105 protein-coding genes, 1 tRNA gene, 1 pseudogene and 1 riboswitch (1 of these 108 running past the window's edge) are annotated in these 113,162 nt (G+C 74.4%); of the genes and pseudogenes, 64 read left to right on the top strand and 43 right to left on the bottom strand.

Annotated elements, in window-relative coordinates; genetic code table 11:
• Positions 1–306: the 3' portion of an AAA family ATPase gene (locus ACI79I_RS17640; protein WP_456993619.1), read on the top strand. The gene continues 291 nt to the left of window position 1, outside the view; 306 of the gene's 597 nt are visible here — the last part of the coding sequence; its start codon lies off the left edge, out of view; its stop codon occupies positions 304–306.
• 83 nt (positions 307–389) lie between these two features.
• The gene (locus tag ACI79I_RS17635) at positions 390–2,183 is read left to right on the top strand and encodes a glycoside hydrolase family 15 protein (protein WP_456993618.1); all 1,794 of its coding nucleotides are present in this window, start codon (positions 390–392) and stop codon (positions 2,181–2,183) included.
• A 1-nt stretch (position 2,184) separates the two neighbouring features.
• Here the strand turns inward: ACI79I_RS17635 and ACI79I_RS17630 are convergent, their stop codons facing one another.
• The 5 genes from ACI79I_RS17630 to ACI79I_RS17610 form a co-directional block, all read right to left on the bottom strand.
• Entirely contained in the window at positions 2,185–2,931 is a 747-nt protein-coding gene (locus ACI79I_RS17630) for an SDR family oxidoreductase (RefSeq protein WP_456993617.1), read from the bottom strand.
• Positions 2,932–2,990: 59 nt separating this feature from the next.
• Positions 2,991–3,476, bottom strand: coding sequence for a DUF1707 SHOCT-like domain-containing protein (locus ACI79I_RS17625; protein ID WP_456993616.1), 486 nt, complete (start codon positions 3,474–3,476; stop codon positions 2,991–2,993).
• Between the two features lie 246 nt (positions 3,477–3,722).
• Complete coding sequence (locus tag ACI79I_RS17620) at positions 3,723–4,961, bottom strand: FAD-dependent oxidoreductase (RefSeq protein ID WP_456993615.1); 1,239 nt, start codon at positions 4,959–4,961, stop codon at positions 3,723–3,725.
• Complete coding sequence (locus tag ACI79I_RS17615) at positions 4,961–5,815, bottom strand: fumarylacetoacetate hydrolase family protein (RefSeq protein WP_456993614.1); 855 nt, start codon at positions 5,813–5,815, stop codon at positions 4,961–4,963. The genes ACI79I_RS17620 and ACI79I_RS17615 overlap by 1 nt, the downstream gene beginning before the upstream one ends.
• Positions 5,812–6,957, bottom strand: coding sequence for a cupin domain-containing protein (locus tag ACI79I_RS17610; RefSeq protein ID WP_456993613.1), 1,146 nt, complete (start codon positions 6,955–6,957; stop codon positions 5,812–5,814). The genes ACI79I_RS17615 and ACI79I_RS17610 overlap by 4 nt, the downstream gene beginning before the upstream one ends.
• A 113-nt stretch (positions 6,958–7,070) precedes the next feature.
• Between ACI79I_RS17610 and ACI79I_RS17605 the strand changes: the two genes are divergently transcribed.
• The 3 genes from ACI79I_RS17605 (at position 7,071) to ACI79I_RS17595 (ending at position 9,884) form a co-directional block, all read left to right on the top strand.
• The gene (locus ACI79I_RS17605; RefSeq protein ID WP_456993612.1) at positions 7,071–7,811 is read left to right on the top strand and encodes an IclR family transcriptional regulator; all 741 of its coding nucleotides are present in this window, start codon (positions 7,071–7,073) and stop codon (positions 7,809–7,811) included.
• Between the two features lie 341 nt (positions 7,812–8,152).
• A complete protein-coding gene (locus ACI79I_RS17600; protein ID WP_456993611.1) occupies positions 8,153–8,875 on the top strand; it encodes a class II aldolase/adducin family protein in 723 nt (240 codons plus the stop codon).
• A 46-nt stretch (positions 8,876–8,921) separates the two neighbouring features.
• Positions 8,922–9,884, top strand: coding sequence for an ABC transporter substrate-binding protein (locus tag ACI79I_RS17595; RefSeq protein ID WP_456993610.1), 963 nt, complete (start codon positions 8,922–8,924; stop codon positions 9,882–9,884).
• Between the two features lie 177 nt (positions 9,885–10,061).
• Here ACI79I_RS17595 and ACI79I_RS17590 read toward each other — a convergent pair whose 3' ends face one another.
• Together ACI79I_RS17590 and ACI79I_RS17585 are read right to left on the bottom strand one after the other, a co-directional pair.
• Positions 10,062–10,217: a hypothetical protein gene (locus ACI79I_RS17590; protein WP_456993609.1), complete on the bottom strand. Its 156-nt coding sequence runs from the start codon at positions 10,215–10,217 to the stop codon at positions 10,062–10,064.
• Positions 10,218–10,279: 62 nt separating this feature from the next.
• Complete coding sequence (locus ACI79I_RS17585; RefSeq protein WP_456993608.1) at positions 10,280–11,287, bottom strand: TerC family protein; 1,008 nt, start codon at positions 11,285–11,287, stop codon at positions 10,280–10,282.
• Between the two features lie 187 nt (positions 11,288–11,474).
• On the opposite strand from ACI79I_RS17585, the gene ACI79I_RS17580 reads away from it, so the two are divergent.
• The 5 genes from ACI79I_RS17580 (at position 11,475) to ACI79I_RS17560 (ending at position 16,752) form a co-directional block, all read left to right on the top strand.
• A complete protein-coding gene (locus tag ACI79I_RS17580; protein WP_456993607.1) occupies positions 11,475–12,860 on the top strand; it encodes a cytochrome ubiquinol oxidase subunit I in 1,386 nt (461 codons plus the stop codon).
• Entirely contained in the window at positions 12,857–13,906 is a 1,050-nt protein-coding gene (locus tag ACI79I_RS17575) for a cytochrome d ubiquinol oxidase subunit II (RefSeq protein ID WP_456993606.1), read from the top strand. Before ACI79I_RS17580 ends, ACI79I_RS17575 begins: the two co-directional genes overlap by 4 nt.
• A gap of 99 nt (positions 13,907–14,005) precedes the next feature.
• Positions 14,006–15,154 carry a zinc-dependent alcohol dehydrogenase gene (locus ACI79I_RS17570; RefSeq protein ID WP_456993605.1) on the top strand — a complete coding sequence of 383 codons (1,149 nt, stop codon included), beginning with the start codon at positions 14,006–14,008 and terminating at the stop codon, positions 15,152–15,154.
• Between the two features lie 13 nt (positions 15,155–15,167).
• On the top strand, positions 15,168–15,755 hold the full coding sequence (locus ACI79I_RS17565; protein ID WP_456993604.1) for a hypothetical protein: 588 nt from the start codon (positions 15,168–15,170) through the stop codon (positions 15,753–15,755).
• A 55-nt stretch (positions 15,756–15,810) separates the two neighbouring features.
• Entirely contained in the window at positions 15,811–16,752 is a 942-nt protein-coding gene (locus tag ACI79I_RS17560) for an oxygenase MpaB family protein (protein WP_456993603.1), read from the top strand.
• Here ACI79I_RS17560 and ACI79I_RS17555 read toward each other — a convergent pair.
• Positions 16,736–18,199 (bottom strand): AAA-type ATPase lid domain-containing protein, encoded by a 1,464-nt coding sequence (locus ACI79I_RS17555; protein WP_456993602.1) that lies wholly within the window; start codon positions 18,197–18,199, stop codon positions 16,736–16,738. The genes ACI79I_RS17560 and ACI79I_RS17555 overlap by 17 nt on opposite strands.
• A gap of 186 nt (positions 18,200–18,385) precedes the next feature.
• Between ACI79I_RS17555 and ACI79I_RS17550 the strand changes: the two genes are divergently transcribed.
• From ACI79I_RS17550 to ACI79I_RS17510, 9 genes are all read left to right on the top strand, one after another.
• Positions 18,386–19,429, top strand: coding sequence for an amidohydrolase family protein (locus ACI79I_RS17550; RefSeq protein ID WP_456993601.1), 1,044 nt, complete (start codon positions 18,386–18,388; stop codon positions 19,427–19,429).
• 10 nt (positions 19,430–19,439) lie between these two features.
• Entirely contained in the window at positions 19,440–20,198 is a 759-nt protein-coding gene (locus ACI79I_RS17545) for an iron-sulfur cluster assembly protein (RefSeq protein ID WP_456993600.1), read from the top strand.
• Complete coding sequence (locus tag ACI79I_RS17540) at positions 20,195–21,220, top strand: NAD(P)-dependent alcohol dehydrogenase (RefSeq protein ID WP_456993599.1); 1,026 nt, start codon at positions 20,195–20,197, stop codon at positions 21,218–21,220. Before ACI79I_RS17545 ends, ACI79I_RS17540 begins: the two co-directional genes overlap by 4 nt.
• Before the next feature lie 136 nt (positions 21,221–21,356).
• Complete coding sequence (locus ACI79I_RS17535) at positions 21,357–22,019, top strand: GntR family transcriptional regulator (protein WP_456993598.1); 663 nt, start codon at positions 21,357–21,359, stop codon at positions 22,017–22,019.
• 238 nt (positions 22,020–22,257) lie between these two features.
• Positions 22,258–23,682, top strand: a complete 1,425-nt coding sequence (locus tag ACI79I_RS17530) for an MFS transporter (protein ID WP_456993597.1) — start codon at positions 22,258–22,260, stop codon at positions 23,680–23,682.
• A 22-nt stretch (positions 23,683–23,704) separates the two neighbouring features.
• Positions 23,705–24,580 (top strand): transketolase, encoded by an 876-nt coding sequence (locus ACI79I_RS17525; protein WP_456993596.1) that lies wholly within the window; start codon positions 23,705–23,707, stop codon positions 24,578–24,580.
• The gene (locus ACI79I_RS17520; RefSeq protein WP_456993595.1) at positions 24,577–25,620 is read left to right on the top strand and encodes a transketolase family protein; all 1,044 of its coding nucleotides are present in this window, start codon (positions 24,577–24,579) and stop codon (positions 25,618–25,620) included. Before ACI79I_RS17525 ends, ACI79I_RS17520 begins: the two co-directional genes overlap by 4 nt.
• Before the next feature lie 12 nt (positions 25,621–25,632).
• A complete protein-coding gene (locus ACI79I_RS17515; protein WP_456993594.1) occupies positions 25,633–26,496 on the top strand; it encodes a sugar phosphate isomerase/epimerase family protein in 864 nt (287 codons plus the stop codon).
• Positions 26,497–26,546: 50 nt separating this feature from the next.
• Positions 26,547–27,302: an SDR family NAD(P)-dependent oxidoreductase gene (locus tag ACI79I_RS17510; RefSeq protein ID WP_456945112.1), complete on the top strand. Its 756-nt coding sequence runs from the start codon at positions 26,547–26,549 to the stop codon at positions 27,300–27,302.
• Positions 27,303–27,479: 177 nt separating this feature from the next.
• On the opposite strand, the gene ACI79I_RS17505 is transcribed toward ACI79I_RS17510, so the two are convergent.
• A complete protein-coding gene (locus ACI79I_RS17505) occupies positions 27,480–28,436 on the bottom strand; it encodes an alpha/beta hydrolase (protein WP_456993593.1) in 957 nt (318 codons plus the stop codon).
• 362 nt (positions 28,437–28,798) lie between these two features.
• Between ACI79I_RS17505 and ACI79I_RS17500 the strand changes: the two genes are divergently transcribed.
• The 4 genes from ACI79I_RS17500 to ACI79I_RS17485 all read left to right on the top strand — a co-directional run bounded on the left by ACI79I_RS17500 (position 28,799) and on the right by ACI79I_RS17485 (position 34,559).
• Positions 28,799–32,173 (top strand): pyruvate carboxylase, encoded by a 3,375-nt coding sequence (locus tag ACI79I_RS17500; protein WP_456993592.1) that lies wholly within the window; start codon positions 28,799–28,801, stop codon positions 32,171–32,173.
• Between the two features lie 101 nt (positions 32,174–32,274).
• Positions 32,275–33,270: an intradiol ring-cleavage dioxygenase gene (locus ACI79I_RS17495; RefSeq protein ID WP_456993591.1), complete on the top strand. Its 996-nt coding sequence runs from the start codon at positions 32,275–32,277 to the stop codon at positions 33,268–33,270.
• 77 nt (positions 33,271–33,347) lie between these two features.
• On the top strand, positions 33,348–33,704 hold the full coding sequence (locus ACI79I_RS17490; RefSeq protein ID WP_456993590.1) for a thioredoxin family protein: 357 nt from the start codon (positions 33,348–33,350) through the stop codon (positions 33,702–33,704).
• Positions 33,705–33,857: 153 nt separating this feature from the next.
• Entirely contained in the window at positions 33,858–34,559 is a 702-nt protein-coding gene (locus tag ACI79I_RS17485; RefSeq protein ID WP_456993589.1) for an HdeD family acid-resistance protein, read from the top strand.
• Between the two features lie 17 nt (positions 34,560–34,576).
• Here ACI79I_RS17485 and ACI79I_RS17480 read toward each other — a convergent pair whose 3' ends face one another.
• The gene (locus ACI79I_RS17480) at positions 34,577–35,074 is read right to left on the bottom strand and encodes a hypothetical protein (protein ID WP_456993588.1); all 498 of its coding nucleotides are present in this window, start codon (positions 35,072–35,074) and stop codon (positions 34,577–34,579) included.
• 193 nt (positions 35,075–35,267) lie between these two features.
• Between ACI79I_RS17480 and ACI79I_RS17475 the strand changes: the two genes are divergently transcribed.
• The 4 genes from ACI79I_RS17475 to ACI79I_RS17460 all read left to right on the top strand — a co-directional run bounded on the left by ACI79I_RS17475 (position 35,268) and on the right by ACI79I_RS17460 (position 38,608).
• Positions 35,268–35,642 (top strand): STAS domain-containing protein, encoded by a 375-nt coding sequence (locus ACI79I_RS17475; RefSeq protein ID WP_456993587.1) that lies wholly within the window; start codon positions 35,268–35,270, stop codon positions 35,640–35,642.
• A gap of 32 nt (positions 35,643–35,674) precedes the next feature.
• On the top strand, positions 35,675–36,826 hold the full coding sequence (locus ACI79I_RS17470) for a glycosyltransferase (RefSeq protein WP_456993586.1): 1,152 nt from the start codon (positions 35,675–35,677) through the stop codon (positions 36,824–36,826).
• 77 nt (positions 36,827–36,903) lie between these two features.
• On the top strand, positions 36,904–38,133 hold the full coding sequence (locus ACI79I_RS17465) for an MFS transporter (RefSeq protein WP_456993585.1): 1,230 nt from the start codon (positions 36,904–36,906) through the stop codon (positions 38,131–38,133).
• 46 nt (positions 38,134–38,179) lie between these two features.
• The gene (locus ACI79I_RS17460) at positions 38,180–38,608 is read left to right on the top strand and encodes a nuclear transport factor 2 family protein (protein WP_456993584.1); all 429 of its coding nucleotides are present in this window, start codon (positions 38,180–38,182) and stop codon (positions 38,606–38,608) included.
• A 41-nt stretch (positions 38,609–38,649) separates the two neighbouring features.
• Here the strand turns inward: ACI79I_RS17460 and ACI79I_RS17455 are convergent, their stop codons facing one another.
• The 3 genes from ACI79I_RS17455 to ACI79I_RS17445 form a co-directional block, all read right to left on the bottom strand.
• Positions 38,650–40,329, bottom strand: a complete 1,680-nt coding sequence (locus tag ACI79I_RS17455) for an MDR family MFS transporter (protein WP_456993583.1) — start codon at positions 40,327–40,329, stop codon at positions 38,650–38,652.
• On the bottom strand, positions 40,326–40,964 hold the full coding sequence (locus ACI79I_RS17450; protein WP_456993582.1) for a TetR/AcrR family transcriptional regulator: 639 nt from the start codon (positions 40,962–40,964) through the stop codon (positions 40,326–40,328). The genes ACI79I_RS17455 and ACI79I_RS17450 overlap by 4 nt, the downstream gene beginning before the upstream one ends.
• 67 nt (positions 40,965–41,031) lie before the next feature.
• Entirely contained in the window at positions 41,032–42,666 is a 1,635-nt protein-coding gene (locus tag ACI79I_RS17445; RefSeq protein ID WP_456993581.1) for a glycoside hydrolase family 13 protein, read from the bottom strand.
• A 224-nt stretch (positions 42,667–42,890) separates the two neighbouring features.
• Between ACI79I_RS17445 and ACI79I_RS17440 the strand changes: the two genes are divergently transcribed.
• Positions 42,891–43,112, top strand: coding sequence for a hypothetical protein (locus tag ACI79I_RS17440; protein WP_456993580.1), 222 nt, complete (start codon positions 42,891–42,893; stop codon positions 43,110–43,112).
• Here ACI79I_RS17440 and ACI79I_RS17435 read toward each other — a convergent pair whose 3' ends face one another.
• The 4 genes from ACI79I_RS17435 to zwf all read right to left on the bottom strand — a co-directional run bounded on the left by ACI79I_RS17435 (position 43,113) and on the right by zwf (position 48,245).
• Positions 43,113–43,937 (bottom strand): succinate dehydrogenase/fumarate reductase iron-sulfur subunit, encoded by an 825-nt coding sequence (locus ACI79I_RS17435; protein ID WP_456993579.1) that lies wholly within the window; start codon positions 43,935–43,937, stop codon positions 43,113–43,115. It lies immediately after the preceding gene.
• Positions 43,934–45,733 (bottom strand): fumarate reductase/succinate dehydrogenase flavoprotein subunit, encoded by a 1,800-nt coding sequence (locus ACI79I_RS17430; protein ID WP_456993578.1) that lies wholly within the window; start codon positions 45,731–45,733, stop codon positions 43,934–43,936. The genes ACI79I_RS17435 and ACI79I_RS17430 overlap by 4 nt, the downstream gene beginning before the upstream one ends.
• Entirely contained in the window at positions 45,733–46,563 is an 831-nt protein-coding gene (locus ACI79I_RS17425) for a hypothetical protein (RefSeq protein WP_456993577.1), read from the bottom strand. The genes ACI79I_RS17430 and ACI79I_RS17425 overlap by 1 nt, the downstream gene beginning before the upstream one ends.
• A 191-nt stretch (positions 46,564–46,754) precedes the next feature.
• On the bottom strand, positions 46,755–48,245 hold the full coding sequence (gene zwf, locus ACI79I_RS17420) for a glucose-6-phosphate dehydrogenase (RefSeq protein WP_456993576.1): 1,491 nt from the start codon (positions 48,243–48,245) through the stop codon (positions 46,755–46,757).
• Between the two features lie 134 nt (positions 48,246–48,379).
• Between zwf and ACI79I_RS17415 the strand changes: the two genes are divergently transcribed.
• The 5 genes from ACI79I_RS17415 to nhaA all read left to right on the top strand — a co-directional run bounded on the left by ACI79I_RS17415 (position 48,380) and on the right by nhaA (position 55,049).
• Positions 48,380–49,123: a glutamine amidotransferase gene (locus ACI79I_RS17415; protein WP_456993575.1), complete on the top strand. Its 744-nt coding sequence runs from the start codon at positions 48,380–48,382 to the stop codon at positions 49,121–49,123.
• A 202-nt stretch (positions 49,124–49,325) separates the two neighbouring features.
• Positions 49,326–49,784, top strand: a complete 459-nt coding sequence (locus ACI79I_RS17410) for a hypothetical protein (RefSeq protein ID WP_456993574.1) — start codon at positions 49,326–49,328, stop codon at positions 49,782–49,784.
• Positions 49,700–50,821 carry a sensor histidine kinase gene (locus ACI79I_RS17405; protein WP_456993573.1) on the top strand — a complete coding sequence of 374 codons (1,122 nt, stop codon included), beginning with the start codon at positions 49,700–49,702 and terminating at the stop codon, positions 50,819–50,821. Before ACI79I_RS17410 ends, ACI79I_RS17405 begins: the two co-directional genes overlap by 85 nt.
• A gap of 86 nt (positions 50,822–50,907) precedes the next feature.
• Positions 50,908–52,413 (top strand): MFS transporter, encoded by a 1,506-nt coding sequence (locus tag ACI79I_RS17400; protein ID WP_456993572.1) that lies wholly within the window; start codon positions 50,908–50,910, stop codon positions 52,411–52,413.
• Positions 52,410–55,049, top strand: coding sequence for a Na+/H+ antiporter NhaA (gene nhaA, locus ACI79I_RS17395; protein ID WP_456993571.1), 2,640 nt, complete (start codon positions 52,410–52,412; stop codon positions 55,047–55,049). The genes ACI79I_RS17400 and nhaA overlap by 4 nt, the downstream gene beginning before the upstream one ends.
• On the opposite strand, the gene ACI79I_RS17390 is transcribed toward nhaA, so the two are convergent.
• The 4 genes from ACI79I_RS17390 to ACI79I_RS17375 all read right to left on the bottom strand — a co-directional run bounded on the left by ACI79I_RS17390 (position 55,021) and on the right by ACI79I_RS17375 (position 59,538).
• A complete protein-coding gene (locus tag ACI79I_RS17390; protein ID WP_456993570.1) occupies positions 55,021–55,866 on the bottom strand; it encodes a nucleotidyltransferase domain-containing protein in 846 nt (281 codons plus the stop codon). The genes nhaA and ACI79I_RS17390 overlap by 29 nt on opposite strands.
• 69 nt (positions 55,867–55,935) lie before the next feature.
• Positions 55,936–56,973, bottom strand: a complete 1,038-nt coding sequence (locus ACI79I_RS17385) for an acetamidase/formamidase family protein (RefSeq protein ID WP_456993569.1) — start codon at positions 56,971–56,973, stop codon at positions 55,936–55,938.
• On the bottom strand, positions 56,970–58,427 hold the full coding sequence (locus ACI79I_RS17380; protein ID WP_456993568.1) for an APC family permease: 1,458 nt from the start codon (positions 58,425–58,427) through the stop codon (positions 56,970–56,972). Before ACI79I_RS17380 ends, ACI79I_RS17385 begins: the two co-directional genes overlap by 4 nt.
• A 73-nt stretch (positions 58,428–58,500) precedes the next feature.
• The gene (locus tag ACI79I_RS17375; RefSeq protein WP_456993567.1) at positions 58,501–59,538 is read right to left on the bottom strand and encodes an ABC transporter substrate-binding protein; all 1,038 of its coding nucleotides are present in this window, start codon (positions 59,536–59,538) and stop codon (positions 58,501–58,503) included.
• A gap of 20 nt (positions 59,539–59,558) precedes the next feature.
• Here ACI79I_RS17375 and ACI79I_RS17370 point away from each other — a divergent pair, with 20 nt between their 5' ends.
• The gene (locus ACI79I_RS17370) at positions 59,559–59,996 is read left to right on the top strand and encodes a MarR family winged helix-turn-helix transcriptional regulator (RefSeq protein WP_456993566.1); all 438 of its coding nucleotides are present in this window, start codon (positions 59,559–59,561) and stop codon (positions 59,994–59,996) included.
• Between the two features lie 41 nt (positions 59,997–60,037).
• Here the strand turns inward: ACI79I_RS17370 and ACI79I_RS17365 are convergent, their stop codons facing one another.
• Positions 60,038–60,346 (bottom strand): hypothetical protein, encoded by a 309-nt coding sequence (locus ACI79I_RS17365; RefSeq protein WP_456945084.1) that lies wholly within the window; start codon positions 60,344–60,346, stop codon positions 60,038–60,040.
• Between the two features lie 61 nt (positions 60,347–60,407).
• Positions 60,408–60,992, bottom strand: coding sequence for a hemerythrin domain-containing protein (locus tag ACI79I_RS17360; RefSeq protein ID WP_456993565.1), 585 nt, complete (start codon positions 60,990–60,992; stop codon positions 60,408–60,410).
• Between the two features lie 130 nt (positions 60,993–61,122).
• On the opposite strand from ACI79I_RS17360, the gene ACI79I_RS17355 reads away from it, so the two are divergent.
• Positions 61,123–61,383 (top strand): hypothetical protein, encoded by a 261-nt coding sequence (locus tag ACI79I_RS17355; RefSeq protein ID WP_456993564.1) that lies wholly within the window; start codon positions 61,123–61,125, stop codon positions 61,381–61,383.
• Between the two features lie 11 nt (positions 61,384–61,394).
• Here the strand turns inward: ACI79I_RS17355 and ACI79I_RS17350 are convergent, their stop codons facing one another.
• Positions 61,395–62,576, bottom strand: a complete 1,182-nt coding sequence (locus ACI79I_RS17350; RefSeq protein WP_456993563.1) for an acyl-CoA dehydrogenase family protein — start codon at positions 62,574–62,576, stop codon at positions 61,395–61,397.
• Positions 62,577–62,665: 89 nt separating this feature from the next.
• Between ACI79I_RS17350 and ACI79I_RS17345 the strand changes: the two genes are divergently transcribed.
• Positions 62,666–63,697, top strand: coding sequence for an ion channel (locus ACI79I_RS17345; protein ID WP_456993562.1), 1,032 nt, complete (start codon positions 62,666–62,668; stop codon positions 63,695–63,697).
• Positions 63,698–63,699: 2 nt separating this feature from the next.
• Here ACI79I_RS17345 and ACI79I_RS17340 read toward each other — a convergent pair whose 3' ends face one another.
• Together ACI79I_RS17340 and ACI79I_RS17335 are read right to left on the bottom strand one after the other, a co-directional pair.
• Positions 63,700–64,206, bottom strand: a complete 507-nt coding sequence (locus tag ACI79I_RS17340; protein WP_456993561.1) for a mycothiol transferase — start codon at positions 64,204–64,206, stop codon at positions 63,700–63,702.
• A gap of 176 nt (positions 64,207–64,382) precedes the next feature.
• Positions 64,383–65,594 carry a serine/threonine-protein kinase gene (locus tag ACI79I_RS17335; protein WP_456993560.1) on the bottom strand — a complete coding sequence of 404 codons (1,212 nt, stop codon included), beginning with the start codon at positions 65,592–65,594 and terminating at the stop codon, positions 64,383–64,385.
• A gap of 170 nt (positions 65,595–65,764) precedes the next feature.
• On the opposite strand from ACI79I_RS17335, the gene ACI79I_RS17330 reads away from it, so the two are divergent.
• The gene (locus tag ACI79I_RS17330) at positions 65,765–66,307 is read left to right on the top strand and encodes a universal stress protein (protein WP_456993559.1); all 543 of its coding nucleotides are present in this window, start codon (positions 65,765–65,767) and stop codon (positions 66,305–66,307) included.
• A 38-nt stretch (positions 66,308–66,345) separates the two neighbouring features.
• A complete protein-coding gene (locus ACI79I_RS17325; protein ID WP_456993558.1) occupies positions 66,346–66,777 on the top strand; it encodes an N-acetyltransferase family protein in 432 nt (143 codons plus the stop codon).
• On the opposite strand, the gene ACI79I_RS17320 is transcribed toward ACI79I_RS17325, so the two are convergent.
• A complete protein-coding gene (locus tag ACI79I_RS17320) occupies positions 66,771–67,274 on the bottom strand; it encodes a DUF2505 domain-containing protein (RefSeq protein ID WP_456993557.1) in 504 nt (167 codons plus the stop codon). The two genes, ACI79I_RS17325 and ACI79I_RS17320, sit on opposite strands and share 7 nt — an antisense overlap.
• A gap of 127 nt (positions 67,275–67,401) precedes the next feature.
• On the opposite strand from ACI79I_RS17320, the gene ACI79I_RS17315 reads away from it, so the two are divergent.
• On the top strand, positions 67,402–68,238 hold the full coding sequence (locus ACI79I_RS17315; protein ID WP_456993556.1) for an N-acetylmuramoyl-L-alanine amidase: 837 nt from the start codon (positions 67,402–67,404) through the stop codon (positions 68,236–68,238).
• Positions 68,239–68,241: 3 nt separating this feature from the next.
• Here the strand turns inward: ACI79I_RS17315 and ACI79I_RS17310 are convergent, their stop codons facing one another.
• Positions 68,242–68,880: a hypothetical protein gene (locus ACI79I_RS17310; RefSeq protein ID WP_456993555.1), complete on the bottom strand. Its 639-nt coding sequence runs from the start codon at positions 68,878–68,880 to the stop codon at positions 68,242–68,244.
• 105 nt (positions 68,881–68,985) lie between these two features.
• Between ACI79I_RS17310 and ACI79I_RS17305 the strand changes: the two genes are divergently transcribed.
• Complete coding sequence (locus ACI79I_RS17305) at positions 68,986–69,957, top strand: patatin-like phospholipase family protein (RefSeq protein ID WP_456993554.1); 972 nt, start codon at positions 68,986–68,988, stop codon at positions 69,955–69,957.
• A 36-nt stretch (positions 69,958–69,993) separates the two neighbouring features.
• On the opposite strand, the gene ACI79I_RS17300 is transcribed toward ACI79I_RS17305, so the two are convergent.
• Positions 69,994–70,521: a ComF family protein gene (locus ACI79I_RS17300; RefSeq protein WP_456993553.1), complete on the bottom strand. Its 528-nt coding sequence runs from the start codon at positions 70,519–70,521 to the stop codon at positions 69,994–69,996.
• Positions 70,522–70,914: 393 nt separating this feature from the next.
• Here ACI79I_RS17300 and ACI79I_RS17295 point away from each other — a divergent pair, with 393 nt between their 5' ends.
• Both ACI79I_RS17295 and ACI79I_RS17290 read left to right on the top strand, forming a co-directional pair.
• Positions 70,915–71,619: a histidine phosphatase family protein gene (locus ACI79I_RS17295; protein WP_456993552.1), complete on the top strand. Its 705-nt coding sequence runs from the start codon at positions 70,915–70,917 to the stop codon at positions 71,617–71,619.
• A 200-nt stretch (positions 71,620–71,819) separates the two neighbouring features.
• Positions 71,820–72,206 carry a hypothetical protein gene (locus ACI79I_RS17290; RefSeq protein ID WP_456993551.1) on the top strand — a complete coding sequence of 129 codons (387 nt, stop codon included), beginning with the start codon at positions 71,820–71,822 and terminating at the stop codon, positions 72,204–72,206.
• A gap of 279 nt (positions 72,207–72,485) precedes the next feature.
• On the opposite strand, the gene ACI79I_RS17285 is transcribed toward ACI79I_RS17290, so the two are convergent.
• Positions 72,486–73,193, bottom strand: coding sequence for a hypothetical protein (locus tag ACI79I_RS17285; RefSeq protein WP_456993550.1), 708 nt, complete (start codon positions 73,191–73,193; stop codon positions 72,486–72,488).
• Between the two features lie 273 nt (positions 73,194–73,466).
• On the opposite strand from ACI79I_RS17285, the gene ACI79I_RS17280 reads away from it, so the two are divergent.
• The 12 genes and pseudogenes from ACI79I_RS17280 to ACI79I_RS17225 form a co-directional block, all read left to right on the top strand.
• Positions 73,467–73,826 carry a DUF2218 domain-containing protein gene (locus ACI79I_RS17280; protein ID WP_456993549.1) on the top strand — a complete coding sequence of 120 codons (360 nt, stop codon included), beginning with the start codon at positions 73,467–73,469 and terminating at the stop codon, positions 73,824–73,826.
• A gap of 143 nt (positions 73,827–73,969) precedes the next feature.
• The gene (locus ACI79I_RS17275) at positions 73,970–74,677 is read left to right on the top strand and encodes a hypothetical protein (RefSeq protein WP_456993548.1); all 708 of its coding nucleotides are present in this window, start codon (positions 73,970–73,972) and stop codon (positions 74,675–74,677) included.
• Positions 74,678–75,219: 542 nt separating this feature from the next.
• Positions 75,220–75,429 carry a heavy-metal-associated domain-containing protein gene (locus ACI79I_RS17270; protein WP_456993547.1) on the top strand — a complete coding sequence of 70 codons (210 nt, stop codon included), beginning with the start codon at positions 75,220–75,222 and terminating at the stop codon, positions 75,427–75,429.
• A 107-nt stretch (positions 75,430–75,536) separates the two neighbouring features.
• The gene (locus ACI79I_RS17265; RefSeq protein WP_456993546.1) at positions 75,537–75,818 is read left to right on the top strand and encodes a metal-sensitive transcriptional regulator; all 282 of its coding nucleotides are present in this window, start codon (positions 75,537–75,539) and stop codon (positions 75,816–75,818) included.
• 14 nt (positions 75,819–75,832) lie between these two features.
• Positions 75,833–76,813 (top strand): hypothetical protein, encoded by a 981-nt coding sequence (locus ACI79I_RS17260; protein WP_456993545.1) that lies wholly within the window; start codon positions 75,833–75,835, stop codon positions 76,811–76,813.
• 33 nt (positions 76,814–76,846) lie between these two features.
• Entirely contained in the window at positions 76,847–79,195 is a 2,349-nt protein-coding gene (locus ACI79I_RS17255; protein WP_456993544.1) for a heavy metal translocating P-type ATPase, read from the top strand.
• A 75-nt stretch (positions 79,196–79,270) separates the two neighbouring features.
• Positions 79,271–81,709: a heavy metal translocating P-type ATPase gene (locus ACI79I_RS17250; protein WP_456993543.1), complete on the top strand. Its 2,439-nt coding sequence runs from the start codon at positions 79,271–79,273 to the stop codon at positions 81,707–81,709.
• A 76-nt stretch (positions 81,710–81,785) separates the two neighbouring features.
• Positions 81,786–82,283: a hypothetical protein gene (locus ACI79I_RS17245; protein WP_456993542.1), complete on the top strand. Its 498-nt coding sequence runs from the start codon at positions 81,786–81,788 to the stop codon at positions 82,281–82,283.
• A 92-nt stretch (positions 82,284–82,375) separates the two neighbouring features.
• A complete protein-coding gene (locus ACI79I_RS17240) occupies positions 82,376–82,519 on the top strand; it encodes a hypothetical protein (RefSeq protein ID WP_456993541.1) in 144 nt (47 codons plus the stop codon).
• The gene (locus tag ACI79I_RS17235; RefSeq protein ID WP_456993540.1) at positions 82,497–83,108 is read left to right on the top strand and encodes a helix-turn-helix transcriptional regulator; all 612 of its coding nucleotides are present in this window, start codon (positions 82,497–82,499) and stop codon (positions 83,106–83,108) included. The genes ACI79I_RS17240 and ACI79I_RS17235 overlap by 23 nt, the downstream gene beginning before the upstream one ends.
• A 498-nt stretch (positions 83,109–83,606) precedes the next feature.
• Complete coding sequence (locus ACI79I_RS17230; protein ID WP_456993539.1) at positions 83,607–84,002, top strand: hypothetical protein; 396 nt, start codon at positions 83,607–83,609, stop codon at positions 84,000–84,002.
• Positions 83,999–84,310, top strand: a pseudogene (locus ACI79I_RS17225) (tyrosine-type recombinase/integrase); the annotation flags it as partial. The gene ACI79I_RS17230 and the pseudogene ACI79I_RS17225, both read left to right, overlap by 4 nt.
• 171 nt (positions 84,311–84,481) lie before the next feature.
• Here ACI79I_RS17225 and ACI79I_RS17220 read toward each other — a convergent pair.
• Positions 84,482–84,555 (bottom strand) — tRNA-Ile (locus tag ACI79I_RS17220).
• A 51-nt stretch (positions 84,556–84,606) separates the two neighbouring features.
• Positions 84,607–85,809, bottom strand: a complete 1,203-nt coding sequence (locus tag ACI79I_RS17215) for an MFS transporter (protein ID WP_456993538.1) — start codon at positions 85,807–85,809, stop codon at positions 84,607–84,609.
• Between the two features lie 304 nt (positions 85,810–86,113).
• Positions 86,114–86,277, top strand: a riboswitch (cyclic di-AMP (ydaO/yuaA leader).
• A gap of 11 nt (positions 86,278–86,288) precedes the next feature.
• Between ACI79I_RS17215 and ACI79I_RS17210 the strand changes: the two genes are divergently transcribed.
• Complete coding sequence (locus ACI79I_RS17210; protein WP_456993537.1) at positions 86,289–87,503, top strand: M23 family metallopeptidase; 1,215 nt, start codon at positions 86,289–86,291, stop codon at positions 87,501–87,503.
• Between the two features lie 54 nt (positions 87,504–87,557).
• Here ACI79I_RS17210 and ACI79I_RS17205 read toward each other — a convergent pair whose 3' ends face one another.
• Entirely contained in the window at positions 87,558–88,451 is an 894-nt protein-coding gene (locus tag ACI79I_RS17205; RefSeq protein WP_456993536.1) for a maleylpyruvate isomerase N-terminal domain-containing protein, read from the bottom strand.
• Positions 88,452–88,532: 81 nt separating this feature from the next.
• Here ACI79I_RS17205 and ACI79I_RS17200 point away from each other — a divergent pair, with 81 nt between their 5' ends.
• Both ACI79I_RS17200 and ACI79I_RS17195 read left to right on the top strand, forming a co-directional pair.
• Entirely contained in the window at positions 88,533–88,787 is a 255-nt protein-coding gene (locus ACI79I_RS17200; RefSeq protein WP_456945066.1) for a hypothetical protein, read from the top strand.
• Positions 88,788–89,157: 370 nt separating this feature from the next.
• Positions 89,158–89,658 carry a DUF3145 domain-containing protein gene (locus tag ACI79I_RS17195; protein WP_456945065.1) on the top strand — a complete coding sequence of 167 codons (501 nt, stop codon included), beginning with the start codon at positions 89,158–89,160 and terminating at the stop codon, positions 89,656–89,658.
• Between the two features lie 243 nt (positions 89,659–89,901).
• On the opposite strand, the gene ACI79I_RS17190 is transcribed toward ACI79I_RS17195, so the two are convergent.
• From ACI79I_RS17190 to ACI79I_RS17165, 6 genes are all read right to left on the bottom strand, one after another.
• Positions 89,902–91,314 carry an acyl-CoA carboxylase subunit beta gene (locus ACI79I_RS17190; protein ID WP_456993535.1) on the bottom strand — a complete coding sequence of 471 codons (1,413 nt, stop codon included), beginning with the start codon at positions 91,312–91,314 and terminating at the stop codon, positions 89,902–89,904.
• Positions 91,315–91,420: 106 nt separating this feature from the next.
• Positions 91,421–92,662: a beta-ketoacyl-[acyl-carrier-protein] synthase family protein gene (locus ACI79I_RS17185; protein ID WP_456993534.1), complete on the bottom strand. Its 1,242-nt coding sequence runs from the start codon at positions 92,660–92,662 to the stop codon at positions 91,421–91,423.
• A 147-nt stretch (positions 92,663–92,809) separates the two neighbouring features.
• Complete coding sequence (locus ACI79I_RS17180) at positions 92,810–93,049, bottom strand: acyl carrier protein (RefSeq protein WP_456920199.1); 240 nt, start codon at positions 93,047–93,049, stop codon at positions 92,810–92,812.
• 77 nt (positions 93,050–93,126) lie between these two features.
• Positions 93,127–94,098, bottom strand: a complete 972-nt coding sequence (locus ACI79I_RS17175; RefSeq protein ID WP_456993533.1) for a beta-ketoacyl-ACP synthase III — start codon at positions 94,096–94,098, stop codon at positions 93,127–93,129.
• 73 nt (positions 94,099–94,171) lie between these two features.
• Complete coding sequence (locus ACI79I_RS17170; RefSeq protein WP_456993532.1) at positions 94,172–95,383, bottom strand: acyltransferase domain-containing protein; 1,212 nt, start codon at positions 95,381–95,383, stop codon at positions 94,172–94,174.
• 141 nt (positions 95,384–95,524) lie between these two features.
• Positions 95,525–96,703 (bottom strand): PucR family transcriptional regulator, encoded by a 1,179-nt coding sequence (locus ACI79I_RS17165; protein WP_456993531.1) that lies wholly within the window; start codon positions 96,701–96,703, stop codon positions 95,525–95,527.
• Between the two features lie 81 nt (positions 96,704–96,784).
• Between ACI79I_RS17165 and ACI79I_RS17160 the strand changes: the two genes are divergently transcribed.
• The 5 genes from ACI79I_RS17160 to ACI79I_RS17140 all read left to right on the top strand — a co-directional run bounded on the left by ACI79I_RS17160 (position 96,785) and on the right by ACI79I_RS17140 (position 105,034).
• Entirely contained in the window at positions 96,785–97,474 is a 690-nt protein-coding gene (locus ACI79I_RS17160) for a phosphatase PAP2 family protein (protein ID WP_456993530.1), read from the top strand.
• Positions 97,471–98,016 carry a pirin family protein gene (locus ACI79I_RS17155; protein ID WP_456993529.1) on the top strand — a complete coding sequence of 182 codons (546 nt, stop codon included), beginning with the start codon at positions 97,471–97,473 and terminating at the stop codon, positions 98,014–98,016. The genes ACI79I_RS17160 and ACI79I_RS17155 overlap by 4 nt, the downstream gene beginning before the upstream one ends.
• Positions 98,017–98,062: 46 nt before the next feature.
• Entirely contained in the window at positions 98,063–99,268 is a 1,206-nt protein-coding gene (locus ACI79I_RS17150) for a M20 metallopeptidase family protein (protein ID WP_456993528.1), read from the top strand.
• Positions 99,269–99,374: 106 nt separating this feature from the next.
• Positions 99,375–101,480, top strand: coding sequence for a CHAT domain-containing protein (locus tag ACI79I_RS17145; protein WP_456993527.1), 2,106 nt, complete (start codon positions 99,375–99,377; stop codon positions 101,478–101,480).
• Positions 101,477–105,034 (top strand): NACHT and WD repeat domain-containing protein, encoded by a 3,558-nt coding sequence (locus ACI79I_RS17140; RefSeq protein ID WP_456993526.1) that lies wholly within the window; start codon positions 101,477–101,479, stop codon positions 105,032–105,034. The genes ACI79I_RS17145 and ACI79I_RS17140 overlap by 4 nt, the downstream gene beginning before the upstream one ends.
• Here the strand turns inward: ACI79I_RS17140 and ACI79I_RS17135 are convergent.
• The 4 genes from ACI79I_RS17135 to aceE are packed head-to-tail and all read right to left on the bottom strand — an operon-like array spanning position 105,010 to position 111,716.
• Positions 105,010–106,377, bottom strand: coding sequence for a hypothetical protein (locus ACI79I_RS17135; protein WP_456993525.1), 1,368 nt, complete (start codon positions 106,375–106,377; stop codon positions 105,010–105,012). The genes ACI79I_RS17140 and ACI79I_RS17135 overlap by 25 nt on opposite strands.
• Positions 106,378–106,391: 14 nt before the next feature.
• Positions 106,392–107,837: a hypothetical protein gene (locus tag ACI79I_RS17130; protein ID WP_456993524.1), complete on the bottom strand. Its 1,446-nt coding sequence runs from the start codon at positions 107,835–107,837 to the stop codon at positions 106,392–106,394.
• Between the two features lie 36 nt (positions 107,838–107,873).
• Entirely contained in the window at positions 107,874–108,902 is a 1,029-nt protein-coding gene (locus ACI79I_RS17125) for an FAD-dependent oxidoreductase (RefSeq protein WP_456993523.1), read from the bottom strand.
• 12 nt (positions 108,903–108,914) lie between these two features.
• The gene (gene aceE / locus ACI79I_RS17120) at positions 108,915–111,716 is read right to left on the bottom strand and encodes a pyruvate dehydrogenase (acetyl-transferring), homodimeric type (protein WP_456993522.1); all 2,802 of its coding nucleotides are present in this window, start codon (positions 111,714–111,716) and stop codon (positions 108,915–108,917) included.
• A gap of 354 nt (positions 111,717–112,070) precedes the next feature.
• Between aceE and ACI79I_RS17115 the strand changes: the two genes are divergently transcribed.
• Positions 112,071–112,496: a DUF3052 domain-containing protein gene (locus ACI79I_RS17115; protein WP_456912902.1), complete on the top strand. Its 426-nt coding sequence runs from the start codon at positions 112,071–112,073 to the stop codon at positions 112,494–112,496.
• Between the two features lie 95 nt (positions 112,497–112,591).
• Complete coding sequence (locus tag ACI79I_RS17110) at positions 112,592–113,053, top strand: peroxiredoxin (RefSeq protein WP_456993521.1); 462 nt, start codon at positions 112,592–112,594, stop codon at positions 113,051–113,053.
• The last annotated feature ends 109 nt before the right edge of the window (positions 113,054–113,162 follow it).

The raw sequence follows: 113,162 nt of genomic DNA, 5'->3' as shown, positions 1-113,162 counted from the left end.
GTCCTCACCGACCCGTGGACCAGCCCGAGCTGGCGCGCGGCCGTGCTGTGGGCCGCCGGGCGGGCCGGCCGGTCGGTGCGCCTGGTGCTGCTCGACGTGCCCCGCGACCTGGCCGAGCCCGGTCAGGCCGAACGCGGGCGGCGGATCCCGGCCCGCCGGATGCGCCGGCACGCCGACCGGTGGCGCCGGCTCCTGAAGGACGCCGCTCCGCAGGAGGCCTGCGTCGTCGACCGGCGGCGGGCCGGCCGGCTGACCCTCGCCGAGGTCCTCGGCCGGGACCCGGCCGGGGCAGCACAGGCCCCGTAACAGCGGCTCAACCGCGGCGACACGTCGCGCGGGCACCGTGGGGACGTGCACAGGGGCCAGCAGCGACGTGCGGGGACGACGGCGTGACGGGGGGCTACCTGCCCATCGAGGAGCACGCCGTCATCGGTGACCTGCGCACCACCGCGCTGGTCGGCACCGACGGCACCATCGACTGGTACTGCCCGGGCCGCTTCGACGCCCCGTCGCTGTTCGCCGCGCTCCTGGACGCCCGGCGCGGCGGGTCCTTCGCGCTGTCCTGCCGGACGGCGGCCCGGCCCAAGCAGCTCTACCTGCCCGACACCAACATCCTCATGACCCGGTTCCTGGCCGCCGACGCGGTGGGCGAGGTCGTCGACTTCATGGTCCCCGAGACCAGCAGCAGCGCGGCGCCGCGCGACCTGCTGGTGCGGCAGGCGCGCGCCGTCCGCGGCCGGGCCACCTTCGAGCTCTCCTGCACCCCCGCCTTCGACTACGGCCGCGCGACGCGCACGGTCGACGTGGTCGAGGGCGTCGGAGCGGTCTTCCGGTCGAGCGCCGGCACGTGCGTGCTCCGCACGCCGGTGCCGCTCAAGGTCGAGGACGGCGGGGGAGTGGGCGCGACGTTCACCCTCGACGAGGGCGAGACCGTCGACCTCGAGCTCGAGTGGCGGGGCGAGGTGCGGCCGCTCCGGGCCGGGGAGACCGACCGGCACTTCGAGGAGACCTCCCAGTTCTGGCAGCGCTGGCTGGCGCAGTCGCGCTACCGCGGCCGCTGGCGGGAGATGGTCCAACGGTCCGCGCTGACCCTGAAGCTGCTCGTCTACCACCCCACCGGCGCCCTCGTCGCCGCGCCGACCACCTCCCTCCCCGAGGAGCTCGGGGGCGGCCGCAACTGGGACTACCGCTACGCCTGGCTGCGCGACGCGGCCTTCACCACGTACGCGCTGATGACGCTGGGCTTCCTGGAGGAGGCCGCGGCCTTCATGGAGTGGATCCAGCAGCGCTGCGAGGCCGCGACGCCCGAGCGCGACGTCATGATCATGTACGCGGTCGACGGCAGCGACCAGCTGCCCGAGACGGTGCTCGACCACCTCGAGGGCTACCGCGGGTCGGCGCCGGTGCGCATCGGCAACAACGCGGTCGGCCAGCGGCAGATCGACGTCTACGGCGAGCTGATGGACTCGGTCTGGCTCTACAACCGCGAGGTCCCGATCTCCTACGACCTCTGGACCGGGCTGTCCCAGCGCCTCGACTGGCTCGCCGACCACTGGCAGGAGCCGGACGAAGGGGTGTGGGAGGTCCGCGGCCCGCGGCAGCGGTTCACCTACTCGGCGCTGATGACCTGGGTCGCCTTCGAGCGGGCCGGCCGGCTGGCCCGGGACCGCGGCCTGCCGGCGCCGGTGTCGAGGTGGCGCAAGCTGGCCGGTGCCGCCTACCGCTTCGTGCAGGACGAGTGCTGGGACCCCCGGATCGGCGCGTATGTCATGCACCCGGGCAGCACGGCCCTGGACGCGTCGTTGCTGTGCATGCCGCTGGTGAAGTTCGCCGGGCCCACCGACCCGCGGTTCCTCTCCACGCTGGACCGGATCGGCGAGCAGCTCGTCTCCGACAGCCTGGTGCACCGGTACGCCATGACCGGCCACGACGGGCTCACCGGCAACGAGGGCACCTTCAACCTCTGCTCGTTCTGGTACGTGGAGGCGCTGACCCGGGCCGGCCGGGTCAAGGAGGCCCGCATGGTCTTCGAGAAGATGCTGACCTACGCCAACCACGTCGGTCTCTACGCCGAGGAGATCGGCCCCTCGGGTGAGGCGCTGGGCAACTTCCCGCAGGCGTTCACCCACCTCGCGCTGATCAGCGCCGCGGTGAACCTCGACCGCGCGCTCGGCGGCTCCTGAGTCAGCGGCCGCCGGACACGTCGACGACCGTCCCGGTGACGTAGGAGGACTCCGGCGAGAGCAGCCAAGCCACGACGGCGGCCACCTCCTCGGGGTCCCCACCCCGGCGCATCGGCACCGTCGGCGCCAGCCGGTCCACCCGGCCGGGCTCCCCGCCCGACGCGTGGATGTCGGTGCGGATCAGCCCGGGGCGCACCGAGTTCACGCGGATCCCCTCCGCGGCGACCTCCTTGGCCAGCCCGACGGTGAGCGCGTCGACCGCGGCCTTGGCGGCGGCGTAGTCCACGTACTCGTCCGTGCCGCCGAGGACGGCGGCCCGCGAGGAGAGGTTGACGATGGCGCCGCCCTCCCCGCCGCGGCGGGTGGACATCGCGCGGACCGCCTCGCGGGCGCAGAGGAACGCCCCCAGGGTGTTGACCGCCAGCGTCCGCTCGATGCGGGCCGCCTCGAGGTCCTCGACCCGGGACTGGATGCCCAGAGCCCCCGCGTTGTTCACCAGTCCCCGCACCTGCCCGAGCGTGGCCGCGGCCGCGAACAGGCCGAGCACGTCGGCCTCCCGGGACACGTCCGCCTGCACGGCGAGGGCGTGCACGCCCGCCGTCCGGCAGGCCGCGGCCACCTCCTCGGCGGGCTCCTCGCGGGTGGTCCAGGACAGGCACACGTCCCAGCCGTCGCGCGCCAGCCGCAGGCTTGTGGCTGCCCCGATGCCGCGCCCGCCGCCGGTCACCACGCACACGGCACGGCCCACCGCCGTCACCTCCGGTACCAGTCAGGACCCCGGTGGGTGAGTGTGGCAGGGGGAACGGGTCAGTCGTCGTCCCAGTCGTCGTGGTCCCAGCGGTCGCCCCAGTGCTCGTGCCAGCCACCACCGCCGTCCCCGCCGCCCCCGCCCCGCCCGTCGTCGGACAGCGCCACCCCGGCCAGGGCGCCGACGAGGACGAGGAACAGCGAGGCCGCGACGAGCACGACCGCGATGCGCGCCGCGCTCAGCCGGCCGGCGGCGGTGGTCAGGGAGGCCCGCGCCTGGTCGACCGCGAGCCGGCCCAGTGACCGCCAGCCCGGCGCGGCGCGCTCCGCCGGGGCCGGCGGGAGGTCCTCGGTCAGCGGGTCGAGGTCGGTGCGGTGGACGGCGGAGAAGGCGTCGGCCATCCGCTCGCTGCCCTCGTCCGGCATCAGCAGGCCGCGGGCCACCGCGTCCTGCAGGCGGGCGACGGTGGCGAGCCGATCGGCGTCCGAGGCGCGCATCCGCGGTTCCGAGCGGGTCGTGCTGTCCAGGTCGATCAGGGGTGCCATGGCTGCTCCCAGGGGTGCGACACGGAGAGGCGCAGTCTCCACCCGCAGCCGGGCTTCGGGGGAGGGTCACGGTGCGCGCAGGGCGCCCGGAACGGGGGGGGGGGGGGGGGGGGGGGGGGGGGGGGGGGGGGGGGGGGGGGGGGGGGGGGGGGCGGGGGGGGGGGGCGGCGCGCCGCCCCCCCCCCCCCCCCCCCCCCCCCCCCCCCCCCCCCCCCCCCCCGCCCCCCCCCCCCCCCCACGAGTCGCTCACGCGCCGACGGGCGCCTCGAGCGGCTGGGGCGTGAACATCGGCGGCTCCTGGCCGGGGGTCAGCGCGGTGGGCCCGTAGAGCCAGTCCACGAAGCCGTAGTCGTGGACGTCGCGGCGCCGCAGGAGCTCGTTGCGCGCCTCGCGCTCCGCCCCGGTGAGGTGCCAGAGCTCGCCCCAGGCCCGGGCGGTGGTCAGCACCCGCCGGCAGTGCTCGGGCCGGACGGCGTCGTAGGCCGCGAGCGCGGCGTCCCAGTCCAGGCGCCCCTCGGCCAGCTGCGCGCCGACGTGCTCGGACAGGACCCAGGCGTCCTCGATGGCCATGACCGCGCCCTGCGCCAGGTACTGCAGCGGCGGGTGCGCGGCGTCCCCCGTGAGTGCGAGCCGGCCCTGGACCCAGTGCGGGATCGGGTCGCGGTCGTACATGCGCCACCAGCGGTCCCGCCACATCAGCGGCAGGCCGGCCCGCACCGGGTCGCAGGTGCCGGCGAAGGCCGCGTCCAGCTCGTTGGGCGTGCCCCAGTCCTCCTCCCCGGCCAGGGCCTTGGGCGACTGGAACACCGCCACCTGGTTGAACATCTCGCCCCTGCGCAGCGGGTACTGCACGAAGTGGCAGTGCGGGCCGACGTAGAGCACGACGTCGCTCATCGAGACGTCCATCTCCGTGACCTGCCCCGCGGGGATCGCGCCGCGGTAGGCGACGTAGGCCGAGCTGACCGGCTCGTCATCGCTGATCAGCCTGCGGGCGACGGAGTACAGGCCGTCGGCGGCGAGGACGACCGGGGCGGTCTCCCGGCCGTCCTCGGAGACCACCGTGACCCCGCCGTCCACGTGCTCGTAGCCGGTGACCCTCACGTCGTTCACCAGGTCCACGCCGGCGCGGCGGCAGGCCCGCAGCAGCGTGCCGTGCAGGTCGCTGCGGTGGATGACGACGTAGGGGGACCCGTAGCGCTCCCTCGCGTCGGCGAGGTCGAGGCGGGTGAGCACCGACCCGTCCAGGGCGTCCCTCATGACGAGGTTCTCCGGGCGCACCCCGAGGGAGAGGACCTCCTCGAGCAGGCCCCAGGAGTCCAGGATGCGGGTGCCGTTCGGGGCGATCTGCAGGCCGGCCCCCACCTCGCCGAACTCCGACGCGCGCTCCAGGACCCGCACCCGCAGCCCCGTGCGGGACAGCGCCAGCGCGTTGGCCAGCCCGCCGATGCCGCCGCCGACGACGAGGACGTCGGGGGTGTCGCCCATCAGTTCCCCTCGAGCGCCACCGGGTCGGCGACGACGTCGTTCTCGCACCGCCCCAGGCCGCTGATCTCGGTGGTCAGGCGCTGCCCGACCTCGAGGTAGCGGGCCGGCGTGCGGGCGTGGCCGACGCCGCCGGGCGTGCCGGTGGCGATGACGTCGCCCGGCCGGAGGGTGACGATCGTGGAGACGTACTCGACCAGCGCGACCGGGTCGAACAGCAGGTCACCGGTGGTGTCCTCCTGCACCGTCTCGCCGTCGATCTTCGTGCTGATTTCCAGGGCCGGCCGGACGCCGCCGGCCAGCTCGTCGGGGGTGACCAGGTAGGGGCCCAGGGGCGTGGTGGCCTCCCAGTTCTTGCCCTGCAGCCACTCGCGGGTGCGGAACTGCCAGTCCCGGCAGGTCACGTCGTTGAGCACCGAGAAGCCGGCGATGGCCGCCTCGGCCTCGGCGCCCTCGGCCCGGCGGACGGTGGTGCCGATGACGAGGGCGAGCTCGCACTCCCAGTCGAACTCGGTGGTCTCCGGCGGCTTGACGATGTCGTCGTTGGCGCCCACGAGGGTGTCGGCGAACTTGGAGAACAGCGTCGGGTACTCGGGCAGGTCCCGGCCCATCTCGAGGATGTGGTTGCGGTAGTTGAGCCCGACGCAGATCACCTTGCCCGGCCGCGGGACGACCGGCGCGTAGGCCGCGCCCCGGGTGTGGGACACCTCCCCGGTCGCGGCGGTGGCCCGCTCCTGCCAGCCGGGGGCGGCGAGGAAGGCGCCGAGGTCGTCGGCGCCGAGGTAGACGAGGCGCTCGTCGTCGACCCGGACCGCGCGGGTGGCGCCGTCCAGGGTGCGGATGGTCGCGAGCTTCACCGGTCACCGCCCACGGCGACGCGGTCGAGGTGCAGGGCCTCGAAGATCGGGGTGTCGCTGAAGCGGAACAGGTCCAGGGCGCCGGAGTCGGAGTCGCTCGGGCCGGCCTCGGAGCGCACCGACAGCGGCTGCCAGGAGGGGACGACGAACAGGTCGCCGCGCTCCACCCGCCAGGAGGCGTCCCCGACGGTGACGGTGCCGGTGCCGTCGAACACCTGGAACACCGAGGAGCCGGCCTCGCGCCGCGGGGCGGTCTCGGTGCCCGAGCGGACGCGGTGCACCTCCGCGCGGATGGTCGGCAGCACGTCGCCGCCGGTGGTCGGGTTGGTGTAGCGCACGGCGGCGTGGCCGGGCTCGACCACCCCGGGGGCGCCCTCGGCCTCCAGCTCGAGCTGGTCGGCCAGCGCGGCGTCGGTGTCGACCCAGCGGTAGTTCAGCAGCGGGGTGCCGGGGGTGGCGCCGGGCGCGGACACCGGGCGCAGGCCAGGGTGGCCCCACAGCCGCTGCGAGCGGGACCGCTCGGGGGTGGTCCGCTCCTCGTCGCTGATCCGGTCGCGGCCGAACTCGAAGAACTGCGACTCGCTGGTGTACTGGAACGGGATGTCCAGGCCGTCGATCCAGGCCATCGGCTTGGACGCCGCGTTGTGGTGCGCGTGCCAGTTCCAGCCGGCCTGCGGCAGGAAGTCGCCGCGGTTCATCGGCACCGGGTCGCGGCCGACGACGGTCCACACCCCCTCGCCCTCGACGACGAAGCGGAACGCGTGCTGGGTGTGCCGGTGCTCGGGGGCGTCCTCACCGGGCATCAGGTACTGGATGGCCGCCCACAGCGTCGGGGTGGCATACGGCTTGCCGCCGAGTGCGGGGTTGGCCAGCGCGATGGCGCGCCGCTCGCCGCCGCGGCCGACCGGCACCAGGTGCCCGGCCTGGTCGGCCAGCTGCAGCAGGTTGGACCACCGCCACACGTGGGGGACCGCCCGCGAGCGCGGGTGCGCCGGCATGAGGTCGCCGATCTCGGTCCACAGCGGGACCAGCAGCTCGCGCTCGAACCCCCGGTAGAGCTCCTCGAGCTCCGGCGTCGGGGTGGGCTGGTCGGGCGAGTCGACGGCGGTCAGGGAGACCGGTGAGGCGAGTTGCTGCGTCATGACAGGGGGTACCTCCCGTGCGGCGGTGGTCAGGGGGAAGGACGTCGGCCCTCTCGGTGGTCCGCGCCCTCCAGGGTCCGCTCCTTCCGCAGGAGGGGATACCGTTTTCTGTTGTGAAGAACCGCCCCCCGTATGCGATCGCGTCCGTCGACTCCGCCCTGCTGCTGGCGACGCTGCTGCAGCAGGAGGGGGCGATGCGGGTGACCGACGCCGCCGAGCGCCTGGGGGTGTCGGTGTCCACGGCCCACCGGCTGCTGGGGATGCTCGTCTACCGCGACTTCGCCGAGCAGCTGCCCGACCGCCGGTACGGGGCCGGGCCCGTGCTGCGCAGCGGTCCCGTGCCGCAGGAGCCGGCGGCCCGGCTGCGCGAGGTCGCGGTGCCGCACCTGCGCCGACTGGTCGACGCGCTGGGGGAGACGGCCAACGTCATGGTCCTGGCCGGCACGGAGGTGCGCTTCGTCGCGACGGTGGAGTGCGACCAGGTCCTGCGGGTGGGGGACCGGACCGGCCGGACGCTCCCGGTGCACCTGAGCTCGGGCGGCAAGGCGGCGCTGGCCACGCTCGGCCGCGAGCAGCTCGCCGCCACCCTCGGCGAGCTCGACGACCGGGCGGCGGCGCGGCTCGAGCGGGAGCTGCGCACCATCCGGCGGCGGGGCTTCGCGGTCAACGACCAGGAGACCGAGACCGGACTGACGGCGATCGGCGTCGCGGTGCCCGACCCGGCCGGCGCCTCCCGGACCGCGCTGTCGCTGGCCGTGCCCACGGCGCGGTACTCCCGCGACCGGCTGCCGGCCTGGAGCTCCGCGCTGACCGCGACCGCCGCCGCCGTGGCCCGCGACCTCGCCCTCGTCTGACGGCGTCCGGGCATCAGCCGTCCGTCCTGACGCGCGTCGCTGTCCGGGACGCCGTCGAGGCAGGCTGCGCAGTCCGCGAACAGGGTGGCCCGGGACGCCGGATGCGGCGGTTGACAGGTCGACGCGCCCGGCGTGGTCGAGGCCGGCCTGGGTGTCGCCGTTCGCGCTCGGTCGACCGTCCGATCGACGCTGCACCACCAGCGACTCCGACGGGAGGGGTCGGTGCCGTTCGGCGCTGCGGAGCAGCCTGCCAGACGATTCTGGTCTGCAGAATCCCCGTGGAAAAGGTGGTGCGGTGGGTCACGATCCGGACCGCATCCCGACGAACAGGGGAGGACCACGTGCCGGAGCAGGGCAGCCGGGAGACGGTCGGCGAGCAACGGAGGCAACTGGCCGACGCCAACCACATCCTCGTCGACCAGCGCATCCTCGACGCCTTCGGGCACGTCAGCGTCCGGTGCGCCGACGACCCCGGGTCCTTCCTGCTGTCGCGCAACCTCGCGCCGGGCCTGGTCGGCCCCGACGACGTCCAGCGGATCACGCTCGACGGGACGACGGAGGACCCGCGGCCCTCCTACCTGGAGCTGTGGATCCACGCCGAGATCTACCGGGCGCGGCCGGACGTCAACGCCGTCGTGCACAGCCACTCGCCCGCGGTCATCCCGTTCGGGGTGGCGCGGACGCCCCTGCGGCCGATCCTCCACATGGCCGGGTTCCTCGCGCCGGAGGTCCCCGTCTTCGAGGCTCGGGACACCCTGGGGACGGCCTCGGACCTCCTGGTCCGCAACGCGGGCTCCGGCGCGGACCTCGCGGCGTCCCTGGGCGCGGCCTCGGTGGTGCTCATGCGCGGCCACGGTTCCACGGCGGTCGGCGCGTCGCTGCAGGAGGCGGTGTACCGGGGCATCTACACCGAGGTGAACGCCCGCGTGCAGGCCGAGGCCCTGCGCCTGGGGGAGTGCACCTACCTCACCGACGAGGAGGCGGCCGCCACCGTGGCCACCAACACGACCCAGCTCGCCCGCGCGTGGGGGTTCTGGCGCGACCGCGTCGGTCAGCCCTCGTGAGCTCCGCTCCCTCCACCCCGTCCCCGTCCTCCGAAGGAGTCCTCCCGTGACCGGATCCCGGGCGCGCGCTCTCGCCGCCGGTGCCGCAGCACTGCTCACCCTCGCCGCCTGTGGCGGCTCCGACGAGGCCGGCGGGGGGACCGGCGAGGGCGGCCTGACGCCGGTCACCATCGGCACCCAGCCCATCGTCGACTCCGCGCCGCTCTACCTCGGCGTCGACCAGGGGTTCTTCGAGGAGGAGGGCATCGACCTCACCATCGAGAGCGCGTCGGGCGGTGCGGTCGTCGTCCCCAGCGTCGTCTCGGGCGACTACCAGTTCGGCCGGGGCAACGTGCTGTCGACGATGATCGCGGTCGACCAGGGCCTGCCGCTGACGTGCATCGCCAACGCCAACTCCACCGCCGGCAACCCGGACTTCGGTGCGGTGGTCGTCCCCGCGGACTCGCCGATCCAGTCGATGGCCGACCTGGCCGGCCGCACCGTGTCGGTCAACACGCTGAACAACATCGGCGACACGACCATCCGCGCCGTCGTGGAGGAGGCCGGCGGGGACCCGCAGGCGGTGCAGTTCGTCGAGATCCCCTTCCCCGACGCCCCGGCCGCCCTGGAGGGCGGCCAGGTCGACGCCGCGTGGATCCTCGACCCGTTCCTCACCGAGGCGGTCGACGCCGGCGCGCGGGTGCTGTCCTACAACTTCTCCGACTTCCACCCGGAGCTCGACATCTCCTGCGTGTTCACCTCGCAGCAGCTGATGCAGGAGGACCCGGAGCTGGTCGAGGCCTTCCAGCGGGCGATGAACCGGTCGCTGGAGTTCTCCCAGCAGAACCCGGAGGAGGTCCGGCGGATCACCGGCACCTACACCGAGATCGACCCGGCGGTGCTCGAGCGGATCGTCATCCCGACCTTCCGCACCGACTTCAGCCGGGAGGCGATGCAGCTGCTCGGGGAGAAGGCGACCGAGTACGGGACCCTGAGCAAGGAGCCCGACCTCGACCAGCTGCTGCCCTGACCGCGGACGGTCGCGTCAGCCGCTGAGCGAGGGGCGGCGCCGGGCACCCGCCCGGCGCCGCCCGCCCGTCCCGAGGCTCGCCGCGAGCGTGCGAGCGGTGAGGGGGGCGGGGTCGCCCGTGGCACCTGGCCCCGTCCCGAGGCTCGCCGGGAGCGGTGAGGAGGACGGGGTCCTTCCTCAGTCGCAGTCGCCGTCGTGGCAGGTGCAGCCGCACTCGTCGACGCAGAAGACGTGGTTGCCGTGGTCGCAGGGGGTCATCAAGAGCTCCTCGGGCGTCAGTGCCAGCAGTCGCGCGCCGGCACCTCCGCGGACGGAGTGTGGCGGCCGCCACACCGTACGTGCTGCACGGGCGCCTCGCCGGTCGAGCGGGGCCGGGACGCCCCCGGCGTGTCGGCCTACCGCCGGCGCTCGTCCTCCCGGACGTGCGACGCCCGCAACGAGCCGGGGTGCGCCTTCGCGGTCGGGTCGCGCCGGGTCTTGAGCAGGCTGGCGACGGTGACGACGGCCAGGACGACGCCGATGACGACCAGGCTCAGCGGGGTCGGGATCTCGGGGACGCGCTCGTCGATGTCGACGTGCGCCCAGTGCAGGATCAGCTTGACGCCGATGAAGGCGAGGATCAGGGCCAGCCCGGTGGAGAGGTAGACCAGCCGGTCGAGCAGGCCCTTGACCAGGAAGAACAGCGCCCGCAGGCCCAGCAGGGCGAAGGCGTTGGCGACGAAGACGACGTAGGGCTCGTCGGTCACGCCGAAGACCGCCGGGATCGAGTCGAGCGCGAACAGCAGGTCCACGCTGCCGATGGCCACCAGCACGACGATCAGTGGCGTGAACACCCGGCGGCCGTCGACCCGGGTGGTGAGCCTGCCACCCACGTAGTCGTCGGTGACCGGCAGGAACCGGCGGGCGGCCTTGACGACGGCGTTGTCCTCGACGTCGGGGTCCTCGTCGCGGTGCCGGAACAACTGGACGGCGGTGTAGACCAGCAGCAGGCCGAACACCAGGAACATGAAGGAGAACAGCGACAGCAGTGTCGCGCCCAGGGCGATGAAGACCGCCCGCATCACCAGGGCCAGGACGATGCCGAAGGTCAGCACCTTGTGCTGGTGCTCCTCGGGCACCGAGAACGTGGTCATGATGATGACGAAGACGAAGAGGTTGTCGACCGACAGGCTCTTCTCGACGATGTAGCCCGCGAAGTACTCCGTGCCCGCATCCCCGCCGTACCGCGTGGCGAACCAGACGCCGAACGCGACCGCGACGAGGACGTAGAAGACCGACCACGCGGTGGCCTCACCGAACCCCACGCGGTGCGGTCGCACCGCGGCGAGGACCAGGTCGACGGCCAGCAGGCCGACGATGAGGCCGATGGTGAGCGCCCAGGTCAGGCCACTGATTTCCAGCACGTCCGGTCCGCCTCTCTCGTCCCGTCAGGGGGCGTTCCTCGTCCGCTCGCGCGCGCGGCCGGGCACTCCGACCGGGGCCGGCCTGCCCGGGTAACGCCCGAGCGCGGCCGTGCGCTCCCGGCGGGCGTTGCGGCCACGCGGACCGCGGGCACATCCTGCTGGCGACGGCCGGTGAGCGGAGACCTGCGTGGACGTTGTGGACGTGTTCGCCGACGCGGCGGAGAACCTCTACCCCGCGCGGATGCAGATGGCGCTGTCCCTGGGCTGGCACATCGTCTTCGCCTGCTTCGGGATCGCCTTCCCGCTCATCACGGTCGTCGTCGAGTGGCTCGGGCACCGGCGCGGCGACGCGGCCCTGCTGGGGCTGGCGCACACCTGGGCCAAGGCGATGGGTGTGCTCTTCGCCGCGGGTGCGGTCTCCGGGACGCTGCTGTCGTTCGAGATGGGCATCCTGTGGCCGGGCCTCATGGACCGCTTCGGCGAGGTCTACGGCTTCCCGTTCGTCCTCGAGGGGTTCGCCTTCTTCATCGAGGCGATCTTCGTCGGCGTCTACCTGTTCGGCTGGAACCGGCTCTCCCCGCGGGCGCACATGGCCAGCGCGCTCCCGATGGTGGTCTCCGGGATGGCCGGGGCCTTCTTCGTCGTCGCGGCGAACGCCTGGATGAACAACCCGACCGGGTTCCGGCTCGACGCCGAGGGCCGGGTCGTGGAGGCCGAGCCGTGGGCGGCGATGTTCGGCCCGTCCACCTGGCCGCAGGTGACCCACATGCTGCTGGCGGCCTACATGGTCACCGGCTTCACCGTCGCATCGGTCTACGCGGTCGGCATGCTGCGCGGACGGCGCGACCGCCACCACACGCTGGGGTTGCTCGTCCCCCTCGCGTTCGCCGCGGTGGTGACGCCGGTGCAGATCGGCGTGGGTGACTGGGCGGCCAACACCGTCGCCGACAACCAGCCGGCCAAGCTCGCCGCGATGGAGGGGCAGTTCGAGACCACCGCCGGCGCCCCGCTGTCCGTGGGCGGCTGGTTCACCGGCGAGGAGATGCGGTACGCGGTGGAGATCCCGAACGGGCTCTCCCTGCTGGTCCACCACGACCCCGACGGCGTGGTGCTGGGCCTGGAGGAGTTCCCGGCCGACCAGCGGCCGCCGGTCAACGTCGTCCACCTGGCGTTCGACCTGATGGTGTCGATCGGCTTCGCGCTGCTGCTGCTGGCGGCCTGGTTCGGCTGGAGCTGGTGGCGGCGGCGCCGGGTCCCCGGCGCGCCCTGGTTCCTCCGCGCGGTCGCCGTCTCGGGGGTCGCGGCGATCCTGGCCATGGAAGCGGGCTGGGTCGTCACCGAGGTCGGCCGCCAGCCGTGGATCGTCTACGGCGTCATGCGCACGGCCGAGGCCGTGAGCCCGGCCCCGGGCCTCCACCTGGGCTTCTACGCCGTGGTCGCGGTCTACGTGGCCCTGACCGCGCTCACCGTCTTCGTCCTGCGCCGGCTGGCCCGCAGCAGCGACACCCCGGCGCCCCAGGAGGTCGACGCCCGCCCGCCCGACCCGCACAGCGACGAGGTGGCGGTGCGATGACGCTGGCGGACGTGGTCCTGAGCGTCATGTTCGTCGGCCTGGTCGCCTACGGACTGTTCGGTGGGGCCGACTTCGGCGCCGGCATCTGGGACCTGCTGGCCGGCGGCACCCGGCGCGGTGCCCGCCAGCGCGCGCTCATCGAGCGCTCGATCGCCCCGGTCTGGGAGGCCAACCACGTCTGGCTGATCTTCGTCCTCGTCGTCCTGTGGACGGCGTTCTCGGGTGCGTTCGCCGCGGTGGTGTCCACCCTCTACGTCCCGCTCACGCTGGCCGCCTTCGGGATGATCGCCCGCGGGGCGGCGTTCGCCTTCCGCAAGAGCATCAGCACCCTGGGCATGCGCCGGTTCCTCGGGGCGGGGTTCGCCCTCTCCTCGCTGCTCACCCCGTTCTTCCTCGGCACCGTCGTCGGCGGGGTCGCCTCCGGCCGGGTCCCCGCGGGCATCGCGGCCGGGGACGTCGTGACCAGCTGGCTGAACCCCACGTCCCTGCTCGGCGGGGTGCTCGCCGTCCTGGTGTGCGCCTACCTCGCCGCCGTCTTCCTGTGCGCCGACGCCCGCCGCGAGGGCGCCGACGACCTCGCCCGGCAGTTCCGGGCCCGCGCCCTCGGGACGGCGGCGGTGACCGGCGCCGTCGGCATCGCCGGCCTGTTCGTGCTCCGCGCCGACGCCCCGCAGCTGTTCGCGGGGCTCACCGGCCGGGCCCTCCCGGTGGTCGCGCTGTCGGTCGTCGCCGGCCTCGCCGCACTCGGGCTGCTCTGGACGCGCCGGTTCGTGCCGGCGCGGGCGGCCTCGGCGGTCGCGGTGACCGCGATCCTGGTCGGCTGGGCGGTGGCGCAGTACCCCTACGTCCTCGTCCCGGACCTGACCATCGAGGAGGCCGCCACCGGCCGGGCGACGCTGGTCGCCATGCTCGTCGCCCTCGTCGTGGGGGCCGCGGTCCTGATCCCGGCGCTGGTCTACCTGTACACGCTGTTCCAGCGCGCTCCCGCGGAGCCGGCCGGCCGGGACACCGCGCCGACGCCGGCAACGGGCGCCGGGGCCTCCTGACCCGCTCCGACTGACCGGCTCCGGCGGGACCCCGTTTCGAGATCCCCCCGTGGTGGGCAGACCCCGCCCGTTCCTGTGGCTCGGCGCGGAGGAGGCCCGATGCGGGCGATGGTGTACCGGGGGCCGTACAAGGTGCGGGTCGAGGACAAGGACGTCCCGGCCATCGAGCACCCGAACGACGCGATCGTCCGGGTGACCCTCGCCGCGATCTGCGGCTCGGACCTGCACCTCTACCACGGCCTCATGCCGGACACCCGGGTCGGGCACACCTTCGGCCACGAGTTCATCGGCGTCGTCGAGCAGGTCGGGTCCTCGGTGCGGAACCTGCAGGTCGGCGACCGGGTGATGGTCCCGTTCAACATCTTCTGCGGCAGCTGCTGGTTCTGCGCCCGCGGCCTGTACTCCAACTGCCACAACGTCAACCCGAACGCCACCGCGGTCGGCGGCATCTACGGCTACTCGCACACCACTGGCGGCTACGACGGCGGCCAGTCGCAGTACGTCCGCGTCCCGTTCGCCGACGTCGGCCCGGTGCGCATCCCCGACTGGATGCACGACGAGGACGCCGTCCTGCTGACCGACGCCGCCGCGACCGGGTACTTCGGTGCGCAGCTGGGCGAGATCGCCGAGGGCGACACGGTCGTCGTCCTGGGCGCCGGACCGGTGGGCCTCATCGCCGCCCAGTCGTCGTGGCTGATGGGCGCGGGACGGGTCATCGTCGTCGACCACCTGCAGGAGCGGCTGGAGAAGGCGCGGACCATGGCCTACGCCGAGACGCTGGACTACGACGAGTACGACGACGTCGTCGTCGAGCTCAAGAAGCAGACCGACTTCCTCGGTGCCGACGTCGTCATCGAGGCGGCGGGCGCGGAGGCCGACGGCAACCTGGTGCAGCAGGTCACCGGGACCAAGCTCAAGCTGCAGGGCGGCTCCCCGGTGGCGCTGAACTGGGCGATCGACGCGGCGCGCAAGGGCGGCACCGTCTCCGTCGTCGGCGCGTACGGGCCGATCCCCAACGCGGTGAAGTTCGGCGACGCGCTCAACAAGGGGCTCACCCTGCGGATGAACCAGACGCCGGTGAAGCGCCAGTGGCCGCGGATGTTCGAGCACGTGCGCAACGGCCACCTCACGCCGCGGGCGATGGTCACCCACCGGTTCCCGCTGGAGCACATCGCCGAGGCCTACCACGTGTTCTCCGCCAAGCTCGACGGCTGCATCAAGCCGCTGGTCCTGCCCGACGCGGCCTGAGCGAGGAGCGACGATGACCCACCCCGACATCCCGAGCGCCTACGTCCGGGACAAGCGCGCACCCCGCGAGACGCCCGAGCAGCTGCGCGCCCGGATCCCCGGCTGGGGCGCCGACCTCGACCCGGCCGACCGGCCCTCGTACCCGAAGCTGCAGTACCCGGCCGACACCGGCGCGCACTGGGACTTCCCCGAGCGGCAGCCGGAGACCTGGCCGCGGGAGCGCTCGATCGAGCACGCCTTCGTCACCCCGGTCTTCGGCACCGCGCAGCCACCCCGCGGGGTGTCCGGGGCCATCCGGAAGCTCGCCTACCGCCGCTTCAGCGAGGGCCGCCTGGCGCACTGGCTGCTGCTCATCGTCGGCGACCGGGTCGACGCCTGGGGGAGCCACCTGCGCTCGTTCGCCACGCTGCGACCGGACAACCCGGTGACCGAGACCGGGGTGCGCACCGAGCTCACCCACGGCGGGTTGCGCTCGCGACGCGGGCGCAGCGACGCCCGGCACCACGTCCTGGACCCGGTCGTCGTCGCCGGCCCGTGGGTGCTCGCCGGGGTCGGCGCCTGGAGCGGGCTGCGGCGGGTCGTCCGGGCCGTGCGGGGGTGAACCGGGCGCCCGGCCGCTGCGTGCCGCCGTCGCCGGAGCCTGGGACCGTGGGGGTGTGGACCCGCTGACCGCCCTGCCCGAGGCCGTGCGGGCCCGCTTCCGCGCGCGGGTGTCCGGCGACCCGACCGGCGTCCCCGGCTGGGTGCGCGACATCGGCCGCGTCGGCGAGGGCCCCGGCTGGTTCGAGCCCGGCGGCGTCGTCTGGTGGGTCCACGGCGACCTCTCGACCCTGGTCGGCGGGATCGCCGCGCTGCTCGGCCAGGCCGCGCACCCGCTGGCCCTGACCGGCGTGCGCCGCCACTCGGCCTACCTGGCCGACCCGTGGGCGCGGCTGGCCGGCACCGCCCGCTGGCTGGTGGTCACGACGTTCGGGTCGGCCGAGCTGGCCGAGCGGGAGGCCGCCCGGGTCCGCGGGATGCACCAGCGGGTGCGTGGCACCGCCGACGACGGGCGGCCCTACTCCGCCGGAGACCCGGAGCTGCTCCGGTGGGTCCACCTGGCGTTCACCGACGCCTTCCTCGCCGCGCAGCAGGCCGTGGGCCGGCCCGCGCCGGCCCGTCTCGGCCGCCGCTGGCCCGACGCCTACGTGCGCGAGTGGGCGCGCAGCGCGCAGGCCCTGGGCGCCGGGGACCTGCCGGGGACGGCGGCGGAGCTGGCCGAGGCGCTGGCCGCCCACCGGCCGGTGCTGGAGCCGGTGCCGCCCGACCTGCGGGCGTTCCTCACCGCCCCGCCCGGGCTGGGGCCCGCCGAGCAGGTGTTCTACCGCGGCCTCGCCGGGGCAGCCGGGTCGGTGGTGTCGCCGGTCCTCGCGCCGTTGACGGGGGTGCCGGGGCGGGGGAGGGGCGTCGTCCGGCTGCCGGTGAGCCGCGCCCAGCTGCGCGCCCTCCAGGTGCTGCTCGGGTCGCGCAGCCCCTCGGAGGAGGCGGCGCTCTGGCGGCTGGGGCTGGGCCCCGCGCCGGCGTGGGCGGGGGACGGCGCGGTCAGCGCGGCAGGGTGATCTTGTACTGCGCCATCTTCCGGTAGAGCGTGGCGCGGCCGATGCCCAGCTCCTCGGCGGCCCGGGTGATCGTCGTCCCCGGTTCGGTCAGGCACCGGACGATCTCGTCGCGCTCGAGCCGCTCCAGCCGGGTGAGCGGGCGGCCGCCGCCGTCGAGCACCTCCGGCGGCAGGTGGTGGACGTCGACGACGTCGGCGCGGGCCGCCGCGTCCCGGACCACGCGCCGCAGCTGGCGCACGTTGCCCGGCCAGGCGCACGCGGTCAGCGCGCGGGCGGCGCGGGCGGTGAAGCCGACCGCCCGGTGCCGTTCCTGCTCGGCGAACCAGTGCGCGAGCGGCACCACGTCGTCGGTGCGGTGCCGCAGCGCGGGCACCTCGACGACGGTGTCGACCAGGGTGGCCAGCCGGCCGGGGACCGCGGTGAAGTCGGGCGCGGTGAACACGAACGGCTGCGGCCGACCGGTACGGCGGCCCGCCCCCAGCGTCTGCGCCAGCTCCTCGGTGGCCCACGCCGGCAGGTGCGGCAGGCCGGAGACGATGACCAGGGTGTCGGGGTCGCGCAGCTCCGGCGTCCACAGCTCCAGCCAGGCCGCGACGTCCCCGGCCTCGGGCGCGCGGGCGTGCAGCACCCGGTGGCGGGGGGCGACCCGGCGACGGGCCAGGGCGGCCAGCGCGGCCTTGCCCGCGCCCGGCTCGCCCACGACCGCGGTGACCCGGTCGGCCGCCGCGGCGGCGTCGGCCACGGCGGCGCGCCAGGCCGCCGAGACGCACGGGTCGCCGGCATCGGGGGCCAGGTGCCCGCCGACCACGTGGAAGACCTCGCCGCGCGGCGCCGGGCGCACCGTCCGCCCGCCGGCGCGGACCAGCATCAGCGCGCTCGTGGCGCTCGCCGCCGCCTGGGCCAGGCCGAGCAGCAGCTCGGAGGAGGAGTCCGACCAGGTGGTCAGGTTGATGCTGCCCGCGAGGTCCCCGCTCACCGGGTCCACGACCGGCACCGCGGCGCAGGTGAACCCGCGCAGCTCGGCGCACCAGTGGTCGTCGGCCCGGACCAGCGAGGGAGCGCGGTCGGCGAGGGACAGGCCCAGCCCGTTGGTGCCGGCGTTGCGCTCGGCGTAGGAGAAACCCGGCGCGAGGTGGACCCGGTCGAGCGACCGCAGGATGCCCGCGTCGCTGCACAGCCGGGCGAGCACCAGCCCGTCGGCGTCGGCGACCATGAGGCTCACCGGCTCGTTCGGGATCGTCGCCTGCAGGTCGGTGAGCACCCGGGAGGCGCACTCGTACAGCAGCGACCCGGTGTCCAGCGAGCCGGTGAAGACGGGGACGACCTCGTCCGGGGTGACGCCGTAGTCCTGGCTGCGGCGCCACGAGGCGCGCAGCCGGGAGGGCGCGGGCCGGGCGGCCAGCACCGGGTCGGCGAGGGGGTGGGGGGCGGCCCGGCGCACGTCCACGGGACACCTCCTGGGCGGGACGGGCCGGTGGCTGTGGCCCGCGCCACACGAATGTAACCCCGCGGAGCGCCGTCCAGGGGGCGTTCCAAAGTGAGACAACGACCGGCTTCTGCGGCCGTCCGGCCGTCCCTAGCGTCGGCTCCACCGACGTGACCGGTGTCACAGGAGAGCCGACGGAGGCCGGAGATGTACCGCAAGGACGGCGAGACCTACTACGTGGTGGACTCCCACATCGCCCTGTGGGACGCGCGCCCGGAGAACCAGCGCAACGTCCACGGCAAGCAGTTCATCGACTGCTTCTACGACTACCACCGCAACCTCAGCCCCGAGTCGGAGGTCTGGGGGTACGAGGAGTACCTCTACCAGGGCGGCGAGCGGCTGATGCGGGACGTGTTCGTCGACGGCATCGTCGACCACGCGATCTTCCAGCCGGCCCGGCTGGCGGAGTTCTACCACCGCGGTTTCGGCCAGACCGACGAGGCCTCCGCCCTCGCCGCGCAGCACCCCGACGAGCTCACCTACAACCACTACTGGGACCCCCGTGACGGGGAGAACGGCCTGGACCAGTTGCGGGCCGACGCCGAGCGGTTCGGCCTCAAGGGCGTGAAGCTCTACACCGCCGACTGGCACGGTGAGTCCCGCGGCTGGAAGCTGACCGACCCGATGGCCTACCGGTACTTCGAGGTCTGCCGCGAGCTCGGGATCACCAACATCCACATCCACAAGGGCCCGACCATCCGGCCGCTGGACCGCGACGCGTTCGACGTGGCCGACGTCGACCACGTGGCCAGCGACTTCACCGACCTGACGTTCGTGGTGGAGCACTGCGGCCTGCCGCGGCTGGAGGACTTCTGCTGGATCGCCACGCAGGAGCCCAACGTGTACGCGGGCCTGGCCGTGGCGATGCCGTTCATCCACACCCGGCCGCGGTACTTCGCGCAGATCATGGGCGAGCTCGTCTACTGGATCGGTGAGGACCGCATCCTCTTCTCCAGCGACTACGCCCTGTGGACGCCGAAGTGGCTGGTCGAGCGGTTCGTGGACTTCCAGATCCCGGAGGACATGACCGAGTACGCGCCGCTCACCACCACGACGAAGAAGAAGGTGCTGGGTCTCAACGCGGCGCGGCTCTACGACCTCCCGGTGCCGCAGGAGTGCCGGCTGCCCGAGGCCGACGAGACGGAGACCGGCCCGCGCGAGCCGGGTGCCGCCGACCTGGCGATGGCCTGAGGGCGGCGCGATGACCGCCGTCCTGCCCGACCTCGAGGGCGAGGTGCGCGCCGCGCTCGGCGCCGTCGTCGACCCCGAGCTCGACGAGCCGATCACCGACCTCGGCTTCGTCCGCTCGATCGACGTCGACGGCGCCGTGGTCGAGGTCCACCTCCGCCTGCCGACGTCGTTCTGCGCGCCCAACTTCGCCTGGCTGATGGCCTCCGACGCCCGGGAGGCGGTCGCCGCCGTCCCCGGGGTGGCGCGCGTGGTGGTGGCCCTCGACGACCACTCCGACTCCGACCTGATCAACCGCGGCCTGGCCACCGGCGCCGACTACCGGACCACCTTCGCCCACGAGGCGGAGGAGTCCCTCGACGAGCTGCGCGCCACCTTCCTCCGCAAGGCGCACACCGCGGCGATGGAGCGGGCGGTCACCGCCCTGCTCCGGGCCGACCCGGCCGTGGACGTGGCGGTGCTCACCCTCGGCGACCTGCCGGCGGGGGAGCTCACCACCGAGGCGCTGCTGCGCCGCCGGGCCGCGGTCGGCCTGCCGCTGGACCCGGGCTCGGCGGTGCTGGTCGACGCCGACGGCACCCGGCCCGCCCGCGACGCCGCGGCGCACTTCCTGCGCCGCGCCCGCTCGGTGCGGATCTCCGTCGACGGCAACGCGCACTTCTGCCGCGGCCTGCTGGCCACCCGCTATCCCGGCGCGGAGGCCGACCAGGTGCCCCGCCCCGAGGACCGTCCCCTGCTCCCGCTCACCGTCACGAAGGGAACCCACCCGTGAAGGCCGTCCGCGTGCACGAGTACCACGCCGACCCCTCGATCGACGACATCCCCGAACCCCGGCTCCAGGGTCCCCTCGACGTCATCGTCAGGATCGGCGGCGCCGGGGTCTGCCGGACCGACCTGCACATCCTCGAGGGCCAGTGGGCCGACCTGCAGAACCCGGAGCTGCCCTACGTGATCGGGCACGAGAACGCCGGGTGGGTGCACCAGGTCGGGGAGGGGGTCACCAACGTCGCGGTCGGTGACACCGTGATCCTGCACCCCCAACCCAGCTGCGGCCTGTGCACGGCCTGTCGCGCCGGCCGGGACATGCAGTGCGAGAACGCCTTCTTCCCCGGGCTGTCGAACGACGACGGCGGCATGGCCGAGTACCTGCGCACCACGGCCCGTGCCTGCGTGAAGCTCGACCCGTCGACCAACCCCGCCGACGTCGCCGCGCTCGCGGATGCCGGCATCACCGCTTACCACGCCGTGCGCAAGGCCCTGCCACTGCTGCACCCGGGCACGACGGCGGTCGTGCAGGGCGCCGGCGGTCTCGGCCACATCGGCATCCAGTGCTTGGCGGCGCTGTCGGGCACCCGGATCGTCGTCGTCGACCGCAACCCCGACGCCCTGGAGCTCGCCCGGCAGATCGGCGCGGACGAGACCGTGGTCGCCGACGGCAGCCAGGTGCAGGCGGTCCAGGACCTGACCGGCGGGGGTGCCGACGTCGTCTTCGACTTCGTCGCCGAGCAGGGCGCGGAGATGGACGGCTGGCACATGACCGGCCCGGCCGGCTCGTACTACGTCATCGGGTACGGCGGCGAGCTCCGGATCCCGACGCTGGACTTCGTCGCCGGCGAGAAGAACATCGTCGGCAACATCGTCGGCACCTACAGCGACCTGGCCGAGCTGATGGTGCTCGCGCAGGCCGGGAAGGTCACCCTGCACACCCAGCAGTACCCGCTCGACCGGGCCGTGGACGCGCTCCGCGACCTCGACGCCGGGAAGGTCCGGGGGCGCGCCATCCTCGTCCCCTGAGCTCCCACCCGACCGGCCGGCGCGCCCCGCGCGCCGGCCGGTCGGCGCGCGCCCGGGCCTGCGCCAGCCCCGTGTCGACTGTCGGCAGGTCCCTGCCGACAGCACGGCTACGATCAGCGGCGACGAGGAGGTGCCCATGAGCATCGAGCCCCTGGCCAGCCTGGACCGCAGCACGCTGCGGGAACGGGCCCTGGAGGCGCTCCGGTCGGCCGTCCTCTCCGGCCGGTACCGGCCCGGCGACCACCTCGGCGAGGTCGAGCTCGCGTCCTCGCTCGGGGTCAGCCGGGGCACGGTGCGGGAGGCCCTGCGGCACCTGCAGCAGGAGGGCCTGGTGACCGCGGGCAACCGCGGGATGCTGCGGGTCAACAGCCTGACCTCCGCCGAGGTCCAGGAGCTCTTCCAGGTCCGCGCGGCCCTCGAGGGCCTGGCGGTCCGGCAGGTCATCGCCTCGCCGCGGCGGGGGGCGGCCGTGACCGCCCTGCGCGAGGCGCTCGAGCGCATCGCCGCCGAGGACGAGGACTCCCCGGCGCGGATCGAGGCCGACCTGGCCTTCCACCTGCTGCTGTGCCGGCTGTCGGGGAACTCGATGCTCGTCGAGGCGTGGCAGCGGCTCGAGGGACGCATGCGCGTCGCCATCCTCAACGGCGCGGCGTGGCAGGCGCCGATGACCGCGCGCGACCGGCACGCCCCCATCGTCGACGCCATCGAGCAGGGGGACGTCGTCGGGGCGGTGCACGTCGTCGAGGAGCACATGGCCTCGGCCGCGGACCACTTCGCCCGCTCGGCCGCCCCGGCCTGACGCCTGCGGGGCACCCCGCCCGGCACTGAGTGGAGTGCCACGGCGCGGGACTGTGCCCAGGGCACTCCACTGCGCGCAGCCCCCGACGCCGAGGCCCGGGCCCTCGCTCTGCGCTGACCTCCGCGTTGCGAGGTGACCCTTGACACGGTGACGCACGCCACCCACACTCGGTCGGGAGTTGACTGTTAACAGTCAACTGATAGCGGGGACCACGCCCATCGCTCACCCGGAGACCACCATGACCGAGCGGCACCCTCCCGTCCGCGATCCACACCTCGAAGAGGTCGCCCAGTGGCACCCGATCGAGGGCACCCCCACCAAGAAGAAGGTCGCCATCGGCTGCTCCGTCGGGGCGACGATCGAGACCTACGACTTCATCGGGTTCGGCATCGCGGCGGCGCTGTACTTCAACACCGCCTTCTTCCCCGCGGACGACCCGCTGTCGGGCACGCTGCTGTCCTTCGCCACGCTGGGCATCGGTTTCGCGGTGCGCCCGCTCGGCGGGATCATCGGCGGCTACCTCGGTGACCGGATCGGCCGCAAGCCGGTCCTCGTCGGCTCCCTGCTGCTCATGGGCATCGCGACGGTGCTCATCGGCTGCCTGCCCACCTATGACCAGGTCGGCATCTGGGCCGGGATCCTCCTGGTGGTCGTCCGCGTCGTGCAGGGGCTCGCGTTCGGTGCCGAGTGGGGCGGCGCGATCCTGATGTGCTTCGAGCACGCGCCGTGGCGGAAGAAGGGCCTCTACACCGGCATCACCCAGGCCGGCTTCCCGGTCGGGCTGCTGCTGGCCAACCTGGCGTTCCTCGCCAGCGTCCCGCTGGGCGGCTCGTGGGCGTGGCGGGTGCCGTTCCTGCTCAGCGCCGTCCTGATCGTCGTGGGCATCGTGATCCGGCTCAAGGTCGAGGAGTCGCCCGAGTTCGAGGAGCTCAAGGAGGAGGGCGAGCTCTCGGAGAACCCGCTGCTCGAGGTGCTCCGCGACGACTGGCGCAACATCCTGCGCGCCTTCTGCCTGCGGATCACCGAGACCGCCGGCTACGCGGTGTCGGTCACGTTCATGCTGTCCTACGTCGCCGCCGAGGGGCTGGCCGACCGGTCGGTCACGCTCACCGCGACGATGATCGCCGCCGGGATCGGCATCTTCGCCACCACCTACTGGGGCGCGCTCACCGACCGCGTCGGGCGGCGCCCGGTGTACCTGCTGGGCACCGCGCTGCACCTGCTGTGGGGCATCCCGCTGTTCCTCGTGGTCAACACCGGCGTCGCCGTGGCGATCGTCATCGCGTTCGTCATCAGCTACGCGGTCCTGCAGAACTCGCTGGCCGGGGTGCAGGGCGCCTGGTTCTCCGAGCTGTTCGCCACGAAGACCCGCACCACGGGCGCGTCGCTGGCCTACCAGATGTCGGCCGTCGTCTCCGGCTTCACCCCGCTGATCACCACCGCGCTGTACGCCGGCCTCGGCTGGATCGGCCCGGCGCTGCTGTTCAGCGGCTACGGCCTGCTGGGCCTGGTCGCCGCGCTGGCCACCCGCGAGACCTGGGGCCGGGTCGAGCGCGAGGAGGTGGCCGCCCTGGAGCGCAGCCTCCGGACGCCGTCCACCGTCCCCGCCCCCCGTCCCGGATCGGCCGAGCGTCGGACGACCGCCGACTCGGCGACCGACTGACCCGCACGAGGAGGACCACGTCATGACCGCACTGAGCACGAGCCACGGAGCGACACCGACCGTCGACCGGGCGGAGCGGATCGAGCGGATCCGGCAGGCCGCGTACCGGATCCGGCGCAACGCCCTCGACATGGGGGAGGTGCAGGGTCAGGGCTACATCGGGCAGGCGCTGGGCGTCGCCGACGTCCTCGCGGTCGTCTACACCGACCAGCTGCGCTACCGCCCCGAGGACCCGCACTGGCCCGACCGGGACCGTCTCCTGCTCTCCATCGGCCACTACGCCATCGCGCTGTACGCGGCGCTGGCCGAGGCCGGGACCATCCCGCTCGAGGAGCTGGAGACCTACGGCTCGGACGACTCCCGGCTGCCCATGTCCGGGATGGCCTCCTACACCCCGGGCATGGAGATCTCCGGCGGCTCCCTCGGCCACGGCCTGACGGTGGCCACCGGGATGGCCCTGGGGCTGCGCCACCTCGGCAACCCCGCCCGCGTGTTCAACCTGCTCTCGGACGGCGAGCTCGACGAGGGCTCCACCTGGGAGGCCGCGATGTCCTGCGCCCACCACGGCCTGGACAACGTGACCGCGATCGTCGACGTCAACGCCCTGCAGGCCGACGGCCCCACGGCCGGCGTCCTGCGCACCGAGCCGGTCACCGACAAGTGGCGCGCGTTCGGCTGGCACGCCCTGCGGGTGGACGGCAACGGCGTCGGTGCCCTCGTCGACGCCTTCGACGAGATCCGGGAGCACCGCGGCTCGCCCTCGGTGCTCATCTGCGACACCCGCGTCGGTTGCGGGGTGCCGCTGCTCGAGGGCCGGGAGAAGGCCCACTTCATGCGGGTCGAGCAGCACGAGTGGCAGATCGCCCGCGACCAGCTGCAGGAAGGACTGGCCCGATGACCAGCACCGCACCCCGGAAGAAGCTGACCACCTCGGCGATGATCGCGTCGTTCGCCGACCCCGGTCAGCGCACCACCAGCGCACCCTTCGGGCACGCGCTCAACCGCCTGGCCGAGGAGCGGCCCGAGATCGTCGGGCTGTCGGCCGACCTGGCCAAGTACACCGACATGCACGTGTTCCGCGACGCCCACCCGGACCGCTTCTTCCAGATGGGCATGGCCGAGCAGGCGATGCTCGGGGCGGCGGCCGGGCTGGCGGAGGTCGGGCTGGTGCCCTTCGCCTCCACCTACTCGGTGTTCGCCACCCGGCGGGCCTACGACTTCCTGTGCCTCGACATCGCCGAGCCGAACCTGAACGTCAACGTCGTCGGCGCCCTGCCCGGGCTCACCACCGGCTACGGGCCGAGCCACCAGGCCACCGAGGACCTCGCGATCCTCCGCGGCTGCCCGAACCTGACGATCGTCGACCCCTGCGACTCGGTCGACATCGAGCAGGCGGTGCCCGCGCTGGCGGCGGCGCCGGGACCCACCTACCTGCGGTTGCTCCGCGGCGCGGTGCCCACGGTGCTCGACGAGTACGACTACCGCTTCGAGCTCGGCAAGGCCGCCGAGCTGCGGACCGGCCGGGACGTCGTCCTCATCTCCACCGGGCTGATGACGATGCGGGCCCTGCAGGCGGCGGCCCGGCTCGAGGCCGATCACGTCGACGTCGCCGTGCTGCACGTCCCGACCATCAAGCCGCTGGACACCGCGGCGATCCTCCGGGCGGCCCGCACCGACCGGCTCGTGGTCACCCTGGAGAACCACACCGTCGTCGGCGGGCTCGCCGAGTCGGTCGCCGCGACGCTGGCCTTCGCCGGGGTCGGGACGCGCGTGGTGCCGATCGCCCTGCCCGACGAGTTCCTCGCCGCCGGCGCCCTGCCCACCCTGCACGACCGCTACGGCCTGTCGACCGACGCCGTCGTGGCCCGGGTCAAGGCCGAGCTGGTGGGCGCCGCGCACCGCCCGTGGTCGGCCGATCCGGCTCCGGCCACGATCTGACGGGGCCGGACGATGACCGGAACGACCCCGGGCCCGCCCGTGCCGGCCGGCAGCATCGACCCCCGGCTCGGGTGCTCCACGATCTCCTTCCGGAGGCTGCCGCTGCCGGAGGCGCTGGCGCAGGTCGCCGCCCAGGGCTTCGGGGAGACCGACCTCGGTGCCCTCCCGGGGGTCTGCGACCACGTCCCTCTCCCGCTCCCCGCCTCCCTGGTCGACGAGCTGGCCGGGCAGGTGCTGGCCAGCGGGGTGGCGGTGCGGGTGGTCAACGCCGACGTCGGCGATCTGGACGACCCCGACCTCGACGGACCGGAGCTGCACGAGCGGCTGCACCCCCTGGCCGAGCTGGCCCGGGCGGTCGGCACCTCGACGGTCGTGCTGCCGTGCGGCCGGGCCGGGACGACGCCACGCAGCGAGCTGGCCGACGACGTCGCCGCGGTGGCCCGGGCGCTCACCACTGCCGCCGACCTCCTCGGGGACGCGGGCCTGGACCTCCTCGTCGAGGCCCCGCACTCCCGGCGGCTGTGCGCCGACCTCGACCGGGCCGAGATGCTGTCCGAGGCGCTCGGTGACGCACCCGTCGGCCTGGTGCTCGACCTCAGTCACGTGGTGGCCAGCGGCGGGGACGAGGTGGACGCCGTGCGCCGGTTCGGCGACCGCATCGGCCACGTGCACCTGCGCGACGCCGTCCGCGGCGACATCAACCGCAGCATCGGCCGCGGCGAGGTCGACTTCCCGGCGGCGATCGGAGCGCTGACCGCCGCCGGCTACCGGGGCCACTACAGCCTCGAGCTCGAGACGCACGACATCGACGACGCCGACCGACCGGCCGAGGCCGGCCGGGCCGGCCGCTTCATCAGCTCTCTCCTGCAGGCCTGACGCCTGCTGTCCCCTCACCCCCACCCACTCCTCTGGAGGAGACCGTGTCCGTGTCCGACAAGACCGCCGTCATCACCGGTGCCGGCTCCAAGCGCGGCATCGGCCGCGCCACCGCCCACACCCTCGCCGCCGCCGGCTGGAACGTCGCCGTCCTCGACCTCGACGAGGCCAGCGCCAAGGACGCCGCCCACGAGGTCGCCGACCGCCACGGCGTCCAGGCCGTCGGGATCGGCTGCGACATCACCGACGAGGCCTCGGTGGAGAACGCCCTCGCCGTCCTGGACGGCGCGCTGCCCCCGGTCGGCGCCCTGGTCAACAACGCCGGCATCACCTCGCCGACCCCGTTCCTCGAGGTCAGCGGGGAGGAGTGGGACCGCATCTTCGCCGTGAACGTGCGCGGCGCCTTCAACGTCACCCGGCGCCTGGCGCCGGGCATGGCCGAGCGCGGCTTCGGCCGCATCGTGTTCCTCTCCTCGGTGTCGGCGGAGCGGGGCGGCGGGGTCTTCGGCGGGGTGGCCTACTCCGCCGCCAAGGCCGCCGAGCTCGGCTTCACCCGGGCGCTGGCCCGCGAGCTGGGGCCGCACGGCATCACGGTCAACGCCGTCGCGCCCGGGCTGATCGACACCGACATCACCGGAGGGGCGCTCGAGGGTGAGCGCAAGACCCAGCTGGTGGCCGGGATCCCGGTCGGCCGCAACGGCCGGGTCGCCGACGTCGCGGACCTGATCACCTACCTGTGCCGCGAGGAGACCGGGTACGTCACGGGAGCCACCTACGACGTCAACGGCGGCTCGCACATCCACTGACGGAGGACCTGCCTGCGGGGTCCCGCCACTCGCACGCTCGTGGCGGGACCCCGCAGGGAGACCGACGGCCGGACGGCGTTCCCGGACGCCCTGGTCGACCCACCCCGAGGAGGCGTCGTGTCGGACTGCTCACCCGGGATCGAGGCCTCCCCGGCCGACGTCCAGGCCGCACCGCCCTCAGGGGCGCCGGGCGAAGGCGGCCACCTGCTCCGCGCACAGCTCGGCCAGCGCCTGGGGAGCGGCCCGGCAGATCCGCGGGAAGCTGAGGTACCCGTGCGGCATCCCGACGTACTGCGTCAGGCGCACCGGCACGCCGGCCGCCCGCAGCGCCTCGGCGTAGCGCAGGCCGTCGTCACGGATCGGGTCGTGCTCGGCGACCTGCACCAGCGCCGGTGGCAGCCCGGAGAGGTCGCCGGCGAACAGGGGAGAGGCGTAGGGCTGCCGCGGGTCCTGACCGCCCAGGTAGTGGTCGCGGAAGGCGAGGCAGTCGGCCTTGGTCAGGATGGGCGCGGAGGCGTTCTCCTCGATGGAGGGACTGCTCATGGTGAGGTCGACCGCCGGGTAGACCAGTCCCTGGTGGGCGATCCGCGGGCCGGAGCGGTCGCGGGCCACGAGGCTGACCACCGCGGCCAGGTTGCCCCCGGCGCTGTCGCCCATGACGGCCACCCGGTCGGGGTCGGCGCCGAGCTCGCCCGCCCGGCCCACCACGTCGACGAGCGCTGCGTAGCAGTCCTCGGCGGCGGCGGGCCAGCGGTGGCCGGGCGCCAGGCGGTAGTCCACCGAGACGACGACGGCCCCGGTGGTGACCGCGACGGAGCTGCACGACCAGTCGGCGGTGTCGAGCGAGCCGATGGTCCAGCCACCGCCGTGGAAGTTGACCACCAACGGCAGCGGGCCGGCCGGCGCACGGTCGGGCCGGTAGACCCGGACGGGCACGGGCCCGACCTCGCCCTTCGCCGTCGTGTCGGTGAGCCGCACGCCGGCGGCGACCCGGCCGAACAGGAGGTCGGTCACCGGGTTGTGGCCGATCCTGCGCTGCTGCACCCGCCGCAGCCGGGCCTCGTCCATCGTGGCGACCGACATCTGCCCGGCCAGCCGCCCGAGCAGCCGCACCCGCAGGTCCATCCGCGCCATGCGCGCGTCCCCTCTCCCCGTCCGGGCCCCGGGTCACCGCCCGGGGTCCGGGAGCCCGGCGCGGACGCCGTCCCTCGGGACGGGGGCGATGCGGTGGATCGGCCCCAGCGTGCTACACGGCGCGTCGCCCGGTCGCCTCGGGGCGATCGGCCCGGGACGTCGTCCGGTCGGGGGCGCCGGCCACGAGGGCACCTCGGCGCCGGGGTGCCGCCGCTGGACGGGACCCCGACCCGAGTGCTCGACTGTCGCTCCGGCGTCGACTCGTCCGTCGGCCCACGACCGACCACCCCGGTGGGAGACCGGTCCGCCGACGCCCCACCCACCCTGCCCCCCAGGTCGGACCCAGAAGACGGAGTGAGTCCATGTTCTCCAAGGTGCTGGTGGCCAACCGCGGTGAGATCGCCGTCCGGGCGTTCCGTGCCGCGTACGAGCTCGGGATCGGCACGGTCGCGGTCTTCCCCTGGGAGGACCGCAACTCCGTGCACCGGCTCAAGGCCGACGAGAGCTACCAGATCGGCGAGGTCGGGCACCCGGTCCGGGCCTACCTGTCCGTCGACGAGGTCGTCGGGGCGGCGCAGCGGGCCGGGGCCGACGCCGTGTACCCCGGCTACGGGTTCCTGTCGGAGAACCCGGACCTGGCCGAGGCGTGCGCGCGGGCGGGGATCACCTTCGTCGGACCACCGGCGTCGGTGCTCGAGCTGACCGGCAACAAGGCGCGGGCGATCGCCGCCGCGCGGGAGGCGGGCCTGCCGGTGCTGGCCTCCACCGAGCCCAGCGCCGACCTGGACACCCTGCTGGCCGCGGCCGAGGCGCTGCCGTTCCCGGTGTTCGTCAAGGCCGTGGCCGGTGGCGGCGGGCGCGGCATGCGCCGGGTCGAGGACCCCGCCGACCTGTCCGCGGCGGTGCAGGCGGCGATGCGGGAGGCGGAGTCGGCGTTCGGGGACCCGACGGTCTTCTGCGAGCAGGCGGTGGTCGACCCCCGCCACATCGAGGTGCAGGTCCTGGCCGACGGCGCCGGGAACGTGGTGCACCTGTTCGAGCGGGACTGCTCGGTGCAGCGGCGGCACCAGAAGGTGGTCGAGCTCGCTCCGGCCCCGAACCTGGACCCGGAGCTGCGGGAGCGGATCTGCGCCGACGCGGTCGCCTTCGCCCGCTCCATCGGCTACGTCAACGCGGGCACCGTGGAGTTCCTGCTCGACCGCGAGGGCCGGCACGTCTTCATCGAGATGAACCCGCGGATCCAGGTGGAGCACACGGTCACCGAGGAGGTCACCGACGTCGACCTGGTGCAGTCCCAGCTGCGGATCGCGGCGGGGGAGACGCTGGCCGACCTGGGGCTGGCGCAGGAGACGATCGTGCTGCGGGGTGCGGCGCTGCAGTGCCGGATCACCACCGAGGACCCGGCCAACGGGTTCCGTCCCGACACCGGCCGGATCACCGCCTACCGCTCGCCGGGCGGGGCCGGGATCCGGCTGGACGGCGGGTCCTCGCTGGGCGCGGAGGTCGGCGCGCACTTCGACTCGATGCTGGTGAAGCTGACCTGCCGCGGCCGGGACTTCGGCATCGCCGTGGCGCGGGCGCGGCGGGCGGTGGCGGAGTTCCGCATCCGCGGGGTGGCGACCAACATCCCGTTCCTGCAGGCGGTGCTCGACGACCCCGACTTCCGCGCCGGGCGGGTGACGACGTCGTTCATCGAGGAGCGCCCCGAGCTGCTCACCGCACGCAGCTCCGCCGACCGCGGCACCAAGCTGCTGACCTACCTGGCCGACGTGACGGTGAACCGGCCGCACGGCGAGCGCCCCCACCTGCTCGACCCGCTGGAGAAGCTGCCCGCCGTCGACCTGCGCGCCACCCCGCCGGCCGGCTCCCGGCAGCGACTGGCCGAGCTGGGCCCCGAGGCCTTCGCCGCCGACCTGCGCGCCCAGACGGCGTTGGCGGTCACCGACACCACCTTCCGCGACGCCCACCAGTCGCTGCTGGCCACCCGGGTGCGCACCAAGGACCTGCTCGCCGTCGCCCCTGCCCTGGCGAGGACGATCCCCGAGCTGTTCAGCCTGGAGTGCTGGGGCGGGGCGACCTACGACGTGGCGCTGCGGTTCCTGCACGAGGACCCGTGGGACCGGCTGGCCGCACTGCGCGAGGCGGTGCCCAACGTCTGCCTGCAGATGCTGCTGCGCGGCCGCAACACCGTCGGCTACACGCCCTACCCGGAGCAGGTGACCGACGCCTTCGTGCGGGAGGCCGCGGCCACCGGCATCGACGTCTTCCGCATCTTCGACGCGCTCAACGACGTGGCCCAGATGCGCCCGGCGATCGACGCCGTGCGGGAGACCGGGACGGCGGTCGCGGAGGTGGCGCTGTGCTACACCGGCGACCTGGCCGACCCCGGGGAGACGCTCTACACCCTCGACTACCACCTCCGGCTGGCCGAGCAGATCGTCGACGCCGGCGCGCACGTGCTGGCGATCAAGGACATGGCCGGTCTGCTCCGCCCGCCGGCGGCCGCCCGCCTGGTGACCGCGCTGCGCGAGCGGTTCGACCTGCCGGTGCACCTGCACACCCACGACACCGCCGGCGGGCAGACCGCCACCCTGCTGGCCGCGTGGCAGGCGGGGGTGGACGCCGTGGACGGCGCGGTCGCGAGCATGGCGGGCACCACGTCGCAGCCGCCGCTGTCGGCGATCGTCGCGGCCACCGACGCCACCGACCGGGCCACCGGCCTGGACCTCGCCGCCGTCAACGACCTCGAGCCGTACTGGGAGGCGGTGCGCCGGGTCTACGCGCCCTTCGAGTCGGGGCTCGCGTCGCCGACCGGGCGGGTCTACACCCACGAGATCCCCGGCGGGCAGCTGTCCAACCTGCGCCAGCAGGCCATCGCGCTGGGCCTCGGGCAGCGGTTCGAGGAGGTGGAGGACGCCTACGCCGCGGCCGACCGGCTGCTGGGCCGGCTGGTCAAGGTCACCCCGAGCTCCAAGGTGGTCGGCGACCTGGCGCTGCAGCTGGTCGGCTCCGGCGTCACCGTCGAGGACTTCGCCGCCGACCCGGGGAAGTACGACCTGCCCGACTCGGTGATCGGCTTCCTGCGCGGCGAGCTGGGCGACCCGCCCGGCGGCTGGCCCGAGCCGTTCCGCACCCGCGCGCTGGAGGGCCGCCGGGAGGCGCAGCCGCCGGCCGAGCTGTCGCAGGAGGACCTCGACGGGCTGGCCAAGGAGCCCCGCGCGACCCTCAACCGGCTGCTCTTCCCGGGACCCACCCGCGAGTTCACCGCCCACACCGAGCAGTACGGCGACGTGTCGGTGCTGCCCACCAAGGAGTTCCTCTACGGCCTGCGCACCGGCACCGAGCACGCCGTCGACCTCGAACCCGGGGTGCAACTGCTCCTGGGGGTGGAGGCGGTCTCCGACCCCGACGAGCGCGGCATGCGCACGGTCATGTGCACCCTCAACGGGCAGCTGCGCCCGGTGAGCGTGCGGGACCGCAACGTCGACGCCCAGGTCAAGGCCGCCGAGAAGGCCGACCGCAGCGACCCGCGCCAGGTCGCCGCACCCTTCGCCGGCGTGGTCACCCTGCAGGTGGGGGAGGGCGACCCGGTGGAGGCCGGGCAGGGCATCGCCACCATCGAGGCCATGAAGATGGAGGCCGCCATCACCGCACCCGTCGCCGGCACCGTCTCCCGCGTCGCGATCGGGCAGGTGCAGCAGGTCGAGGGCGGGGACCTGCTCGTGGTCCTGGGCTGAGCCGGCGCCGCCCCTCACAGGGGGTCCCCAGGGTCGTTCCAGGTCCCGTCCCGGTCCGGTGCCGATCATCGTCGGGGTCACGACGAGAGGACGGAGAGCGCATGGCACCTGACCGGGGAGCGACGTACGAGGGGCGGCCCCTGCCCCGACCGCGGGAGGAGCTGGTGGACCAGGGGCTCGGCTTCGACGTCGGCACGCTGCTGAGCCGGCGCCGGGTGCTGGCACTGCTCGGCCTGGGCGCGGCCAGCGCGGGGCTGGCCGCGTGCGGCGCGGACGGCTCGTCCGGGGCGACGTCCTCGGCGTCGTCCTCGGCGTCGGCCGGTGGGACGACGGCGGCGGGGGAGATCCCCGAGGAGACCGCCGGCCCCTACCGGGGCGACGGCTCCAACGGGCCGGACGTGCTCGAGCAGAGCGGCATCGTCCGCAGCGACATCCGGTCCAGCTTCGGCGGGGCCACCGGGACCGCCGAGGGGGTGCCGATGACCCTGGAGCTCACCGTCACCGACCTCGCGAACGGCGGCGTCCCGTTCGAGGGGGTGGCCGTCTACGTCTGGCACTGCACCCGCGAGGGCGGCTACTCGATGTACTCGGCCGGCGTCGAGGACCAGAACTTCCTGCGGGGCGTGCAGGTCGCCGACGCCGCAGGGACGGTGCGCTTCACCAGCATCTTCCCGGCCTGCTACAGCGGGCGGTGGCCGCACGTCCACTTCGAGGTCTACCCCGACCAGGCCTCGATCACCGACTCCACCACGGCTCTGGCCACCTCGCAGGTCGCCCTCCCGCAGGACGTCTGCGACACGGTGTACGCCCAGCCCGGCTACGAGGCCTCGGTGACCAACCTGGCCCGGGTGAGCCTCGACAGCGACAACGTCTTCGGTGACGACGGCGGCGCCAGCCAGCTCGGCGCCGTCACCGGGGACGTGACCCGCGGGTACACCGTCACCCTCGCCGTGGGGGTGGACACCACCACGACCCCGACCGGAGGACAGCTCGGGGGCGACGGCGCCCCGTCCGGCGCCCCCGGTGGCGCACCGCCCGCCGGAGGACCCGGTGGAGCGCCGCCGTCCGGCGGACCGGGCGGCTCCCCGCCGAGCTGACCCGGCGACCGGGAGGACTCGGAGCCCACCGACCCGGGTACCCGGCTCGGTGGGCTCCGCCGCACCCGGGAGGGACGATGACCACGGTCCACCTCTCCGTGGACGACTTCGCCGACGCGGTCACCGCCGAGGGCATCGTCCTGGTCGACTTCCGCGCCTCCTGGTACCGACCCAGCCGGTCGTTCGCGCCGGTCTTCGCCGCCGCCGCCGAACGCCATCCCGACCTGGTCTTCGCCACCGTCGACACCGAGACCGAGCGGGAGCTGGCCGCCGCGGTGGGCGTGCGCTCGGTGCCGACCCTCATGGTGTTCCGAGACGGCGTCCTGGTGTACGCCGAGCCCGGCTCGCTGCCTCCCGACTCGGTGGAGCTGCTCATCGCCACGGTCCGCGACCTGGACATGGTGGCGGTCCGGGAGCAGTTCCCCCGCGGGTGACCCACGGCCGTGGTCGGCCCGCTCCGAGAGGGCCAGGCTCACTCCCGCCCGATGACCTACGGCCGTGGTCGGCCCGCTCCGGGAGGACCAGGCTCGCTCCCGTCCGATCCCACCGGCGTGCGGCTGCACGCCCGGCGACCGTTGGAGGACGCCATGGACGACGGAGGACGCACGGGCCTGGAGGAGCCGGCGCGGGTGCTGGTCCGCGGGGCGGCCCGCTACTGGTGGGTGATGCTGGTCGTCGGGGTCGCCTGGCTGCTCCTCGCCTGGGTCGTGCTGCGTGCCGACGTCGGGTCGATCGCGGCGGTCGGGGTGCTGCTCGGCATCGTCTTCGTGGCGGCCGGGGTCAACGAGGCCGCGCTGGCCGGCCTGGTGTCCGGCGGCTGGAGGGTCCTGCACTACGCGCTGGGGGCCCTGTTCGTGCTGGCAGGGCTGTGGGCGTTCATCCGGCCGATCAACACCTTCTTCGCGCTGGCCTCGGTGCTCGGCCTCGTGCTGTTGTTCGCCGGGACGTTCGACATCGCCCGCGGCATCGCCTCCCGGGGGGAGACCCCGTACTGGTGGACCGGGCTGGTCAGCGGGGTGGCCCTGCTGCTGCTCGCGCTCTGGGTGTCCACCGACGACCCGGCGGACACCCTCGCGCGCCGCACCTTCCTGATCCTGTTCTGGGTCGGGGTCATGGCGCTGTTCCGCGGCATCTCGTCGCTCATGCTGGCCTTCACCCTGCGGCACGTGGGGCGGACCCCGGCCGGCGAGGTCCCCGGCGGAGGCCCGCGCGGGATCGACGTCGCCGACGTCGTCCCGCCGCAGGAGCGCCGGGAGCCGGCGGCCCGCGAGGAGGCGCCGCGGACCTGAGCGGCCGCCACCGGCGGTCAGCCCTCGGCGAGGGTCAGGGTCAGGGTGCCGGTGCCGTCGCCGTGCTCGACGAACGTGCCGTCGCCGTGGGCCCCGCGGTGGTCGCCGGACCCGCCGGTGACCGCGAGGGTCTTCTCCGGCGGCGGCGCGTTCTCGAAGGCGTAGGTGAGGGTGCCCCGGCCGTCGAGGGTGACGACCGCGGTGCAGTTCGCCAGGCCCGAGGGATCGACCACCACGCAGCTGCCGACCTCGTGGCCGACCTCGCGGCCCTCCTGGAGCAGCCGGTCGGAGAAGACGATGACGTCCGCGGGGGAGGGGCCGGGCTGACCCAGGTCGGTGTAGCTGAACGGGCTCAGGACGGCGTCGAAGCGCAGGGTCACCTCGCCGCCGGCGGCGTCGTCCCCGCTCTCCTCGGCGCCGGCCGTGGCGCCGGGCAGCAGGAGGGCGGAGGCGGCCAGGCCGGAGGCGGCCAGGGCGGCGCCGAGCACGGCGAGGGAGATGCGGCGTCGGGTCATCAGGGCTCCTGGGGGTCGGGTGAGCCCGACCGACTCTGCGCCGGTTCCCCGGCCGCGGGGAGGGCCCTCCGTCCCTGGCCGGTACGACACCGTTCCGTTACAGTTCTGGTCGGGTTGAGCCTGCAGCCCGCGCCCTCCGAGCGCAGGCGACGACCGGTCGACGGCACCGCCTCGCTCATCCGCCGAGGTGATGATGTCCCCCTCCTCGATCGTCCGCCGTCTGCCCGGGCCGGCGACCGTCCTCGTCGAGCTGGACCCGGTCGGTGGCCGGCTGCTGCTGGCCGGGCAGCTGGACCGCCGGACGACCCACCTGCTGCACGCCGCGGTGTCGGCCCTGCTGGCCGGCGGCTGTGCGCACTGGACCGTCGAGGTGAGCGGCCTGACCGTGGCCGACCACGCGGCCCTCCGGGCGATCGGGGCCGCCTACCGCCGGGCCATCCGGCACGGTCGCCGGCTGACCATCCTGGGCACCTCGCCCGCGCTGCACGGTGCCCTGACCCGGCTGCGGCTGGACCGCCACGTGCTCGAGCCCGGCGAGCCGGCACCCCCGGTCCCCGTCCCGGCCTGAGCCGTGGGCGACCGCCCTCCCGAGGAGCAGGCGTGACCGACGTCGAGGTCCGCCGACCGGACGGCCTGCCCGGTGCCGAGCCCACCCCCGTCCCCGTCCTGCTCGTGATCGACTCCCTCGACGGAGGCGGCGCGGAGCGGTACGTGGTCGACCTGGCGATCGCCCTGCGGCGCCGCGGGTGGCCGGTGGAGGTGGCCTGCTCGGTCGGCGGGGTGCGTTCGGCCGCCCTCGAGCAGGCCGGCGTGCCGGTGGTCGTGCTGGTCGGCGAGCTGGTGAAGCGGCGGGTGAGCGGGCCCTACTGCCGAGCGCTGCGCCGCCTGGTCCTGGAGCGCAGACCCGCCGTCGTCCACGCCCACCTGTTCGCCAGCGCCGCCGCCGCCGTGCGGGCCACCCGGGGGCTGGGGATCCCCGTCGTGCTCACCGAGCACACCGAGGCGCCGTGGCGCGGGGTGTCGGACCGGGCGGTCAGCCGGTGGGTCTACCGGCGCGCCGACCACGTCCTGGCCGTGTCCTCGGCCATCCGCGACCTGCTGGTCGACGGCTTCGGTGTCCCTGCCGACCGGGTCGAGGTCGCGCTGCCGGCCACGACCACCCGGCTCCCCGGCCGGCCGCCCGCCCGTCCGGCGGCCCCGGTCGTCGGGGTGGTGGGCCGGCTGGTCCCGGAGAAGGGGGTGGACGTCTTCCTGCAGGCGGCGTCCCTGGTGCGGGCCGCCGTCCCGTGGGCCCGGTTCGTCGTGGTCGGGGACGGCCCCCTGCGCGCCGACCTGCAGGCTCGGGCCACCGCCCTCGGCCTCGACGGCGCGGTCGAGTTCACCGGCTACCGGGACGACGCCCCGACGGTCATCGCCGGCCTCGACGTCCTGGTCGTGCCGTCGCGCTCGGAGGGGTCACCGCTGGTCGTCTGCGAGGCGATGGCCGCCGGGATCCCCGTCGTCGCCACCCGCGTGGGCGGGCTGCCCGACCTGGTCGAGAACCGGGGGAGCGGGTTCCTGGTCCCGCCCGGGGACGGCGACGGCGTCGCCCGGGCCGTCGTCTCCCTGCTGCTCGACCCCGGCTCCGCCCGGCGCATGGGGCAGCGCGGCCGCGAGCTCGCGGCCTGCCGGTCCCACGCGCGGCTGGTCGACCGGGTGGCGGCGGTCTACGCGGGGCTCGCCCGGCGCGCGCCCGGGCCGCTCGCCCGCTGACCCGGCGCGTCCGCGGCCCGGCTCCCGGCCGCAGGACCACCGCACGGTGGTCCTGGTCACAGGCGCAGAGTCGGGGCATGGACCCGCGACCGGCCGACGAGGGGCACCGGGCTGGCGAGCGGGGGTTCCGCCGTGCGTCGCTGGCCATCTTCCTGGCCGGTGTCGCGGTGTTCGCCATGCTCTACCTGCCGCAGGTCCTGCTCCCCGAGCTCTCGCGCGTCTTCGGCCGCTCGTCGGCCGCCTCGACGCTGGCCGTCTCGGTCGCGACCGCCGGCCTCGCCGCCGGGCTCCTCGTGCTCGGCCCGGTGTCCGACCGCCGCGGGCGGACGGCGATCCTGCACGGCAGCCTGGCCGCCGCCGCGGTGCTCGGGGCGCTGGTCGCCGTGGCGCCGTCCTGGCCGGTGCTGCTCGTGCTCCGCGCGCTGCAGGGCTTCGCGCTGGCCGGCCTGCCCGCCGTGGCGGCGGCCTACCTGCGCGAGGAGCTGCACGCCTCGGTGAGCGCGCGGGCCATCGGGCTGTTCGTCAGCGGCAACGCCATCGGCGGGCTGACCGGCCGGCTGCTCGGCGGTCTGCTCGTCGACCTCGGCGGGTGGCGGGCGGCGGCCGGGGGCATCGCCGTGCTCGGGGTCGTCTGCGCGGTCGCCGTCCGGCTGCTGCTGCCGCCGTCCCGCCGGTTCGTGCGGGTGCCGCGGCAGGTGCCGGTGCTGCGCCAGCTGGCCGCGGGGTTCACCGACCCGGTGCTGCTGGGCCTCTACGGCCTCGCGGCGCTGCTCATGGGCGCGTTCGTGGCCGTCTACAACGCGGCGACGTTCCGGCTGGAGTCCCCGCCGTACGCGCTGACGCCCGCGGTCGCCGGTCTGGTCTTCCTCGCCTACCTGCTCGGGTCGGCCAGTTCCGCGCTCGGCGGTGAGCTGGCCGGCCGCTTCGGACGGCGGCCGGTGGTCCCGGTCGCGGTGGCGGTCATGGCCGGCGGGGTGGCGCTGACCCTCGCCGCGCCGCTGGCGTGGTTCGTGGCCGGGATGTGCGTGCTCACCGTCGGCTTCTTCGCCGCGCACGGCGTGGCCAGCGGCTGGGTGGCGCTGCGGGCGGCGTCGGGCGGCCGCGCGGTCGGACAGGCCGCCTCGCTGTACTCGTTCTGGTACTACGCCGGCTCGTCGGTGGGCGGCACGCTGGCCGGGCTGGCCTGGGACGGCGGCCGCTGGCCGGCCGTGGTGCTGCTCGGCGGGGGCCTGACCGTCGCCGCACTCGTCCTGTCCGTCGTCCTCGGCCGCACCGCGACCCTGCCGCCCGGCCCGGACCCTCGTTGACCCAGGACCCTGGCCGGCCCGGCCGCGTCGCGGCGAGCATGGCCGCGTGCCCTTCGACGTCGAGCGGTTGCTGCGGCTGTGGACCGACCCGCTGCCGGACGACGGTGCCGCCGTCGCGGCCTTCCGGGAGCTCTACGCCGACCCCGTGCGGGTCAACGGGACGCCGATCGCCGCGTCCGACCTCGTCGCCCGGGCCCGGGCCGTGCAGGCGGTCTTCGAGCGGCCGGAGCGCGAGGTGGTCGCGGTCGTCGACGGCGGCGAGCGGGTCGCCGTCGCCTTCCGGATGCGCGGCCGCCAGGTGGGGCCGTGGACGACCACCGCGGGCTCGCTGGAGCCGACCGGCCGCGAGCTGGTGCTCCGGGTGATCGACGTGCTGACGCTCTCCGACGGCCGGATCACCGACATCGTCATGGTGGCCGACGAGCTCGGGGCGCTGGCCGCCCTGGACGCCGTCCGGCTCGTCCCGCCGTCCTGACGGCTCCGGCGCCGGGAGGTCCCCGGTGCCGGAGCCGGCGGTCAGCCTCGGACGGCGGAGGACCGCTCCTCGTCCGCCGCGTCCCGGGCACGCAGGCCGGTGCTCTCCTCGTCCTCGGGGCCGGCGTCGTCGGGGCGGGCGGACCCGTGCAGCGACGGGTCCTCGACGGCCTCGCCGCGGGCCACCATCCCGGCCACGTCGGACAGCGGGATCTCCTTGAGCAGCAGCGCGAGCACCAGCGCGATGGCGAAGGCGGGCAGCAGGTAGCCGAACACCGGGGCGAGGGCGTCGGCGTAGGAGTCCACGATCGCGGTGCGCAGCGGTTCACCGGCCGCCTGCACCGCCTGCGGGACCAGGCTGTCGGGCGAGGTGATGCCCGCAGCGACCGCCTGCTCGGCGTTGGCCTGCAGCGCGCCGCCGAGGTTGTCGGCGAGCCGGCTGGTGAAGATCGTGCCGAAGATCGCCACGCCGAGGGTGGCACCGACCTCGCGGAAGTAGTTGTTGGTGGCGGTCGCCGAGCCGAGGTCCGACGGCGGGACGGCGTTCTGCGCCACCAGCACCACGATCTGCATGATCAGGCCCAGGCCCAGACCGACGACGAACAGCATCGTGCAGACGGTGAACAGCGAGGTCGCGCCCGACAGGCTGGTCATCCAGACCATCGCCGCCGCCACGATCAGCACGCCGGCGACCGGGAAGGCCTTGTACCGGCCGGTCCTCGTGGTCGCGATGCCCGAGCCGATGACGGTGATGAACAGGCCGCCCATCATCGGCAGCATCAGCAGGCCGGAGTTGGCCGCCGAGGTCCCGGAGGCCATCTGCAGGAACGTCGGCATGAAGGCGATCGCCGAGAACATGCCCAGGCCGACGGCGGCCCCCAGCGCCGTGGTGACGACGAAGGTGCCGTTGCGGAACAGGGACATCGGGATGATCGGCTGCACGGCGCGGTGCTCGACCAGCACGAAGGCGGTGGCCGACACGACGAACGTCGCCATGAGCGCCAGCGTCCACGGGTCGGTCCAGCCCCAGTCGCCGCCGAAGTCGGTGGAGAAGACCAGCGAGGTGGTCGCGGCCGACAGGGTGACGATGCCGGCGTAGTCGACCGGCTCGGAGTTCCTCTTCCGCGGCAGGGTCAGCGCGAACCAGCCGATGGCCAGCGCCCCCACGCCGACCGGCACGTTGATCCAGAAGCACCACTGCCAGCCCAGGCTGGCCGAGTCGGTCAGCCAGCCGCCGACCAGGGGCCCGCCGACGGCGGACAGGCCGAAGATGGCCCCCAGCGGGCCCATGTACTTGCCGCGCTCCCGGGCGGGGACGACGTCGGCGATGATCGCCTGGCTCAGGATCATCATCCCGCCGCCGCCGAGGCCCTGGACCCCCCGCCAGACGACGAACCAGGTGAAGTCCGGCGACAGCGCCGCTCCCACGCTCGCGACGGTGAACAGGCCGATGGCCAGGAGGAACAGGGTGCGCCGGCCCCAGAGGTCGCCGAACTTGCCGTAGACGGGCATGACCAGGGTGCTGGCCAGCAGGTAGGCCGTGGTCACCCACGCCATGTGCGAGACGCCGCCGAGGTCACCGACGATCGTGGGCATCGCGGTGGAGACGATCGTCTGGTCGAGGCTCGAGACGAGCATGCCGGCGACCAGCGCCGAGAAGATGAGGTTGACCCGGCGGCGGGTCAGGACGATCGGTGCCGAGTCGGTGGTCGGGGTGGTCAACGTGCTCCCTGGTCCGGTGCTGGTGCCGAGTCCGTCGGCGCGGTGGAGAGGACGGCGAGGAAGGCGGTCCTCGTCGCCTGGAGGTGGTCGTGCAGCGGGGTGCCGTCGTCGGCGTCGAACCAGGAGCGGGCCGCCGTCCGTACGAGGGCCTGGGCGGCGGCCGCCGTCGCCGAGCAGCCGGTGTCCGGCGTGGGGAGACCGCGCCGGTCGGCGAGCAGGCCGGCGATCTCCTGCTCGAGGGACACCTCGCGGGCCAGGTGGGCGGCCAGCAGTCGCGGCTCCCGTTCCGCGAGGGCGATGACCGTCTGCAGGCCGGCCCGGCCGACCTCGTCGAACTGCGCCGACGGGTCGAGCAGGTCCAGGAGGTCGGTCAGCAGGTCACCGGTGGGCCCGCCGGCGACGAAGGCGGCCCGGCTCTCGGGCGTGCCGACCTGCGGCTGCGGGCCGAGGACGGCCTGCTCCTTGGACTCGAAGTAGTTGAAGAAGGTGCGCAGCGAGACGCCCGCGCGGCCGCAGACCTGCTCGACCGTCACGCCGTCCAGGCCGTGCGCGAGCACGAGTTCCTGGGCCGCCTCGGTCAGCCGCCGCCGGGTGTCGGCCTTCTTCTGCTCCCGCAGACCACCTTCGACGTGCACGTCGTGCAGTTTTGCACGCCGTGCAGAAAATGGCCCGGACCTGTGCCCGACGGCACAGGCCCGGTGTTCAGTCCTCCAGGATCCAGACCGCGCTGTTCGGCGGGAGGACGACGCCGCCCCCCGACTGCCGGACGCGGGTGGTGGAGGCCAGCAGCACGGTGCCCGGGCAGGCGGCGATCGTGGTCTCGGCGCCCATGTTGACCACGCACCGGACGGCCTCGCCGGACCCGGTGCTGCGCACGGTCAGCACCTCGCCCTGCGTGTCCACCGTCGCGGTGCCGGAGCCGAACGCCGGGTGCGCCTTCCGGAGGGCGAGCGCCCGCCGGTGCAGCGTCAGTGCCGAGCCGCCCTGGCCGGCCTGCAGGGACACCGCGTACCGGCGCCAGTCCCGGGGGATCGGCAGCCACGGCTCGGCTGCGGTCGCATCGGCGGAGAAGCCGACCCCCGGCGTCGGGTTCCAGGGCATCGGGACGCGGCAGCCGTCGCGGCCGGCCCGGGCACCGCCGCTGCGCAGGAAGATCGGGTCGCGCTTGGCCTCGTCGGGGACGACGGCCTGCGGCAGGCCGAGCTCGTCCCCCGCGTAGAGGTAGGCCGAGCCCGGCAGGGCCAGCAGCAGCAGGGCCGCCGCGCGGGCGCGGGCGCGGCCGACCGTCCCGCCGCCGAAGCGGGTGACCTGGCGGTCCTTGTCGTGGTTGCCCAGGACCCAGGAGACCGGGGCACCCACCCCGCCGAAGGCGTCCAGCGCGGAGGAGATGGCCTCGGCGAACGACGCGGTGTCCCACGGCGACTTGAGCAGCCGGAAGGACAGCGACTGGTGCATCTCGTCGGGCCGCGAGTACAGCGCCACCTGCTCGAGGTCGGCCAGGCACACCTCGCCGACGAGCATGGTGTCCGGGTACTCGTCGCAGATGGCCCGCCAGCGCCGCCAGACGTCGTGCACCTCGGGCTGGTTCCACGTCATGGCCTGCTCGGGCCCGTGGCCGAAGAGGGTGGGGGAGTAGGCGCCCGGGTTGTCCCGCAGCTGCGCGTCCTTGAACAGGCCGTAGGCGACGTCCACCCGGAAGCCGCTGACCCCCCGGTCCAGCCAGAACCGCAGGGTCTCCTCGAAGTCGGCAGCGACGGCGGGGTCGCGCCAGTTGAGGTCGGGCTGCTCGGGGGCGAACAGGTGCAGGTACCACCGCCCGTCCGGGGTGCGCGACCACGCCGGCCCGCCGAAGAGCGACTGCCAGTTGTTCGGCGGCTCCTCCGACGCCGGCGCGAAGTGGTAGCGCCCGGCCTCGGGGCACGTCGGGTCGGCGAGCGCGGCCTGGAACCACGGGTGCTGGTCCGAGGTGTGGTTCGGGACGACGTCGAGCACCACGCGCAGCCCGAGCCGGCGAGCGTCGGCGACCACGGCCTCGAGGTCGGACACGTCGCCGTAGTCCGGGTCCACCGCGCGGTAGTCGATGACGTCGTAGCCGCCGTCCGCGCCGCCCGAGGGGTAGTGCGGGTTGATCCAGACGGCGTCGACGCCGAGCCACGCCAGGTAGGGCAGCCGCTGGCGCAGGCCCCGCAGGTCTCCGATGCCGTCGCCGTCGCTGTCGGCGAAGGAGCGCAGGTACACCTGGTAGACGACCGCGTCCCGCCACCAGGGGGTGGAGGCCGTGGCGGGAGCGACCCGGCGCTGGGTCGCGGTCCTCGCGAGAGAGAGGCGGCGTGCCATGCCGTCACTATCGGCGGACGGTGACTCTCAGCTGTGTGCCAGGTCCCACGAATGACCCGGAGGTGTTGGGCAGAACTCGCCAACTGCCCAGGTCGGGTGTCACCCGTGTGGCGGGCGTGACCGACGGGTCGGGGAGAGGTCACCCGACAGGGTGGCTGGGCGGCGTGCGGCCCCGCCGGCTGGGTACCGCACCCGGCAGGCAGCCGACCGACGGAGGGCGAGCGATGCAGCGGGATCCCCGGCCCGGTGAGGACGACGTCGACCGCGACGACGCCGAGGCACTGACGCGGGCGGAGGGTGGTGGGGACAGCGACGCCCCGGACGCCGCCGGCACGACGGGCACCGGGGAGGCCGGCGGTTTCGTCGGGCGCGTCGCGGGCGGCGACGACCCCGGGGACGCCGGCGAGAGCGGCGCGGAAAGGCGGGCGGCAGCGGGGGAGGGCTGATCACTCCCGGGGGCGTCGGCGGATCTTCGACCCCAGCCAGGTGAGCGGGTCGTACTTCCGGTCCACCACCCGCTCCTTGAGCGGGATGATGCCGTTGTCGGTGAGGTGGATGCCTTCCGGGCAGACCTCGCTGCAGCACTTGGTGATGTTGCAGTAGCCGAGCCCGAACTCCTCCTGCGCGGCGTCGCGGCGGTCCCGCACGTCCAGCGGGTGCATGTCCAGCTCGGCCAGCCGGATGAGGAACCGCGGCCCGGCGAAGGCCCGCTTGTTCTCCTCGTGGTCGCGGATGACGTGGCAGGTGTCCTGGCAGAGCCAGCACTCGATGCACTTGCGGAACTCCTGGGGCCGTTCGACGTCCACCTGCTGCATGCGGTGGTTGCCGTCGGGGTCCCGCGGCCGGGGGGTGAACGCCGGGATCTGCGCGGCCTTCTCGTAGTTGTACGAGACGTCGGTGACCAGGTCGCGGATCACCGGGAAGGTCCGCAGCGGGGTGACGGTGACCGTCTCGTCCTCGGCGAAGGTGCTCATGCGGGTCAGGCACATCAGCCGCGGCCGGCCGTTGACCTCCGCGCTGCAGGACCCGCACTTGCCGGCCTTGCAGTTCCACCGGACGGCGAGGTCCCCGGCCTGGGTCTGCTGCAGCCGGTGGATCACGTCGAGCACCACCTCGCCCTCGTTGACCGGGACGGTGAACGTCTCCAGGTCGCCGCCGGAGGCGTCGCCGCGCCAGACCCGGAAGGTGGCGTCGTAGCTGCGACCGCTCGCGGCCGCGGGCTGCTGGGCCGCGTCGGTCGCGCTGGCCGGCCCGTCCACGAGGTCGGTCACGGCTGCTCCTCGAAGATCTCGGCGAGTTCGGGCGGCATCTCCGGCAGGGGCTGGCGGGCCACGCTCACCCCGCCGTCCGGCGCCCGGGTGCAGACCAGGTTGATCCGCGCCCAGTCGGCGTCCGCGGCGGGGAAGTCGTCGCGGGTGTGCCCGCCGCGGCTCTCCTCGCGGGCCAGGGCGGCGCGGGCGATGCACTCGCTGACCACGAGCATGTGCGGGAGGTCCAGGGCGAGGTGCCACCCGGGGTTGTACTGGCGGTGTCCCTCGACGGAGAGCGCGTCCACCCGCCGCGCGAGGTCGGCGATCCGGTCCAGCGCCCGCTCCATCTCCGGCGCGGTGCGGATGATCCCGACCAGGTCGTGCATCGTCTGCTGCAGGTCCAGCTGCACCGTGTACGGGTTCTCCCCGCCCTCCCGCTCGAACGGCGCGAGGGCCGCGCGGGCCGCGTCGGCGAGCGCCTCGTCGGCCAGCTCGACCAGGCCGGCCCGCTTGTGGGCGTGCTCGGCCGCGGCCACGCCGGCGCGCCGGCCGAACACCAGCAGGTCCGACAGCGAGTTGCCGCCCAGCCGGTTCGAGCCGTGCATCCCGCCGGCGACCTCACCGGCCGCGAACAGCCCGGGCACCCGGGCGGCGGCGGTGTCCGGGTCGACCTCCACCCCGCCCATGACGTAGTGGCAGGTGGGCCCGACCTCCATCGCCTCGGCGGTGATGTCGACGTCGGCCAGCTCCTTGAACTGGTGGTACATCGACGGCAACCGCCTGCGGACGTACTCGGCGGGGCGGCGTGAGGCGATGTCGAGGAAGACGCCGCCGTGCGGGGACCCGCGGCCGGCCTTCACCTCGCTGTTGATCGCGCGGGCCACCTCGTCGCGGGGCAGCAGCTCGGGTGGACGGCGGTTGTTCTTCTTGTCGTCGTACCAGCGGTCGGCCTCGTCCTCGGTCTCCGCGGTCTCCTTGCGGAAGAAGTCCGGGATGTAGTCGAACATGAAGCGGTTGCCCGCGGAGTTCTTCAGCACGCCGCCGTCGCCGCGGACGCTCTCGGTGACCAGGATCCCGCGCACCGACGGCGGCCAGACCATCCCGGTGGGGTGGAACTGGACGAACTCCATGTTCACCAGCGAGGCACCCGCCTGCAGTGCCAGGGAGTGGCCGTCGCCGGTGTACTCCCAGGAGTTGGAGGTGACCTTGTACGCCTTGCCGATCCCGCCGGTGGCCAGCACGACCGAGGGCGCCTGCCAGGCGACGAAGCGGCCCGACTCGCGCCAGTAGCCGAAGGCACCGGTGACCCCCTCGCTGTCGGTCAGCAGGCGGGTGACGGTGCACTCCATGTAGACGTCGATGCCGAGGGCGACGGTGCGCTGCTGGAGGGTGCGGATCAGCTCGAGACCGGTGCGGTCGCCGACGTGGGCCAGCCGGGCGAACCGGTGCCCGCCGAAGTCGCGCTGGCTGATCAGCCCGTCGGGGGTCCGGTCGAACAGGGCGCCCCAGTCCTCCAGCTCGTGCACGCGGTCGGGCGCTTCCTGCGCGTGCAGCTGGGCCATGCGCCAGTGGTTGAGCATCTTCCCGCCGCGCATGGTGTCCCGGAAGTGCACCCGCCAGTTGTCGTCGGGCCAGGCGTTGCCCATCGCCGCGGCGATGCCGCCCTCCGCCATGACCGTGTGCGCCTTGCCCAGCAGGGACTTGCAGACCACGGCGGTGCGCGCGCCCTCCTCGTGGGCGGCGATGGCGGCCCGCAGGCCCGCTCCGCCGGCGCCCACGACGACGACGTCGTAGTCGTGCCGTTCGAGCTCCACCATCAGAAGAACCTCAGATCCGAGATCGTGCCGGTGGCCAGGAGGAAGACGTAGAAGTCGGCGAAGGCGACGCCGAACAGCGAGATCCACGCGTACTTCATGTGGTTGGCGTTGAGCCGCGAGACCAGCGTCCAGGCGCGGTAGCGCATGGGGTGCCGGGAGAAGGAGTTCAACCGCCCGCCGACGATGTGCCGGCAGGAGTGGCAGGACAGCGAGTACAGCCACAGCAGGGCCGCGTTGGCCAGCAGCACCAGGGTGCCCAGCCCCATGTGCCCCCAGGCGCCGGTCTCGTCCCGGAAGGCCAGGACGGCGTCGTAGGTCAGGACGACGTTGAACAGCAGCCCCAGGTAGAAGAAGTACCGGTGCAGGTTCTGGCCGAGCAGGGGCAGCCGGGTCTCGCCGGTGTAGCGCTTGTGCGGCTCGGCGACCGCGCAGGCCGGTGGGGAGAGCCAGAAGGAGCGGTAGTAGGCCTTCCGGTAGTAGTAGCAGGTCAGCCGGAAGCCCAGCGGCACGACCAGGATGTAGATCGCCGGTGAGATCCACGACGGCCCGGTGAACAGCTCGGGGAACGTGTCGCCCTCGCACCCGGTGGTGATGCACGGGGAGTAGAAGGGCGAGATGTAGGGCTCGCTGAAGTAGTACGCGTTCTGGAACGCGCGGAACGTCGAGTAGACGACGAACAGCACCAGTGCGACGACGGTGATCGCCGGCTGCAGCCACCAGCGGTCGGTGCGCAGCGTCCGCGCCGCGATCGCCGCGCGGCGCGGGGCCGGCCCGCCGTTGCCGTGCCCCGGGCTGACCGCCCCGGAGCCGCGGGGCGCGGTGGCGGTCACGACGCCGTGCGGTCCGGTCCGGTGCCCACCCCTGCGGTGGCGCGCCTGCGCGCCGCGACCTCGAACTGCTCCAGGGACATCGCTGCCTCCAGGTGCTGCTGGCCCGCCGGCCCGGCGGTGGAGCGCAGTCGACCACGGACGCGGAGTGGGGGGAAGGGCTTTGTCGGCGTCCGCCGCGTCCGTTCCGGCGCTCAGCCCAGGTTCCGCCAGGTCCGGCCGTGCCGGGTCATCAGCGCGGCGGCCTCCGGCGGACCCCAGGTGGCCGCCTGGTACAGCGGGATGGGCTGCTGGTCGGCCTCCCAGCAGCGCAGCACCGGGTCGACGATCCGCCACGACCGGCCGACCTCGTCGGCGCGCGTGAACAGCGTGGGGTCACCGATCAGGGCGTCGAGGATGACCCGCTCGTAGGCGTCCGGGGACTGCTCCTCGAAGCTCTCGTAGGAGAAGTCCATGGAGGCCTTCTGCACCCGGAACGCGTGCCCGGGGACCTTCGCGCCGAACCGGAGGCTGAGCCCCTCGTCGGGTTGGACACGGACGACCAGGGCGTCGGGTTCCAGGTGGGTGGCGGTCCCCGGGAACAGCGGCAGCTGCGGGGGACGGCGGAACTCCATGGCCACCTCGGTCACCCGTGCGGGCAGCCGCTTGCCGGTGCGCACGAAGACCGGCACGCCCGTCCACCGCCAGTTGTCGATGTCCAGCCGCAGCGCCACGAAGGTCTCCGTCGAGCTGAGCGGGTCGACCCCGGGCTCGTCCCGGTAGCCCGGCATGAGCTCCTCGCGGGTGCCGCCGCGGGTGTACTGGCCGCGCACCGCGTTGGCGGCGACGTCCGCCGGGTCGTCCAGCGGGCGGATCGCCCGCAGCAGTTTCACCTTCTCGTCCCGGATCGCCTCCGCGTGGAACGAGGTCGGGGGCTCCATGAGGAACAGCGAGAGCACCTGGAGCACGTGGTTCTGCACGATGTCGCGCATCGCCCCGGCCGTCTCGTAGAACCCGCCGCGGGCGCCGACGCCGATCGTCTCGGCGACGGTGATCTGCACGTCGTCGACCCACGTCCTGTTCCAGATCGGTTCGAACACGGAGTTGGCGAACCTCAGGGCGAGCAGGTTCTGCACCGTCTCCTTGGCCAGGTAGTGGTCGATCCGGAAGACCTGCTCCTCGTCGAACGCCGAGGTCAGGTCCGTGTACAGCGCCCGGGCGCTGTCCTCGTCCCAGCCGAAGGGCTTCTCGATCACCGCCCGGACGAAGCAGCCGTCCGCGGGCCGGCTCAACCCCGCCTTGCCCAGCCTCACCGCGATCAGGCCGAACAGCCGCGGCGGCGTGGCGAAGTAGTACACCCGGTTGCCGGCGGTCCCCAGGTCGCGGTCGCACTCGGCCAGGACCTGCGACAGCCGGGCGTAGGTCGCGGGGTCGTCGTACCCACCGGCCACGTACCGGGCCGCCGCGGTGAGCTCCTGCCAGCGGCCGTTGCCCTCGCCGCGGGCCCGCTCCCGGCAGTAGCCGCGGAACTCGTCGTCGCCCATCGGCGTCCGGGCGACCCCGACGAGGGCCACCTCGCCGGGGAGGGCGCCGTACCCGGCGAGCGCCTCGACGGCCGGCAGCAGCTTCCGCTGGGTCAGGTCGCCCGAGGCGCCGAAGATGACCAGTGCGCAGGGCGGCGAGCGCCGGTCGGGTTGCGTCGTCATGGGTGGGGCACCCCTCCCCGCAGGTCCGGCGGGGCCGGTGCCCGTCGCGCCGGGATGGGCCGTTTCTACTCCCGGTGCAGGCGGTGCGGAAGGACGGCGGGCCGGCGGTGGCGCGATGCGGGAAGCTGGTCGGCATGGCAACCCCGCCCGGACGGCCGTTCCTGCTGCTGGCCTCACGGGCCGAGGACGTCGCCGCGGACGAGGAGTACGCGGCGTTCCTGCGCCTGACGGGGCTGGCCGAGGGGCAGCTGCGCCGGATCCGCCTGGAGGCCGGTCCGCTGCCGGAGCTCGACCTCGACGACTACTCGGGGATCCTCCTCGGCGGGGGGCCGTTCAACTCCAGCGACCCGGCCGAGGACAAGTCCGCCGTCCAGCGCCGGGTCGAGGCCGAGCTCTCCGCCCTGCTCGACCGGGTCGTCGCCCGGGATTTCCCCTTCCTGGGCGCCTGCTACGGCGTCGGGACGCTCGGCGTGCACCAGGGCGGCGTGGTCGACCGGACCTTCGGCGAGCCGATCTCGTGCGTGCCGATCGAGCTCACCGCCGCCGGGCGGGCGGACCCGCTCCTGGCCGGCGTACCCGACGTCTTCGACGCGCTGGTCGGGCACAAGGAGGCCTGCCGGGTGCTGCCGCCGTCCGCGGTGTTGTTGGCCACCTCGCCGGGCTGCCCGGTCCAGATGTTCCGGGTCGGGCGCAACGTGTACGCCACCCAGTTCCACCCCGAGCTCGACGTCCCCGGCATCGTCACGCGGGTGCGGGTCTACCAGCACGCCGGCTACTTCGCGCCCGACGAGATGGAGGAGCTCATCGCCCGCCTCGAGCTGGCCGTGGTGAGCGCCCCGGGGCTGGTGCTCGCCAACTTCGTCGCCCGGTACGCCTGACGACAGCGCGGCCGGGGGACGAGGGCCCCGGTCAGCCCACCGCGGGACGCGACCCGCGGTGTCGTCGCCGACCTCGCCGTACACCGCGAGGACGGCACCCACCCGGTGGGGTCGGGGTCGGCCGGAGACAGGCGGTCTGCCCTCCAGCGACCTCCATCCCGGCGTCCAGCAGACGTCCAGCCGCGCGGTCGACCGTGGGGTCATGACGACCGCGACCGCCCGACGGCTGTCGCTGCGTGCCCGCCTGCTGGCCGTGTTCCTCGTGCCACTCGCCCTGGTCCTGGCCGTGGTCGGCGTCGCGGCCACCACCGCGCTGCACGACCAGATGCTCGACCGGGTCGACACCGGGCTCGCGGCGGCCGTCGAGCGCTCCGCCCACGCCGATGCCGGTGGCCGGCCCGGCGGGGACGACGTCGGCCCGGACTTCCTGGACACGCCCGGGCAGGGGGACGGCACGCTGGGCGCCCGGGTCGAGGACGGCGTCGTGACCGAGGCCGCCGTCATCACCGCCAGCGGCGACGGCCGGCCGATCACCGCCGCGCAGGCGGCGGTCCTCGCCGACGTGACACCCGACGCGTGCCGCGCAGCGTCGACCTCGGCGGTGCGCTGGGGGAGTACCGCGTGGTCGCGACCGCGGGCTCCGGCGGGGACGTGCTGGTGACCGGCCTGCCCCTCGACGCGACCCGCGACGCGCTGCTCCGGCTGGTCGGTGTGGAGGTGGCCGCGGGCCTGCTCGGCCTGCTGGCCGCCGCGGGCGCGGGCTTCCTCGTCATCGGCCGCACCCTGCGGCCGCTGCACCGGGTGGCCGCGACCGCCGGCCGGGTCGCCGAGCTGCCGCTGTCCAGTGGCGAGGTGCGGCTGGCCGAGCGGGTGCCCGCCGCCGACACCGACCCGCACACGGAGGTGGGCCGGGTCGGAGCGGCCCTCAACCGGCTGCTCGACCACGTCGAGGAGTCGCTGGCGGCCCGGCAGGCGTCCGAGACACAGGTCCGGCAGTTCGTCGCCGACGCCAGCCACGAGCTGCGGACTCCGGTGACCTCGATCCGGGGCTACGCCGAGCTGGTGCGCCGCAGCGGCAGCGCGGTGCCCGACGACGTCGCCCAGGCGCTGCGCCGGGTCGAGTCCGAGGCGCTGCGGATGTCGGTGCTGGTCGACGACCTGCTCCTGCTCGCCCGGCTGGACGCCGGCCGCGAGCTCGCCAGCGAGCAGGTCGACCTGACCGCGCTGGTCATGGACACCGTCAGCGACGCGCACGCCGCCGGCCCCGCGCACCGCTGGCGGGTCGACCTGCCCGCCACCGCCGTCCTCGTGCCCGGGGACGACAGCCGCCTCCACCAGGTGCTGGCCAACCTGCTGGCCAACGTCCGCACCCACACCCCGCCCGGGACGACCGCCGTCACGCGGCTGCGGGTGGAGGACGGCGAGGCGGTGCTCCGGGTCGTCGACGACGGGCCGGGGATCCCCGCGGACCTGCTCGGCTCGGTCTTCGAGCGGTTCGCCCGTGGCGACTCGTCGCGGTCGCGCACCGCGGGCAGCGCCGGCCTCGGCCTGGCCATCGTCCGCGCCGTCGTCACCGGCCACGGCGGATCGGTCTCCGTGCGCAGCGAGCCCGGCCGGACGGCGTTCACGGTCCGGCTGCCGCACGCCACCGTCGCCCAGCCCGACCTCGACCCCGACCTGGACGCCGCCTCCCTCTGACGGTCGACCCCGGCCCGGTCCCGGAGCAGACTGCGGGCACGCAGGGGGCGGTCCCCGCGAGCACCGGCGCACGGACGGGAGGCGCGATGGCCCGAGCGCCGGTCGCTCCGGAGGGCGGCCTGCGGATGGGGACGCCGCAGGCCCGCTGGGTCCTGCTGACGACGGTGCTCGGCTCGGGCCTGGCGCTGCTGGACGCGACCGTCGTCAACGTGGCCCTGGAGCGGATCGGCGACGACCTCGACGCCGGCTTCTCCGGGCTGCAGTGGACCGTCAACGCCTACACCCTCACGCTGGCCTCGCTGATCCTCCTCGGCGGGTCGCTGGGCGACCGGTTCGGCCGGCGGCGGGTGTTCGTCATCGGGGTCGTCTGGTTCGCCGCCGCCTCGCTGCTGTGCGGACTGGCGCCGGACGTGCCCACGCTGGTGGCCGCGCGCGCCCTGCAGGGGGTCGGCGGAGCCCTCCTGACGCCGGGGAGCCTGGCGATCATCTCGGCGTCCTTCCACGGCACCGACCGCGCCGCCGCGGTCGGTGCGTGGTCGGGGCTGGGTGGGGTCGCCGGGGCGCTGGGGCCCTTCGTCGGCGGCTGGCTGGTCGAGTGGAGCTGGCGCGCGGTCTTCCTCGTCAACCTGCCGCTGGCCCTGGTCATCGTGGTGGTGGCCGCCCGGCACGTGCCCGAGACGCGTGACCCCGAGGCCGCGCCGAGGCTGGACTGGGTCGGGACGGCGCTGGTCGCGGTGGGCCTGGGCTGCCTGACCTACGGGCTGACCGCGGCGGGGGAGCCGGGCGGCGCGGCCGCGGACCTCGCCTGGGGCGCTGCCGGCGTCCTCGCGCTGGCCGCCTTCGCGCTCGTGCAGCGGCGCACGCCGGCTCCGCTGGTGCCCCCGGCGCTGTTCGGGAACGCGCAGTTCACCGCCGCCAACGCCGTCACGCTGCTGGTCTACGCCGCACTCGGCGCGCTGTGGGTCCTGCTGGTGCTCCAGCTGCAGGTCGCCTCGGCGTTCTCCCCGTTGCTGGCGGGCAGCGCCCTGCTGCCGGTGACCGTGCTGATGCTGCTGTTCTCCGCGCGGGTCGGCGCCCTGGCCCAGCGGATCGGACCGCGGGCGCTCATGACGGCCGGCCCGCTGGTCTCCGCCGCCGGGGTGCTGCTGATGCTGCGGATCGGGCCCGGCGCCTCGTACGTCGCCGACGTGCTGCCGGCGACGGTGCTGTTCGGGGCCGGGCTCACCCTGCTGGTGGCGCCGCTGACGGCGACAGTGCTCGACGCGGCCGCCGACCGCTTCGCCGGCGTCGCCTCGGGGGTCAACAACGCCGTCGCCCGGGCCGCCGGCCTGCTCGCGGTCGCGGTCGTGCCGGTGGTGGCCGGGATCAGCGGCGCGGACTACACCGACGCGGCGGCGTTCACCGCAGGCTTCCGGACGGCGCTGCTGGTCTGCGCCGGGCTGCTGCTCGCCGGCGCCGCCGTGTCCGCCGGGTGGATCCGCCGTCCGCTCGGCGCGGAACAGGACCACGACCACCTGCGGTTGGCGGAGTGTCCGCACTGTGGCGTGGCCGCGCCGCAGCTGTGCCCGGCCGCTGAGGAGGGAGCCCGGTGACCGTCACCGCCGAACGCCAGTCCAGCCCTGGGGGCGGCGGCCTGCTCGCGCGCGTGGCGCCGCTGCGCCGGCGGCTGCGCACCGAGGCCGGCAGCGCCGGATTGCTGCTGCTGGCGACCGTGGCCGCGCTGCTGTGGGCCAACTCCCCGGTGGGCGAGAGCTACGACGCCTTCTGGCACACCGAGTTCGCCGTCCGGGTGGGCGGCGCCGAGCTCTCGCTGGACCTGCAGCACTGGGTCAACGACGGCCTGATGGTGTTCTTCTTCTTCGTCGTGGGGCTGGAGATCAAGCGCGAGCTGGTGATGGGGGAGCTCACCGACCGGCGGCGGGCCGCGGTGCCGGCGATGGCCGCGCTGACCGGGCTCGCGGTCCCGGCGCTGGTCTACGCCGTCCTCAACCTCGACAGCCCCGCGGTGTCGGCATGGGGCGTGGTCATCTCCACCGACACCGCCTTCCTGCTGGGCGTGCTGGCCCTCGTCGGGCCGGCCTGCCCCGCGCAGCTGCGGCTGTTCCTGCTCACCCTCGCCATCGCCGACGACGTGGGCGCGCTCACCGCGATCGCGCTGTTCTACACCGAGGACCTCGCGCTCGGCCCCCTCCTCCTGGCCCTCCTCGGCCTGGCGCTCATGGTGGGGCTGCGCTACCTGCGGGTGTGGCGCGGCCCGGCCTACCTCGTGCTCGGCGTCGCGGTGTGGGTGGCGATGTACGCCTCGGGCGTGCACCCGACCCTCGCCGGGGTGGTCATCGCCCTGTTCACGCCGGCCTACCCGGCCCGGCGGGCGGAGGTGGAGGACGCCGCCCGGCGCACCCGCGCCTACCAGCAGTCGCCCAACCCCGAGTTCGCCCGGCTGGCGCGGCTGTCCATCGACCGGTCGGTGTCGGCCAGCGAGCGCCTGCAGCAGCTGTGGCAGCCGTGGACCAGCTTCGTCATCGTCCCGGTGTTCGCCCTGGCCAACGCCGGTGTCCCGCTGACCGGCGACACCCTCCGGGCCGCGGCCACCTCACCGGTGACGCTGGGCGTCGTGGCCGGCCTGGTCCTCGGCAAGCTCGTCGGCATCCTGCTGGGCACCGGGCTGGCGGTGCGCTTGGGCATGGGGGAGCTCGCGCCCGGTCTCACCGGCCTGCAGCTCGCCGGCGGCGCGGCGCTGTCGGGCATCGGCTTCACCATCTCGCTGTTCATCGTCGACCTCGCCTTCGACGACGAGCGGCTGGCCGACGAGGCGCGGGTCGGTGTCCTCGCCGCGTCGGTCCTGGCCGCGCTGCTCGGGTGGGCGCTGTTCCGGCTCGCCGACCGGCGCCGCCCACCGGGGGCCACCGGCCGGCCGGACCTGCTGGACCGCCCGGTCGACCCCGAGCGCGACCACGTCCGGGGCCCGGTCGACGCACCGCTGACCCTGGTCGAGTACGGCGACTTCGAGTGCCCGTTCTGCGGGCGGGCCACCGGCACGGTCGAGGAGCTGCGCGCCCGGTTCGGGGACCGGCTGCGCTACGTCTTCCGGCACGTCCCGCTGGTCGACGTCCACCCGCACGCGGAGCTGGCCGCGGAGGCCGCCGAGGCCGCGGGGGCGCAGGGCCGCTTCTGGGAGATGCACGACCGGCTCTTCGCCGCCCAGGACCGGCTGACCGCCTCCGACCTGCTCGAGCACGCCGCGGCGGCGGGACTGGACGTGCAGCGGTTCGCCCGGGACCTGGGCGCCGGCCGGTTCGCCCGCCGGGTGGAGGAGGACGTCGAGTCCGCCGAGGCCAGTGGCGTCGGGGGCACGCCCACGTTCTTCGTCGGCGGCCGGCGGCACACCGGCCCGTACGACGCCGACACCCTCGCCGCCGCGCTGCTGGCCGCGGCGGGGGAGGACCCGACGGGCGTGCCGGGCCGGCCGGACGGCGAGCCCGCCGGGCTGGCCCTGCCGGCGCTGGGGCCGCGGCGGGGGAGTGAGCGGCCCGACGTGCTGCCCGACGCCGTGGCGCCCGTCCCGGCCGACCTGCCCGAGACCCCCGACCGCAACGGTGCCTTCCCGCGGCTGACCGACGCCCAGCTGGCGGTGCTGGAACGCCACGGCACCCGGCGCTGGTGCCCGGCCGGAGACACGCTGTTCCGCGAGGGCGACCCGGGCTACGACTTCCACGTCGTCCTCTCCGGGGCGGTGGCGATCGTGGAGGACTCCGGCCGTCCCGACCAGCGGGTGATCTCCGTGCACGGAGCGCGGCGGTTCCTCGGCGAGCTGGACCTCTTCAGCGGCCAGCCGGTGTCGCTCACCGCGCTCGTGCTGCGCCCGGCGGAGACCGTCCGCCTGGACCACGCCGGGATGAAGGCGGCCTTCACCGCCGACCCGGCGCTCAAGGAGATGGTGCTGCGGGCCTTCCTGCTGCGCCGGTCCATGCTGCTCGAGCTCGCCGCCGACCTGCGCATCGTCGGGCGGGCCGGGTCCGTCGACAGCCGCCGCCTGCAGGACTACGCCCGGGACCACCGGCTGTCGGCGACCTTCGTGGACCTGGAGAGCACCGGCGACGGCGCCGCGCTGCTCGCCGAGCTCGGGGTCTCCGAGGAGGACCTGCCGGTCGTCGTCTGGCGGGAGGGCCGGGTGCTGCGCAACCCGACCGACGCCGAGGTCACCGCGGCCGTGGAGGCCGGGAGCTGACGGCGGCGCTCACCTCGGCCACCAGCTCCACGGCCGCCCGGACGGCGGCCGCCAGGTCGGCGGGCCCGGTCCCGAGCGCGGCCAGGACGGCGTGCGCCCGGCGCGCGAAGTCCGGTGGCGCCCCCGGCAGCCGGCCGGCCGCGGCGACGGCGCCCTTCTCGTTGACCAGCCAGCGGCCGGCCGCTCCGGAGAGCGCGTGCGCGCACAGCCCGACCGCCCGGAACAGGCAGCCGGCGACGTAGGTCGTGTCCCCGCGCGGTACGGCCTTGGCCGCGATGCCGGTGCAGAACCGCGCCTCCTCCAGCCGCGCGACCAGGGCGGCGCCGAGCGCGGGCGGGTACTGCGCCGTCTCCCGCCGCAGCGCGGTGACCTCGCCGGTCGGGTCGGCCAGCACCACCCCCAGGGCCAGCTCCCCGGCGTACGCGGCGTCGAGGAAGCCCAGCGGGTGCCCCACCTGCGCGTGCCAGCCGCACCGGCCGGCACGGGCGTCCCGCCAGACCGCCGCCACCCGGTCGACGTCCCGGTAGATCCAGTCCACCGCGACCCCGCCGATCCGCAGCCAGGCACCGCCGTCCACCCAGGGACCCCACTCGCCGGGACGGGTGACCCGCGCCGACGGGCCGGCGACCTCGCGGGCCAGCGCGCCGAGGGCGCCGGTGTCCAGCGGCGGGCGGTAGTACAGCCCCAGGTCGACGTCGGAGTCAGGGGTGTGCTCGCCGCGCGCCCGGCTCCCGCCCAGGGTCACCGCCACGACACCCGGGACGGCGACCAGCCGGCCGGCCAGCGCGGTCAGCTCGGGGTCGAGGTCGGGCGACACGTCCCAGCCTGGCCGCAGCGCCCGGGCGGCGCACCGCGGCGGGGAGCGGGCCGCTCCCCGCCGCGGACCTCAGCGCTCCGCGAGGTAGGCCGCGGCCGTCTCCCGGAGCCGGTCGTGCACGCCGTCCACCGCGACGGCGCCGCCGAGGTACCGCTTGGGCAGCTTGGCGACCATCGTGTAGTTGGTGTCGACGACGTTGCCCACCGGCGCCAGCCCCGCCTGGCTGACCAGCTGGTAGGCGTCCAGCTCGTCCCACCCGGTCAGCTGCGCGGCCCAGGTCACCAGGTCGTGCTGGCTGATCCGGAAGGCGTCCTCCAGCGGCCGGACCGAGCCGGTCGACATGAGGAACTCGTCGGTCTCCAGCCGCGGCCATGCCGGTGGGGTCGTCCCCGGTGTGCCGCCCTTCACCAGGTCGACGACGGCGACGGTGCGCATGGCCGCCTCGACGGCGGTGCCGCACACCTCGCCCTCGCCCTGGCGGCAGTGGCCGTCCCCGAGGGAGAGCAGCCCGCCGGGGACGTTGACGCCGAAGTACAGCGTCGTCCCGGCCCGGACCTCGGGGGTGTCCATGTTCCCGCCGTGGGCGCCGGGGGTGATGCTGGCGAACACCTCCCCGCCGGCCGGTGCGACGCCGATGGTGCCGTGCATCGGGTCGAGCGGGAGCTCGACCTCCGGGCCGCCGCGCCGGGGCCGGAACAGGCAGGTGCCGCGCTCGCGGTCGACCTCGTAGACCCAGACCAGCTCCTCGAGCGCCTCGTGCAGCATCGCCGTGGAGTGCGTGGTCGTCAGCGCCCCGAAGTGCGGGAACGTGGACGACACCGCCCAGTCGCGCGCCGGCGCGATCTCCACCAGGTGGACGGCGAGCGTGTCGCCGGGCTCGGCGCCCTCCACCGCGATCGGCCCGGTGACCGGGTTGAGGTGGGGGAACTCGCAGACCCGGCTGGGCAGGTCGTCGACCCCGCGCACCCGGCCGCCGAAGCAGTCCTCCGTGGTCAGCTCGACGACGGTGCCCGGCGCGACGGTGACCAGGGGCTCACCGCCGCCGAAGGTGTACCGGAGCTGGTCGGCCGCCGGCTCGACGGTCACGACCTCCAGCGCCGCGGTCACAGGCCCGCCTCCGCCCGCAGCTCGGGCTTGCGGCCGGTGGCGATCAGGACCGCCATCAGCACCAGGCCGATCCCGAGCCAGACGAACCCGAGGGTCTGCGCGGCCACCTGCGCGTTGATGACGACGTAGACCAGGATCGCGAACCCGATCACCGGGACGGCCAGGTGCAGCCACCAGTTGCGGCTCTTCCGCCGGATCACGTAGTGGACGACGACCGACAGGTGCAGCAGCAGGAACGCCGAGAGCGCGCCGAAGTTCACCAGCGTGGACAGCAGCGAGATGCCGTCCTCCCGGCTGCTCATGTACAGGCCGAGGACCAGGGAGACCACGGCGACCAGCAGGGTGGCGTTGACCGGCACCCGGCGGGTCGGGTGCACCCGGCGCAGGAACCCGGGCAGCTGCCGGTCGCGGGCCATGGCGAACAGCAGCCGGGAGGTGGCGGCCTGGGCGACCAGCGAGTTCGCGAAGCCCCACGCGATGGCGGTGGCGATCGCGGTCAGCGTCGACAGCCACGCGCCGCCGGCGACCTCGGCCGCGTCGTAGAACGCCGTCCCCGCGGCGTCGCCCTCGGCGATGAGCGTGTCGGGGTCGGGGACCAGGAGGGCGGCGACCCACGTCTGGACGATGAACAGCGTCCCGGCCAGGGCGAGCGCCGCGATCATCGCCTTGCCGAGGGAACGGGCCGAGTCGCGGTTCTCCTCGGCGAGCGTGGAGATGCCGTCGAAGCCGAGGAAGCTCAGCACCGCGATCGAGACCGCGCCGAAGACCAGTTCCAGCGAGAAGGTGTCGCTGTTGTAGATCGGCGAGAAGTCGAAGCCGCGACCCTCCCCGGAGGCCAGGGCCACGACGCCGATCACCAGGAAGATCGCCAGCACGATCAGCTCGCCGACCAGCATGATCTTGTTGACCCGCGCGGTGAACTCGATGCCGAACCAGTTGACGACGGTGTTGAGCACCACGAAGGCGACCAGCCAGACCCAGACCGGCACCGACGCCCAGATCGAGTTCATCGCCACGGCGGCGATCAGGTAGAGCAGGCCGGGGACGAGCACGTAGTCGAGCAGGATCATCCAGCCGGCGACGAAGCCGACCGGCTGGGCGATGCCGCGACCGGCGTAGGTGTAGACCGAGCCGGCCATCGGGAAGGCCCGCGACATCTGCGAGTAGGACGCCGCGGTGAACGCCATGGCCAGGCCGCCGATCGCGTAGGCGAGGGCGATCATCCCGCCGGAGCCCTGGAAGACGCTGCCGAAGATGCCGAACGGGGCGATCGGCACCATGAAGATCAGGCCGTAGACCAGCAGGTCGGTGAAGCTCAGCGAGCGCTTGAGCTCCTGCCGGTAGCCGAAGGCCTCGACGCCCGGGTCACCGGTCGCGGGGACGGGCCCCCGGGCGGCGCCCGGGAGCGGGCGGCCGGGGTCGCCGGTGTTGGTCGTGGTGCGGGGGTCGCTCACGGTTCCTCCTCTCCTCCGGCTCGGGGCCGGGCGGGGAGAGAGTAGGCCGCGTTTGTTTCCAGATGGAAGCAAGTCAGCCGGAGCGCACCTCGGAGAAGCCCAGCCCGACGGCCCGGGCCAGCCGGGGACGGGCGGGCACCGGCCGGCGCGCGGTCCCGCGGCCCGCGGGGGACACCGCTAGGCGGACGCCGTCGTACACGCCCCGGGCGTAGGCGCAGACCACCGGCGCCGACGGGCCGGCCCGGCGCGCGTGCCGCTCCTGCAGTGCGAGCTGTCCCTCGTCCGCGGCGCCGTCCGTGGCGGCGAAGGAGGGCATGCAGGCGAACAGCTCCCCGGTGCGGTCGCCGCCGATGGCGTAGAGCCCGTTCTCCTCCAGCGCACCGGAGAGCCGGACCACCCGGCGGTCGAGCCCGCTGCGGGCGAACTCCCGGTTGAAGGCCACCAGGTCACGGCCCACCAGGCTGAGCAGCACCGCGTCGGCCCGGGTCCGCCGGACCAGGTCGAGCACCGGGCCGGGGTCGTCGACACCGAAGGGCACCAGCCGCTCGCCGACGACCTCCGCGCCGAGCTCCCGCAGCACCGAGGCCGCCGCCCGGTGCACCGCCTGCGGCCAGACGTAGTCGTTGCCGACCAGCACCCAGCGACGCGCGCGGTGGGAGGCGACCAGCCAGGCCAGCGCGGTGGCGTGCTGGTCCCGCGGGGAGGAGCCGATCCGCAGCACCCCCCGACGGCGGCGGCCGCCCTCGTGCGGCGGGGTGAAGACGTAGCGCACCCGGCCGGCCAGCGCGGCCTCGAGCGCGCGGTGCACGTCGCTGGTGTGGTAGCCGACGAGGACGTCGATCGCGCCGGCCTCGTGCAGGGTGGCCGCCTCCGCGGCCACCACCCGGGGCGGGCGGCCGGAGTCGACGGTCACCAGCTCGACCGCGCGCCCGCGCACGCCGCCGTCGGCGTTGGTCTCGTCGGCGGCCAGGCCGGCGAGGTCCAGCGCGGACGGCGCGGTGAGCGCCAGTGGCCCCGACAGCGGCACGGCCAGCCCGACGCGGACGACGTCCGCACGGCGGGGGAGGAGGGTGGCCTCCCACGCGTCCAGGAGACCGGTCGGCTCGGGCACCCGATGAGTATGGTGCGGCCATGGCCGTCGAGCAGCAGGCGAAGCCGAGGGCGGTCTCGTCGTCGCTCGTGGAGCTGCTGACGGTCGCCCAGCGCCGGGTCGCGCGGGGGGTCGCCGGGGTCCTGGCCGAGGACGGCGCCACGCTGGACACCTACCGGGTGATGCGCTGCCTGGCCGCCGGCCCCGGGCGCTCGATGGGCGAGCTGGTCACCGCGCTGTCCCTGCCGGCGCCGACGCTGACCCGGCTGGTCGACGGGCTGGTCGACGCCGCCGAGGCCTACCGGCTGCCCGACCCGGACGACGGCCGCCGGGTCCGGGTGCACCTCTCCGCCCGGGGGCGCAGCCGACTGGCTCGGCTGGAGGGCCTGGTCGGCGCGCACGAGGCCGCGCTGGCCGAGACGCTGGGAGCGGCGCGGGTGGAGTCGCTGGTGCGCGCGCTCAGCGACCTGGACGCCTGACGCCCCCGGGAGCATCGCAGCGAGCGAGGAGCAGCGGGCCGCTAGTCGGTCGCCGGCGGGAGCAGCCGGGGCATGAACACCTCGTCGATCGGCCGCGGGCCCACGTACTGCCGGCAGGTGCAGGGCACCCACTGGTGTCCCGACCAGCGGCCGCGCTTGTCGAAGGTGTCCCGCCGCAGCTCGGCGTAGCAGGTGTTGGTCTCGGTGTCGTGCTGGCTGAGCGTGTGCCCGCACCCGCACAGCGGCGCCGGCAGCGCCGGGGGCGCGGGCTTGGTGCGCCGGCTCAGCCGCCCGCCGAGGAACCCCATGGCGAGCAGGGCCGCGCCGACGAGCAGGCTGACAGGTTCCACCGCTCTCGCTCCTCCCGGTCGTGCCTGTCGACGGTAACGCGGGAGCGGGCCGCGGTGTCCCTCAGTCGGACTTCTTGCCCCGCCCGCTCACCGCGTCGCGCAGGTGGTCCAGCAGGCTGGCGACCGGCCCGAGGACGGTCCGCACGCCCGCCTCGTTCGGCGTCATCGGGTGCGCACGGGTGGGTGCCATGGCCTTGACCCGCTCCACCTTCCCCGCCATCTCCACCAGCTCCTCGCGGCTGAAGGTCGCACGCAGCTCGGTGAACATCCGGCTCTCCTCGTGCTCGACGTGGTGCCGGATCTCGCGGATCAGCGTCTGCACCTCGACGTCGAACTGCGCGTCCTCGGGGTCCATGCGCTCCAGTCGCTTCATGGTCTCCTCGGCCTCGGCGTGCTCGTGCTTGGAGTGCTCGGCCTCCTCCTTGTCGACCTGCTTCTCCACGCGCGGGTAGACCTGGGTCTCCTCGGCCACCGAGTGCTTGACGATGCCGATGGTCACCTCGTCGACCAGCTCCCGCTTGCGCCGCAGGACGTCCGGTCCGGTCCGTCCGACCAGCGTCTCCAGCTCGGTGAAGACCCGGTCGAACTCCCGGTGGTCCGCGCTCAGCAGGTCCACGACGTCACGCTGGTTCTCGGTCTGGGTCATGGTCGGCTCCTCGTCGTCCTCCGGGCTCCGGGAGTTCCCCGCCGCGACCTGCTCCACACCGATCGGACCGCGCCGTCCGATCCACTCCTCCGGGTTGTTTCGATCATGTGAACCAGGGCACAGGGACGTCGTGGAGTCGTACGCCGTGGGGTTCGCCCGTCCCGATCGCTGGTCGCCGGGGCGGCCGGCCGAGCAGAGTCACCCGTGGCACGCCGTGGAGGCCCACCGGCCACCGGCCGAGCTGGACGGCGAGGTCGAGCTGGCCGTCTGTGGCGCGATCGTGCAGGTGTGGGGGTCGCAGCAGTGGGAGCGCGTCGGAACCGGCCGCACCGCCTGCCCCGAGTGCCGTGAGCTGACCGCGGTCGGCCGGGAGCTCGCCGGCGCCCGCTGAGGCGGCGCGGTTCAGCGCCGCTCGGGCCGGCGGCCGCTGATCGCCGACAGCCCGGTGATCTCGCGGCCCACGATCAGTGCCTGCACCGAGTCGGTGCCCTCGAAGGTGAAGACGGCCTCCATGTCGGCGTGGTGGCGGGCCACGTGGTGGTCGAGCAGGATCCCGTCGCCGCCGAGGATGTCGCGGGCGTCGGCGACGATGGCCCGGGCCTTGGCGGCGTGGTTCATCTTGGCCAGTGACGCCATCGCGGCGGTCATCCGGCCGGCGTCGGCCAGAGTCGACAGCCGCCAGCACATCAGCTGCATCGCGGTGATCTCGGCCAGCATCCGGGCCAGCTTGTCCTGGACCAGCTGGTAGCCGGCGATGGGCGAGCCGAACTGCTCGCGGCGCAGCGCGTGGGCCAGCGCCAGCTCGTAGGAGGCGGTGGCCAGACCCAGGGCCCGCCAGGCGACGGTGTAGCGGGTCCGGTCGAGGACCTTCGAGACGTCCTTGAACGAGGAGCAGTTCGCCAGCTTGTTCTCCGCGGGGACCCGGACCCCGGTCAGCGTGATCTCCGCCTGCCAGACCGCCCGCAGCGCCGTCTTGCCGGTCATCACGGTCGCCTCGTAGCCCGGCGTCCCCTTGTCGACGACGTAGCCGCCGACGGCGCCGTCCTCGCCGCGGGCCCAGATGACCACGTGGTCGGCGATCGTCCCGTTGCCGATCCACTTCTTCTGGCCGTCGAGCACGTACGCGTCGCCGTCCCGGCGGGCCGAGGTCTCCAGGCCGACGGCGTCCGAGCCGTGCCGGGGCTCGGTGAGGCCGAAGGCGCCGATGCGCTCCATCCGCGCCATGGCCGGCAGCCAGCGCTCGCGCTGCTCCTCGTCGCCGAGCAGCGCGATCGACTGCATGGCCAGGAAGCTGTGCACCCCGTTGAAGGTGCCGACGCTGCCGTCGGCGCGGGCGAGCTCCGCCGCGACGATGCCGGCCGAGACCGCGCTCATCCCCGGACAGCCGTAGCCCTCGATCGTGCCGCCCGCGATGCCGAGCTCGGCGATCTTCGGGACCAGCTCGAAGGGGAACTCCGCGCGCTCCCAGTAGTCGTTGATCCGCGGGGTGACCTCGGTGTCGCAGAAGGCGCGCACCCGGTCGCGCAGCTCGAGCTCCTCGGGCGCGAGGAGCTCGTCCAGGGCGTAGAAGTCCGGACTCGTCACGGGCCCGACGCTAGGGCCCGGCCGGGCGCGCTGCCCGTCGTGGCGGGCCGGGTCCGCTACCTTCCCCGGCGTCGCCGTCGGGAGGTCGGGTGCCGTTCTTCATCGTGCGGGTCGCGCGGTTGCTGCGCCTGCGGTTGCGCGGGTGGCGGCTGCCCCTGGCCGTCGCCGTCTTCGTGTTCCTCAGCAGCTGGCTGGCGATGGCGCTGCTGGAGCCGGCCGACAGCGACATCGCCGCGCCCGGGACCTACTGGTGGTACTTCGTCGTCACCTCGGCCACCGTCGGCTACGGCGACGTCTTCCCGGCCACGCTCGCCGGCCGGCTGGTCGGCGCGTACGTCATCGTCGGCGGGATCGTCACGCTCACGCTGCTGTTCACCTCGCTCGCCGCCGCCCTGCAGTCGGTGAAGAGCAAGAGACTGAGGGGGCTGGTCGCCCTGGACCTCGCCGACCACGTCGTCCTGCTGGGGTACACGCCCGGACGCACCGCGCGGATCGTCGCCGAGCTCACCGCCGAACGGGGCGTGCAGGTGGTGCTCTGCGCCTGGGACGAGGTCACCGAGGACCCCCTGCCCGAGCTGCCGGAGGTGCACTTCGTGCGCGGCGACCTGACCTCGGAGGACGTCATGGCCCGCGCCGCCGTCGCCCGCGCGCGGACGGCGGTCGTCGACGCCCGCGACGACAACGAGGCGCTGGCCGTGTCGCTGGCCGTCGCGCACGCCAACCCGCGGATCCACCTGGTCGCCGCGCTGCGCGACCTCGGCCGGCTGGGGACCCTGCGCTACGCGCACCCCGACGTGCAGGCGGTGCAGTGGCACATGCCCTACCTGCTCACGGAGGAGGCCAACGACCCGGGGATCGCGCAGGTCTACAACGACCTGATGACCAGCGGCGGGCACGGGAACACCTACTCCGCCCGCGTCCCGGCCGGCTTCCCGCACGCCACCTTCGGCGACTGCCAGACCTGGTTCGGCCGCACGTTCGGCGCCACGTTGCTCGCCCTGCGCGCCGACGGCCGGCTGGTGGTCAGCCCCGGCTGGGACGCGCCGGTGCCGGAGGGCGCGACGCTGTACTACGTCGCGGGCGGGCGGATCGACCCCGCCCGCCTGACCGCCGGCCGCTGAGGTCAGGAGCCCAGCAACCCCCGCACGTAGGCCGCCTGGCCCAGGTGCTGCAGGTCGTCGCCGAGCACGCTGACCAGCCGGACCCCCAGGGTCACCGGCGGGTCCCAGCGGGTGTCGACCACGCGGTCGAGGTCGTCGTCGGACAGGCCCCGGAGAAACTCCGCCGACCGCGCCGACACCGCCTCGCAGTAGCCCAGCAGCAACTCCGCCGACGGCACCCGGACGGCGTCGACCTCCTCGGCGCTCATGCCGTAGCCGGTGGCGCCGACGTCGAGGGGCAGGCCGAACCGGTCGGCCCAGCCCTGCTCGGTCCACACCTGCTCGGTGCCGGCGACGTCGGCGACGTGGTCGTCCTGCACCCGCAGCAGGTGCCAGGCCAGCCAGCCGATCGGGTTCGCACCGGGCGCGACGCGGCGGGCGAGGTCCTCGGCCGAGAGGCCCTCGACCGTGGCGGAGAAGGTCTCCGCGATCTGGCCGTACGCGTAGAGGAGGAGGTCGCGGCTGCGCATCAGTCGTCGTCCTCGTCCTCGGGGTCGCTCTGCGCCTCGAGCTCGGCGGCCTGCTCGGGCGTCTCCAGCTCCAGGGCGATGTCGCGCGGCTGCGGTCTCTCGGGGGAGGGGGTGGTCATGGCAGCCGAGCGTGCCGCACATCGGCCGCACCTGCGCCCCGAGGACCGGCCGTGCCCTCAGAACCAGCCGAGCAGGTACCCCGCGAGCACGGTCAGGCCGCCCAGCACGGCGAGCACGAGGAGCAGCACGACCACCACGGGGACGACGACCCACCGGCGCTTGAACCAGCGGCGCCGAGGGCGGGGCGGCGGAGACGGTGCCCGCTCGGCCGCGGCCGGCCGCCGTCCGCGCGGGGCGTCGCGCCGCTCGCGCCGCCGCTCGGCGAGGTAGTGGCCGGCGTCCCGGGCGACCGAGCCCAGCGCGGTCGCCGAGGCCGCGGCGAGGGCCCGGAGGTCCGCGGCGTCGAAGCGCTCCACCCGGCCGCCCTCGGGCGGCGGGGCCGCCGCGTCGGGGCGGGGCGGGGCGGACGGCGGCGGTGACCAGGCCGACGGCGCCTCGGCCTGCGCCAGCGCGGCCTGGAGGTCGCGGCGCGCCTGCTCGGCGGTCGCCCGCCGGGCCGGGTCCTTGGTGAGCAGGCCGCGCAGCAGGGGCTCGAGCGGGCCGGCCCGCTCCATCGGTGCGGGCTCCTCGGTGACCACGGCCATCAGGGTGGCCATCGGCTCGCCCCGGGCGAAGGCCAGCCGGCCCTCGACGGCGGTGTAGAGGGTCGCGCCCAGGGACCACAGGTCCACCGGCGGGCGCGGCTCCTCACCGTTGGCCCGTTCCGGTGCCATGTAGGACGGCGAGCCGATGATGGCGCCGGTCGTGGTGATCGTGTCGTCGTCGGTCGACGTCGCGATGCCGAAGTCGGTGAGGCAGGCGTGGCCGTCGGACGCGACGAGGACGTTCGCGGGCTTGACGTCGCGGTGCACGATGCCGGCCCGGTGCGCGGCCTCCAGCGCGGAGAGCACGTCCAGGCCGATCCGGGCCACGGCGGCCCAGGGCAGCGGTCCCTCCTGGTCGACGATCTGCTGGAGGCTGCACGACTCGACGTGCTCCATCACCAGCCAGGGCCGGTCGTCCTCCTCCACGACGTCGTACACCGCGGTGACGCAGGGGTGGTCCAGGCGGGCCGCCGTCCGTGCCTCGCGCATCGTGCGTTCCCGCAGGACGCGCCGCTCCTCCTCGGACAGGTGCAGCGCGAAGGTGACCTCCTTGATCGCGACCGGCCGCTCGAGCTTCAGGTCAGTGGCCAGCCAGACGACGCCCATGCCGCCACGGCCCAGGACGTCGCGCAGGGCGTAGCGCCCGGCGACCAGGCGGTCTGCTGTCGATGGCTCCACAGCCATGGGCGGACGGTACGCCGGGGAGGGCGGTCCCGCCGGTGCACCGGAGCGCGGGATCTGCTCCCTGGCGACGAAGGGCCCTGTCGGGCGGGCACCGCGGCGATCACGCTCAAGCCGGGCCGGCGGACCGCGGGCGCTCGGTGCCCGCGGCCGGGCAGGCCGAGGGGGACGTCATGACGGAGCAGACAGGCCGGCCCGAGGAGGGCTCGGTTCGGGAACCGCGGGTCGTCGTCGGTGTCGACGGCTCGGACGGTGCGCGCGCGGCGTTGCGGTTCGCGCTGGAGGACGCCGGCCGCCGCGGCGTCCCGGTGGACGTCGTCACCGCCTACCGGCCGCCCGACAGCTGGATGGACTTCTACGTCAGCGGCGAGCACCACGACGACCGGGCCCAGAACGCCGCGGTCGAGCAGGCGCAGGCGATGGTGGCCGAGGTGCGCGGCGAGGTGCCGGGGCCGGTGCCGGAGGTGCGCGTGCGGGCGACCGTGGGGGCGGCGGCCGACGTGCTCATCCGGGAGTCGACCGGCGCGGACCTCCTGGTGGTCGGCAGCCGGGGCCACGGCGGGTTCTCGAGCATGCTTCTCGGCTCGGTGACCATGCACTGCGCCCTGCACGCCACGTGCCCGGTCACCGTCGTCCACTCGCCGCAGGCGCACCACCACCGGCTGCGGTTGCGGCGCGAGCACGGCGCCCGCGAGTCCCGGACGACGGTCGGCTGACCGGGCCGGCGAGGGTCCGGCCGGCGGCCCCGGACGACGTGTCGGCGGTCGCCGCCGTCCACGCCCGCGCAGGGCGGGCCGCGTGGTCGTCCTTCCTCGGGGACGTGCTGGCCGAGCCGGAGGTCGACACCTGGCGGGCGCGGCTGGCCGAACCGGGGTTCCTCGTCGCCGAACGGGCCGGACGGGTGGTCGGCTTCGCGCGCGCCGACGCCGGCACCGGCGAGGTGGCCTACCTCTACGTCGACCCCGACGAGCAGGGGCGGGGGACCGGGCGGCTCCTGCTCGCCGCCGTGCTCGACCGGCTGCGGTCGGCCGGTCACCGGCGGGCGCGGCTGCGGACGGAGGAGCGCAACGCCGGGCCGCGCCGCTTCTACGAGACCGGTGGCTGGCGCGTCACCGGCGAGGTGGTCGAGCGCGAGTGGCGGGGCCGCCCGCTCCGGGAGGTCTGGTACGCGCGGGACCTCTACTGACCGGGGTCGGCCAGCCAGCGGCGCAGCACCTCGTCCTCGCGCCTCAGCACCACCAGGGCCAGCTCCCGGACGGCGGCCTCCACCTGCCGCCCGATCAGGGGCGCGTCGACCTCGGCCTCCCCGGTCACCGTCGACCGGGTGCCCCCCGCGACCGGGGACAGCCGGCGCTCGCCGCGCACCACCGCCGTCCGGCCGAAGACCTCCGCGCTCACGTGCAGGACGCCGTGGTGCCCGCTGTCCCCGTCGGTCGTCCAGACCCGGCGGTCCACGACGGGCACCTCGCGCCCCACGAACCGGGTGAACACCGCCGGGATGCCCGCGGTGGGGGCCAGCAGCCGCACCGTGGTGCGCGGTCCGCCGTCGTCGGTCGCGGTGTCGACGTCCTCCAGCCGGGCGCCCAGCGCCCGGGCGTAGTCGCGGAGGAACGACTCGTCGGTGAGGACGGCGAGGACGTCGTCCGGGTCGGCGGGATAGGTGGCGACGTGGTCGATGGGCACGCCGAATCCTCGGCCGTCCCGGGCGACGGCGCGCGTCGAGCCGCCGACCCGCGGTCGGCCCTCCGGGCCGGTGGTCGCAGCCGGGGGGACACTGGGGCCTCCGCCGACGGGCGGGGTGGAGGTGGTCGTGCGCGGGTGGCGGAGCGCCGTCGTCGCCATCGGTCTGGTCGGCACGGTCGCCGCGTGCACGGGGTCCGGACCCGGGGCCGCGACCACCTCGGAGCGCAGTGCTGCCGCGAGCGGGGCGCCGTCCGAGAGTGCGGTCCCGGCACCGCCGTCGTCCGATCCTCCGGTCCCGCCCGCGGTGGTCGTCCTCGACCCCGGTCACAACGGCGGCAACGCCTCGGCCCCCGCGGAGGTCGGCCGGCCGGTGCCGGCGGGCGGCTTCACCAAGCCGTGCAACACCACGGGGGCGGCGACGGACGCGGGCTACCCGGAGCACGCGTTCGCCTTCGACGTGGCCCAGCGCGCGGCCGGCCTGCTCCGGGCTCAGGGGGTCACCGTGCTCCTGACGAGGAGCGACGACACCGGGGTCGGCCCCTGCGTCGACGCACGTGCCGCCGCCGCCAACGACGCGGGGGCCGACCTGGCGGTCTCCATCCACGCCGACGGCGCGGCCGCGGACGTCCGTGGCTTCCACGTCATCGAGCCCGACGTCGCACCCGACGGCGGCAACGCGGCGATCCTGCCGGCCTCCCACGACGCGGCGCTGGACTTGCGGGACGCCTTCGGCAGCGAGACCGGCCAGTCGCCGGCCACCTACCCCGGGAGCCTGGTCGACCCCGGGCTCACCCGCCGCAGCGACCTCGCCGGGCTGAACCTGGCCAGGGTCCCCGCGGTGTTCATCGAGTGCGCCAACATGCGCAACCCCGAGGACGCCGCCGCCGTGACCGACCCGGCATGGCGGCAGCGTGCCGCGCAGGGGATCACCGACGGCGTGCTGGCGTACCTCCGGGCGCGGTGAGGCTCACCCCGGCGTGCCGTCCACCCAGGTGACGGCTCCGCGCAGGAACCGGCCGCGGGTGATCGCCCGGTCCACCTCCTCGACGACCAGCTCCACCAGCCACCGGACCGGTCCGGTGTGCTCGAGCACCTGCTCGGTCGGGAGGTCGCGCGGCGTGGCCAGCAGGCCCAGGGTGCCGGCGACGGCGGTGAGCGCGGCGTCCTCCGGCGTCCACCCGCGGTCCGGCGGCGAGTCCCCGGCCTGCTCGTCGGCCCGCGTCCGGTCGGCCCGGTTGTCGACGTAGCGGGTCCCGAGCCACCGCCGGCGAGCGGTCCACGACCCCCGGCGCAGGTGCTCGGCGGCGAGGTCCTCCTGGTCGACGGGGCCCCGCCGCAGCAGCTCGGTGAGCGACGGTGCGCAATCGGCGAGCAGCCGGTCGGCGGGAGGGAACCCGGTGGGCCCGGCGTCGAACTCCACGGCGTCCTCGGTCTCCCGGACCCGGCCGCGCAGCGCGAGGTCCACCAGCAGCGTGCCGCGCACCGCCAGGGCCGTCACCAGGTCGTCGGTCAGCCGCCCCCGGTCCAGCGCGAGGCAGGCGAGCCGCATCGACACCGACTCGTCCCAGTCGTCCACCCCGCGCATCGTCCAGGATCGGCGGGCCACGGCGTCACCTGTTCGCCCGATGGAGCGAGCGCAGGCTCCGCCGGCGGTCGGCGTGCCCGGACCGGCCCTGTCCGGGCGCGGGGTGGCGGGCGCAGACTTCTGCCCGTGACCAGGGTCGGCTTGGTGCTGGGTGCCGGGGGCGTCGTCGGTCAGGCGTACCACTCGGGTGTGCTGGCGGTCCTGCAGCACGACCTCGGCTTCGACGCCCGCACCGCGGACGTGATCGTCGGGACCTCGGCCGGTTCGATCACCGGCACGCTGCTGCGGCTGGGTGTCTCGGCGGAGGACCTCGCGGCGTGGACGGTGAAGGCCCCGCTGTCCGGCGACGAGGAGGTGCTCCGCCAGATGGCCGACACCCCCGTGCCCGACCTGGCCCCGTTCCGCCCGCTAGACATGCTGCGCCGCCCGCTGGGCTTCCCCGGCCGGCACATGGTCCAGCGCGCGCTGACCCGGCCGTGGCGGTTCCGGCCGCTGGCGGCGGGCATGGCCCTGGTCGCGCCGGGGCGGCACGACATCGTCGAGCAGCTCGGTGCGCTCCGGGAGCTGGAGCGGCCGGAGTGGCCGCAGCCCCCGCTGTGGATCTGCGCGGTGCGCCGGCGCGACGGGCGCCGCGTCGTGTTCGGTCGCCCCGGGGCGCCGGCGGCGCCGATCCACCGAGCCGTCGCGGCGTCCTGCGCGGTGCCCGGGTACTTCGCGCCGGTGGACATCGGCGGGCACGCCTACGTCGACGGCGGTGTGCACTCGCCGACCAACGCCGCGATCCTCCGGGGCCAAGGGCTGGACGTCGTGGTCGTCGTCTCGCCGATGAGCGGGCCGGCCGGGTCGCAGCTCGACGTCTACGCCGCGTCCCGCCGCCACTCGGCCCGCCTGCTCCGGCGCGAGGTGCGGGCCCTGCAGGCCACGGGGGTCCGCACGCTGGTCTTCACCCCCGGAGCAGCCGAGCAGCAGGTCATGGGCAACGACATGATGTCCCGGCTCCGGCTGAACGAGGTGATCCAGCAGTCCTTCCTGGGGGCGGGCGCCCAGGCGGCGAGGCCCGACGTGTCCGAGCTGGTCCGGAGCCTGGGAGAGCGCTAGCGGCGCGGGCTCCGGCGGCCGCCTCCGCGTGCCGGCTCACCCGCCCTTGCGGCGGGTGAGCACCAGGCCCGCCACCTCCGTGGCGCCGGCCGCCAGGAGGACGCGGGCCATCTCCCTCAGGGAGAAGCCCTCGGAGTAGACGTCGTCGAAGACCAGGACCCGTCGGCCGGCGACGCGGGCCGGCGCCGGGACGGACAACGCGGCGCGCAGCTCACCTTCCGCGATCCGCCGGCGGGCCTCCGGGCTGATGCCGAGGAACCGGGCCGTCGGTCCGGACTTGGCGATGAGCCCGGGAGCGAAGGGCCAGTGCGGCCCCTCGCGCGCGGCCGCGTCGAGGATCAGGGAGAGGTAGTCCCAGAGCCGTTGTGCTCGCGGCCCGACGTAGATCGCGCCGGTCGTGATGACGTCGTAGCGCTCGAAGTCCCCTCGACGGTCGTCGAGGAACCCGACGAGGACCCGCCCGAGGACCTGGGCCCACGATCGGTCCTCGCCGTACTTGTAGCTCATGAGCGCCTCCCACATCTCCTCCGGGCGATCGCACACGGTGTGGATGCGGGCGAACATCGGGTCGTCGAGGGTGCACACCGTGTTGGGGCACGCGCCTCCTCGGTCGAGCGGCTGACCGCACAGGGCGCACGTCGGGCCACTGACCACAGGGCTCCCCGCGGTCGCACAGGGGAAGCAGATCGCCGCTGTGCCCGACGTCCGGTACACGCACGCCGGGCACGCGGAGAAGTCGACCGGAGACGACCCCCGTTCCTCCAGGTCAGCTGGCATCCCACACTCCAACGAGTCGGCAGTGGACAGCGTGGGGACGCACCGTAGGGCATGGGTGGTGCCGCGGGAGGGGTGTGGCGTACGAGGGCGGCGACGGACCGGCCGCTCCGGCCGCGCGGCGCATCGGACCGTGGTGGACGCTCTGGCTCCGGACCGTGGGGGTCTCTGGAGGAGGACTGCGTGGCGACGGAGCTGTTCCTGGTGCGGCACGGCGAGGCCGTGGCCAACGTCGAGCCGGTGATCGGCGGCATGCGGGGAGACGCCGGCCTGACGCCGCGGGGGAGGGAGCAGGCACGCCTGCTGGAGGAGCGGCTGTCGCACCGGCGGATCGACGCCGACCGGCTCGTGTCCAGCACCCTGCCGCGGGCGCTGCAGACCGCCGAGTACGTCGCGCGGGCGCTCGGCCTGCCGGTGCTGCCGAACGACGGGCTCCACGAGCTGCGTCCCGGGGAGGCCGACGGGCTGACCGTCGAGCAGTGGCGGGCCAGGTACCGGGCCGGCGAGGAGCAGTCGGCGACGCGGGACCCCTACCGGGTGTTCTCCCCGGGCGGTGAGAGCTGGGCGACGTTCCTGGCCCGCGCCGGCGGCGCGCTGTCCCGTCTCGTCACCGAGCACCGGGACGAGACGGTGGTCGCGGTGTGCCACGCGGGGATCGTGGAGGCGTCGTTCGCGCTGGCGTTCGGTCTGGGCGCGAGCGGGAACCGGGTGGACTGCGCACCGCTGAACACGAGCCTCACCCACTGGCGGCACACGCCCCGCGGCGAGCCGGAGTGGACGCTGGTCTCGTTCAACGACGCCGACCACCTGACGGACAGGGCCCTGCCCGCCTCCCCGCCGCACGACGCCGTGCCGCTCCCCGGCGAGGACCGTGCCGCGGGCGACTGAGGAGCGTTCAGGCCGGTGGGGCTCGACCACGCACGGCGGCCTGGACAGCCGTGCTGGGCGGTGCTACGACGGTCCGCGTCCCGTCGCCTGCGAGCTGTGCCACTGCTGGCGGAGCAGGGGATCACGGCTGGTCATCGGCGACGACCCGCTACAGCGCCAGGAGGGCGATGGCCTTGAGGAGACGTCTCGTCGCACCACCGATGGCGGTGGCCTTCGCCGCGACCACGGCGACGACCGCGGTCGTGCTCGCCCCTGCGGCGGCGGCGGGAACGGTGCCCGTCGTCACCACGACCTGCCCCCACACGCTCACCGTCGCCACGTTCGAGCCGGGGCAGGAGGTGTCCGGCAACGCGACCGTGACCTCACGGGATCCGGCAGATCGCGTGAACGGCGGGGAGGGCCTCTTCCTCCTCGAGGAAGGCACGTCCAGGCCGTTCACCATGGCGGTGCACCTGGGCGCCCAGACCGACGTGAGCCAGACCTTCTCGTTCACGGCCACGGGGACCTCGCTGACGGCTTGCCTGCTCGCGACGGCCCAAGGTGGCGGGGAGGAGAACATCGGCACGGTCTGGACGAACGTGACGTAGTGGGTGGGGCGGGTGGGGCTCGAACCCACGACCCAGGGATTATGAGCCCGGTCGACCGCATGTCGAACCCGGGCGGCCCTGATCGCTCACCGCTACTTGTGCAGGTCAGCGGACAGCTTCTCGCCGGACGCGTTCGGCACTGAACGCCGGATGCTCGCGCGGTCGTGCCCACTCGGTGCCCACCGTCGTAGGCGATGGCCATGGCCGGGCATGGGCATCGACCGGCGTTCCAAGGCTGAGCACGCGGTTCTGCAAGGGCGTCCCTGGAGCCCTGGTCAGTCAACCGACCTGGTGAGTTGCCGGCGGTCGGACGAAGGCCAGAAAGCGCTGACCCAGCTCGCTGGTCGCGGGCAGCCACAGGCTGTCCCCGGATTGCACGGTGTTGAGGCCACCATGATCAGTTAGCGCCGCAGCCTGGAGGTCCGCGGTCAGGAGGCTGGTCCAGTCGCGCGGCTGACTGGCGAACTCGGGCAGCGCCCCGAGTAGCGACGCGCGGCCGCCCATGAGGAGTTTGGGGCGGTCCACGCCTGCCCGGTCGAAGAACCCGCCGGGGTCCGCGAAGAAGGCGAGCAGGCGCAGGTGGGCAACCGAGAACTGGTCGACGAGGCGGAAGAACCGGGTCTGCTCCTCGATCGACGGCGCGAACGGTCCGATGCTGTTCAGGACGCCGTTGCGCAGGGCTTCGAGCTTCTCGGCCTGGTGGGTGGCCTGGGCTGCCCGGGTGGCGTTGACGACCGCGTCTGAGAAGACGTCGTCCTCAGCGAGATCCTCGAAGGTCGGCCAGTCCTCCGAGGTGTCCTGCAGTTCGGTGATCGCCTCGGCGACGCCGGCAAGCCACTCGTCCATCCGCCTGTCGTGCGCCCGCCCCACCCAGTAGCCGAAGGCCACGGCCGCGGGGCTTCCGACGACCGGCACCATGCCCACGCCGCCCTCGACGGCCTTCTCGACCAGCTCACGGGCAGTGGACTTCTGCGGGGGCGCATCCATGAGGCTGACCGTGTAGGGACACTGGACAGCGTGGGGATGACCGGGATCTCGAGCCACCCGCCGCGCAGCCCGACGCTCGCGTAATCCCGCGGGGCGTCGTCGCTGAGGACCCAGTCCTGCTGGCCAGCGAGACGGAGGAGGGCGGCTGCCCGACTAGCGTCGATCCGGTGTGGACCCCGACCGCCACCACTTCCGCCAGCACGTCGATTCGGGAATCCGTTGATGCGACGCCGGGTGGCCGAGCCGGGCAGCGCACGGACGAGGATCGGCACCATGACCGTGTTCTCCGCCCGTGCCGACGTGCCGACAGAGACCCCCGGCCGGTACGCCAAGCAGCTGCTGTCCCACCTTGGCCACCGGGTCACCTGGGCCACCGCTGAGGACACCTCCACAGCGCAGATTGCCGGCGGCACCGGCAGCATCGTGGTGGGCGACGGCAGGCTGACCTTGATCGCCGAGGCGTCCGACGCCGAGACGCTCACCCGGGTCCAGCACATCCTCGGCAGCCACCTGGAGCGATTCGCCCAGCGGCAGGAGCTGGAGGTCACCTGGGTCACCGACGTGGACGGCGCCGCCGGATCCACGCCGCCGGCGCCGAGAGACCACCAGCGCCCCACCCAGCCGCCTCGCTGACCACGGCCGACGCGCCGGTGCCGGCCGGCGGCCGGCACCGGTGCGGCGGATCAACAGCTTCGGACCGCGGCGAGAACCGCACTCCACGGTCGGTCCGGTCGCTAGCCTCGTCTCCTGGCCGCCGTTCGGCGGAAGGGGTAGCCATGACGTCGGCACCGGACACCCAGACCGACCGTCAGCTGCTGCGCTCGAGCGGGGCGCTGCTCCTGGGTGGGTTCCTCTTCACCACCGTGGTCACCGTGCTGTTCCATCCCGGTGGCAACGAGGACGTCCACGAGGACATCTTCGCCAGGTACGCGGCGAGCGCCGCGTGGGAATGGGTGCACTTCGCCCAGTTCGTGGGCGTGCTGGCCGCCCTCAGCGGGCTGATCGTCCTGCATCGAGTGCTGCGGCCGCAGGCCCCGCGACTGTCGGCGTTCGCCGCCGGGACGACGGTGGCCACCGCCGCGGTGTGGGCCGTGCTCCAGGCCGTTGACGGGGTGACCCTGAAGCAGGCCGTGGACGCCTGGGTCGCCGCCGACGGACCCGAGCGGGCCATCCGCCTCGGCGACGCGGAGGTTGTGCGCTGGACCGAGTGGGGCCTGCAGAGCTACTTCCGTGTGACGCTGGGGCTGGCCCTGCTCCTGTTCGGCGCGACGATCCTGGCCACCCGCGCCGTGGCTGCCTGGGTCGGCTGGGTGACCGCGCTGGCCGGGCTCATCTCGGTCGCGGTCGGGGTCGATGTGGCGTACGGCGGCCTGGAGAGTGCCTTCCAAGCCCTGGTCGTGCCGGCGTTCCAGCTGCTGATGCTCGTCATCGGGGTCGGCGTCCTGGTCTCCGCGCGCGGGGAACGCGCACCCCTCGTCGCCTGACCGTCACCAGCCGGTGCGCCGGCGAGGGACCGTCCGGAGCGGACGTCGCATGGCTCGGTGAGGCAGGTCGCGGCGCCGGAGCGCCTCGCCGGCGCAGCACCGTGGTGAGCAAGTCTCCCGTCGCCGGACTGGGGGCGGCATCGGCGGCCACCACAGCGAGGTGACAACAGCGATCCGCATCCCCTGGCCGGCGGCGGTCACCGCTCGCGGCGGGGCCTACGTGCGCCTCCGGCCGCCATGTGCCGGCGGCGTCGGTGAAGGTCCACACGAAGCCGGTCGGGCGACGCCGACCTCGGTCCTCTCTGCAGCCCACGTGACCTACTGCGGCGGCCGAGGGCAGCTGGCTCCGCCCGGTGGTTGCCAGGACCCGGCCGCCGTTGGGTGCGGCGGTGGGCGTGCGTGGTCTCGGCCGGGATGGTCGGCGACGCCCACTCCTGGAGCGTGAGGCGGACGCCACACCCTCTTGCGGGAAGTACCCCTAGGGGGTACACCTTGTAGCGCATACCACCGGGGGGTACCCCGGTTCGGAGAGGAGAACGCCGATGAGCACCAGCGACTACCAGGTGACCGGAATGACGTGCGGCCACTGCGCCAGCGCGGTGACCGAGGAGGTCTCGAAGATCCCGGGTGTCACCGGGGTGCAGGTCGACGTGGCCGCCGGCCGTGTGACCGTCGAGTCCGAGCAGCCAGTGGCTGCCGACGCGGTCGCCGCCGCAGTCAACGAGGCCGGCTACGAGGTCGTGCCTGCCTGACCGGAGGCCGGGTGGAGTGCCGGGTCCGGCGCGGAGCCGGCCCTCCACCCACCCGGCACCTGCATCGCCGCAATCCCCGTTCGCAGCTGACTTCCGAGGAGCACGACATGGCCGGCTACACCCACGCGAAGGACGAGCACCTCAAGCGGCTGCGCCGGATCGAGGGCCAGGTCCGAGGGCTGCAGCGCATGGTGGAGGACGACAAGTACTGCATCGACATCCTGACCCAGGTGTCGGCGGCGACCCGCGCCCTGCAGTCGTTCTCCCTCGAGCTGCTCGACGAACACCTGGCCGGCTGCGTGGTCGACGCCGCGCAGAAGGGCGGCCCGGAGGCCGACGCGAAGGTCCGCGAGGCATCCGAGGCGATCGCTCGCCTGGTCCGTTCCTGACCCGAAGGTCCGCGATGAACACCCCCACCAAGCTGGGTGCCTACACCCTCGGCCTGGTCGCCGTCTTCGGCGCCGCGGCCGGCATCGGCGCAGCCGTCGGGCCGGTCGGCCCGACCGCTGCCTCCCACGACATGGCCTCCTCCGACACCGCCTCCCGCACCGAGTCGCACACGGAGTCCCCGATGGACATCACACAGCAGAACGGCACCGCCACGAGCAGCCCGCACCTGCCCGGGGGCCTGCAGATCTCCGACAACGGTTACACCCTCGACGTCCCCGACACCCTGCCGGCCGGCACGGCCACCGCGGCGGCGTTCCGGGTCCTCGGCCCGGACGGACGCCCGGTGAGGGCCTACGACAACTCCCACGACGAGGACCTGCACCTGATCGCCGTGCGCCGGGACCTCACCGGCTACCAGCACGTGCACCCGGAGCTCGCTGCTGACGGCACCTGGTCGATCCCGCTGGACCTGACTCCCGGCACCTGGCGGTTGTTCGCCGACTTCGACCCCGCCGGCGACGACCCCGCCCTCGTCCTGGGCGCTGACGTCGCCGTGGCAGGCGACAACGCCCCGCAGCCGCTGCCCGCGCCGTCGACCACGGCCGAGGTCGACGGCTACACCGTCACCCTCAAGGGGCAACTGGTCCCGGGCCAGGAGTCCGAGCTGACCTTGTCGGTCAGCCAGGACGGGAAGCCGGTCACGGACCTGCAGCCCTACCTGGCCGCCTACGGGCACCTCGTCGCCCTACGCGACGGCGACCTGGCCTACCTGCACGTCCACCCGGCCGGTGAACCCGGCGACGGCATCACCGCCCCGGGCCCGGACATCACCTTCTACGCCACCGCCCCCTCGACTGGGGACTACCGGCTGTTCCTGGACTTCCAGCACGGCGACGTGGTGCACACCGCCGAGTTCACCGTCCGCGCCGGCGAGGCCCCGGACGCCGCGGCCGTCACGGGCGGCCACGGCGACGACGGCCACATCCACGGCTGACGCCGTCCCTGAACACGCTCGCGAGGAGGACCCATGAGCTCCGCGACAGGAAGCACGACCCCACCGGCGCCGGCCGACGGGGAGCAGGTCGAACTGCTGATCGGCGGGATGACCTGCGCCTCGTGCGCCGCGCGCATCGAGAAGAAGCTGAACAAGCTCGACGGGGTCATCGCCACTGTGAACTACGCCACGGAGAAGGCGAAGGTCACCTCCACCGGCGACGTCACGCCCGAGGACCTGATCGCGACGGTGGAGAAGACCGGCTACACCGCGCAGCTGCCCGAGCCACCGAAGGCCCAGGACGACGGCGAGCAGTCGCCCGCGTCGGAGGGCGACGAGCACGTCCGCAGCCTGCGACAGCGGCTGATCGTCTCCTCGGTCCTCACTGTTCCGGTCGTGGCGATGGCGATGATCCCCGCGCTGCAGTTCACGTACTGGCAGTGGCTGTCGCTCACGCTGGCCACGCCGGTGGTCGTCTGGGGCGCCTGGCCGTTCCACCGGGCCGCCTGGACCAACCTGCGCCACGGCGCATCCACGATGGACACGCTCATCTCGATGGGCACGCTCGCCGCCCTGGCCTGGTCGCTGTACGCGCTGTTCTGGGGCACCGCCGGCGAGCCCGGCATGACCCACCCGTTCGAGCTGACCATCGCCCGCACCGACGGCGCGGGGAACATCTACCTCGAGGCCGCCGCCGGGGTGACCACGTTCATCCTCGCCGGCCGGTACTTCGAGGCCCGCTCCAAGCGCCGCGCCGGCGCCGCCCTGCGCGCCCTGCTCGAGCTGGGCGCGAAGGAGGTCTCGGTCCTGCGCGGTGGCCGAGAGCAGCGCATCCCGGTCGACCGGCTCGCTGTCGACGACCTGTTCGTCGTCCGCCCCGGCGAGAAGATCGCCACCGACGGCGTGATCACCGAGGGCTCCTCGGCCGTGGACGCCTCGATGCTCACCGGCGAGTCCGTGCCGGTCGAGGTCGGCCCCGGCGACGCCGTCGTCGGGGCCACCGTCAACGCCGGCGGCCGGCTGGTCGTGCGCGCCACCCGGATCGGCGCCGACACCCAGCTCGCGCAGATGGCCCAGTTGGTCGAGGACGCCCAGAACGGCAAGGCCCGGGTGCAGCGCCTCGCCGACCGCGTCTCGGGCATCTTCGTCCCGGTCGTCATCGCCCTGGCCGTGGGCACCTTCGGCTTCTGGCTGGGCACCGGCGGAGGACTGGCCGCCGCCTTCACCGCCGCGGTCGCCGTCCTGATCATCGCCTGCCCGTGTGCGCTGGGCCTGGCCACGCCGACCGCGCTGATGGTCGGCACCGGCCGCGGCGCCCAGCTCGGCATCCTGATCAAGGGCCCGGAGGTGCTGGAGAACACCCGCCGCGTCGACACCGTCGTGCTCGACAAGACCGGCACCGTCACCACCGGCCGGATGACCCTGCTCGACGTCGTCGTCGCTCCCGGCGAGGCCCGCGACCAGGTGCTGCGGCTGGCCGGCGCGCTGGAGGTCGCCTCCGAGCACCCCATCGCCCAGGCGATCGCGAAGGGCGCCACCGAGGCCGTCGGCACGCTGCCGCCGGTGGACGGCTTCACCAACGTCGAGGGCCTCGGCGTCCAGGGGGTCGTCGACGGGCACGCGGTGCTGGTCGGCCGCACCCGACTGCTGGACGAGTGGTCCCAGCACCTCAGCCCCGAGCTGGAGCGTGCGAAGGGCGCGGCCGAGGCCGAGGGCAGGACCGCGGTGGCGGTGGGCTGGGACGGCGCCGCCCGCGGCGTCCTGGTGGTCGCCGACGCCGTCAAGGAGACGTCCGCCGAGGCCATCGGCCAGCTGCGTGAGCTGGGCCTGACCCCGGTGCTGCTGACCGGCGACAACGCCACCGTCGCCCGGTCGGTGGCCGCCCAGGCGGGCATCGACGAGGTCATCGCCGAGGTGCTGCCCGCCGACAAGGTCGACGTCGTCAAGCGGCTGCAGGACGAGGGCAGGGTCGTGGCGATGGTCGGCGACGGGGTCAACGACGCCGCCGCGCTGGCCCGGGCCGACCTGGGCCTGGCGATGGGCACCGGCACGGACGTGGCGATCGAGGCCTCCGACCTGACGCTGGTCCGCGGGGACCTGCGGGCTGCCGCAGACGCCATCCGGCTGTCCCGGCGGACGCTGAGCACCATCAAGGGCAACCTGTTCTGGGCCTTCGCCTACAACGTGGCGGCCCTGCCGCTGGCCGCCGCCGGCCTGCTCAACCCGATGCTGGCCGGCGCGGCCATGGCGTTCAGCTCGGTGTTCGTCGTCTCCAACAGCCTGCGACTGCGCCGCTTCCGCAGCGCCAACGGCCGCGCGTCCGACGCCGCCCCCACGGGCACCGTCAGCGCCGGCCCGAGGGCGACCGCCGCGGCGCGCTGAGCACCCCGCTCGAGACAGCCGCTCCACCAACACTGCAGCGGAGACCCGGTCGTGAGGGCCGGGGGAGGAGAGGTCATGGCAACGCAGCAGACCACCGCCGTGCTGGAGGTCGCAGGCGTGCACTGGGCGTCGGAGAAGGCCACCGTCGAGCGAGTGCTCGGCAGACGCCCCGGAGTCCTGGACGTCGAGGCGAACCCCGTCGGGCAGACCGCGACGGTGACCTACGACCCGACGCGGACCTCGGTGGGCGACCTCGCCACGTGGATCCGCGACTGCGGCTACCACTGCGCCGGACAGTCGGTTCCCCAGCACGTGTGCGACCCCGCGGCCGAGCCGCGGCCGCACGCCCCGGGTGGGCACCACGACGGCCACCGGCCGGACGGTGGCGGCGAGGGAACGCGACACGAGCCCGACGGTCACGACGCCGGCCACGGCGGGATGACCCCGCAGGACGCGATGGGCCACGGCGGGCACCACGCCGGCATGTCGATGGACGACATGGTCCGCGACATGCGCAACCGGTTCCTGGTGGCGGCGCTGCTGTCGATCCCGATCCTGCTGTGGTCACCGATCGGCCGGGAGGTCCTCGGCTTCACCGCCGCCGCGCCGTTCGGGCTGCGCGACGACGTCTTCTCGCTGATCCTCTCGCTGCCGGTGATCTTCTACAGCGCCTGGATCTTCTTCGACGGCGCCTGGCGGGCGCTGCGCGCACGCACGCTCGACATGATGGTGCTGGTCGCGGTCGCGGTGGGCGCCGGATGGATCTACAGCCTCGTGATCACCCTCACCGGGGGCGGCGAGGTGTTCTACGAGGCCGCCACCGTGCTCACCGCCTTCGTGCTGCTCGGCCACTGGTTCGAGATGCGCGCACGGGGCGGGGCCAACGACGCCATCCGCACGCTGCTGGAGCTCGCTCCGCCGCGCGCGGTCGTGATCCGCGACGGGCAGCCGGCCGAGGTGCCCACCGCCGAGGTCGCCGTCGGCGACCTGTTGCTGGTCCGCCCCGGCGCCAAGATCCCCGTCGACGGGACGGTCGAGGACGGCGACTCCGAGGTGGACGAGTCGATGGTCACCGGCGAGAGCCTGCCGGTGCACAAGGCCCCCGGCGACGCGGTGATCGGCGCCTCGGTCAACACCACCGGCACGCTGCGGGTCCGGGCGACGAAGGTCGGCTCCGACACCGCCCTGGCCCAGATCGTGCAGCTGGTGCAGGAGGCGCAGAACTCGAAGGCCCCCGGCCAGCGGCTTGCCGACCGGGCCGCGTTCTGGCTGGTACTCGTCGCACTCCTCGGCGGCGGCCTCACCCTGGCCGTGTGGTTGCTGGCCGGGGCCTCGTTCGCCACGGCCATGCTGTTCGCCATCACCGTCGTCGTCATCACCTGCCCGGACGCCCTCGGCCTGGCCACGCCCACGGCAATCATGGTCGGCACCGGCCTGGGCGCCCGTCGCGGCGTGCTGTTCAAGAACGCCACCGCGCTGGAGACCGCCGCCCGGATCGACACCGTCGTGATGGACAAGACCGGCACCCTGACGAGGGGCGAGCCGGAGGTCACCGACGTCGTCGTCGACGGCCTGGAGCCCGACGACGTCCTGGCCCTGGCCGCGGCCGTGGAGCGGGAGTCCGAGCACCCGCTGGCCGCCGCCGTCGCCCGGCACGCCGACGACCTGGGCGCACCGGCGCTGGTCGCCACCGGGTTCCGCAACGTCCCCGGCCACGGGGCCTCCGCCGAGGTCGCCGGCCGCCGGGTGCTGGTCGGCAACGCCAAGCTGATGGCCCACGAGGGCGTCGACCTCGGCACCCTCGCCGCCCGCCGGGACGAGCTGGCCGGCAGCGGCCGCACCGCCGTCCTGGTCGCCGTCGACGGCCGCGCCGCCGGGGTGATCGCCCTGGCCGACGCCCCGCGGCCGACCTCTGCCGCGGCGGTCACCGCGCTGCACGACGCCGGCGTCGAGGTGGTCATGCTCAGCGGCGACAACGCGGCCACCGCCCGGCGCATCGCCGGCCAGCTGGGCATCGACACTGTCATCGCCGACGTCCTGCCCGGCGAGAAGGCCGCGAAGATCACCGAGCTGCAGCGGTCCGGCAAGCGGGTCGCGATGGTCGGCGACGGGGTCAACGACGCACCCGCACTCGCGACGGCCGACCTCGGCATCGCCATCGGCGCCGGCACCGACGTGGCCATCGAGACCGCCGACGTCGTGCTCATGCGCTCCGACCCGCTGGACGTGCCGACCGCGCTGACCATCGGCCGGGGCACGCTGCGCAAGATGCGGCAGAACCTGGGCTGGGCGGTCGGCTACAACGCCATCGCCCTGCCGATCGCGGCCGGGGTCTTCGTGCCGGCGTTCGGCCTCATGCTGCGGCCGGAGATCGCCGCGCTGTCGATGTCCGGGTCGTCGTTCCTGGTCGCGGTGAACGCCCTGCTGCTCAAGCGGCTGCGGCTGCCCGCGGCGCCCGAGGCACCCGCGGCCGAGACGGCCACGGCCCCCGCGCCGGCGCCGGTGTCTCGCTGACGGTGCGACAGCGGCTACGAGGCCTCCGCGACGGGACGCTGCGGAGGCCTCGTAGCCTCGGAGAGGAAGGGGGTTCATGGCGGCACGACTGTGGACGGCGCTGCTGATGTCGACCGCTGTCTTCGCGATGCACGGCGTGCAGTGCACCTCGGCTTCCGACGGCGCAGGGTCCGCCGCGACGACCGCACACGTCGCCATCACAGCGCACACCGGCTCGGTCGCGCTGACCGCGCTCACGGCCGAACAGGCTCGCACGGTTCCGGAAGCGGCCAGCTTCGACGACCCGATGCCTGCCCACACCGCCACCGCCACCGCCACCGCCACCGTCGCGGCCGTTGCCGCTCTCGTCGATGCCGGGCACAGTGGCGCACCGCATGACCGGGCGGCGCACCTGTGGACGGCCTGCCTGGCGGTGCTCGCCGTCGCGCTCGCCGTCCTGCTCGCGCTGCTCGTTCCCCGACTCGTCCAACTGGGACCCCCGGCTCCGCGGAGCGCCAACACCCCCGCCGGCAGATGGGGCACCCCGCCGCGACGACCACCGGATCGGTCTGCTCTCTGCCTACTGCGGATCTAGGCCGACCGCCCGACCGCCCCGCCCCAGCGCCTGCTGGCCCCGGCGGCGGTCTCGCCTACGCCTTGATCCCACCCAGTCTGGAGAAGCACGACATGACCCGCACCACTGCACGCCTCACCGGCCTCGCCGGCGCCCTCATGGCCGGCACGCTGCTGCTCGCCGGCTGCGCCGACGACTCCTCCGACGCCGCCGGACACGGCCCGTCAGCAGGCGTTGTCCTCGCCGACCTGGAGTGACCTCGAGCAGGCGCTCACGGCCCTAGGGTCCGAGGAGAACATCGCACGCAGGATCAAGCGCTTGCGGCAGCGCGCCGGACTGTCCCAGGAGCAGCTCGCCAAGCGCCTTGAGGCGCTCGGCGTGCAGATGCCCCAGTCCTCCATCTCCAAGATCGAGGTGCCCGTGGAGGCGGGTAAGGGCAAGCGGCGTGACATCACGGTGGACGAGGCGCTGGCGCTGGCGAAGGCGCTCGGCGTCACGTTCTCCGACCTGGTTCTGCCGCTCAACGCCATCGCAGACCTGCACCTTCACCGGATCTTGGCCGATGGTTCTCGCCTCTGGCAGGTCCGACACGGAGCCCAACTGGACTACGACTACGCCGTGGGGCAGTTGGCGGAGGCGGCGACCGAGCGCCCGGGCTGGCGCCAGCGCGTCGAGGACGAGCTGGAACGGCTGAAGCGCATGGAGACCGGCGTCGACGAACAAGGCCGGCGCCAGCCAGACGCTCCGCGCCCGACTCCGTCAGACATTGCGCTCAAGTGGTTCCTGGAGGACGTCATCCGTCGAGGGGACGAAGGGCGCCGCGACACCAACGAGGGACGGTCGTGAGGGGGTCGACGTTCAAGAGGTGCGGCTGCCGGAACGAGAACGGCCGCCAGTACGGCTCTCGCTGCCCGAAGCTCGGCCGGAAGGGCCACGGCGCCTGGTGGGGCCGGTACGACGCCCCGCGCGCCGCGGACGGTCGCCGCCGGCAGGAGAAGCTGGGCCCGTACGACACCGAGGCGGAGGCCGACGCGGCACTGGCCGAGGCGGTGCAGGCGATCAGTCGCGGCACGTACCTGCGCCCAGAGAAGGACCTGACCGTCGGCCGCTACCTCGACGAATGGCTGGCCGGGAAGTCGACGCTGCAGGCATCCACGCGGCACGGCTACGCCCAGCACCTCAACCTCTACCTCAAGCCCGGACTCGGACACCTGCGCCTCGCTGAGCTGCGCGACGTCGACCTCGAGGCCCTGTACGCCGCCATGCGGCAGATCGGTCGCCCGGTCGACGGCCGCCCGCCGGCCGCTGTCCGACGCCACGATCCGCCGGGTCCACGCAACCGCCATGTCGGCGCTGTCGTCCGCGGTGAAGCGCCGCAAGATCGCGGTCAACCCCGGCGAGCACGTCGAGCTGCCGTCCGGCCGGGCCGACCGGGCGCTGGTGTGGACCGAGCATCGGGTGGAGGCATGGCGGCGCACCGGCGAGCGCCCGGCCGCGGCGATGGTGTGGACCCCGGAGCAGGCCGGCGCGTTCCTCGACTTCGCCGGCACCGACGAGCTGTACCCGCTGTGGCACCTGATCGCCTTCCGCGGGCTGCGCCGCTCCGAGGCGCTTGGCCTGCCGTGGTCCGACGTCGATCTTGAGCGGGGAACCGTCACCATCCGCGAGACCCGGGTGCAGGTCGGCCGTGACGTCGTCACCGGCGACACGAAGACCGACAGCAGCGCCCGGGCGCGGTGAGCTTGGACGTTGGCACCGTGGAGGTGCTGCGGGCGCATCGGCAGCGCCAGGCGGAGCTGCGGCTGCTCCTCGGCACGGCCTGGGTCGACTCCGGCCTGGTGTTCACCAAGGCCGACGGGTCCGCGCTCCTCCCGGACAGCGCCTCCCAGCGGTTCGACCGGCTCGTCGCCCGTGCGGGTCTGCCGCCGGTGCGGCTGCACGACCTGCGGCACCTGGCTGCGTCCCTGACATACCGGGCGACGAAGGACCTGAAGCTGACCAGCCAGATGCTCGGGCACTCGTCGACGGCGATCACCGAGCAGGTCTACACGTCGGTGTTCGAGGACGTGGAGCGGGAGGCTGCCGAGTCGGCCGCGGCGCTGGTACCGCGTGCCCACAGTGCGCCCACCAACGCCGATGTGCCCACCTCGTGCCCACCTGCGGGGCGTGTGGGTGCCCGCGGCCCCGCCTCGAGGGACGAAACCGCAGGTCGAAACCGGTGGGGCGGGTGGGGCTCGAACCCACGACCCAGGGATTATGAGTCCCATGCTCTGACCGGCTGAGCTACCGCCCCGGTGCGCCCAGCCTGCCAGACGCCGTCCCCGTCCCGGTGCGCAGCCGCCCGTCAGGTGCGGTAGCTCAGGACGGCGGCACCGGCGGCCGCGACGACGAGCGCGGCGAGCACCCAGAACGCCGTCGGGTAGCCGCCCACGGCCTCGGCCAGCGCCGTCCCCGCCCAGGGCGCGACGGCGGTGGCCAGCGTGACCGGCGCGGCCAGGTACCCACCGACCGTGCCGTACCGGGTGGCTCCCCAGCGCTCGGCGACGACGGTGGCCTGCAGCAGCGTCCCCGCGCCGCGCGCCGCCCCCGCGAGCACGGCCGCCGCGACGAGCAGCGCCGGTGGACCGGGCAGCCCGGCGAGCAGTCCGATGGTCGCGGCGGAGGCCAGCACGATCACCAGCGCGCGCCCGGCCGGCGAGGTCCGGACGCTCAGCGGCGCGTACCCGAGGCGGCCGAGGAGCTGCCCCGCGCCGAGCAGGCCGAGCGTGGTGGCCGCCAGGGAGCTGGAGAACCCCCGGCCGGTCAGCAGCGGGATGAGGGTGAGGCTGGCCGCGTAGAGGCCGAAGGCGGTGAGCGTCAGCGCCCCGGCGAGCAGCAGGAACCCCGCCGTCCGGACCTCCGACGGGACCCGCCGCCGGCCCTCCGCCGCCGTCGCAGGTGGGCGCGCCCACGCCGCGGGGAGGGCGAACGCGTGCAGCGGGACGGTGACGGCGGCGAGCACCGCGGCCAGCACCAGGTACGTCCCCCGCCAGGAGAACGCCGCCAGCAGCGCGTCGGTCAGCGGCGCGAAGACCGTGCTGGACAGGCCCGCCGCCAGGGTCAGCGCCGTCAGCGCCCGGACCCGGTCCTCCCCGTACCACCGGGCCAGCGCGGTGAACGCCGCCTGGTAGAGCACCCCCGCCATCGCCACCCCGGCGACCAGCCACGCCAGCAGGAACCAGCCGTAGCCCGGCGCCAGGGCGATGCCCACCGTCGCCGGGACGGCGAGCAGCGATCCGGCGGTCATCACCCGGCGGGGACCGCGCCGGTCGAGCCAGTGCCCCACCGGGATCCCGGCCAGCGCCGAGACGACCAGGCCCGCCGAGAACGCCGCCGACGCCGTGGGGGCCGACCAGCCCGTGTCGGCGGTGATGTCGGCGAGGGCGACGGGGAAGGCGTAGTAGAGGACGCCCCAGCTGGTGATCTCGGTGACGCAGAGCGCGACGAGGCCCCGCTGCCGGCCGCGGCGTGTCGCCGGCGTGTCGGGCCGGCGTGTGCGAGATCTCACCCCGGCCGCCCGGCACGGCTGCGCGCGCGTGCGGGGACCGGCGCGGGGCGCTGCCGGCCGGTCCGGGACACGGTCCACGTCTACCGGAGTCCGCGCAGGTGGGCGACGGGGTGCCGGGTCCTGACGGCAGGTACGGTCGGTGATCACCGGCCCGCGGGCACCCGATCACGGCGCGTAGCTGGGGGTCGCCCGATCGGGCAAGCAGGCGCGCCGTGGGCGTTACCCGATCGTGACCGGTCCTGCGCGGCGTAGTAGCTTTCCCGACGGCCTTGCCGGGCTCAGCTCCTCGGGAACCGAGGGCCTCGGCCAGGCCCCGCCGAACCGCCGACGACCCCTCCGGGTCCAGGCGGACCGGGGACCCACCGAACTCCTGGGGTGAGTCCTGCCTGCGCCTGGGGACGCAGGGAGGTAGGGCGCCGTCCGGCCCGAACCCGTCAGCTAACTCGGTAGGCGGTCGCGAGGATGGGAGAACCGTCGCCTTGGCGACCCTGCACCACCTGAACACCGAGCCCCGCCGTGCGCCGTCACCGAGCCGCCGCCTGCGCTCCCCGCGCCGGACCCTCGTCGTCGCCGCCGCGCTGGCCGGCCTGCTGGCCGGCGCGCCGGCCGCGGTCGCCGCCCCGAGCACGCCCGCCTCCTCCGAGCAGGACCAGCTGGCCGCGCAGGTGGCCCGCATCCAGGAACAGGTCGCGGCCGCCGAGGAGCAGCTGCAGCGGATGACCGTGGAGGCCGAGGCGGCCGCCGACGCCGCGCTGGTCGCCCGCGCCGAGCTGGCCGCCGCCCGCGCCGAGGCCGAGCGGACCGCCGCCGAGCTCGCCGACGCCCAGGCCGCCGTCGCCGGCGCCGAGCAGGCCATCGCCGACCTGGGGCGTCAGGCCTACATGGGCGGCGACACCCGATACGGCGACGTCCAGATGCTCCTCGACGCGCAGAGCCCGACCGAGCTGCTGCAGCAGGCCGCCACGATGGAGGTCATCGGTGACCACCGTGCCGCCCAGCTCCAGGCCTTCCTGACCGTCGAGCAGCGGGTCGAGCAGGCCGCCCGCGCCGCCGAGGACGCCGTCGCCCGGCGCGACGCGGCCGCCCGGGCCGCCGACGAGGCCGAGGTCGCCGCCAACGCCCACCTCGCCGAGGCCCAGGCCGAGTTCGACGCCCGCTCGGCGGAGAAGGCCTCCCTGGAGGAGCAGCTCCGCCAGGCGGGGGAGCGGCTGCTGGCCTCCCAGGGCGCGGCCGACCCGGGCGCGGCGTGGAGCCAGCGGCAGTCCCAGGCGCAGGCGCTGTCCAGCGCGCAGAGCTCGACCGCCATGCCGACCGCCGGCCGGGTCACCTCCTGCTACGGGGCCCGCTGGGGGACCCTGCACCAGGGCGTCGACATCGCCGCGCCCATCGGCACGCCGATCTACGTCCCCGAGGACGGCGTCGTGCTGCAGGCCGGCCCGGCCAGCGGGTTCGGGCAGGCCGTCTACGTCCAGCACGGGGACGGCCAGATCACCCTCTACGGCCACGTGAACCGGTTCTTCGTCGGCGCCGGGCAGGTGGTCACGGCCGGCCAGCAGATCGCCGAGGTCGGCAACAAGGGCCAGTCCACGGGTCCGCACCTGCACTTCGAGGTGCACCAGGGCGGGCTGTACGCGAACCGGGTGAACCCGGTGCCGTGGCTGACCGCGCACGGCATCGCGGTGGGCGGCTGCTGACGTCCGCCTGACACGGGTGCGGCCGCCGGGGGAGACCGGCGGCCGCACCCGTCCTCAGCGCCTCCCGCGCAGCCTGCCGAGGAGCCCGCCCACGCCGCCGAGCGTCTGCGCGGCCAGCTGCAGGATCGGTCCCCCGGGGATGCCGGGTGCCGACTGGACGATCGGCGCCAGCGCCAGGAGTCCGCCGATCTCGTGCACCTTGAGCCGGCGGCGGGCCAGCGCGACGACCGGGTTCACCCGCCCGGACGCCGCCTCCAGCAGCAGGTCGGCCGGCGCTTCGACCGCCGTCCCCGTCGGCCGGCCCGGGGGCAGCCGCCCGACGGTCCAGCCGTCCCCGTCGGCGGCGAACCGCCACCCGCCGTCCGGCGTGGCCAGGCCGGCGCCCCCGGTGATCCCGTTCGCCGCCGCGAGCGCCCCGGTCACGTCGGCGAGCGCGGCCAGCCCGGACTGCAGCACCGGCGCCGGGACCGGTGGTGCTCCCGCCGCGGCCAGGTCCAGCCCGTGCACCGCCAGCTCGTAGGCCTGGCCGAGCACGACGCTGAGCAGGGGGAGCCGGCCGACGACGGCGACCGCCGGGGCGGTGTCCAGCTCGACCGGCTCCTCCGCCAGGTAGCGGGCGGTGGCCTCCCGGTTGCGGTGCAGTGCCGCGAGCACCTCCGCGCGCGGCGCGTCGCGGTGCGCGGTGGTCACCCGGGCGTTGGTGGCGTCGACGTCGGGTGGGGTCCCGGTCCCGCCGGTGCGCGCGGAGGCGATGAGGTCGGCCAGGGCGGCGTGGTCCGCCCAGCAGCCCAGGTGCACGCACACCTCGTGCACCCGCCAGCCGGGCAGCCGGGTGGGGCGGTCCAGGTCGACGGCCGCGACCTGCTCCACGAAGGCGTCCCACGCGTCGAGGACCATCCCGCCGACCTCGTCCCGCCCGGCACCGGCCATGCCCTGTTGTCGCACCATGCCGCGGCTCCTACCCTGGAGCCCTCCGGCCAGGCGCGCCGTCCACTTGAACCCCGACGGCGACCCGCGCAGCCTGGGGGCGTGACACGCAGCGGCACGACGCGCGGAACGGTGATCCGTTGGGACGAGGACCGTCGGGCCGGGCTGGTGGAGGCGCCGGACCTGCCCGGCGGCTGCTGGGTGGACGCCTCGGTCGTCGACGGTCCGCACGGGGGGACCCTCCGCGCCGGCCAGGTGGTCGACGTCGACTGGACCGAGCCCGGCGCCGAGGGCGTCCCGTTCCGGGCGACACGGGTGGTGCCGCGGGAGGACCTGCAGGCCACACTGGGTGCCTGACGCCGTGTCGGCACCGGTGTCCGAGAGTCCTGCTCGCTACGCTGGGTGAGCAGGACCGCCTGTGCCGAGCCCTCCTGGGGATCGGCTTGTGGGTCGACAGGGGAGATCCTGTGGACGGCGTGTGGGTGGCACCGGATGGCTGGACGCCGGTCCCCTGTGCATGGTATGGCTCGCTGACCAGCGCATAGAGGTCCTCGCGGTGACCATCCGTCACATGTGTCTCATCCGCCCCTCCCGCACTGGCGCGATCGGGTGACCATCGTGCAAACTGTCCCCGGGACCCCTGGTCCGGAACCGCCGAACACAGCCTGTCACCGAATCGATCGTCCGTTGGGGAAGACGAGACCGATCGAGTCGATGGAGGTGCCCCGTGCAGCGACGGTCTACCCAGGGTGTCGTCTTCGTGCACGCGTGCCCGAAGGCGCTCTGCCAGCACGTCGAGTGGGCGCTCGAACGCGTCGTCGGCGCGCCGGTCTCCCTGTCGTGGGCCGACCAGCCCGCGGCACACGGTTCCTACCGTGCCGAGGTCGCCTGGACCGGCGCCCCCGGCACGGGGGCGAAGCTGGTGGCTGCGCTGCGCGCGTGGCCCATGCTGCGCTTCGAGGTGACCGAGGAAGCCAGCCACGGCAACGACGGCGAGCGCATGTCGTACGTGCCCGGGCACGGCGTCTTCCGGGCACCCACGAGCGCCAATGGCGACCTCATCGTCACCGAGCAGCAGCTGCGCCACCTGGCCGCCACGGCGACCTCCATCGAGGCGTTCCGGCACGGTGTCGACCAGCTCCTCGGCGCGGCCTGGGACGCCGACCTCGAGGTCTACCGCCACGCCGGCGACGGCAGCCCCATCACCTGGCTGCACCAGGTGGTCTGAGGAGGACTGGACCGGTCTCTTCATCACGATCCGACTACGACGAGCTGAGGGCCCCCGCCCTCCGGTCGTAGGCTCAGGGCAGGTCGTCCGGACGTCGTCGGGGAAGCGGCGTCCGGACGGCCACCGGCTCCGACGCGACGGGGCCCGGCACCGCTCGGTGCCGGGCCCCGTCGTCGTTCGTCGGGCGGGAGGTCCTCCCCGTCCCGCCGCGCGTCCTCCCTTGCCGTGATCCCGGCTCCGCCCCTACAGCGGGATGTTGCCGTGGGCTCCGCGCCCGGCCGGCGCCGCCGCCAGCGCCTCGATCAGCCGGGCCCGCGTCCGGGAGGGCTCGACCACCTCGTCGACGACGCCGATCTGCAGCGCCCGGTTCACCCCGCCGGCGATCCGCCCGTGCTCGACGGCCAGCTGGGCCTGCAGCGCCTCCCGCTCGGCCGGCGGGACGGCGGCCAGCTGCTTGCGGTGCAGGATGCCCACGGCCGCCTTGGCGCCCATGACGGCGACCTCGGCACCCGGCCACGCGAAGACCGCGGTCGCGCCGAGCGAGCGGGCGTTCATCGCGATGTAGGCCCCGCCGAAGGACTTGCGGGTCACCAGCGTCACCCGCGGGACCACCGCCTCGGCGAACGCGTGCAGCAGCTTCGCGCCGCGCCGGACGACGCCGTCCCACTCCTGGCCGACACCGGGCAGGTAGCCGGGGACGTCGACGAGGACGACCAGGGGGACGCCGAAGGCGTCGCACATCCGCACGAAGCGGGCGGCCTTCTCCGCCGACGCGGAGTCCAGGCAGCCGCCCAGCCGCAGCGGGTTGTTCGCGACCACCCCGACCGTCCGCCCGGCCAGCCGTCCGAGGGTGGTGACGATGTTGGGCGCCCAGCGCGGGTGCAGCTCCAGCCCCGGGCCGTCGAGGAGCGCGCCGACCAGCGGCTTGACGTCGTAGGCCCGCTGCGGCTGCTCGGGCAGCAGCGCGCGCAGGTCGACGTCCGGCTCCCCGGTGGACGGTGTCAGCGAGCCCTGCGCGGCGAGCAGGTCCACCGCGGTGCGGGCGGTTCCCAGGGCGGCCTGCTCGGTCTCGGTGACGACGTGGACGACGCCGCTGCGCCGGCCGTGGGTGTCCGGGCCGCCCAGCCGCTCCATGTCGACGTCCTCGCCGGTGACCGAGCGGACGACCTCGGGGCCGGTGACGAACACCCGTCCGGCGGGGCCCATGACCACCAGGTCGGTCAGCGCCGGACCGTAGGCGGCGCCGCCGGCGGCGGGGCCGAGCACCACCGAGACCTGCGGGACCCGCCCGGAGGCCCGCACCATCGCCGCGAAGACCTCACCGACCGCGTGCAGCGCCGTCACGCCCTCGGCGAGGCGCGCGCCGCCGGAGTGCCAGATCCCGACGACCGGGACCCGCTCACGCACCGCGGCGTCGATGGCGTCGACGATGTGCCGGCAGCCGTCGAGGCCCATCGCGCCGCCCATGACGGTCGCGTCGGTGCAGTAGGCGATCGCCGGGGTGCCCGACACCCTGCCCCGCGCCGCCACGACCCCCGAGACGTCGCGCGGGCGGAGGAGGGTCATCGAGCCCGCGTCGAAGAACCGCTGCAGGCGGTCCTCCGGGTCGCGCGGGTCGACCGCGGTCGGGGCGGGGGCGGGGGACAGGGTGGTCACGGGATCTCCGGGCCTCTCCGGGGTCGGGCGTGCCTGGGCAGGCGCCATCGCGGGACCGGCACCGGGGGTGGTGCCGGCCCCGTCGGGCGGGGCAGCGGGGTCCTTCTCAGGCGGTGGTGAACACCAGTGCGATGTTGTGCCCGCCGAAGCCGAAGGAGTCGTTCACCGCGGCGGTGAGCTGGGCGCGCCGGGGCTCCCGGCGCACGATGTCGAGGGCCTGGACGGCGGCGTCGTCGTCCGGGTCGTCGAGGTTGGCCGTCGCCGGCACGACCTGCTCCCGCAGCGCGAGGATCGTGAACACCGACTCCAGCGCCCCGGCCGCGCCGAGCAGGTGCCCGGTCTGGCTCTTGGTGGCGGTCACCAGCACGTGCTCGCCGATCGTGTTGCGGATGGCGGCGGCCTCGGCGGTGTCGCCCACCGGCGTGGAGGTGGCGTGCGCGTTGACGTGGCCGATGTCGGCGGGGGTGAGCCCGGCGTCACGGACCGCGGCGGCGATCGCCCGGCCGGCGCCCTCGCCCTCGGGGTGCGGGGCGACCAGGTCGTAGCCGTCGGCCGTCGCCCCCGCGCCGGCGAGCCGGGCGTGGACGCGGGCGCCGCGGGCCCGGGCGGCGTCGGCGCGCTCCAGCACCAGGGCGGCGGCGCCCTCACCGAGGACGAACCCGTCCCGGGCCTTGTCGAACGGCCGGGAGGCGCGCTCGGGCTCGTCGTTGCGGGTGCTCATCGCCCGCATGGCCGCGAACCCCGCCATCGGCAGCGGGTGGACGACGGCCTCGGCGCCGCCGACCAGGACGACGTCGGCACGGTCGAACCGCAGGAGGTCCAGCCCCCAGCGGATCGCCTCGGCGCCGGACGCGCAGGCGCTGACCGGCGCGTGCACGCCGCCCTTGGCGCCCACGGCCAGGCCGACCGCCGCCGCCGGGCCGTTGGGCATCAGCATCGGGATGGTGAAGGGGGAGACCCGCTTGGGGCCCTTCTCCTCCAGGACGTCGTCCTGGCCGAGCAGGGTCAGCGCCCCGCCGATGCCGGTGCCGAACACGACCGCGATCCGCTCCGGGGCGGCGCCGGCCTCGGCGGCGCCGGACTCACGCCAGGCCTCCTCGGCGGCGACCACCGCGACCTGCTGGCTGCGGTCGAGCCGGCGGGCGCGCACCCGGTCGATCTGCTCGGCGGGGTCCCTGGCCAGGGTCGCGGCCAGCTGTGCCGGGAACTGCTTGACCCAGTCGTCCTCGAGACGGCGGACCCCCGACCGCCCGGCCAGCAGTGCGTCCCACGTGCTGGCGACGTCGCCTCCGAGCGGCGTGGTGGCGCCGAGACCGGTGACGACGACGTCGCCGACGGACGTGCTCATGACGGGTTCCTCCTGGGACGTGCGGCCGGGGGCCGGGGTCGGCCCCCCTGCGGGGTTTCGCTGCCGGCCCCGTCCCGGCGCTCACCCCGAGCTCGCGAGGGGTGAGGTGGACGGGGTCCTTCCACGGTGGGGGCAGGGGGGCCTTCGTCAGCCCCGGTTCTTCTGGATGTAGCTCATCGCGTCGCCGACGGTCTTGATGTTGCCGAGCTCGTCGTCGGGGATGGCGACGCCGAACTTGTCCTCGACCGCGGTGGCGATCTCGACCATCGACAGGGAGTCGACGTCGAGGTCCTCCGTGAACGACTTCTCCGGGGTGGCGTCGGCCGGCGCGACCCCGGCGACCTCCTCCAGGATCTCGGCCAGACCGGTCTGGATGTCCTCGCTCACGCGAAGGTCCTCTCTCTCGGGTGGGGCGGGGTGTCCCGCCGTCGGGCCCCTGTGGCCCGAGGGTCTGTGGGTGCCCGTCAGGGCAGGCGGAACACCTGACCGGCGAAGGTGAGCCCGGCGCCGTAGCCGAGCACCAGGGTCAGGTCACCGCTCTTCGCCTCGCCCGACTCCAGCAGTGCGGTCAGCGCCAGGGGGATGGACGCCGCGGAGGTGTTGCCGGACTGGACGATGTCCCGGGCGACGACGGTGCGCTCGCCGAACCCGAGCCGCTTGGTCATCGACTCGATGATGCGCAGGTTGGCCTGGTGCGGGGCGAACACGTCGATGTCCTTGGCCCCGACGCCGGCGGTCTCCATCGCCTCGACCAGCGTCTCGGTGAGACGGGTGGTGGCCCACCGGTACACGGCCTGCCCGGCCATGGTCATCGTGGAGCTGCCCGCGGCGATCTCGATGGCGTTGTGCTGGTCGCCGTCGCTGCCCCAGACGACCGGGCCGATCGCCGGCTCGTCGGAGGGACCGACCACCGCGGCGCCGGCGCCGTCGGCGAAGATCACCGCGGTCGAGCGGTCGGTGAGGTCGGTGACGTCGGTCAGCCGCTCCGCCCCGACGACGAGCGCGTGCCGCGCCGACCCGGTGCGGATCGCGTCGGAGGCCACCCCGAGGGCGTAGCAGAACCCGGCGCACCCGGCGTTGAGGTCGAACGACCCCGGCCGCGGGATGCCCAGGCGGTAGGCGACCTGCGGGCCGATGCCCGGGATCGGCGCCCGGAGGCTCGCGCTGGCGACGATGACCAGGTCGACCTCGTCGGGGGCCAGCCCGCTGGCGGCCAGCGCCTTGCCGCCGGCGGCGACGGCCATCTCGACGAGCGTCTCGTCCTCGGACGCCCAGCGTCGCTCGGCGATGCCGACGCGGGTCCGGATCCACTCGTCGTTGGTCTCCATGACCCCGGCGAGCTCGTCGTTGGTCACCCGCCGACGCGGCCGGTAGGCGCCCAGGCCCAGCAGCCGCGCGCCGGGCACGCCCTCCCGCAGCTTGATCGTGGTGGTCACGAAACCTCCTCGCTGGCGGTCGTCGGTGTCGCGACCGACGGCGCTCCGCTCATCGGTGACCTCGCGAGCTCGGTCACTGCGACACCTCCGGGTAGAGCCGGGCGATCGGGTCCCCTGCGTCGACCAGGTCGCCGTCGTGCACGAGCCACTCGGCGAGTACCCCGTCGTACCCGGCTGAGACGTTCACGTCCTCGCGGCGGCTGCGGATCCGGCCCAGCGGGGTGCCGGCGGGCAGCCGCGTGCCCTCCGCGACGTCGGCCGGGCTCACCGTGCCCCGCACCGGGGAGACGACGACCCGCCAGTCGGGCTGGTGCACGGCCTCGGTCCGGCCCCGCTCGGCCTCGATGAGCTCGCGCGCGCGGTCGAGGTCGGCCGGGCCGCCGATCGCCAGGACCTCGATGTCCGAGCCCTTCCACTCCCGCTTGGCCAGTCCTGCGAGCGCGCCGGCCGGCGGCAGCTCGATCGCGGCGGTCACGCCGAGGTCCCGCAGCGTGGCCAGGCAGGCGTCGAACCGCACCGGGCTGGTGACCTGGCTGACCAGCCGGGACAGCGCCTCGGCCCCCGAGGTCACCGCGGCGCCGTCGGCATTGGACAGCAGCAGCCGGCTGGGGTCGGTCGGCTGCAGCCCGCCGACCAGGCCCTCGAGCTCCGCGCGGGCCGGGGCCATGTACCGGGTGTGGAAGGCGCCGGCGACCGACAGCGGCACGACCCGCGCCTTGGCCGGCGGGTTCGCCTTGAGGGCGGCGAGCCCGTCGAGCGGGCCGGCCGCGACGACCTGCCCGCCGCCGTTCACGTTGGCCGGCACCAGCCCGTGCTGCTCCAGCGCCGCGGCGAGCTCGTCGGGGTCCCCGCCGAGGACGGCGGACATCCCCGTGGGCGTCTGCGCGCAGGCGGCGGCCATCGCCCGGCCGCGGACGGCGGTCAGCGCGATCGCCGCCTCGACGCTGAGCACCCCGGCCAGCGCCGCGGCGGTCAGCTCGCCGACGCTGTGGCCGGTGATGACGACGTCCCGGCCGGCCTGCGGCGTGTGGGCGACCGGTCCGGGCAGGCCACCCAGCTCGCGGGCGATGAACAGGCTCATCGCCACCACGAGCGGCTGGGTCACCGCGGTGTCCTTGATCGCCTCCGCGTCGCCGGCCGTGCCCAGCGAGAGGAGGTCGGCGTCGGCGATGGCGCCGGCCCAGCGGAAGAAGGACTCGGCGCCGGGGAGCTCCAGCCAGTCGGTGAGCATCCCGGGCTTCTGCGCCCCCTGTCCGGGGGCGAGGACGGCCAGCACGTCCCTCACCGTTGCAGACGGCGCCGGGTGACGCGGTGGTGAACGGCACGAAACCACAGGGCTGCTCTTTGGAGGGTTCCTACAACGGAAGCGGGATCCCGGGCGCGTTCTCCGAGAGTCGGTGGTGGGAACCACACTGAACCGGACGGCTCAGTGCCAGAGGGAACGGTCCTCGTCCAGGGCAGCGAGGGCGAGCGCGACCTGCAGGGTCCAGCTCCCGCGGGGGTCGGTGGCCGACATCCCGGTGAGCTCGGTGGCCCGCTTGAGCCGGTAGCGCACCGTGTTCGGGTGGACGAACAGGGCGCGGGCGCTGGCCTCCAGGTTGCCCCCGCTGGCCAGCACCGCCCGGACCGTCTCCAGCACCTCGCCACCGGCGGTCTGCAGGGGGAGCGCGACCCGCTCCCGCAGGGTGGCCCGCGCGGTCGGGTCGCCGTCCAGGGCGCGTTCGGGCAGCAGCGCGTCGGCCGGCACCGGGCGGGGGGCGGCGGGCCAGGCGCGGGCAGCGCGCAGGCCGGCGAGCGCGGCGGCCGCGGAGTCCCCGGCGTGGCTGAGGGAGTCGACGACCGGGCCGCTGACCACCGGGCCGGGGCCGAACTCGTCGCTGACCCGGTCGGCGACCGCCTCCAGGTCCTCGGTCCCGCCGAGGACGACGACCAACTGGTCGGCGTGCACCCCGACGAGGACCTCGCTGCGCATCTGCCGTGCGGCCCGGCGCGCGGCGGCGTGCGCGTCGCCGTCGGGCGGCGCGGCACCGACCACCACGGTGACCGGGCTCATCGCCGCCCAGCCCAGGGCCGAGGCCCGCCCGGAGAGCTCCTCGGTGCGCTCGCCGCGGACCAGCGCGTCGACGACCAGCGCCTCCAGTCGCGCGTCCCAGGCGCCGCGGCTCTCGGCGAAGGTCGCGTAGACGTGCGCCGTCGCGAAGGCCACCTCGCGGCTGAACTGCAGCACGGCCAGGCGCAGCGCGTCGCCGTCCCCCGGCTCGGCCACGGACTCCACGAAGTCGTCCATCACCTCCACGGTCACCCTGATCAGGTCGACCGTGTGCTTGAGCGGGACGACGCGGGCCAGCTCGCGGGGCGCGGCGCCGAACACCTCGCCGGTCAGCCGGGGCGGCCGGGTCGGGTTCCGGCACCACTCGACGAGCGAGGCGATGCCGGCCTGGGCCACGAGCATCACCCAGGAACGCTGGTCGGCCGGCATGGTCCGGAACCAGGAGAGGTCCTCGTCCATGCGGGCGACCGCGCGGGTGGCCAGCGAGCCGGAGGCGCGCTCCAGCCGCCGCAGCGTCGCTGCGGAGGGTGGGCGGTGGTCTCCCCGGTCGGGCACCACCCCACCTTGTCACGGATCCCCGGCACCCCGGCCGGGCCCGGATGGGCCCCGCACCCGCCGGTCGGGGACAGTGGGGACGTGGCGGTGCTCGGCGCGGACAGGGCGCGGACCACCCGCCGTCGGGCGCTGACCGCGGCGGGCGGCTGCCTCGGCGTGCTCGGGGCGCTCGGTGCCGGGGTGCTCGTCGGCTTCGCGCCGCAGGTCCGGCTGGACGCGGCGGTCAGCTCCGACCTGTACGCCGGCGACGACCGCTCGGCCGCCACGGACCTGCTGCTCGAGGTGCTCACCACGCCCGGCGTGGTCTGGTTCCGCGTGCTGGTGTCCCTCCCCGTGCTGTTCTGGCTGGGGACCCGCCGGGCCTGGTGGACGGCGGCGTTCGTGGTCGCCGCGAACGTGACCGTCAGCCCGGTCACCGTCCTGCTCAAGGAGCTGGTCGGCCGGGTGCGCCCGGCGTTCGAGAACGGCGGGCTCCACTACGGCGGGCTGAGCTTCCCCAGCGGGCACTCCTCGGGCATCGCCACGCTGGTGACGGTCGCCCTGGTGCTGGCCTGGCCGTGGCTGTCGTCCCGTGCCCGGTGGTGGGCGGTGGCCGGTGGGGTCGCCCTCGCCGTCCTGGTGGGGCTGACCCGCATGTGGCTCGGGGTGCACTTCCTCTCCGACGTCGTCGGCGGCTGGGCGCTGGGGGTGGCCTGGGCCCTCGCGCTGGCGGTGGCCTTCGGCGCGCTCCCCGGCGGCCGCGCCGCCCTACCTGCCCGGGAGGCGACATGAGCCTGGAGTCGCAGGTCCTGCTGGAGCCGGACGACGGCTCGCTGGGTCCGCTGCTGCGGATGGCGCACGACCGGCTGGCTCCCGGTACGGGCTACGGCCGGCACCCGCACCGGGCGGTCGACGTCGTGGCCGTGGTGCTCGAGGGCTCCCTGCGCCACGGCTGGGGGGACGGTGCGCGGATGGTGGCCGGGGACGTGGCGGTGCTGCGGGCCGGCACCGGGCTGGAGCACGACGAGGTCGCCGGGGACGCCGGGGCGCGGGTGCTGCAGACCCACCTGCGCAGCGCGGGCCCGGGGGCCGGCGCCACCCACGAGGTCCACCGCACCGCGGACGGCTGGGTGGACCTCCGTCGTCCCGACGTCCGGCTCTGGGTCGAGGTGGTGGACGCCGGGACCTCGACGACCGTGCCGCCCGGCCTGCTCGTCCTGGCCGGCCCCGACGGCACCCGGGTCGAGTGGCAGGACGGCGGGCCGGTGGCCGGGCCGGTGACGGCGCTGGTGTGGGACCTGGACACGACCCGCCCGGCCTGGGCTCGGGACTGAGGCACCGGGGCGCGGCACCGGCGCCCCGTGGGACAGAGTGGGGGGCATGCCGACCTCCGCACCCGACTTGTTGGCCGCGGCCCGTGCCGACGCCGACCGCACCGTCGACCTGCGCCGCCGGCTGCACCGCCGGCCCGAGATCGGCCTGCACCTGCCGCACACGCAGGCGACCGTCCTCGAGGAGCTCGCGGACCTGCCCGTGGAGGTGACGGTCGGGACGTCGACGACCTCCGCGGTCGGCGTCCTGCGCGGGGCCCGCCCGGGGCCGTCGTACCTGCTGCGGGCCGACATGGACGCCCTCCCCGTCCACGAGGACACCGGCCTGCCCTTCGCCTCCGAGGTGCCCGGGGCGATGCACGCCTGCGGCCACGACCTCCACGTCGCGATGCTGGTGGGTGCCGCCCGGCTGCTGGCCGAGCGGCGCGAGGAGCTGGCCGGACAGGTCGTGCTGATGCTGCAGCCGGGGGAGGAGGGCTTCCACGGCGCCCGGTACATGCTCGACGAGGGGCTGCTCGACGTCGTCCCCGAGGCCCCGGTCTCCGGCGCGTTCGCGATGCACGTGTTCGCCACCCAGCCCAGCGGCGTGGTCAGCGTGCGGCCGGGGCCGATGATGGCCGCCGCCGACCACTGGATGGTGACCGTCTGCGGTCGAGGGGGCCACGCGTCCATGCCGCACGCCGCGGCCGACCCGGTGCCGGTCGCGGCCGAGATCGTGCTGGCGCTGCAGGCGACGGTGACCCGGCGGGCGCCCGTCTTCGACCCGGCGGTGCTGACCGTCGCCCACCTGTCGGCCGGGTCGACCGACAACGTCATCCCCGACACCGCGTTCCTGGAGGGGACCATCCGCACGCTGTCGGACGAGCGCCGGGCCGACATGGTGGCGTCGGTGCGCCGGGTGGCCGAGCACGTGGCCGCGGCGCACGAGATGACCGTGGAGTTCGAGCACCGGCGGGGCTACCCGGTGACGGTCAACGACGCCGCGGTGGCCGACCGGGTGCGGACGACGGCGGCGACCCTGCTCGGCAGCGAGCGCAGCGTGGCCGCCCGGGAGCCCCTGATGGGCGCGGAGGACTTCTCCTACGTGCTGGAGCGGGTGCCCGGCGCGATGGCCTTCCTCGGCGCCTGCCCGCCGGGGCAGGACCCGGCCTCGGTGGCCGGCAACCACTCCAACCTCGTCGTCTTCGACGAGGACGTGCTGCCCGACGGCGCCGCGCTCTACGCCGCGATGGCCCTGGAGGCGCTCGCCCGCTAGCCGGGACGAAGGTCCGCGGGGGTGACGGACCCCTTCCGCACGCGGGTCCGGGGGAGCACCCTGGGTGACGGCTGCTCCGATCGTTCTCGTATCTCGGCAGGTGCGCATGGTCGCCGCCCTGGGCCCGCACGAGTCGGTGAACGAGTGCGCCGACCTCGAGATCGGCCTCCACCGTCGCGATGCGGTCTCCTGCACCGTCGAGCTGCGCTTCTCGCTCCCGCGCACCGACGGCGAGGTGCAGCTGACCGCTCCCGGGCCGCTGCTGGCCGACATCGACCCACGCGCCCTCGACGCCGTGGACGACGACGAGGAGTACGGCCGCGCGCTCGGCTGCGGGCTGTTCGGCCACGGGGTCGGGGCGGCGTTCCAGAAGGCGGTTGCGGCGGCGCAGACCCAGGACGTGCCCCTCCGCGTGCGCCTGGTCATGGGGAGCGGTGCCGCCGCGCTGCACGGGCTGCGGTGGGAGACGCTGCGCGACCCGCTCGACGGCTCGACGCTGCTGACCAACGAGAACGTGCTCTTCTCGCGGTACCTCAGCAGCCAGGACTGGCGCCCCGTGGGTGTCCGGGCCAGGGACCAACTCACCGCCCTCGCGGTGGTCGCCGGGCCGGACGACCTCGACAGCTTCGACGTGGGGCGACCCCTGGCACCGGTGCGCATCGAGGAGGAGCTCGCCCGCGTGCGCGAGGGGCTCGCCTCGCTCCGGCTGACGACCCTGCCGGGAGCCGCCGCGCCGACTCTCGGGAACCTGCTCGACCAGGTGCGGCGCGGGCTCGACGTCCTGTACCTGGTCTGTCACGGCTACGTCGCCAACGACGAGCCGGTGCTCCTGCTCGTCGACGAGGAGGGCCACGCCGCCCCCGTCCTCGGCAGCGACCTCATCAGCCAGCTGCGGGACCTCTCCCGGCTGCCGCGGCTGGTCTTCCTCGCCTCCTGCCAGAGCGCCGGCGCAGGCGCCGACCGGAGGAGCGAGGACGCCGGGGTGCTGGCTGCGCTGGGGCCCCGGCTGGCCGAGGTCGGCGTCCCCGCGGTGGTGGCGATGCAGGGGAACGTCACCATGACCACAGCTGCCGCCTTCACCCGCGCCTTCTTCCGGAGCCTCGACGCTGACGGGCTGGTGGACCGCGCGACGGCCGTGGGACGGGCGGCCGTGCGGGACCGGCCCGACTGGTGGGCTCCAGCGCTGTTCATGCGGCTGAAGAGCGGGCGGCTGTGGTACGAGCCCGGGGTCGCCCCCGGCGGGGAGCCCTTCGACAAGTGGCCGTCGCTGATCAGGTCTCTGAGCAGTGGGATGTGCACCCCGATCATCGGTCCGGGGATCAGCGACGCGCTCCTGGGCACCCGGCAGGAGATCGCCGCGGACTGGGCCCGGAGCTACGGCTTCCCCATGGCACCGCACTACCGGGAGAGCCTCCCGCAGGTCTCGCAGTACCTGTCGATCCACCAGGACAGACCGTTCCTGCGCTCCGAGCTCGAGCGCTATCTGCGCCGCACGCTCATGGAGCGGTACCGCGAGGACCTCCCTGCGGACCTGCTCCGGGCGCACACCTCGCTCGAGGACCTCATCGCGGGCGCGTGGCAGGCGCGGCACCGGCGTGAGGAGGTCGAGCCCTACTCCGTGCTGGCGCAGCTGCCGGTCCCGGTCTACATCACGACCCAGCCCTCCCGCCTGCTGTCCCGGGCCCTGACCGAGGCCGGGCGCGAGCCCGAGGTGCAGGTGTGCCGCTGGTACGGGGACGCCGAGTGGTGGGACTCGGAGCTCGACCGGGACCCGTCCTACCGGCCCTCGCCCGAGCGGCCGCTGGTGTACCACCTGCTCGGCGCCCTGGACCAGCCCGACTCCCTCGTGCTCACCGAGGACGACTACTTCGACTTCCTCATCGGGGTCACCCAGAACCAGGACCTCGTGCCCTCGCTGGTGCGCCGGCGGCTGGCGGACTCGGCGCTCATGTTCGTGGGGTTCCGCATCGACGAGTGGGACTTCCGGGTGCTGTACCGCAGCCTGATGAGTTCCGAGGGCAGCAACCGGCGCAAGGGCTACACGCACGTCGCCGTCCAGATCGACCCCGAGGAGGACGCGACCATCGACGCCGGTCGCGCGCGGAGCTACCTGGAGGACTACTTCCGGGACGCGCGCGTGTCGGTCTACTGGGGCACCACTGACCACTTCGTCCGCGAACTGCAGGCAGAGTGGGAGAGGCGGGCGACATGACCGCTCCGGCGCCACCGCGGGTGGGCGACCCCTATGTCGGCCCGGTCTCCTTCCGCGCCGGTGACCCGCTCTACGGGCGGGACGGGGAGACGCAGGACCTGCTCGACCTGCTGATCGCGGAGCGCATCGTCCTGCTGTACTCCCCGTCGGGCGCGGGGAAGACCTCCCTGATCGAGGCGGCGCTGGTGCCGGCCCTCCGCGAGGCCGGGTTCGAGGTGCTGCCGACCATCCGGGTCACCCACGCGCTGGAGCCGGAGCCCGGGGGACCCACGCCGCGCAACCGTTACGTGATGAGCGTCCTGCTCTCCCTCGAGGAGGGGGTGCCCCCGGAGAGGCAACGCCCGGTGGCCGAGCTGGCCACCCTGACGCTGCACGAGTACGTCGCGGCCAACGCCGACCGGGACGGTCGGCCGGGCAACGAGGTCCTCGTCTTCGACCAGTTCGAGGAGGCGCTCACCGCCGACCCCACCGATGAGGAGGCCAAGCACCAGTTCTTCCGTGAGCTGGGGCAGCTGCTGCGCGATCGCGACCACTGGGCGCTGTTCTCCATGCGTGAGGACTTCCTCGCCGCACTGGACCCGTACCTGCGGTACCTGCCGACGCGGTTCAGGAGCACGTTCCGGCTCGACCTCCTGTCGGTGTCCGAGGCGCTCGAGGCGATCCGTCTCCCGGCCCAGCGGATGGGGGTGGTGTTCACGGAGGACGCCGCCCAGCAGTTGGTCGACGACCTGCGGACCGTCCGGGTGCAACGACCGGGTGGGGTGACCGAGGTGCTCGGCTCCTACGTCGAGCCGGTGCAGCTGCAGGTGGCGTGCCACCTGCTCTGGTCGACGCTGCCCCCGGACGCCACGGAGATCACCCGTGCCGACGTCGAGGCGCTGGGGCGGGTGGACCAGGCGCTTGCCGACTACTACGCCGAGCGGGTCCGCACCGCCGCGGACCGGACCGGTGTCCTGGAGCGCGTCATCCGGGAGTGGTTCGAGGAGGACCTGATCACCCCGCAGGGCCTGCGCAGCCAGGTCCTGCAGGGCCCCGAGCCCTCGACGGACGCGGGGCACCACCTGCTGGCGGAGCTCCTCGATGCCCACCTCGTCCGTGCGGAGACGCGGCGTCAGGCCACGTGGTACGAGCTGGCGCACGACCGGTTGATCGAGCCCGTGCGGCGGGACAACGCCGCCTGGCGTGCCCAGCACCTGTCCTCCTTCGAGCGCGCAGCCGTGCTCTGGGAGGAGGAGGGCAAGCCGGACCGTCTGCTCCTGCTCGGCGCGGACCTCGCAGCGGCGGAGCAGGAGGAAGCAGTCCGGACGGGCGCACTCACGGCCCGCCAACAGGAGTTCCTCCAAGCGTCCCGGCGGGCCGACGAGCAGGCACGTCGGGACATGGAGAGCGCCGCTGCGCTGCGACGCTCCGCGCGCAGGCTCAAGGTCGCCGTCGCCCTGGTCACCCTGCTGGCCATCGCAGCGGTCGTCCTCTACGTCGAGTCCGTGGCCGCGAGAGATCGCGCCGAGGACGAAGAGGCGCAGAGCGCGCTGCTGTACGAAGCCCAACGCGACCTCGCATCAGACCATCCTCGGGCTGTCGCGCTGGCGGCCTCGGTCGCAGAGAGCAACCTGCCCGAGGGCCTGAACGTGCAGACCCGCGATCTCCTCTACCTCGCCGCGGAGTCGCCGGTGTCGCTGGTCCTCCGTGGACAGCGAGGCCCGGTCAGGGCTGCGGCCTTCTCCGAGGACGAGCGCGTCCTCGTCGCCGCGGACGGGGAGAGCATCCAGCTGTGGGACCGGCGGACTGGTGAGCCTTCCGAGCGTCTGGAGTTGGAGGACGGCGACGTCGTCAACTCGGTGGACGTCAGCCAGGATGCGGGCACGGTCGTGGCCGGACTGGCGGACGGGACCCTCCTGGTGTGGGAGGTCGGGACCGACGAACCGCGACGTTGGCCCGACGGCACGAGCACGGTGTGGTCGGTCGACCTCTCACCGGACGGGACCCGGATCGCGTCCGTGGGACAGAGCGACCAGGTGCGGCTCTGGGACCTCGACGGTCGCCAGCACATGCAGCTGGCTATCCCAGGGGCACTCGAGGCCTACTACGCGGCCTACAGCCCCGACGGTCGCTCGTTGGCCACGTCCAGCGACGTGCCCGAGGTGATCTTGTGGGACGCCGCGACGGGTGCGCAGACCGGACGGCTCTCCCTCCCGGAGGGACAGGGCGCATGGGCGGTGGCCTTCGGCCTGGACACCGGCACCCTGGCGACCATGACACCCGGGGCCGTGACGGTCTGGGACGTGTCCACCGGCACGCCGCTCCACCCCCCGCTCGACGCCGCCGAGTCCGTCTACCAGAACGTGAGCGCGGACCTCTCGCAGGCCCTGCTCGTAGACCCCTACGGCGGTGTCACGGTGTACGACATGGCCACCGGGGGCGCCGTGGCCAGTGCGTCCTCACCCGGCGCGTCGCTCTGCTGCGCGGGCTTCGACGTCGACGTGGACAGGGTCCTCGTCCTACCGGAGAGCGGCAGCCCGGTTCTCTGGGACCTGGAGCCCACGTACGGCTACGAGTCCGCGGCGGCTGCGGCGGTCGCGGGAGACAGCGTGTTCACGGCGTGGACCGATGGCGTCCTGCGGCACCGGGACGGCCAGGACGCCGAGGATGCGGGGCGCGTCGTCCCCGGGGTCGATGCGAACGACGTCGCGCAGCTGACCGCCGACGCCAGCGGCGACCGGGTGGTGGCGGTCACCGGAACGGGCGAGATTCGCGGGTGGGAGACGACGACAGGCGCCGAGGTCACCTGGCCGCAGCCGGTCAATGCCACCTTCTCGGATGCCGACCTCACCGCCGACGGCAGAGTGCTCGTCACGGGCGACACCCGAGGACGGGTCGTCGTGTGGGACGCCGCCACGGGACAGGAACTCGACGAGGTCGTCGCGGCACAGAGCTACGGCGTCGATCTGGTCGAGGTGTCCCCGGACGCCTCCTGGGCGCTCACCACGACGGGTTCCCTCGTCCAGGCGACCGAGGCGGACGCGGCCGTCCCGGGCCCCGGACCGGACGCGCGGCTGGTCTCCCTGACCAACGGAGGAGCGGACGTCTCGCTGTGGCTCCCCGAGTCTGCGGCCGGGACGACGACGGCACCGGACGTGATCACAGCCGCGGCCTTCAGCCCGGACCGGACGTTGGTGTTCACGGGGTCGTCGGAGGGCCGGGTCACTGCCTTCGACGTCGCCACCGGTGACGTCCGGTGGACCGAGGACGAAGGCCTGGAGGGATCGGTCATCGACATGACCGTGACCGGTGACGGGGTGCTCGCGACGAGCACGAGCCGCGCAGTGCTCCTCGACGCCGCAGGTGGAGGACCCCTGCGAGAGATCCCGTCCGAGTCCTACCTCCTGACGTCGGTGCTCATCTCCGGCGGGGACCAGATCGCCCTGGTGGCCTCCGACGGTGTGCGCACCCTCCCCATGCGGGACCGGGATCTCGTCGACCTGGTGGGCTCCAAGGTCGCCCACGAGCTCACCGACGAGGAGTGCGAGTCCTACCGCCTGGATGCCGGCTGCTGATCTGCCGGTCGCCCGCGGGGGGCGGCGCTCGCGAGGGCGGCCTGCCAGACCGCGTGGGCGACGGGCCCTCTGGTGATGTCGCTGTGCGCGCCCATGACCCCGGAGCCGTCCCGGATGACATCGTCCGCGCGCAGGTCGTGCACGACCCCGGGCTGGAGGTCGTACGGCTGGTCGACCGGTCGCAGGTCGTCGTCCACGACCCGGATGCCCGGCCCGCGCACACCGAACGTCCCGATGGCGCCGTAGGTGGGCAGCCGGTCGGGCGCGAAGTCGACCTGGCCGCGCGCGCCCGCCCCGATCGGGTAGAAGGAGCGAACCGCGCGGTCGTGCACCGAGGTGGTGACCACCACGGGGCCCGTGACGAGCCCGTCGATGAGGACGCGGTGGAAGTAGCCGGCGCGCCCCGGCGAGGCGGGGATGGCCGAGCAGAAGGACCACAGCGACATCGCTCCCTGCACGAGCGCCAGCGAGGCGACCGGGCGGCGTCCTGCCGGACCGCGGCCGGCCACGGCCGAGGAGACGACGATGCAGCCGAAGCTGTGGCCCATCAGGTGGAAGCGCGCCTCCGGCGCCGCCTCCTGCAGGTCCGTCAGCAGGCTGGCCACACCGCTCGCGCCGACGTCGCGGGCGCGGCGCTTCATGTGCCAGAAGGTGAGCACCCGCAGGGGGGCCAGCAGACCGCCGAGTGACGTGCTGCCGTAGGAGGCCAGCTCCTCCATCAGGCAGGCCTGGTAGACGGCCTCCGGATCGAAGGGGGCGCGGTCGTGGCCGGGGGAGGCCCCCGCGCCCTCGGCACCGAGGTGCAGGGCGGCATCCAGGCGCTCGTAGGCCTCGCGCACCGGCGCCGGGAGCGTCGCCGGTACCGGGTCGTCCAGTGCCGAGTCCACGATGGTGCGCACCGACTCCCGCGCCGCGGGGGTGTCGACGAGGGCGGCCGCCGCGGAGTCGACCAGCTGGGCCGCTCCGTCGTCCGGCTCGCCGGTGCCTCCCGTGGAGAGCCCGAAGGACGCCGAGCCGAGGTCCTCGTCCCCCCATGCCCGGCTCGGCCAGTGGACCCCGACGACGACGGGACGGAAGCCACCGGGACGAGCCTCGGCCGCCTCCCGGTCCGCCGGGCACCCCGCCATGGCCGCGACCCAGGCGTCGTACTGGCGGCGGGCAGCGGGCACGTCGCCGTTCCACCCGTGGCTGAGGAGGAAGACGTCCGTCGGCGCCTCTCGGGCCAGCAGCGCGGCGAGGTGCCGGCTGGGGAGACCGGTTGCGCCGGCCCGTTCCCTGCCGGCGGCGTCGAACGCCACCAGGTGGTAGCGGCCCGCGCCACCTGGCACCGACTCTGCTCCCATGGGTCCCCCTCGGGTCAGCCCGTGCCCTGACCCGCGCCACCGCGCGGTGCCACGCGGACCGCCGGGTCACCGAGCACCACGTAGGCGCGGGCGTCGTGCGTGGCCGTCCACAGGCCGACCAGGGAGGCATCGTCGATGCGCTTGCCGTACCGACGGAGGTCGTCCAGGCGGCGGGTGAGTTCGGTGGCGATCTCCGCGTACCGGGAGGTCAGGCTCTCCATCGCCCACCCCAGTCTCGCGCCGTCCATCAGGGCCAGCAGGGTGCTCTGGAACGGCGTCACCTGTGCGGCCAGTCCCTTCCACAGGAAGGAGCAGCTCCAGGCTCGGTCCACGTGCCCCACGAAGGCCAGGGCCCCACCCGCGGGCGCGCCGAGCAGACGCTGCGGGAGACGAGCGGTGAACCCGGCGGCGGCCAGCTCCACCGCACCGTCCGGAGCCCCCGGGTACTCCGACAGCTGCGGGGTGCCCGCGCCGAAACAGGCGAAGGAGAACACCACACCCGGCCTGACCGCCGTACCCGTGGAGAGGTGGTGTCCGGCCAGGTAGTGCTCCTCGTCGACCGGACCGCGACCGGAGAGGGGACCTGGCCAGTCCTGGCAGAGCAGCGCTCCGGCCAGGTCACGGTGTGCCGTCCCCCCTCCCATGCCGTGGCTGGCGGTGAAGAGCAGGTCCGGGGCCTCCGGGCCGGTGAGGAGGTCCTCCAAGCGGGCACGGGTGGCACCGGCCCCGACGTCGGCGCCGACCTGCCAGGCGGGCGCTGTCTCGCGCAGTTCCGTGTGCAGCGGTTCCACGAGCCTCGAGGCGCTCAGCGCCGTGGGGACGTCCCCCGGGTGCCGCGTCGCGAAGAGGTGCAGCCGGCGTGCCGAGGCGCCGGCGCCGGCCGCGGCGTCCTGCCTCCGCTCGGCCGCCACGACCGTCGTCGCGTACGCCGCGCAGGCCCCGGGGTCGGCCAGGTCGAGGCGTCCGACGGCGTGCGGGACGCCCAGCTGGTACTGCACGTCGAACGGCACCTGGGTCGGGGACCCCAGGAGCAGGAGGTAGTACGGGAGCTTCCGGGGGTCCACCACCGACGGGCCCATCCCGTGGCGGGACAGGAAGTCCTCCTTGTCCTCACCGGGACGTAGTTCGAGGCGCCGGAACAGGTCACCGGCCTGTTCCTCGCGCAGTCGCAGGAGGGGCCCGAGAGCCTCGAGCACCGTGGGGTCGAGGTCCGGCGGGACCACCACGCCCCAGCCGACCGAGGCCAGGTCCTGGGGGTCCCGCCCGTAGACCACCCCGAGGTGGTCCTCGTCGGACTGCCGGCGCCGGCGCAGGTCCCGCATCCCCGGCGGCTGGCTGCGGTCACCGCGGAGCGCGTCGGCGACCTCTGCCAGTCCCAGCTCCGGCGTGAGGTACCCGCCCGTCTCGACGTCGATCCCGTTGAGCACGAGCAGGGGGTCCTCGACCAGCGCCTCGGTCATGCGCACCGCCTCAGGACGGGACGGTAGACCGGGCCGTCACCCCCAGCAACGTCCCCGGGCTCCGACCAGGGCGACCACGTCGGCGGCGCAGCCCCAGGAGAGCGTGACCCCGGCACCGCCGTGGCCGTAGCAGGTCACCACCGGCCGGCCCCCGACCTCGAGGCGCTCCAGCCGCACGGTGGGGCGGCCCGGCCGCAGCCCCACGGCCCGGGAGAGCACCGGGGCGTCGGCGAGCGCGGGGACCAGCGCCCGGGCCCGGGCCAGGATCGCGGCCTCGACGTCGGGGTCCGGCTCGGTGCCCGTGGCGCCGTCGACGGCGGTGCCGCCGCAGACGACGTCCGAGCCGCGCGGGACCACGTAGGTGAGGCCGGCGGGGTTCTGCTCGTCCAGCACCCAGCCGGGCAGCCCCGGGTCGGCCAGCCGGACCACCTGCCCCTGCACCGGCGTCAGGGTGGCGTCGTCCACCAGCGGTCCCGACGCCAGGCCGGCGGCCAGGACGACGACCTCGCCGGGGACGTCGGCCAGCCGCTCCACCCGGCCGGGGACGACGTCCACCCCGGCCGCGCGGCAGGCGCCGGCCAGCCACGGCAGGTAGCGGCCCATGTCGGCCACCGGCAGGGTGCAGCGGGTGCCGCCCGGCGTGCCGGTCGGGAGCTCGTCCGGGGCGGCCGGCCGGTGCCCGGGCACGCCCGGCGCCCACCACAGGTCCGGCTCCGGCGTGCGGTGCACGACCGTCCCCGGTCGCAGCACGACACCGGTGGCCGGGTCGTCGGCGAGCCGCGTGAAGGCCGCCAGCGACCCCGCGCCCCAGCGCAGCACGGCGTCGGCCGGCGCCGCCCGGTAGGGGAACCACAGCGCGGCCGCGACCGCCGAGGTGGTCGCCGCGGGCGGGTCGGCGGTGTGCACCCGCACGCGGCAGCCGGCCCGGGCCAGCTCGAGGGCACAGGTCAGCCCCACCACCCCGCCGCCGACGACGGCCACCTCCCGGTGGCCGCCGCCGGCGGTCGGCAGGGCGGTGGCCCCCTTGCGGGGTCCCGCCGCGAGCTCGCGAGTGGCGGGGGGCAAGGGGGCCCTCTCTCAGGTGGCCGGGCTCGGGTCCGACCGCTCCTCCTCCGGCGCGGCCTGCACGTCGCGCACCTGGTACTTCTCCACCGCCTGCCGGACGACGTCGCGGTCCACCTCGCCGCGCTTGGCCAGCTCGCCGAGGGTGCGGACGACGATCGACTCGGCGTCGACGTGGAAGTGCCGCCGGAGCGCCGGGCGGGTGTCGGACAGGCCGAACCCGTCGGTGCCCAGGGTCGCCATCCCGCCGGGCACGTACGGCGCGATGAGGTCGGGGACCGCTCGCATCCAGTCCGACACCGCCACGACCGGCCCGGCGGCGTCCTGGAGTCGCTGCGTGACGTACGGGACCTGCGGCTCCTCCTCCGGGTGGAGCAGGTTGTGCTCGTCGGCCTCGTCGGCCTGCCGGCGCAGCTCCGTCCACGAGGTCACCGACCACACGTCGGCCGAGACGCCCCAGTCGTCCGCCAGCAGCTCCTGCGCCCGCAGCGCCCACGGCACCGCGACGCCGGAGGCGAGCACCTGCGCCTTGGGCCCGTCACCCTGCCCGGGTGCGTACAGGTACATGCCGGCCAGCAGGCCCTGCATGTCGAGCCCCTCCGGCTCGGCCGGCTGGTTGTACGGCTCGTTGTAGACCGTCAGGTAGTACATGACGTCGGGCGAACGGTGCCCGCCCAGCGGCGAGCCAGGGTCGTCGCCGTACATGCGCACCAGGGCGTCGCGGGTGATGTGGGCGACCTCGTAGGAGAACGCCGGGTCGTACGACACCACCCCGGGGTTGGTGTGGGCCAGCAGCAGCGAGTGCCCGTCCTCGTGCTGCAGGCCCTCGCCGTTGAGCGTGGTCCGGCCCGCGGTGGCGCCCAGGAGGAAGCCGCGGGTCATCTGGTCGGCCGCGGCCCAGAAGGCGTCGCCGGTCCGCTGGAACCCGAACATCGAGTAGAAGATGTAGATCGGGATCATCGGCTCGCCGTGCGTGGAGTACGACGTGCCGACGGCGGTGAACGACGCCGCGGAGCCGGCCTCGTTGATGCCCTCGTGCAGGATCTGGCCCTGCTGGGACTCCTTGTAGGCCAGCATCAGCTCGCGGTCGACCGAGGTGTAGCGCTGCCCGTGCGGCGAGTAGATCTTCTGCGTCGGGAACAGCGAGTCCATGCCGAAGGTGCGCGCCTCGTCGGGGATGACCGGCACGAACCGCGGGCCCAGCTCGGAGTCCTTGAGCAGCTCCTTGAGCAGGCGGACGAACGCCATCGTCGTCGCCACCTCCTGCTTGCCCGAGCCGCGGCGCAGGATGTCGAGGGCCTTGTCCTCCGGCGCCTTGAGGGTCTTGAACTCCGCCCGCCGCCGGGGGACCGCCCCGCCCAGCGCCCGGCGCCGCTCGAGCATGTACTGCATCTCGTCGGAGTTCGGGTCGGGCTTGTAGTAGGGCGGCAGCGTCTTGTCCAGCTGCTCGTCGGGGATCGGCAGGTAGAGCCGGTCGCGGAAGTTGGCGAGGTCCTCGGCGGTCAGCTTCTTCATCTGGTGGGTCGAGTTGCGGCCCTCGAAGTGGCTGCCCAGCGTCCACCCCTTGATGGTCTTCGCGAGGATGACCGTCGGCTGGCCCTTGTGCTCCACGGCGGCCTTGTAGGCGGCGTAGAGCTTGCGGTAGTCGTGCCCGCCGCGGGAGAGCGCCCAGATCTCCTTGTCGCTCATGTTCTCGACGAGCTTGCGGGTGCGCGGGTCACGGCCGAAGAAGTGCTCGCGCACGAAGGCGCCGTCCTCGGCCTTGTACGTCTGGTAGTCCCCGTCGGGGGTGACGTTCATGAGGTTGACCAGCGCGCCGTCGCGGTCGGCGGCCAGCAGCGGGTCCCACTCCCGGCCCCAGATGACCTTGATGACGTTCCAGCCGGCGCCGCGGAAGAACGACTCCAGCTCCTGGATGACCTTGCCGTTCCCGCGGACCGGGCCGTCGAGCCGCTGCAGGTTGCAGTTGATGACGAACGTGAGGTTGTCCAGCTCCTCGCGGGCGGCCAGGCCGATCGCGCCGAGGGACTCGGGCTCGTCCATCTCGCCGTCGCCGAGGAAGGCCCACACGTGCTGGTCGGAGGTGTCCTTGACGCCCCGCGAGTGCAGGTAGCGGTTGAACCGCGCCTGGTAGATGGCGTTGATCGGGCCCAGGCCCATGGAGACGGTCGGGAACTCCCAGAAGTCCGGCATGAGCCGCGGGTGCGGGTAGCTCGACAGTCCGCCTCCGGGGTGGCTGACCTCCTGGCGGAAGCCGTCCATCTGCTGCTCGGAGAGCCGGCCCTCGAGGAAGGCGCGGGCGTAGATGCCGGGGGAGGCGTGCCCCTGGAACCAGATCTGGTCGCCGCCGCCGGGGTGGTCCTTGCCGCGGAAGAAGTGGTTGAACCCGACCTCGTACAGCGACGCCGACGAGGCGTAGGACGAGATGTGGCCGCCGACGGCGATGCCCGGCCGCTGAGCGCGGTGGACCATGATCGCGGCGTTCCAGCGGATGTAGGCGCGGATGCGCCGTTCGACGTGCTCGTCGCCGGGGAACCACGGCTCGCGCTCGGGCGGGATGGTGTTGATGTAGTCGGTGCTGCGCAGGGAAGGGACGCCCACCTGCTGCTCACGGCTGCGTTCCAGCATCCGGAGCATGAGGTAGCGGGCCCGGCCGCGGCCGGCGTGGTCGACCACGGCGTCCAGCGACTCCAGCCACTCCTGGGTCTCGTCGGGGTCGATGTCGACCAGCTGGCTGGGGAGCCCGTTCGTGATGACCGCGCGGGCCTTGCCTGCATCGCGGGCGGGGTCGCCGTCCGACTGCTGCGGTGCGCTCATGTGCACATCGTCTCTCCTTCGTTCCCTCCACGTCACGCCAGCGCCCACATGTCGGGACGGCGGGTCGAGACGGCGCCGTCCTTCGAGCGCTTGCACCTGACCAGGCATGCCCTACGCTTCCGCCAACGCCGACCGGTGTCACCGGGCGGACGAGCGCCCCAGCACCAGGGGCACGGAGACCGGATCGGACGGAAGGGGTGACATGACCAGGCTGCGGGGACCACTCCCGCCGGTCGTGTCCGCCGCCCGTCGCCTCCCCGCGCGCGGCAGGTCTTCGACAGCACCCCACCGCCGGACCGTGCACGATCGTGCGCACCGGCTCCCCGCACCGGAACCGATGGAGGAACAGCAGGGATGAGCGTCGACTCGGGCAGCGCCAGCATGGCGGCCCGGCTGGGCATCAAGCCGGGCATGGTCGTGCAGGAGCTCGGCTGGGACGAGGACGCCGACGAGGACCTGCGGGACTCCATCGTCGAGGTGTCCGGCGGTGAGATGGTCGACGAGGACACCGACGAGGTGGCCGACGTCGTCCTGCTCTGGTGGCGCGAGGACGACGGCGACCTGTTCGACGCCCTCACCGACGCGCTGGCCTCCCTCGCCGACGACGGTGTGGTGTGGCTGCTGGTCCCCAAGTCCGGGCGGCCCGGCCACGTCGAGCCCAGCGACGTCACCGAGGTCGCGCCGACCGCCGGCCTGACGCAGACCAGCAGCGTCTCCGCGGCCAAGGACTGGTCGGGGATCCGCCTGGTCACCCCGAAGACGGCCCGCTCCCGCCGCTGAGGGACGGACCCCTCACCGCCGCCGGGGCCGGACCGCGGCGGGGCCCTGCGAGGGGGCCGTTCCAGCCCGTTCCCGCGTGCGGCACGATCGGGGCCATGAGCCTCTCCGTCGGTGACGTCGCGCCCGAGTTCAGCCTCCCCGACCAGGACAAGCAGGTCGTCTCCCTGGCCGACCTGCGGGGCACCCCCGTGCTGCTGGTCTTCTACCCCTTCGCCTTCTCCGGCATCTGCACCGGCGAGCTGTGCCAGCTGCGCGACGAGCTGGCCACCTACACCGACGCCGGCGTCCGGGTGCTGGCCATCAGCACCGACCCGGTGTTCAGCCTCAAGGCGTTCAAGGCCCAGGAGGGCTTCGACTTCCCCCTGCTGAGCGACTTCTGGCCGCACGGTGCGGTCGCGCAGGCCTACGGCGTCTTCAACGAGAAGGCCGGCATGGCCGTGCGCGGCACCTTCCTCGTGGACGCCGAGGGCCGGATCGCCTTCACCGAGGTCAACCAGCCCGGCGACGCCCGCGAGCAGGCCGGCTGGAAGGACGCCGTGGCGAAGCTGGCGGCATGACCCCTGGGGGCGGGGTGGCCGGCCTGCGCGACCGGGCCCTGATCCTCGTCTCCTTCGCCCTCGGGCTGCGCGCCTCGGACGTCTGCGGACTGGACGTGACCGACCTGGC

This window comes from Geodermatophilus sp. SYSU D01105, assembly GCF_054050095.1.
This window is presented reverse-complemented; position numbering and strand designations above follow the sequence as displayed.

What these genes read in the sequence shown, in the direction of transcription:
- ACI79I_RS17625 (WP_456993616.1), bottom strand. Translation starts at nt 3,476, where the DNA reads ATGGCACCCCTGATCGACCTGGACAGCACGACCCGCTCGGAACCGCGG.
- ACI79I_RS17620 (WP_456993615.1), bottom strand. Translation starts at nt 4,961, where the DNA reads ATGGGCGACACCCCCGACGTCCTCGTCGTCGGCGGCGGCATCGGCGGG.
- ACI79I_RS17610 (WP_456993613.1), bottom strand. Translation starts at nt 6,957, where the DNA reads ATGACGCAGCAACTCGCCTCACCGGTCTCCCTGACCGCCGTCGACTCG.
- ACI79I_RS17575 (WP_456993606.1), top strand. Translation starts at nt 12,857, where the DNA reads ATGACGCTGGCGGACGTGGTCCTGAGCGTCATGTTCGTCGGCCTGGTC.
- ACI79I_RS17570 (WP_456993605.1), top strand. Translation starts at nt 14,006, where the DNA reads ATGCGGGCGATGGTGTACCGGGGGCCGTACAAGGTGCGGGTCGAGGAC.
- ACI79I_RS17565 (WP_456993604.1), top strand. Translation starts at nt 15,168, where the DNA reads ATGACCCACCCCGACATCCCGAGCGCCTACGTCCGGGACAAGCGCGCA.
- ACI79I_RS17550 (WP_456993601.1), top strand. Translation starts at nt 18,386, where the DNA reads ATGTACCGCAAGGACGGCGAGACCTACTACGTGGTGGACTCCCACATC.
- ACI79I_RS17545 (WP_456993600.1), top strand. Translation starts at nt 19,440, where the DNA reads ATGACCGCCGTCCTGCCCGACCTCGAGGGCGAGGTGCGCGCCGCGCTC.
- ACI79I_RS17535 (WP_456993598.1), top strand. Translation starts at nt 21,357, where the DNA reads ATGAGCATCGAGCCCCTGGCCAGCCTGGACCGCAGCACGCTGCGGGAA.
- ACI79I_RS17530 (WP_456993597.1), top strand. Translation starts at nt 22,258, where the DNA reads ATGACCGAGCGGCACCCTCCCGTCCGCGATCCACACCTCGAAGAGGTC.
- ACI79I_RS17525 (WP_456993596.1), top strand. Translation starts at nt 23,705, where the DNA reads ATGACCGCACTGAGCACGAGCCACGGAGCGACACCGACCGTCGACCGG.
- ACI79I_RS17520 (WP_456993595.1), top strand. Translation starts at nt 24,577, where the DNA reads ATGACCAGCACCGCACCCCGGAAGAAGCTGACCACCTCGGCGATGATC.
- ACI79I_RS17515 (WP_456993594.1), top strand. Translation starts at nt 25,633, where the DNA reads ATGACCGGAACGACCCCGGGCCCGCCCGTGCCGGCCGGCAGCATCGAC.
- ACI79I_RS17505 (WP_456993593.1), bottom strand. Translation starts at nt 28,436, where the DNA reads ATGGCGCGGATGGACCTGCGGGTGCGGCTGCTCGGGCGGCTGGCCGGG.
- ACI79I_RS17500 (WP_456993592.1), top strand. Translation starts at nt 28,799, where the DNA reads ATGTTCTCCAAGGTGCTGGTGGCCAACCGCGGTGAGATCGCCGTCCGG.
- ACI79I_RS17495 (WP_456993591.1), top strand. Translation starts at nt 32,275, where the DNA reads ATGGCACCTGACCGGGGAGCGACGTACGAGGGGCGGCCCCTGCCCCGA.
- ACI79I_RS17490 (WP_456993590.1), top strand. Translation starts at nt 33,348, where the DNA reads ATGACCACGGTCCACCTCTCCGTGGACGACTTCGCCGACGCGGTCACC.
- ACI79I_RS17485 (WP_456993589.1), top strand. Translation starts at nt 33,858, where the DNA reads ATGGACGACGGAGGACGCACGGGCCTGGAGGAGCCGGCGCGGGTGCTG.
- ACI79I_RS17480 (WP_456993588.1), bottom strand. Translation starts at nt 35,074, where the DNA reads ATGACCCGACGCCGCATCTCCCTCGCCGTGCTCGGCGCCGCCCTGGCC.
- ACI79I_RS17475 (WP_456993587.1), top strand. Translation starts at nt 35,268, where the DNA reads ATGTCCCCCTCCTCGATCGTCCGCCGTCTGCCCGGGCCGGCGACCGTC.
- ACI79I_RS17465 (WP_456993585.1), top strand. Translation starts at nt 36,904, where the DNA reads ATGGACCCGCGACCGGCCGACGAGGGGCACCGGGCTGGCGAGCGGGGG.
- ACI79I_RS17445 (WP_456993581.1), bottom strand. Translation starts at nt 42,666, where the DNA reads ATGGCACGCCGCCTCTCTCTCGCGAGGACCGCGACCCAGCGCCGGGTC.
- ACI79I_RS17440 (WP_456993580.1), top strand. Translation starts at nt 42,891, where the DNA reads ATGCAGCGGGATCCCCGGCCCGGTGAGGACGACGTCGACCGCGACGAC.
- ACI79I_RS17430 (WP_456993578.1), bottom strand. Translation starts at nt 45,733, where the DNA reads ATGGTGGAGCTCGAACGGCACGACTACGACGTCGTCGTCGTGGGCGCC.
- zwf (WP_456993576.1), bottom strand. Translation starts at nt 48,245, where the DNA reads ATGACGACGCAACCCGACCGGCGCTCGCCGCCCTGCGCACTGGTCATC.
- ACI79I_RS17415 (WP_456993575.1), top strand. Translation starts at nt 48,380, where the DNA reads ATGGCAACCCCGCCCGGACGGCCGTTCCTGCTGCTGGCCTCACGGGCC.
- ACI79I_RS17410 (WP_456993574.1), top strand. Translation starts at nt 49,326, where the DNA reads ATGACGACCGCGACCGCCCGACGGCTGTCGCTGCGTGCCCGCCTGCTG.
- ACI79I_RS17400 (WP_456993572.1), top strand. Translation starts at nt 50,908, where the DNA reads ATGGCCCGAGCGCCGGTCGCTCCGGAGGGCGGCCTGCGGATGGGGACG.
- ACI79I_RS17370 (WP_456993566.1), top strand. Translation starts at nt 59,559, where the DNA reads ATGGCCGTCGAGCAGCAGGCGAAGCCGAGGGCGGTCTCGTCGTCGCTC.
- ACI79I_RS17360 (WP_456993565.1), bottom strand. Translation starts at nt 60,992, where the DNA reads ATGACCCAGACCGAGAACCAGCGTGACGTCGTGGACCTGCTGAGCGCG.
- ACI79I_RS17340 (WP_456993561.1), bottom strand. Translation starts at nt 64,206, where the DNA reads ATGCGCAGCCGCGACCTCCTCCTCTACGCGTACGGCCAGATCGCGGAG.
- ACI79I_RS17335 (WP_456993560.1), bottom strand. Translation starts at nt 65,594, where the DNA reads ATGGCTGTGGAGCCATCGACAGCAGACCGCCTGGTCGCCGGGCGCTAC.
- ACI79I_RS17330 (WP_456993559.1), top strand. Translation starts at nt 65,765, where the DNA reads ATGACGGAGCAGACAGGCCGGCCCGAGGAGGGCTCGGTTCGGGAACCG.
- ACI79I_RS17300 (WP_456993553.1), bottom strand. Translation starts at nt 70,521, where the DNA reads ATGTTCGCCCGCATCCACACCGTGTGCGATCGCCCGGAGGAGATGTGG.
- ACI79I_RS17290 (WP_456993551.1), top strand. Translation starts at nt 71,820, where the DNA reads ATGGCGGTGGCCTTCGCCGCGACCACGGCGACGACCGCGGTCGTGCTC.
- ACI79I_RS17285 (WP_456993550.1), bottom strand. Translation starts at nt 73,193, where the DNA reads ATGGATGCGCCCCCGCAGAAGTCCACTGCCCGTGAGCTGGTCGAGAAG.
- ACI79I_RS17280 (WP_456993549.1), top strand. Translation starts at nt 73,467, where the DNA reads ATGACCGTGTTCTCCGCCCGTGCCGACGTGCCGACAGAGACCCCCGGC.
- ACI79I_RS17275 (WP_456993548.1), top strand. Translation starts at nt 73,970, where the DNA reads ATGACGTCGGCACCGGACACCCAGACCGACCGTCAGCTGCTGCGCTCG.
- ACI79I_RS17270 (WP_456993547.1), top strand. Translation starts at nt 75,220, where the DNA reads ATGAGCACCAGCGACTACCAGGTGACCGGAATGACGTGCGGCCACTGC.
- ACI79I_RS17265 (WP_456993546.1), top strand. Translation starts at nt 75,537, where the DNA reads ATGGCCGGCTACACCCACGCGAAGGACGAGCACCTCAAGCGGCTGCGC.
- ACI79I_RS17260 (WP_456993545.1), top strand. Translation starts at nt 75,833, where the DNA reads ATGAACACCCCCACCAAGCTGGGTGCCTACACCCTCGGCCTGGTCGCC.
- ACI79I_RS17255 (WP_456993544.1), top strand. Translation starts at nt 76,847, where the DNA reads ATGAGCTCCGCGACAGGAAGCACGACCCCACCGGCGCCGGCCGACGGG.
- ACI79I_RS17250 (WP_456993543.1), top strand. Translation starts at nt 79,271, where the DNA reads ATGGCAACGCAGCAGACCACCGCCGTGCTGGAGGTCGCAGGCGTGCAC.
- ACI79I_RS17245 (WP_456993542.1), top strand. Translation starts at nt 81,786, where the DNA reads ATGGCGGCACGACTGTGGACGGCGCTGCTGATGTCGACCGCTGTCTTC.
- ACI79I_RS17240 (WP_456993541.1), top strand. Translation starts at nt 82,376, where the DNA reads ATGACCCGCACCACTGCACGCCTCACCGGCCTCGCCGGCGCCCTCATG.
- ACI79I_RS17230 (WP_456993539.1), top strand. Translation starts at nt 83,607, where the DNA reads ATGTCGGCGCTGTCGTCCGCGGTGAAGCGCCGCAAGATCGCGGTCAAC.
- ACI79I_RS17205 (WP_456993536.1), bottom strand. Translation starts at nt 88,451, where the DNA reads ATGGTGCGACAACAGGGCATGGCCGGTGCCGGGCGGGACGAGGTCGGC.
- ACI79I_RS17185 (WP_456993534.1), bottom strand. Translation starts at nt 92,662, where the DNA reads ATGAGCACGTCCGTCGGCGACGTCGTCGTCACCGGTCTCGGCGCCACC.
- ACI79I_RS17155 (WP_456993529.1), top strand. Translation starts at nt 97,471, where the DNA reads ATGAGCCTGGAGTCGCAGGTCCTGCTGGAGCCGGACGACGGCTCGCTG.
- ACI79I_RS17150 (WP_456993528.1), top strand. Translation starts at nt 98,063, where the DNA reads ATGCCGACCTCCGCACCCGACTTGTTGGCCGCGGCCCGTGCCGACGCC.
- ACI79I_RS17145 (WP_456993527.1), top strand. Translation starts at nt 99,375, where the DNA reads ATGGTCGCCGCCCTGGGCCCGCACGAGTCGGTGAACGAGTGCGCCGAC.
- ACI79I_RS17140 (WP_456993526.1), top strand. Translation starts at nt 101,477, where the DNA reads ATGACCGCTCCGGCGCCACCGCGGGTGGGCGACCCCTATGTCGGCCCG.
- ACI79I_RS17135 (WP_456993525.1), bottom strand. Translation starts at nt 106,377, where the DNA reads ATGGGAGCAGAGTCGGTGCCAGGTGGCGCGGGCCGCTACCACCTGGTG.
- ACI79I_RS17130 (WP_456993524.1), bottom strand. Translation starts at nt 107,837, where the DNA reads ATGACCGAGGCGCTGGTCGAGGACCCCCTGCTCGTGCTCAACGGGATC.
- aceE (WP_456993522.1), bottom strand. Translation starts at nt 111,716, where the DNA reads ATGAGCGCACCGCAGCAGTCGGACGGCGACCCCGCCCGCGATGCAGGC.
- ACI79I_RS17115 (WP_456912902.1), top strand. Translation starts at nt 112,071, where the DNA reads ATGAGCGTCGACTCGGGCAGCGCCAGCATGGCGGCCCGGCTGGGCATC.
- ACI79I_RS17110 (WP_456993521.1), top strand. Translation starts at nt 112,592, where the DNA reads ATGAGCCTCTCCGTCGGTGACGTCGCGCCCGAGTTCAGCCTCCCCGAC.